The sequence below is a fragment of the Hymenobacter aquaticus genome, assembly GCF_004765605.1.
Lineage (GTDB): Bacteria > Bacteroidota > Bacteroidia > Cytophagales > Hymenobacteraceae > Hymenobacter > Hymenobacter aquaticus.
The window spans coordinates 1,547,906-1,660,900 of sequence record NZ_SRLC01000001.1; the positions used below are offsets into that span (position 1 = coordinate 1,547,906).

At 63.3% G+C, this 112,995-nt stretch carries 100 protein-coding genes, 1 other RNA gene and 1 riboswitch (2 of these 102 only partly in view); of the genes, 60 read left to right on the forward strand and 41 right to left on the reverse strand.

The annotated features are described in order from the left end of the window. A protein-coding gene (locus E5K00_RS06335; protein ID WP_135462398.1) for an InlB B-repeat-containing protein crosses the window boundary here: on the forward strand, window positions 1–2,665 show its 3' portion. Its footprint begins 2,279 nt before the window's first position; the window shows 2,665 of its 4,944 coding nt (coding positions 2,280–4,944); its start codon lies off the left edge, out of view; its stop codon occupies window positions 2,663–2,665. A 468-nt stretch (window positions 2,666–3,133) separates the two neighbouring features. On the opposite strand, the gene E5K00_RS06340 is transcribed toward E5K00_RS06335, so the two are convergent. Continuing rightward, on the reverse strand, window positions 3,134–3,523 hold the full coding sequence (locus tag E5K00_RS06340) for a group III truncated hemoglobin (RefSeq protein WP_135462399.1): 390 nt from the start codon (window positions 3,521–3,523) through the stop codon (window positions 3,134–3,136). A gap of 19 nt (window positions 3,524–3,542) precedes the next feature. Next, window positions 3,543–3,995, reverse strand: coding sequence for a hypothetical protein (locus E5K00_RS06345; protein ID WP_135462400.1), 453 nt, complete (start codon window positions 3,993–3,995; stop codon window positions 3,543–3,545). A 189-nt stretch (window positions 3,996–4,184) separates the two neighbouring features. Here E5K00_RS06345 and E5K00_RS06350 point away from each other — a divergent pair, with 189 nt between their 5' ends. The 3 genes from E5K00_RS06350 (at window position 4,185) to E5K00_RS06360 (ending at window position 7,883) form a co-directional block, all read left to right on the forward strand. Further along, complete coding sequence (locus E5K00_RS06350) at window positions 4,185–6,617, forward strand: heavy metal translocating P-type ATPase (RefSeq protein ID WP_135462401.1); 2,433 nt, start codon at window positions 4,185–4,187, stop codon at window positions 6,615–6,617. 21 nt (window positions 6,618–6,638) lie between these two features. Continuing rightward, a complete protein-coding gene (ccoS, locus tag E5K00_RS06355) occupies window positions 6,639–6,785 on the forward strand; it encodes a cbb3-type cytochrome oxidase assembly protein CcoS (protein ID WP_100335566.1) in 147 nt (48 codons plus the stop codon). Between the two features lie 498 nt (window positions 6,786–7,283). Continuing rightward, window positions 7,284–7,883 carry a helix-turn-helix domain-containing protein gene (locus tag E5K00_RS06360; RefSeq protein WP_135462402.1) on the forward strand — a complete coding sequence of 200 codons (600 nt, stop codon included), beginning with the start codon at window positions 7,284–7,286 and terminating at the stop codon, window positions 7,881–7,883. A gap of 96 nt (window positions 7,884–7,979) precedes the next feature. Here the strand turns inward: E5K00_RS06360 and E5K00_RS06365 are convergent, their stop codons facing one another. The 3 genes from E5K00_RS06365 to E5K00_RS06375 form a co-directional block, all read right to left on the reverse strand. Beyond that, window positions 7,980–8,579, reverse strand: coding sequence for a TlpA family protein disulfide reductase (locus tag E5K00_RS06365; RefSeq protein ID WP_167856770.1), 600 nt, complete (start codon window positions 8,577–8,579; stop codon window positions 7,980–7,982). 68 nt (window positions 8,580–8,647) lie between these two features. After that, a complete protein-coding gene (locus tag E5K00_RS06370; RefSeq protein ID WP_135462403.1) occupies window positions 8,648–9,352 on the reverse strand; it encodes a hypothetical protein in 705 nt (234 codons plus the stop codon). Between the two features lie 72 nt (window positions 9,353–9,424). After that, a complete protein-coding gene (locus E5K00_RS06375) occupies window positions 9,425–10,015 on the reverse strand; it encodes a Crp/Fnr family transcriptional regulator (protein WP_135462404.1) in 591 nt (196 codons plus the stop codon). Between the two features lie 162 nt (window positions 10,016–10,177). Here E5K00_RS06375 and ccoN point away from each other — a divergent pair, with 162 nt between their 5' ends. The 9 genes from ccoN (at window position 10,178) to hemF (ending at window position 19,367) form a co-directional block, all read left to right on the forward strand. Next, window positions 10,178–12,385 (forward strand): cytochrome-c oxidase, cbb3-type subunit I, encoded by a 2,208-nt coding sequence (ccoN, locus tag E5K00_RS06380; RefSeq protein ID WP_135462405.1) that lies wholly within the window; start codon window positions 10,178–10,180, stop codon window positions 12,383–12,385. A 463-nt stretch (window positions 12,386–12,848) separates the two neighbouring features. Further along, window positions 12,849–13,058 carry a hypothetical protein gene (locus E5K00_RS06385; RefSeq protein WP_135462406.1) on the forward strand — a complete coding sequence of 70 codons (210 nt, stop codon included), beginning with the start codon at window positions 12,849–12,851 and terminating at the stop codon, window positions 13,056–13,058. Next, the gene (locus E5K00_RS06390; protein ID WP_135462407.1) at window positions 13,052–13,375 is read left to right on the forward strand and encodes a hypothetical protein; all 324 of its coding nucleotides are present in this window, start codon (window positions 13,052–13,054) and stop codon (window positions 13,373–13,375) included. The genes E5K00_RS06385 and E5K00_RS06390 overlap by 7 nt, the downstream gene beginning before the upstream one ends. Beyond that, a complete protein-coding gene (locus E5K00_RS06395; RefSeq protein WP_135462408.1) occupies window positions 13,372–14,253 on the forward strand; it encodes a cbb3-type cytochrome c oxidase N-terminal domain-containing protein in 882 nt (293 codons plus the stop codon). The genes E5K00_RS06390 and E5K00_RS06395 overlap by 4 nt, the downstream gene beginning before the upstream one ends. Before the next feature lie 181 nt (window positions 14,254–14,434). Further along, a complete protein-coding gene (gene ccoG / locus E5K00_RS06400; RefSeq protein ID WP_135462409.1) occupies window positions 14,435–15,847 on the forward strand; it encodes a cytochrome c oxidase accessory protein CcoG in 1,413 nt (470 codons plus the stop codon). A 293-nt stretch (window positions 15,848–16,140) separates the two neighbouring features. Then, a complete protein-coding gene (locus E5K00_RS06405) occupies window positions 16,141–16,614 on the forward strand; it encodes a FixH family protein (protein WP_135462410.1) in 474 nt (157 codons plus the stop codon). A 76-nt stretch (window positions 16,615–16,690) separates the two neighbouring features. After that, entirely contained in the window at window positions 16,691–17,419 is a 729-nt protein-coding gene (locus tag E5K00_RS06410) for a sulfite exporter TauE/SafE family protein (protein WP_135462411.1), read from the forward strand. A 54-nt stretch (window positions 17,420–17,473) separates the two neighbouring features. After that, window positions 17,474–18,394, forward strand: coding sequence for a universal stress protein (locus E5K00_RS06415; protein WP_135462412.1), 921 nt, complete (start codon window positions 17,474–17,476; stop codon window positions 18,392–18,394). A gap of 46 nt (window positions 18,395–18,440) precedes the next feature. After that, window positions 18,441–19,367: an oxygen-dependent coproporphyrinogen oxidase gene (gene hemF, locus E5K00_RS06420; protein WP_135462413.1), complete on the forward strand. Its 927-nt coding sequence runs from the start codon at window positions 18,441–18,443 to the stop codon at window positions 19,365–19,367. A gap of 34 nt (window positions 19,368–19,401) precedes the next feature. On the opposite strand, the gene E5K00_RS06425 is transcribed toward hemF, so the two are convergent. Beyond that, window positions 19,402–21,069 (reverse strand): carboxylesterase/lipase family protein, encoded by a 1,668-nt coding sequence (locus tag E5K00_RS06425; protein ID WP_135462414.1) that lies wholly within the window; start codon window positions 21,067–21,069, stop codon window positions 19,402–19,404. Window positions 21,070–21,418: 349 nt separating this feature from the next. Here E5K00_RS06425 and E5K00_RS06430 point away from each other — a divergent pair, with 349 nt between their 5' ends. Next, a complete protein-coding gene (locus E5K00_RS06430) occupies window positions 21,419–22,474 on the forward strand; it encodes a sensor histidine kinase (protein ID WP_135462415.1) in 1,056 nt (351 codons plus the stop codon). After that, complete coding sequence (locus E5K00_RS06435; protein WP_245328224.1) at window positions 22,471–23,205, forward strand: LytR/AlgR family response regulator transcription factor; 735 nt, start codon at window positions 22,471–22,473, stop codon at window positions 23,203–23,205. The genes E5K00_RS06430 and E5K00_RS06435 overlap by 4 nt, the downstream gene beginning before the upstream one ends. 105 nt (window positions 23,206–23,310) lie before the next feature. Here E5K00_RS06435 and E5K00_RS06440 read toward each other — a convergent pair whose 3' ends face one another. Both E5K00_RS06440 and E5K00_RS06445 read right to left on the reverse strand, forming a co-directional pair. Then, window positions 23,311–24,546: a T9SS type A sorting domain-containing protein gene (locus E5K00_RS06440; protein ID WP_167856771.1), complete on the reverse strand. Its 1,236-nt coding sequence runs from the start codon at window positions 24,544–24,546 to the stop codon at window positions 23,311–23,313. Window positions 24,547–25,051: 505 nt separating this feature from the next. Then, entirely contained in the window at window positions 25,052–26,917 is a 1,866-nt protein-coding gene (locus E5K00_RS06445; RefSeq protein ID WP_135462417.1) for a CHRD domain-containing protein, read from the reverse strand. A gap of 209 nt (window positions 26,918–27,126) precedes the next feature. Between E5K00_RS06445 and E5K00_RS06450 the strand changes: the two genes are divergently transcribed. The 3 genes from E5K00_RS06450 (at window position 27,127) to E5K00_RS06460 (ending at window position 31,096) form a co-directional block, all read left to right on the forward strand. Beyond that, a complete protein-coding gene (locus tag E5K00_RS06450; RefSeq protein WP_135462418.1) occupies window positions 27,127–27,603 on the forward strand; it encodes a nucleoside deaminase in 477 nt (158 codons plus the stop codon). Between the two features lie 68 nt (window positions 27,604–27,671). Further along, the gene (locus tag E5K00_RS06455; protein WP_135462419.1) at window positions 27,672–27,977 is read left to right on the forward strand and encodes a hypothetical protein; all 306 of its coding nucleotides are present in this window, start codon (window positions 27,672–27,674) and stop codon (window positions 27,975–27,977) included. A 143-nt stretch (window positions 27,978–28,120) separates the two neighbouring features. After that, entirely contained in the window at window positions 28,121–31,096 is a 2,976-nt protein-coding gene (locus tag E5K00_RS06460; RefSeq protein WP_135462420.1) for a heparinase II/III domain-containing protein, read from the forward strand. A gap of 87 nt (window positions 31,097–31,183) precedes the next feature. Here E5K00_RS06460 and ffh read toward each other — a convergent pair whose 3' ends face one another. Next, complete coding sequence (gene ffh, locus E5K00_RS06465) at window positions 31,184–32,527, reverse strand: signal recognition particle protein (RefSeq protein WP_135462421.1); 1,344 nt, start codon at window positions 32,525–32,527, stop codon at window positions 31,184–31,186. A gap of 278 nt (window positions 32,528–32,805) precedes the next feature. Between ffh and E5K00_RS06470 the strand changes: the two genes are divergently transcribed. Further along, on the forward strand, window positions 32,806–34,104 hold the full coding sequence (locus E5K00_RS06470; protein WP_245328225.1) for a glycosyltransferase family 4 protein: 1,299 nt from the start codon (window positions 32,806–32,808) through the stop codon (window positions 34,102–34,104). A 111-nt stretch (window positions 34,105–34,215) separates the two neighbouring features. Here the strand turns inward: E5K00_RS06470 and E5K00_RS06475 are convergent, their stop codons facing one another. Further along, complete coding sequence (locus E5K00_RS06475; RefSeq protein WP_135462422.1) at window positions 34,216–36,063, reverse strand: hypothetical protein; 1,848 nt, start codon at window positions 36,061–36,063, stop codon at window positions 34,216–34,218. Between the two features lie 209 nt (window positions 36,064–36,272). Between E5K00_RS06475 and pseB the strand changes: the two genes are divergently transcribed. Continuing rightward, the gene (gene pseB, locus E5K00_RS06480; protein WP_135462423.1) at window positions 36,273–37,292 is read left to right on the forward strand and encodes a UDP-N-acetylglucosamine 4,6-dehydratase (inverting); all 1,020 of its coding nucleotides are present in this window, start codon (window positions 36,273–36,275) and stop codon (window positions 37,290–37,292) included. Between the two features lie 87 nt (window positions 37,293–37,379). Here the strand turns inward: pseB and E5K00_RS06485 are convergent, their stop codons facing one another. Next, complete coding sequence (locus E5K00_RS06485; protein ID WP_167856772.1) at window positions 37,380–39,461, reverse strand: T9SS type B sorting domain-containing protein; 2,082 nt, start codon at window positions 39,459–39,461, stop codon at window positions 37,380–37,382. Window positions 39,462–39,774: 313 nt separating this feature from the next. Here E5K00_RS06485 and pseC point away from each other — a divergent pair, with 313 nt between their 5' ends. The 8 genes from pseC to E5K00_RS06525 all read left to right on the forward strand — a co-directional run bounded on the left by pseC (window position 39,775) and on the right by E5K00_RS06525 (window position 48,732). Then, the gene (gene pseC / locus E5K00_RS06490) at window positions 39,775–40,938 is read left to right on the forward strand and encodes a UDP-4-amino-4,6-dideoxy-N-acetyl-beta-L-altrosamine transaminase (protein WP_135462425.1); all 1,164 of its coding nucleotides are present in this window, start codon (window positions 39,775–39,777) and stop codon (window positions 40,936–40,938) included. Beyond that, on the forward strand, window positions 40,935–41,672 hold the full coding sequence (locus tag E5K00_RS06495) for a cytidylyltransferase domain-containing protein (protein WP_135462426.1): 738 nt from the start codon (window positions 40,935–40,937) through the stop codon (window positions 41,670–41,672). Before pseC ends, E5K00_RS06495 begins: the two co-directional genes overlap by 4 nt. 22 nt (window positions 41,673–41,694) lie before the next feature. Further along, complete coding sequence (gene pseG, locus E5K00_RS06500) at window positions 41,695–42,723, forward strand: UDP-2,4-diacetamido-2,4,6-trideoxy-beta-L-altropyranose hydrolase (protein ID WP_135462427.1); 1,029 nt, start codon at window positions 41,695–41,697, stop codon at window positions 42,721–42,723. Window positions 42,724–42,749: 26 nt separating this feature from the next. After that, window positions 42,750–43,322: a GNAT family N-acetyltransferase gene (locus tag E5K00_RS06505; RefSeq protein ID WP_135462428.1), complete on the forward strand. Its 573-nt coding sequence runs from the start codon at window positions 42,750–42,752 to the stop codon at window positions 43,320–43,322. A gap of 24 nt (window positions 43,323–43,346) precedes the next feature. Further along, window positions 43,347–44,390 (forward strand): pseudaminic acid synthase, encoded by a 1,044-nt coding sequence (gene pseI / locus E5K00_RS06510; RefSeq protein WP_135462429.1) that lies wholly within the window; start codon window positions 43,347–43,349, stop codon window positions 44,388–44,390. Window positions 44,391–44,398: 8 nt separating this feature from the next. After that, entirely contained in the window at window positions 44,399–45,688 is a 1,290-nt protein-coding gene (locus tag E5K00_RS06515) for a glycosyltransferase family protein (protein ID WP_135462430.1), read from the forward strand. 79 nt (window positions 45,689–45,767) lie between these two features. Then, the gene (locus E5K00_RS06520; protein WP_135462431.1) at window positions 45,768–47,126 is read left to right on the forward strand and encodes a DUF7033 domain-containing protein; all 1,359 of its coding nucleotides are present in this window, start codon (window positions 45,768–45,770) and stop codon (window positions 47,124–47,126) included. A gap of 121 nt (window positions 47,127–47,247) precedes the next feature. Then, window positions 47,248–48,732, forward strand: a complete 1,485-nt coding sequence (locus E5K00_RS06525; RefSeq protein WP_135462432.1) for a lipopolysaccharide biosynthesis protein — start codon at window positions 47,248–47,250, stop codon at window positions 48,730–48,732. Between the two features lie 442 nt (window positions 48,733–49,174). On the opposite strand, the gene E5K00_RS06530 is transcribed toward E5K00_RS06525, so the two are convergent. Beyond that, entirely contained in the window at window positions 49,175–50,623 is a 1,449-nt protein-coding gene (locus E5K00_RS06530; protein WP_135462433.1) for an amino acid permease, read from the reverse strand. 277 nt (window positions 50,624–50,900) lie between these two features. Then, window positions 50,901–50,993: riboswitch (SAM riboswitch) on the reverse strand. Between the two features lie 179 nt (window positions 50,994–51,172). Between E5K00_RS06530 and E5K00_RS06535 the strand changes: the two genes are divergently transcribed. Beyond that, on the forward strand, window positions 51,173–51,940 hold the full coding sequence (locus tag E5K00_RS06535) for a TIGR02117 family protein (protein WP_135462434.1): 768 nt from the start codon (window positions 51,173–51,175) through the stop codon (window positions 51,938–51,940). On the opposite strand, the gene E5K00_RS06540 is transcribed toward E5K00_RS06535, so the two are convergent. Both E5K00_RS06540 and E5K00_RS06545 read right to left on the reverse strand, forming a co-directional pair. After that, window positions 51,904–52,632 carry an EcsC family protein gene (locus tag E5K00_RS06540; protein ID WP_135462435.1) on the reverse strand — a complete coding sequence of 243 codons (729 nt, stop codon included), beginning with the start codon at window positions 52,630–52,632 and terminating at the stop codon, window positions 51,904–51,906. The genes E5K00_RS06535 and E5K00_RS06540 overlap by 37 nt on opposite strands. Before the next feature lie 67 nt (window positions 52,633–52,699). Beyond that, window positions 52,700–53,575 carry a hypothetical protein gene (locus tag E5K00_RS06545; protein ID WP_135462436.1) on the reverse strand — a complete coding sequence of 292 codons (876 nt, stop codon included), beginning with the start codon at window positions 53,573–53,575 and terminating at the stop codon, window positions 52,700–52,702. 245 nt (window positions 53,576–53,820) lie between these two features. Here E5K00_RS06545 and E5K00_RS06550 point away from each other — a divergent pair, with 245 nt between their 5' ends. Beyond that, entirely contained in the window at window positions 53,821–54,828 is a 1,008-nt protein-coding gene (locus E5K00_RS06550) for a fasciclin domain-containing protein (protein ID WP_135462437.1), read from the forward strand. A gap of 167 nt (window positions 54,829–54,995) precedes the next feature. Next, window positions 54,996–56,570 (forward strand): alpha/beta hydrolase family protein, encoded by a 1,575-nt coding sequence (locus E5K00_RS06555; protein WP_135462438.1) that lies wholly within the window; start codon window positions 54,996–54,998, stop codon window positions 56,568–56,570. Between the two features lie 107 nt (window positions 56,571–56,677). On the opposite strand, the gene E5K00_RS06560 is transcribed toward E5K00_RS06555, so the two are convergent. The 3 genes from E5K00_RS06560 to E5K00_RS06570 form a co-directional block, all read right to left on the reverse strand. Beyond that, the gene (locus tag E5K00_RS06560; protein ID WP_135462439.1) at window positions 56,678–57,703 is read right to left on the reverse strand and encodes a Gfo/Idh/MocA family protein; all 1,026 of its coding nucleotides are present in this window, start codon (window positions 57,701–57,703) and stop codon (window positions 56,678–56,680) included. Window positions 57,704–58,102: 399 nt separating this feature from the next. Further along, on the reverse strand, window positions 58,103–58,423 hold the full coding sequence (locus E5K00_RS06565) for a hypothetical protein (RefSeq protein WP_135462440.1): 321 nt from the start codon (window positions 58,421–58,423) through the stop codon (window positions 58,103–58,105). Between the two features lie 6 nt (window positions 58,424–58,429). After that, a complete protein-coding gene (locus tag E5K00_RS06570; RefSeq protein WP_245328226.1) occupies window positions 58,430–59,581 on the reverse strand; it encodes a DegT/DnrJ/EryC1/StrS family aminotransferase in 1,152 nt (383 codons plus the stop codon). Window positions 59,582–59,744: 163 nt separating this feature from the next. Here E5K00_RS06570 and E5K00_RS06575 point away from each other — a divergent pair, with 163 nt between their 5' ends. Then, the gene (locus E5K00_RS06575; RefSeq protein ID WP_135462441.1) at window positions 59,745–60,662 is read left to right on the forward strand and encodes a hypothetical protein; all 918 of its coding nucleotides are present in this window, start codon (window positions 59,745–59,747) and stop codon (window positions 60,660–60,662) included. 34 nt (window positions 60,663–60,696) lie between these two features. Here the strand turns inward: E5K00_RS06575 and E5K00_RS06580 are convergent, their stop codons facing one another. From E5K00_RS06580 to E5K00_RS06610, 7 genes are all read right to left on the reverse strand, one after another. Next, a complete protein-coding gene (locus tag E5K00_RS06580) occupies window positions 60,697–61,623 on the reverse strand; it encodes a glycosyltransferase family 2 protein (protein WP_135462442.1) in 927 nt (308 codons plus the stop codon). A gap of 4 nt (window positions 61,624–61,627) precedes the next feature. Continuing rightward, window positions 61,628–62,332: a cell division ATP-binding protein FtsE gene (locus tag E5K00_RS06585; protein ID WP_135462443.1), complete on the reverse strand. Its 705-nt coding sequence runs from the start codon at window positions 62,330–62,332 to the stop codon at window positions 61,628–61,630. Between the two features lie 172 nt (window positions 62,333–62,504). Next, window positions 62,505–62,711 (reverse strand): fructose-6-phosphate aldolase, encoded by a 207-nt coding sequence (locus tag E5K00_RS06590; protein ID WP_135462444.1) that lies wholly within the window; start codon window positions 62,709–62,711, stop codon window positions 62,505–62,507. 135 nt (window positions 62,712–62,846) lie between these two features. Next, on the reverse strand, window positions 62,847–63,503 hold the full coding sequence (gene fsa, locus E5K00_RS06595; protein ID WP_135462445.1) for a fructose-6-phosphate aldolase: 657 nt from the start codon (window positions 63,501–63,503) through the stop codon (window positions 62,847–62,849). Window positions 63,504–63,588: 85 nt separating this feature from the next. Then, window positions 63,589–63,685, reverse strand: an RNA gene (gene ffs / locus E5K00_RS06600) — signal recognition particle sRNA small type. Between the two features lie 112 nt (window positions 63,686–63,797). After that, complete coding sequence (locus tag E5K00_RS06605; RefSeq protein WP_167856774.1) at window positions 63,798–64,235, reverse strand: carboxypeptidase-like regulatory domain-containing protein; 438 nt, start codon at window positions 64,233–64,235, stop codon at window positions 63,798–63,800. Window positions 64,236–64,497: 262 nt separating this feature from the next. Then, a complete protein-coding gene (locus E5K00_RS06610; RefSeq protein ID WP_135462447.1) occupies window positions 64,498–64,998 on the reverse strand; it encodes a carboxypeptidase-like regulatory domain-containing protein in 501 nt (166 codons plus the stop codon). A gap of 274 nt (window positions 64,999–65,272) precedes the next feature. Between E5K00_RS06610 and guaA the strand changes: the two genes are divergently transcribed. Together guaA and E5K00_RS06620 are read left to right on the forward strand one after the other, a co-directional pair. Next, the gene (gene guaA / locus E5K00_RS06615) at window positions 65,273–66,805 is read left to right on the forward strand and encodes a glutamine-hydrolyzing GMP synthase (RefSeq protein ID WP_135462448.1); all 1,533 of its coding nucleotides are present in this window, start codon (window positions 65,273–65,275) and stop codon (window positions 66,803–66,805) included. A 158-nt stretch (window positions 66,806–66,963) separates the two neighbouring features. Next, window positions 66,964–67,152: a hypothetical protein gene (locus tag E5K00_RS06620; protein ID WP_135462449.1), complete on the forward strand. Its 189-nt coding sequence runs from the start codon at window positions 66,964–66,966 to the stop codon at window positions 67,150–67,152. Window positions 67,153–67,164: 12 nt separating this feature from the next. Here the strand turns inward: E5K00_RS06620 and E5K00_RS06625 are convergent, their stop codons facing one another. Beyond that, a complete protein-coding gene (locus E5K00_RS06625; RefSeq protein ID WP_135462450.1) occupies window positions 67,165–69,054 on the reverse strand; it encodes a DUF4153 domain-containing protein in 1,890 nt (629 codons plus the stop codon). Window positions 69,055–69,190: 136 nt separating this feature from the next. On the opposite strand from E5K00_RS06625, the gene E5K00_RS06630 reads away from it, so the two are divergent. Together E5K00_RS06630 and E5K00_RS06635 are read left to right on the forward strand one after the other, a co-directional pair. Beyond that, complete coding sequence (locus tag E5K00_RS06630; RefSeq protein WP_135462451.1) at window positions 69,191–69,931, forward strand: hypothetical protein; 741 nt, start codon at window positions 69,191–69,193, stop codon at window positions 69,929–69,931. 2 nt (window positions 69,932–69,933) lie between these two features. Then, entirely contained in the window at window positions 69,934–70,644 is a 711-nt protein-coding gene (locus E5K00_RS06635; RefSeq protein ID WP_135462452.1) for a type 1 glutamine amidotransferase, read from the forward strand. Here the strand turns inward: E5K00_RS06635 and E5K00_RS06640 are convergent. Beyond that, the gene (locus E5K00_RS06640; RefSeq protein ID WP_135462453.1) at window positions 70,641–71,336 is read right to left on the reverse strand and encodes a DUF1361 domain-containing protein; all 696 of its coding nucleotides are present in this window, start codon (window positions 71,334–71,336) and stop codon (window positions 70,641–70,643) included. The two genes, E5K00_RS06635 and E5K00_RS06640, sit on opposite strands and share 4 nt — an antisense overlap. A gap of 196 nt (window positions 71,337–71,532) precedes the next feature. Between E5K00_RS06640 and E5K00_RS23190 the strand changes: the two genes are divergently transcribed. The 6 genes from E5K00_RS23190 to E5K00_RS06670 all read left to right on the forward strand — a co-directional run bounded on the left by E5K00_RS23190 (window position 71,533) and on the right by E5K00_RS06670 (window position 78,752). Further along, entirely contained in the window at window positions 71,533–73,557 is a 2,025-nt protein-coding gene (locus tag E5K00_RS23190; protein ID WP_135462454.1) for an ABC transporter substrate-binding protein, read from the forward strand. A gap of 102 nt (window positions 73,558–73,659) precedes the next feature. Then, a complete protein-coding gene (hemL, locus tag E5K00_RS06650) occupies window positions 73,660–74,985 on the forward strand; it encodes a glutamate-1-semialdehyde 2,1-aminomutase (protein ID WP_135462455.1) in 1,326 nt (441 codons plus the stop codon). A 417-nt stretch (window positions 74,986–75,402) separates the two neighbouring features. Continuing rightward, window positions 75,403–76,272, forward strand: coding sequence for a hypothetical protein (locus tag E5K00_RS06655; protein ID WP_135462456.1), 870 nt, complete (start codon window positions 75,403–75,405; stop codon window positions 76,270–76,272). A 132-nt stretch (window positions 76,273–76,404) separates the two neighbouring features. Beyond that, entirely contained in the window at window positions 76,405–76,944 is a 540-nt protein-coding gene (gene dcd, locus E5K00_RS06660; RefSeq protein WP_135462457.1) for a dCTP deaminase, read from the forward strand. A gap of 45 nt (window positions 76,945–76,989) precedes the next feature. Continuing rightward, window positions 76,990–78,009, forward strand: coding sequence for an Atu2307/SP_0267 family LLM class monooxygenase (locus E5K00_RS06665; RefSeq protein WP_135462458.1), 1,020 nt, complete (start codon window positions 76,990–76,992; stop codon window positions 78,007–78,009). 230 nt (window positions 78,010–78,239) lie between these two features. After that, complete coding sequence (locus E5K00_RS06670; protein WP_135462459.1) at window positions 78,240–78,752, forward strand: hypothetical protein; 513 nt, start codon at window positions 78,240–78,242, stop codon at window positions 78,750–78,752. A 181-nt stretch (window positions 78,753–78,933) separates the two neighbouring features. On the opposite strand, the gene gldC is transcribed toward E5K00_RS06670, so the two are convergent. Together gldC and dnaN are read right to left on the reverse strand one after the other, a co-directional pair. After that, a complete protein-coding gene (gldC, locus tag E5K00_RS06675; protein WP_135462460.1) occupies window positions 78,934–79,272 on the reverse strand; it encodes a gliding motility protein GldC in 339 nt (112 codons plus the stop codon). A 95-nt stretch (window positions 79,273–79,367) separates the two neighbouring features. Beyond that, a complete protein-coding gene (dnaN, locus tag E5K00_RS06680; protein ID WP_135462461.1) occupies window positions 79,368–80,492 on the reverse strand; it encodes a DNA polymerase III subunit beta in 1,125 nt (374 codons plus the stop codon). A gap of 225 nt (window positions 80,493–80,717) precedes the next feature. Here dnaN and E5K00_RS06685 point away from each other — a divergent pair, with 225 nt between their 5' ends. The 3 genes from E5K00_RS06685 (at window position 80,718) to E5K00_RS06695 (ending at window position 82,327) form a co-directional block, all read left to right on the forward strand. Then, on the forward strand, window positions 80,718–81,161 hold the full coding sequence (locus E5K00_RS06685; protein ID WP_135462462.1) for a BLUF domain-containing protein: 444 nt from the start codon (window positions 80,718–80,720) through the stop codon (window positions 81,159–81,161). Between the two features lie 123 nt (window positions 81,162–81,284). Continuing rightward, window positions 81,285–81,845, forward strand: a complete 561-nt coding sequence (locus tag E5K00_RS06690) for a helix-turn-helix domain-containing protein (RefSeq protein WP_135462463.1) — start codon at window positions 81,285–81,287, stop codon at window positions 81,843–81,845. 8 nt (window positions 81,846–81,853) lie between these two features. Further along, entirely contained in the window at window positions 81,854–82,327 is a 474-nt protein-coding gene (locus E5K00_RS06695; protein WP_135462464.1) for an SMI1/KNR4 family protein, read from the forward strand. A gap of 101 nt (window positions 82,328–82,428) precedes the next feature. On the opposite strand, the gene gldG is transcribed toward E5K00_RS06695, so the two are convergent. The 4 genes from gldG to E5K00_RS06715 form a co-directional block, all read right to left on the reverse strand. Next, window positions 82,429–84,138, reverse strand: coding sequence for a gliding motility-associated ABC transporter substrate-binding protein GldG (gene gldG / locus E5K00_RS06700; RefSeq protein WP_135462465.1), 1,710 nt, complete (start codon window positions 84,136–84,138; stop codon window positions 82,429–82,431). A gap of 167 nt (window positions 84,139–84,305) precedes the next feature. Then, a complete protein-coding gene (gene gldF / locus E5K00_RS06705; RefSeq protein ID WP_135462466.1) occupies window positions 84,306–85,031 on the reverse strand; it encodes a gliding motility-associated ABC transporter permease subunit GldF in 726 nt (241 codons plus the stop codon). A gap of 152 nt (window positions 85,032–85,183) precedes the next feature. Then, a complete protein-coding gene (gldA, locus tag E5K00_RS06710; RefSeq protein ID WP_135462467.1) occupies window positions 85,184–86,092 on the reverse strand; it encodes a gliding motility-associated ABC transporter ATP-binding subunit GldA in 909 nt (302 codons plus the stop codon). Between the two features lie 90 nt (window positions 86,093–86,182). Continuing rightward, entirely contained in the window at window positions 86,183–86,878 is a 696-nt protein-coding gene (locus E5K00_RS06715) for an SDR family oxidoreductase (RefSeq protein ID WP_135462468.1), read from the reverse strand. Between the two features lie 75 nt (window positions 86,879–86,953). Between E5K00_RS06715 and E5K00_RS06720 the strand changes: the two genes are divergently transcribed. Further along, window positions 86,954–87,670, forward strand: coding sequence for a head GIN domain-containing protein (locus E5K00_RS06720; RefSeq protein WP_167856775.1), 717 nt, complete (start codon window positions 86,954–86,956; stop codon window positions 87,668–87,670). Window positions 87,671–87,679: 9 nt separating this feature from the next. Then, window positions 87,680–88,141 (forward strand): hypothetical protein, encoded by a 462-nt coding sequence (locus E5K00_RS06725; protein WP_135462470.1) that lies wholly within the window; start codon window positions 87,680–87,682, stop codon window positions 88,139–88,141. Here the strand turns inward: E5K00_RS06725 and E5K00_RS06730 are convergent. Further along, window positions 88,098–88,811 carry an SDR family oxidoreductase gene (locus E5K00_RS06730; RefSeq protein WP_135462471.1) on the reverse strand — a complete coding sequence of 238 codons (714 nt, stop codon included), beginning with the start codon at window positions 88,809–88,811 and terminating at the stop codon, window positions 88,098–88,100. The two genes, E5K00_RS06725 and E5K00_RS06730, sit on opposite strands and share 44 nt — an antisense overlap. 113 nt (window positions 88,812–88,924) lie before the next feature. On the opposite strand from E5K00_RS06730, the gene E5K00_RS06735 reads away from it, so the two are divergent. Both E5K00_RS06735 and E5K00_RS06740 read left to right on the forward strand, forming a co-directional pair. Further along, window positions 88,925–89,656, forward strand: a complete 732-nt coding sequence (locus tag E5K00_RS06735; RefSeq protein WP_135462472.1) for an MlaE family ABC transporter permease — start codon at window positions 88,925–88,927, stop codon at window positions 89,654–89,656. A 106-nt stretch (window positions 89,657–89,762) separates the two neighbouring features. Next, window positions 89,763–90,572 carry an ABC transporter ATP-binding protein gene (locus E5K00_RS06740; RefSeq protein WP_135462473.1) on the forward strand — a complete coding sequence of 270 codons (810 nt, stop codon included), beginning with the start codon at window positions 89,763–89,765 and terminating at the stop codon, window positions 90,570–90,572. A gap of 82 nt (window positions 90,573–90,654) precedes the next feature. Here E5K00_RS06740 and E5K00_RS06745 read toward each other — a convergent pair whose 3' ends face one another. The 4 genes from E5K00_RS06745 to E5K00_RS06760 all read right to left on the reverse strand — a co-directional run bounded on the left by E5K00_RS06745 (window position 90,655) and on the right by E5K00_RS06760 (window position 93,890). Continuing rightward, the gene (locus E5K00_RS06745) at window positions 90,655–91,200 is read right to left on the reverse strand and encodes a YfiT family bacillithiol transferase (protein ID WP_135462474.1); all 546 of its coding nucleotides are present in this window, start codon (window positions 91,198–91,200) and stop codon (window positions 90,655–90,657) included. A gap of 150 nt (window positions 91,201–91,350) precedes the next feature. Further along, window positions 91,351–91,974: a bifunctional nuclease family protein gene (locus E5K00_RS06750; RefSeq protein ID WP_135462475.1), complete on the reverse strand. Its 624-nt coding sequence runs from the start codon at window positions 91,972–91,974 to the stop codon at window positions 91,351–91,353. Window positions 91,975–92,073: 99 nt separating this feature from the next. Continuing rightward, a complete protein-coding gene (locus E5K00_RS06755; protein ID WP_135462476.1) occupies window positions 92,074–93,051 on the reverse strand; it encodes an electron transfer flavoprotein subunit alpha/FixB family protein in 978 nt (325 codons plus the stop codon). 98 nt (window positions 93,052–93,149) lie between these two features. After that, window positions 93,150–93,890, reverse strand: a complete 741-nt coding sequence (locus E5K00_RS06760; RefSeq protein ID WP_135462477.1) for an electron transfer flavoprotein subunit beta/FixA family protein — start codon at window positions 93,888–93,890, stop codon at window positions 93,150–93,152. A gap of 78 nt (window positions 93,891–93,968) precedes the next feature. Here E5K00_RS06760 and E5K00_RS06765 point away from each other — a divergent pair, with 78 nt between their 5' ends. The 3 genes from E5K00_RS06765 (at window position 93,969) to E5K00_RS06775 (ending at window position 95,898) form a co-directional block, all read left to right on the forward strand. Then, window positions 93,969–94,307 carry a tetratricopeptide repeat protein gene (locus E5K00_RS06765; protein ID WP_135462478.1) on the forward strand — a complete coding sequence of 113 codons (339 nt, stop codon included), beginning with the start codon at window positions 93,969–93,971 and terminating at the stop codon, window positions 94,305–94,307. 284 nt (window positions 94,308–94,591) lie between these two features. Next, window positions 94,592–95,431 (forward strand): transporter, encoded by an 840-nt coding sequence (locus tag E5K00_RS06770; RefSeq protein ID WP_135462479.1) that lies wholly within the window; start codon window positions 94,592–94,594, stop codon window positions 95,429–95,431. Window positions 95,432–95,568: 137 nt separating this feature from the next. Next, window positions 95,569–95,898, forward strand: a complete 330-nt coding sequence (locus tag E5K00_RS06775; RefSeq protein WP_135462480.1) for a hypothetical protein — start codon at window positions 95,569–95,571, stop codon at window positions 95,896–95,898. Window positions 95,899–96,020: 122 nt separating this feature from the next. Here the strand turns inward: E5K00_RS06775 and E5K00_RS06780 are convergent, their stop codons facing one another. Continuing rightward, window positions 96,021–97,367: a M20/M25/M40 family metallo-hydrolase gene (locus tag E5K00_RS06780; RefSeq protein WP_167856776.1), complete on the reverse strand. Its 1,347-nt coding sequence runs from the start codon at window positions 97,365–97,367 to the stop codon at window positions 96,021–96,023. Window positions 97,368–97,461: 94 nt separating this feature from the next. Between E5K00_RS06780 and E5K00_RS06785 the strand changes: the two genes are divergently transcribed. Then, window positions 97,462–97,929: an META domain-containing protein gene (locus tag E5K00_RS06785; RefSeq protein WP_135462482.1), complete on the forward strand. Its 468-nt coding sequence runs from the start codon at window positions 97,462–97,464 to the stop codon at window positions 97,927–97,929. A gap of 75 nt (window positions 97,930–98,004) precedes the next feature. Here E5K00_RS06785 and E5K00_RS06790 read toward each other — a convergent pair whose 3' ends face one another. Beyond that, entirely contained in the window at window positions 98,005–101,454 is a 3,450-nt protein-coding gene (locus tag E5K00_RS06790) for a pyruvate carboxylase (protein ID WP_135462483.1), read from the reverse strand. A 211-nt stretch (window positions 101,455–101,665) separates the two neighbouring features. On the opposite strand from E5K00_RS06790, the gene E5K00_RS06795 reads away from it, so the two are divergent. Further along, window positions 101,666–102,382, forward strand: coding sequence for an SDR family NAD(P)-dependent oxidoreductase (locus E5K00_RS06795; protein WP_135462484.1), 717 nt, complete (start codon window positions 101,666–101,668; stop codon window positions 102,380–102,382). 157 nt (window positions 102,383–102,539) lie between these two features. Next, the gene (locus E5K00_RS06800) at window positions 102,540–103,862 is read left to right on the forward strand and encodes a cryptochrome/photolyase family protein (RefSeq protein ID WP_135462485.1); all 1,323 of its coding nucleotides are present in this window, start codon (window positions 102,540–102,542) and stop codon (window positions 103,860–103,862) included. A 132-nt stretch (window positions 103,863–103,994) separates the two neighbouring features. On the opposite strand, the gene E5K00_RS06805 is transcribed toward E5K00_RS06800, so the two are convergent. Beyond that, complete coding sequence (locus tag E5K00_RS06805; RefSeq protein WP_135462486.1) at window positions 103,995–104,858, reverse strand: right-handed parallel beta-helix repeat-containing protein; 864 nt, start codon at window positions 104,856–104,858, stop codon at window positions 103,995–103,997. A gap of 385 nt (window positions 104,859–105,243) precedes the next feature. Between E5K00_RS06805 and E5K00_RS06810 the strand changes: the two genes are divergently transcribed. The 5 genes from E5K00_RS06810 (at window position 105,244) to E5K00_RS06835 (ending at window position 112,631) form a co-directional block, all read left to right on the forward strand. Further along, window positions 105,244–105,876 carry a TetR/AcrR family transcriptional regulator gene (locus E5K00_RS06810; RefSeq protein ID WP_135462487.1) on the forward strand — a complete coding sequence of 211 codons (633 nt, stop codon included), beginning with the start codon at window positions 105,244–105,246 and terminating at the stop codon, window positions 105,874–105,876. After that, window positions 105,876–107,237 (forward strand): ABC1 kinase family protein, encoded by a 1,362-nt coding sequence (locus tag E5K00_RS06815; protein WP_135462488.1) that lies wholly within the window; start codon window positions 105,876–105,878, stop codon window positions 107,235–107,237. The genes E5K00_RS06810 and E5K00_RS06815 overlap by 1 nt, the downstream gene beginning before the upstream one ends. Before the next feature lie 113 nt (window positions 107,238–107,350). Beyond that, entirely contained in the window at window positions 107,351–108,232 is an 882-nt protein-coding gene (locus tag E5K00_RS06820; RefSeq protein ID WP_167856777.1) for a dienelactone hydrolase family protein, read from the forward strand. Between the two features lie 150 nt (window positions 108,233–108,382). Next, window positions 108,383–108,853 carry an Mpo1 family 2-hydroxy fatty acid dioxygenase gene (locus E5K00_RS06825; protein ID WP_135462489.1) on the forward strand — a complete coding sequence of 157 codons (471 nt, stop codon included), beginning with the start codon at window positions 108,383–108,385 and terminating at the stop codon, window positions 108,851–108,853. A gap of 532 nt (window positions 108,854–109,385) precedes the next feature. Further along, window positions 109,386–112,631 carry a T9SS type A sorting domain-containing protein gene (locus E5K00_RS06835; RefSeq protein ID WP_135462491.1) on the forward strand — a complete coding sequence of 1,082 codons (3,246 nt, stop codon included), beginning with the start codon at window positions 109,386–109,388 and terminating at the stop codon, window positions 112,629–112,631. Window positions 112,632–112,705: 74 nt separating this feature from the next. Here the strand turns inward: E5K00_RS06835 and E5K00_RS06840 are convergent, their stop codons facing one another. Then, window positions 112,706–112,995, reverse strand: the end of a protein-coding gene (locus tag E5K00_RS06840) for a phenylalanine 4-monooxygenase (protein WP_135462492.1). It continues 454 nt past the right edge of the window; the window shows 290 of its 744 coding nt (coding positions 455–744); its start codon lies off the right edge, out of view; the stop codon is at window positions 112,706–112,708.

A 112,995-nucleotide genomic window follows, 5' to 3' on the forward strand; every position in this document is an offset into this window, starting at 1 on the left:
GGCCAACGTCAACGCGGCCACCACCGGCAGCGTGGTGTTTGCCCTGAGTGGAACCCAGACCCAGAACCAGACGGATTCGGGGTTTCCGTACGCTTTGTTCGGGGATGTCAGCGGCATCTACAACGCCTGGACCCCGCCGGTGGGCAACTACACCCTGATGGCCACCCCCTACAGCGGCGCGAATGGCAGCGGCACGGCCGCCCCGGTGCTGATGGCCAATTTCTCGGTTACCGACCAGCTGCCGGCCGGGTCGTACACGCTGACGGCCACGGCCGGCAGTAACGGCTCGGTAAGCAAAAGTCCGGACCAGGCCAGCTACGCCTCGGGCACAGTGGTGACGCTGACGGCCACCCCGGCGGCGGGGTACCAGTTTGCGGGCTGGAGCGGCGACGCCAGCGGCACGACCAACCCGCTGAGCGTGACCATGACCGGCAACAAAACCATTACCGCCACTTTCACCGCTATTCCCCCCACGACGTACGTGCTGACCACCGCCACCGTGGGCAGCGGTACGGTCACGAAGAACCCGAATGCCGCTTCCTATGCCAGCGGCACGGTGGTGAGTTTAACCGCCACGCCGGCCGCGGGCTACACCTTCTCGGGGTGGAGCGGCGACGCCACGGGCACGACCAACCCGCTGAGCGTGACCATGTCGGCCAACAAGAGCATCACGGCCACCTTCACTGCCATTCCGGCCGGGCAGTCGGTCACCAGCTATACGCTGGTCAATGCCGATACCGATACCGACATTCAGCCCCTGACGGCCGGGGCGACCTTGAACCTGGCTACCTTGCCGACGCGCAACCTGAACGTGCGGGCCAACACCAACCCGGCCACCGTGGGCAGCGTCGTCTTTGCCCTGAGTGGGGCCCAGACGCGTAGCCAGACCGAGGGTGTGGCGCCCTACGCCCTGTTCAGCGACGCCAATGCCGACTACAATCCCTGGACGCCTGCCGTGGGCAGCTACTCGCTCACGGCCCGGCCCTACTCGGCCGCCAGCGGCGGGGGTACGGCCGGCACGGCCCTGACCATCAGCTTCTCCGTGACCGATGCCACCGCCCCCGGGCCCTTCACCCTGACCACCTCGGTGGTCGGCAGCGGCTCCGTCACCAAGAACCCGAATGCGGCTTCCTACGCCAGCGGCACGGTGGTCAGCCTGACAGCCACGCCGGCCGCCGGGCAGCAGTTCAGCGGGTGGAGTGGGGACGCCAGCGGGACGACCAACCCATTGTCGGTGACCATGTCGGCCAATAAGAGCATTACCGCCACCTTCACCGCCATTCCGGCCGGGCAGTCGGTCACCAGCTATACGCTGGTCAATGCCGATACCGATACCGACATTCAGCCCCTGACGGCCGGGGCGACCTTGAACCTGGCCACCTTGCCCACCCGCAACCTGAACGTGCGGGCCAACACCAACCCGGCCACCGTGGGTAGCGTGGTCTTCGCCCTGAGTGGGACGCAGACGCGTAGCCAGACCGAGGGTGTGCCGCCCTACGCCCTGTTCAGTGACGCCAACGCCGACTACAACCCCTGGACTCCAGCGGTGGGCAGCTACTCGCTCACGGCCCGGCCCTACTCGGCCGCCAGCGGGGGGGGCACGGCCGGCACCGCGTTGACCATCAGCTTCTCGGTCACCGATGCCACGGCCCCGGGCCCCTTCACCCTGACGACTTCCACCGTGGGCAGTGGCTCCGTCACCAAGAACCCGAATGCCGCCTCCTATGCCAGCGGCACGGTGGTGAGTTTGACGGCCACGCCGGCGGCGGGCTATACCTTCTCGGGCTGGAGCGGCGACGCCACCGGCACCACCAACCCGCTGGCGGTAACCATGACCGGCAACCGGAGCATTACGGCCACCTTCACGGCCAACCCGGGCGGCACCACCTTCTACCGGGCCGTCAACATCAATGGCGGGGCCATCGTGCTGGATGGGCAGAACTGGGTGGGCAGCAGCGGGGCCGCCAATTTCCAGGTGACGGGCCCCACGTTTGCCAACCAGGCCATTGCGCTGAACCCGGCCACCGACGCCACCCGGGCCGGCATGATTCGCAGCTCGGTGTTCGGGCCCAGCATCACGGCCACGATGAGCAGCGTACCGGCGGGCACCTACAGCGTGTACCTCTACGTCTGGGAAGACAACAACGCGGAAATCTACACCATCCGCCTCGAAGGCCAGATTGTGCAGGCCAACTACAACAGCGGCACGGCCGGCCACTGGGACCGGCTGGGACCCTACACGGCCGCCATTACCGACGGGGCCATCAACATTGCGTTGTCGGGCGGCTGGGCCAACTTCTCGGGTATGGAAGTGTGGCAGCAGAACCCGGCGGCTAAAGCTACGACCAGTACCAGCGTAGCCACCGCAACCGGGCTGACGACCCCGAAACCGGGTAGCGCGGTGGCCAGCCCGCCGGCCCGGGTGTACCCCAACCCCTCCGGCACCGGCCGCTACCAGGTGCTGCTGCCCGAGCCCGCGGCGGGCGACCTGACCTACACCCTGCTCTCGGCCACGGGGGCGCGGCTGGCCCAGGGGCAGCGGCGCGGCGGCAGCCAGCTGCTCCACTTCAACTTCGAGCAGGAAATAACCGCGCCCGGCCTCTACTACCTGCTGCTGGAAGGCCCCGGCGCGCTGCACGCCCGCCTCAAGCTGATGCGCGAGTAAGCAGCCAACCCCACCAGGCCCCGCCCGGTACTCCCGGGCGGGGCCTGGTCACGTCCGAACCGACCCAGCGCACTACCTGGGTTGGGGTATGAGGTAGAGACGCAATATGTTGCGTCTCGTCGTTGAACGAAACTGGTGCAGGACACTGAACGAAATCGTTGCACAATCCTTTCGCGAGTCGTTCAACGACGAGACGCAAAATATTGCGTCTCTACCCCGTAAGTCCGCCCCAGAGCAGCTATAGGTTCGGAAGGTACCCGGGTAGGTTCCGAAGGTAGCCCGGTAGGTTCCGAAGGTAGCCCGGTAGGTCCGGAAGGTAGTTGGGTAGGTTCGAAAGATACCCAGGTAGGTTCCGAAGATACCCCGGTGGGTTCGGAAGGTACACGGGTAGGTTCGGAAGATACACGGGTGGGTTCGGAAGGTACCCGGGTAGGTTCAGAAGTGGCCGGCCCGCCGATAACGGGGCGGCTACAGCAGCGAGAGTGGGTCGCGCTTGCGCAGGCGATACTCAAACATGGTGGCGATGTTGCGGGCCCGCTCCTTGGCGACGTTGGCCACGGGGCCGGCAAAGAGCTCCTCCACGGTAGCCTCGAACAGCGCCAGCCAGCGGCCGAAGTGGGTGGCATCCACGGGCAGGGGCAGGTGCTTGGGAAAGGGCCGGCCGTGGTAGCGCGCGGTGCCCAGCAGCAGGCTGCTCCAGAAATCGTACATGATGGGCAGGTGCCGGGACCAGTCGACCTGGGCGAAGCCGTTGAACACCGGGGCGAGCAGCTCGTCCTGGTTGACTTTCTGGTAGAACGTATCGACCAGGCGCTGCACGTCGGCTTCGGAGTGGATATCGGGGCGAAAAACAGTCATCAGCAGAGAAGAAAAGGAATCAGGCCGCTTGCAGGGCCCAGCGGAACACCCGGCTGCCGGTGAGCAGCAGGGTGAGCAGCTTCACCACTTCCAGCCCGATGTAGACCGAGTGCAGGGCGCTGGGCGGGGCCGGGTGGCCGGCCAGCAGGGCCAGGGCGCGCGCGTCGAGGGCGGGCAGCAGCCAGTAGGTTTGCAGCAGCAGAATAGCGGCCAGTCCGCCCAGCGGGGCGGCAATGGCCGGGGGCACGCGCACCCACAGCGCACTGCCCACGGCCACCGTGGCCAGCAGCAGCTCCACCCAGTTCAGGGCCCCGAACACGATGCGCCCGATGCCCAGGCCCAGGGCCACGGTGATGTGGGGCGCGGTAAACTTCAGGGGCGCTTCCAGAAAGGAAATGCCGGCCACCATGCCCGCCCACACGAACAGCACCAGCACCAGCAGCAACGAGGCGGTAGAAAAGGAACGGGCCATACGACGCGGGCAACAAAAGCGGGCCGGACCGCCAGCAGCGACGGCCCGACCAGCACGGAACAACCCGACAAAGATGCGGGTTCGGCGCCGGACTTGCGCCTGAGATGAATCAGGGCCGGGGCTGACGTTCGTCAGCTTTCGGGCGGGGCCGGCACCGGAGCTTTGGGCTTCCAACTGCTTAGCCTGCCCGTGCCTCCCGTTACTGCCTCTGCTTCCGTTCCGCCCCTCACCCACCGGGCCTGCGCCCACTGCGGCGACGCCTGCCCCGAGCCGGAGCCCATCCGCCTGGCGGCCCGCCCCGCGCTGTCCTTCTGCTGCCCGGGCTGCCGGGCCGTGTATGAGCTGCTCGACGCCAGCAACCTGTGCACCTACTACCGCCTCGACGAAAACCCCGGCCGCAAGGTGAAGGCCGTGGAGCTGCCCGGCCGCTTCGACTACCTCGACCTGGAATCGGTGCAGGGCCAGCTGCTCTCGTTTCGCTCCGACACCCACGCCCGGCTCACCTTCACCATCCCGCAGATGCACTGCGCCTCCTGCATCTGGCTGCTCGAAAACCTGTTCAAACTCAACCCCGGCATCGGCAGCTCGCGGGTGAATTTCCTGCGCAAGGAGCTGACGGTAAGCTACCAGCCCCGGGTCACCAGCCTGCGCGAGGTGGTCACGCTGCTGGCCTCCATCGGCTACGAGCCCCGGATAACGCTGGCCGAGCTGGGGGCCCAGCCCCACCGCGCCAGCCGCCGCCTCACCTACCAGCTGGGCCTGGCCGCCTTTGCCTTCGGCAACGTGATGCTGATGGCCTTCCCCGACTACTTTTCCTTCACCGGGCAGCTCCAGAGCCTGTTTGGCCGCTTCTTCGGGGGGCTGAGTTTGCTGCTGGCCCTGCCGGTGCTGCTGTTCAGCGCCCGGGACTTTTACCGCTCGGCCTGGCAGGGGCTGCGGCAGCGCTACATCAACCTCGACTTTCCCATCAGCCTGGGGCTCACGGCGCTGTTCACGACCAGCGTGTTCGACATCGCCACCGGCCGCGGCCCGGGCTACCTCGACTCGTTCACCGGCCTGGTGTTCTTCATGCTCATCGGCAAGTGGGTGCAGCAGCGCACCTACGACGCGCTGCGCTTCGACCGGGACTTCACCGCCTACTTCCCCGTGGCCGTGACCCTGCTGACCAAAGACGGCGGCGAGCAGTCGGTGGCGGTGCGGGAGCTGCGGGCCGGGCAGCGCATCCGGGTGCGGCACCAGGAAATCATTCCCGCCGACGCGGTGCTGCTGCGCGGCTCCGGCCTGATCGACTACAGCTTCGTCTCGGGCGAGAGTCTACCGGTCGGCAAAGTGGCCGGCGACGTGGTGTACGCCGGGGGCCGGCAGGTGGGCCCGGCCGTGGAGCTGGAAGTGGTGCGGGAAGTATCGCAGGGCTACCTCACCCAGCTCTGGAACAACCCCGCCTTTGCCAAGGACGCCCGGCCCACGCTGGAAACCTACGCCAACACGGTGGGCCGCTACTTCGTGGCCGTGACCCTGCTGCTGGCCGCCGGCGCGGCTTGCTACTGGTTTCCGCGCGACCCGCAGCTGGCCCTGCGGGCCGGCACCTCGGTGCTGGTCATTGCCTGCCCCTGCGCCCTGTCGTTGGCCACGCCCTTTGCCCTGGGCGCGGCCCTGCGGGTGCTGGGCCGCCACCAGTTGTATCTGAAAAACGCGGCCGTGGTCGAAACCCTGGGCCGGGCCACCACCCTGGTGTTCGACAAAACCGGCACCCTGACCGACCCCCAGCGCGCCGCGGTCAGCTTCCACGGGCTGGCGCTGCGCCCGGCAGACGAGCAGCGCGTGGCCGCCCTGGCCCGCCACTCGACCCACCCGCTCAGCCAGCGGCTCGTCGAGCAGCTCGGCCCCGCGGCCCTGCCGGTCACTAACTTCCGCGAAACGACGGGCCAGGGCCTCTGCGGCACGGTGGCGGGCCGCGCGGTGCGCCTGGGCTCGGCGGCCTTCGTGGGCCTGCCCCCGGCCCCGCACGGCGAGCGGCAGGCGCGGGTGTACGTGGCCCTGGATGGCCTGGTGGCCGGCTGGTACGAAGTCAGCAGCGAATACCGGCCCGACCTGGCCCCGCTGCTGCGCCAGCTGGGCCAGCGCTACCAGCTGGCCCTGCTCACCGGCGACAACGCCGCCGACGAGCCCCGCCTGCGCCAGCTCTTCGGCCCCGCCGCCGAGCTGCGCTTCCACCAGTCGCCGCTCGACAAGCTGCACTTCGTGGAAGCCCGGCAGCGGCAGGGCCAGCGCGTGGTCATGGTCGGCGACGGGCTCAACGACGCCGGGGCCCTGCGCCGCGCCGACGCCGGCCTGGCCCTCTCCGAAACCCTGACCAACTTCTCCCCCGCCTGCGACGCCATGCTGGACGCCGGCAGCCTCGGGCAGCTCAGCACCTTCCTGCGGTTCGGCCAGGACTGCCTGCACATCGTGCTGGCCACCTTCGTGCTGTCGTTCTGCTACAACGGTATCGGGCTGGGCCTGGCCGTGCAGGGCCGCTTCACCCCCATCGTGTCGGCCATCCTGATGCCCATCAGCTCGCTGAGCGTGATGGTGTTTGCCACCCTGCTGGTGCGCTACGCGGCCCATCGGCGCGGCCTGTAACCCTACTTTTCCCCTCGCGCCATGACCATTATCTTTCTGCTGATCGGCATCAGCCTGCTCGTGGCCCTGCTGTTTCTGGGCGGCTTCCTCTGGGCCGTGCGCTCGGGCCAGTACGAAGACGACTACACGCCCTCGGTCCGCATGCTCTTCGACGACGAGCCGGAGTAGCTGGTGGATTGTTAAACGCCGCCGGCGAGTAGCGCGAACTAGGCAGTTCGCGCTACCCGCCCAACCACCGTTGCCGGGGCCCGACTCGCGCGGAACACGCGGGCTACAACCGAAGAGCCGCAGTCGCTCGGCTGCGCCGAGTGACCACTACGCCGGAGGGGCTCTGCCCCGAGCGTCCCGCGCCGCTGGGTCGTTCTGACGGCGCGGGCTACTTCGCAGCACAGCTGCTCAAGCGTAGGCGTCACTCGGCACAGCCGAGCGACTGCGGGAATTTAAGAGTAGCGTGAGTTCGAGACGGGCGGCCACCCGGAGCCCGGTCGGCTGGTTAAGAATTATTTTCTTTTTGAGCTTTGCTAACCGCCCAGTTAAGAATTAATTTATTTTCATTTTTTGCTAACCGCCTGGTTAACAATTAAGTTATTTTCACTTTTTCTTAACCATCTGGTTAAGAATTATTTTATTTTCGACTATTCCTAACCACCGTATACCCTGCTGCTTATGGGCCGTCGTGCATACCACTCTAACAGCTTGTCGGCCCAGGTGCGGCGGCATTTCAGCCTTACCCAGGCCGAGCTGGCCCAGTTTGTGGGCGTGAGTGCGCCCATGCTGGCCATGGCGGAATCGGGGCGCAAGGCGCTGGGGAAAGCGGCCGACAACCGGCTGTGGGTGCTGGCCCGCCTGCTGCCCCCACCCGATGGCCAGGGCCCCGAAGCGCCGGCCCCGGCCGCGGAGCCGGTTTCGGACCCGGCCGCGCCCCCGGAGGCGGCCGTGTTGGAGCAGCGCCTGAGCCGCCTGCGCTTCTACGTCATCAAGGCCCGCTTCGAACTGGGGCAGCGCGGCACGCTGGCCCAGGGGCAGGCCCGCCGCCGCTGGGCCCAGGAGGTGCTGCGCCCCCTGCTGGCCGCCCCGCCCGTGGAGGCGGTCTGGCTCGGGGCCGACCCCGCCCGTGACCTGTACTGGCTGGAGGGGCTGGTGATTCACACCAACGCCGCCCCCCTCACGCTGAGCGCCACCGAGCGGGCCCTGCGCCAGGCCCGGCTGCGCGGCCTCGAAGCGGAAGTGGCGGCCCTGGAGCAGGCCCTGGCCCCCAACACGTAGCGACGCAGATTCGCGGCTCAGGCGGGGCTGAGGTTGTTAGGGCACGTTGCCAACCGTTCAACGAGGAGACGCAATAGGTTGCGTCTCTACCCCCGGTTAGCGGCCTGGGGCGGCCAGCTTTTCCAGGGCGGCTTTGAACTCGGGGGTGTCGTAGTCGGCCATGCCCTCGTGGCGGGCGGCTACCTGGCCGTCGGGCCCGAGGATGACGGTGCTGGGAATGGAGTTGGAATCGAAGGGGGCGGGCAGGGTGGCGGTGGGAAAGTACACCGGGAAGGTGTAGCCCTGGCGCGTGAGCAGCTTGCGGGCCTTGTCCGGGTTCTGGTCGAGGGAAATCATGACGAAGGCCACCTTCTGCGGGTCCAGCTTTTTGTACAGGGCATGAATGCCGGGCATCTCGGCCACGCAGGGCGGGCACCAACTGGCCCAGAGGTTGACGAACACCACCTTGCCCCGGAACGCGCTGAGCTGCACTTCCCGGCCGCTGTTATCCAGCAGCGTCAGGTTGTGCGGGTAGCCGCTGGCGCTGGTAGCTACTACCGGGGCCGGCGCGGGCAGCGTGGGCGTTTCCGCCTTCCACAGGCCCGTAGCCAGCAAGCCGCGCTGCAAACCGCCCAGCACCGGCGTGCGCAGATCGGTGAACAGCACGAGGGCCAGCAGGGCCAAGGGCAGCCACTGCAACAGGTTTTTACGATTCATAAGCCAAGGGCGCGGGCCAGGGAAAGAGAACTGCCCGGCTAACAGCGGCGAAGGTACGGTGGTTCGGGTTAGCCATTTACAGGCGTGGCCGCCAACCGGCGCGCCCGCACCAGCTGCCGGATGGCGGCCAGGTGGGCCAGCAGCACCAGGGGCACCACGCAGCCCGGCAGCCACACAAACGGGAAGTGCAGCACGGCCACGTTGGGCTGCCCGAAGCCGAAGCGCTGCACGGGCGAGGGCACGGCCAGCACCGCGTAGAACACCACGTTCAGCAGCAAAGCCAGGCACAGGCCGTTCCAGACCAGCAGCGCCGTGGGGCTGAGCCGGGGCCGCCGGAACGCCAGGTACCAGACCACCGGCGCGCTCAGGCCCGAGAGAATATCCCAGTTGCGGCCCTCGAAGGTCATCAGCTGGGGCACCGCGCCGTGCAGAAACAACCCTAGCAAGACCAGCTCTACCGGCACCCGCACCACGTGCAGCAGCGTGAGCCACTCGGGACGCAGCGCGTCGAGGTAGGCCCGGCCGCGGGCAGTGAGAAACAGGGTGGCAATCAGCAGCAGGGCCGGGGCCAGCACCAAGGCCAGCCGGGGCGGCAGGGCCTGGGGCGCTCCGCTGAAGAAGCCCGTGCCGGCTACCGCGCCCTGCCCCGCCAGCCAGGCCAGCAGCAGGTAGAGCGTGGGGCGGGACTGGTGGGCGGCGCGGTAGAACAGCCCCACCGCGAGGGCCGTGGTGAGGCCGAAAGCCAGGCTGAGGGCAAGCGGTACGGTTGACATGGCGGACGGGGAAATGGTACGCCACAAAGGAACCGGGCCGGCCGGTTTTTTAGCTTGCCAAATGGCAAGAAATCAGGCGGGGCCGGGGTCTTTGCCGGCGGCCCGGATGCGGCTTAACGACGAATCGGTGACGCCCAGGAAGGAGGCCACGTGCTTGAGGGGCACGTGCTGCAGAATCTCGGGACTGGCGCTGAGCAGGGCCGCGTAGCGGGCCGAGGCGGTGGCCGTGGTCAGGGCCAGCAGGCGGCCTTTGAGCCGGCTCAGCTCGCGCACCAGCACCGCGCGGCCGAACTCCCGGAACTCGGGCCGGGCGTGAAACAGGCCATTGAGCTGCTGGTAGGTGATGCACCAGCCCCGGCAGTTGGTGAGGGCCTGCAAGTGCTCCTGCGAGGGGGTGCGGTTGAAAAACGAGGCCACTTCCAGCACCACCTGCCCGGCCGAGAAAAAGCCCGTGGTGACGTCGTGGCCGGCGTCGTCGTAGGCAAAGGCCCGCACGAAGCCCTGCTCCAGGAACAGGTACTCGTTGCTGATGCGGCCGGCGGGCAGCAGAAACTCGTTTTTGGCCAGCGTCCGGGCGCGGAAGCTCTGGGCAATGTCGGCGGCCTGGGCGGCGCTGACGTTGCCCATACTTTGCAGAAAGCCAATCAGCGAGTCTCGGTCCATAGGCGGGGCGGGGGCGGCACGGCCGCAAGCTACGCCGCGGGGGCCGCCCGGCCAAGCCGCCGGGGGCCTGACATCAATCAGGCCCGGGGCTGACATTCATCATCTTTTCGAAAATGGCCCCGCAGGACCTTTGAAGCAGTACAACACCTACTTCTGAAGCCTATGCCCGTCGAACCCCTACCCCCGCTAGCGGTGCCCCATCCGCCCCTGGTACCCACGACTCCCGCCCGGGCGGTTGACACCTTTTTCTACGACAACAAGATCGTGCGCGACTTCGGGGTGGCCACCGTCATCTGGGGTATTATCGGCATGCTGGTCGGCGTGCTGGCGGCCTTCCAGCTGGCCCGGCCCGAGCTGAACATGGGCACGGCCTACACCACCTTCGGCCGCATCCGGCCGCTGCACACCAACGCCGTGATTTTCGCCTTCGTCGGCAACGGCATCTTCACCGGGGTGTACTACTCCTTGCAGCGCCTGTGCAAAGCCCGGATGTTCAGTGGCACGCTCAGCAAAATCCACTTTTGGGGCTGGCAGCTGATTATCCTCTCGGCCGTGGCTACGCTGCCTTTGGGCTTTACCACCAGCAAGGAATACGCCGAGCTGGAGTGGCCCATCGACATTGCCATTACCCTGGTCTGGGTGGTGTTTGGCTGGAACATGTTCGGCACCATTGCCCGGCGGCGCGAGCGGCACCTCTACGTGGGCATCTGGTTCTACATTGCCACCTTCCTGACGGTGGCCGTGCTGCACATCGTCAACTCGCTGGCCGTGCCGGTGTCGTTTATGAAAAGCTACTCCGTGTACGCCGGCGTGCAGGATGCCCTGGTGCAGTGGTGGTACGGCCACAACGCGGTGGCCTTCTTCCTGACCACGCCCTACCTGGGCCTGATGTACTACTTCCTGCCCAAGGCCGCCGGCCGGCCGGTGTACTCCTACCGCCTCTCCATCATTCACTTCTGGTCCCTGATTTTCATCTACATCTGGGCCGGGCCGCACCACTTGCTCTACACCGCCCTGCCCGACTGGGCCCAGAGCCTGGGCGTGGCTTTCTCCGTGATGCTGATTGCCCCCAGCTGGGGCGGCATGATCAACGGCCTGCTGACGTTGCGCGGGGCCTGGGACAAAGTGCGCGAGGAGCCCGTGCTCAAGTTCATGGTCGTGGCCGTGACGGCCTACGGCATGGCCACCTTCGAGGGGCCCATGCTGAGCCTGAAGAACGTCAACGCCATTGCCCATTTCACCGACTGGATTGTGGCCCACGTGCACGTGGGGGCCCTGGGCTGGAACGGCTTCCTGACCTTCGCCATGCTCTACTGGCTGTGGCCCCGCCTCTACCGCACCGCCCTGTATTCCAAGAAGCTGGCCACGATGCACTTCTGGCTGGGCACCATCGGCATCCTGTTCTACGCCCTGCCCATGTACTGGGCCGGCTTCACCCAGGGTTTGATGTGGAAGCAGTTCAACGCCGAGGGTATGCTGCAATACCCCAACTTCCTGGAAACCGTGATGCATATCGTGCCCATGTACTACCTGCGCGGCATCGGCGGGGTGCTCTACCTGAGCGGGGTGTTCGTGATGCTGTATAACCTGGTGAAAACGGCCCGGGCCGGCTCCCTGCTGGCCAATGAAAAGGCCCAGGCCGCGCCCCTGCTGCCCGAAGCCCAGGACCCGCACGCCCAGGGCGGCCACTGGCACCGCTGGCTTGAGCGGCGGCCCTTCCAGCTGGCCGTGGGCGCCACCGTGGCCATTCTCATCGGCGGCGCCATCGAAATGATTCCCACGTTTCTGGTCAAGAGCAACGTGCCCACCATTGCCGCCGTGAAGCCCTACACCGCCCTCGAATTGCAGGGCCGCGACATCTACATCAAGGAGGGCTGCTCGAACTGCCACACCCAGATGGTGCGCCCCTTCCGCTCCGAAACCGAGCGGTACGGCGAGTACTCCAAGGCCGGGGAGTTCGTCTACGACCGGCCCTTCCTCTGGGGCTCGAAGCGCACCGGCCCCGATTTGCACCGCGTGGGCGCCAAGTACCCCCACTCCTGGCACTACAACCACATGCTGGACCCCACCAGCATGTCGCCCGGCTCGATTATGCCCGCCTACCCCTGGCTGTTCGAAAACAGCATCGACTACAGCACCCTGCCCAAGAAAATCACCGTGCTGCAAAGTCTGGGTACGCCCTACCCCGCCGGCTACGACCAGCAGGCCGTGGCCGACGCCCGACGCCAGGCCCGGGGCATTGCCCAGGAGCTGCGCAAAGAGGAAATCGAGGTCAAGTCCGACAAGGAAATCGTGGCCCTGATTGCCTACCTCCAGCGCCTGGGCACCGACATCAAAGTCAAGCCCGAACAGGTTACGGCCGCCAGGTAACTCCGCAGACGCCTGTCGTTCCTCACCTGGCATCCGCGGCGTGAAGGACCTTCCTCACCTATCCCCCACTTGTAGCAATACCCCCCTAGCTCCCCGTGAGCAAGCCCGAGCACTGCATCAGCACATTCAAGTGTCATGTCAGCTCATTCAAGTCTCATGTCAGCTCATTTGAATGTCATGTCAGCTCATTTGAGTCTGATGTCAGCGCCCTTGAGTGTCATGTCAGCTCATTCGAGTGCCATGTCAGCGCCCTTGAGTGCCGTGTCAATGCACTTGAGTGTCATGTCAGCTCATTCAAGTGCCGTGTCAGCGGGCAAAAGCATCCTGTCACCTCATTAAAGCACCCTGTCAGGTCACGAAAGGCTGCTGTCAGCAAGCAAAAAGGACGCCTTGGCCTCGCCGAGTAGCCCCTCCGCAAACCACAGCTACCCGCTAGCGGCCCTTCCCAAACTCTTCTACGCTCATGGACAAGAACGTCTTGCAATCCATTGCCGGCATTGAGATTTACCCGCTCATTTCCCTGGCCATCTTCTTCCTGTTTTTCGTGGGCCTGCTGGCCTACGTGCTGCTCAGTAGCCGCCAGCACCTGCGCACCATGAGCCGGCTCCCGCTGGCCCCCGACACCCCCGCCGAAACCCCGAACTACCACCTCAACCCCGACGTGTTATGCTAACCAAGCGCGCCTCCCTGCTGACTATCCTGGGCCTGTTGACCACCTATCTGGCTTCGGCCCAAACCGCCCCGGCCACCGCTACCAGCGGCCCCCAACCCACCGATATCCTGGGCTGGCTGGCCTGGTTCGTGGCCGCTGTGGTGCTGCTGTTCGGGATGATGACGGCCGCGTCCCTGGCCGCGGTAGCTGCCGAAGCCGTAGAGGCCGACCGGAATGACCAGCCAGCTACGCCGGTGCCGGCCGCCGCCGCCGAAGCCCCGGTGGCCGCTCCCGCCCCCGCTCCCGCAGTTTCCACCGAGCAGCTCGTGGCGGCATGAGGCTAGTTTCAACCCTTCTGCGCGGCTCCGGCGTCCTGCTGGCCCTGACGACGCTGGCCGCCCGCCCGGCGCTGGCCCAGGCCGCCGAAACCACCGCCCCGGCCGGCCCCGCCGCCCCCGGCTCCCAGCAGCTGCTGCTCTGGTTTCTGCTCGGCACCCTGGCCCTGGTCATCCTGCTGATCGGGGTGCTCACGGCCACGCTTCTCGTGCGGCTGCGGCCCCAGCTGCGCCGCCTCTACGAGCTGCCCACCGTGCGCTCCACCTGGAGCGGCCGGGTGCTGGGCCTGGCCGTGGGCGACACCACCCTGGTGCGCGGCGAGGTGCGCGACGAGCTGCTCGACCACGACTACGATGGTATCCTGGAGTTCGACAACGACCTGCCGCCGTGGTGGAAGTACGGCTTCTACGCCACCATCCTCTTCGCCATCGGCTACCTGAGCTACTACCACGTTGCCCAGGCTGGCCAGTTGCAGGGGGCCGAATACGCCGCCGAAATGCAGCAGGCCGCCCTGCTCGGCGCGGCCAACGCCGACGACCCCAACCAGCTCACCACCTACCAGGCCCTGACCACGGCCGCCGACCTGAGCAGCGGCCAGAGCCTGTTCACGACCAACTGCGCCCCCTGCCACGGCCAGCACGGCGAAGGCAAAGTGGGCCCCAACCTGACCGACGAGTACTGGCTGCACGGCGGCGAGGTCAACCACGTCTACAAAACCATCAAGTTCGGGGTGCAGGGCAAGGGCATGGTGGCCTGGAAGGGCAAGCTCTCCGGCAAGCAGCTGCTGCAAGTCAGCTCCTACGTGCTGAGTCTGCAGGGCTCGAAGCCGGCCGGCGCCAAAGAGCCCCAGGGCGAGAAAGAGTCCCCGACCAGGCTGTAACCCCACCCCCGGCCCCTCCCCTCTGGGAGAGGGGTGCGTTCAACGATTCCTAAGCAAGATTCAGGATTGGTACATCCGCTCTCCATGCTGGCGTCTGGCACCCCTCTCCCGGAGGATTCCGCGCATCAAGCGGAGAAGGGCCGGGGGTGGGGTCCACGCCTGAAACTATAAAAACCACCTCATGCCGACCACCCAACCCCAGCCCGCCGCGTCGTTCCGCGACTCCATTGCCACGGTCGACGCGGCCGGTAAGCGGGTGTGGCTTTACCCCAAAAAGCCCGGCGGCCGGCTGTATAGCCGCCGCAAGTGGCTGAGCTACGGCCTGCTGGCGCTGCTCTTGGCCGGCCCCTGGCTGCGCCTCCACGATTTGCCGCTGCTGCTGCTCAACCTGCCCGCGCGGCGCTTTATCGTTCTGGGGCAAATCTTCTGGCCCCAGGACTTTTTTATCCTGCTGCTGGCCACGCTCACCTTCGTGCTGTTCATCATCGTCTTCACGGTGGTCTACGGGCGGGTGTTCTGCGGCTGGGTCTGCCCCCAGACCATCTTCCTGGAAATGGTGTTCCGCCGCATCGAGTACTGGCTCGAAGGCGACGCGCCCCAGCAGAAGGCCCTCGACCGGGCCACCTGGGACTGGAATAAAACCTGGCGCAAGACCACCAAGCACACCCTGTTCCTGCTCCTGTCCTTCCTGATTGCCAACACCTTCCTGGCCTACATCATCGGCTCGGATGAGCTGGTCAAGATTGTGACGGACCGGCCCGCCGCGCACCTCGGCGGCCTGGCGTCGATGGTCTTGTTTACGGGCGTGTTCTACGCCGTCTTTGCCCGGTTTCGGGAGCAGGTCTGCACCATTGCCTGCCCCTACGGCCGGTTGCAGGGCGTGCTGCTCGACAAAAACAGCCTGGTGGTGGCCTACGACTACCAGCGGGGCGAGCCCCGGGAAAAGCGGCGCAAAAACCAGCCGCGCACCGCCGGCGACTGTATCGACTGCCACCAGTGCGTGCAGGTCTGCCCCACCGGCATCGACATCCGCAACGGGGCCCAACAGCTGGAATGCACCAACTGCACGGCCTGCATCGACGCCTGCAACACCATTATGCACCTGGTGAACCTGCCCGAGGGCCTGATTCGCCACGCCTCGGAAAACAACATTGCCCAGGGCACCCAGCCCAAGTTCACCACCCGCATGAAGGTGCTGTCGGGGGTGCTGGCGGTGCTATTGGTGGTGCTGACCGGCCTGCTCGTGTCGCGGGCCAACGTACAGGCTACCGTGCTGCGCACCCCGGGGCAGCGGTTTCAGAAAACCGACCACGGCACCATCACCAACCTGTATAATATCTCGGTCATCAACAAAACCAACCGGCCCTACCCGCTCACGCTGCGGGTGCTGGAGCCGGCCCAGGGCAAAATCTCCCTGGTGGGCACCAACGGCGGCCTGCAGCTGCCGGCCCAGGGCCTGGCCGAGGGCGTGTTCTTCGCCGAGCTGCCCCGCACCGCCCTGACGCGCACCAACCAGCAACTCCGCATCGGCCTGTTCAGCGGCCCCGAGCTCATTGCCGAAACCACCACCAAGTTTCTGGGCCCGGTGCAGTAAGGCCGCACGTCATTTCTCCCGAACGTCATTCCGAGCAGCGCGAGGAATCTCGCGGGCTGATGTTGTTTCGGCTGTCATCCTGAGCAACGCGAAGGACCTTCCTCACCTACCCCACTGCTGCTTATCCCATCGTACCAAAGCCTGCTACTGCCAGCACACTATAAAGCTTTTGCACGATGAATGCCGCTTGTCACTTCATGGAGGAAGGTCCTTCGCCGGCTCAAGATGACAAGTAGTAGCACTTCGACCAGATCAAGCGGCGCTCTTTTCAACACTTCTCCAAGCTTCCCATTATGGCAATTGCTCCTGCTTCCCAGCGCACGTTCTGGCCCTACGCCATTGTTATAGCCTTCGTGCTGTTTGCCGGCTACATCGGCTTCATGGTGCAGCAGGCCCTGCGCACCCGCGTCGATTTGGTCAGCCCCGACTACTACCAGCAGGAGCTGGCTTACCAGCAGCGCCTGGAAACCGAGGTCCGCACCGCCGCCCTGCCCGCGCCCGTGCAGGTGCTGCTCGACGCGCAAGCCCAGCGCCTGACGCTTATCCTGCCCGCCGCGCTGGCCGGCCCGGCCGTGCGGGGCCAGGTCCACTTCTTCCGGCCCTCCGACCAGCAGCTGGATTTCAGCCTGCCCCTGCGGTTCGGGCCCGATAACCAGCAGCAAATCAACACCGGCCGGATGCGGCCCGGCTACTGGCGCGTCCGCCTCACCTTCACCGCCGGCGGGCAGGCGTATTTCGTGGAAAGAAATATCACCCTCGGCACCTGATTTTCGTCATGGGCAGCTCGACCGTAGCGGCGGAACTTGCCCTCCGTTTCCGTCACGCTTCACTTCGCTTCCACCAATGCTCTGGGCCGGGTTTGTTTTTGGAATACTGGGCAGCTTTCACTGCGTGGGCATGTGCGGGGCCATTGCCCTGGCCCTGCCCGGCCGCGCCGATGCCGCCGCGCCTTCGGCCCGCTACGTGGGCGGCCGCCTGCTCTACAACCTGGGCCGCGTCACGACTTACTCGGCACTAGGCGCAGTTACCGGCCTGGTGGGCCACAGCCTGCGCCTGGCCGGTGTGCAGCAAGGCCTGTCCATTGCCTCGGGCCTGCTGATTCTGCTGCTCGTGGGCCTGCCCCCGCGCTACGCCGATGGGCTGAGTGCCGGGCTGGGCTTGCAGCGGCCCCTGGCCTGGGTGAAAAATACGCTGGCCCGCTTGTTCCAACAGCATTCGTGGCGGGCGTTGTACCTCACCGGCCTGCTCAATGGCCTGCTGCCCTGCGGCCTGGTGTACTTAGCGTTGGCCGGGGCCCTAAGCGCGCCGGGCGTGCCGGGGGCCGCCGCCTACATGGCCTGCTTCGGGCTGGGCACGCTGCCGCTGATGCTGGGCCTTTCCCTGACCGGCCGCCTGGTGCCGCTGCCCTGGCGCACCCGCATGCGGCAGGCCGTGCCCTACGCGGCCTCCCTGCTGGCGGTGCTGTTCATCGTGCGGGGCCTGGGCCTGGGCATTCCCTACCTGAGTCCGCAGCTGAGTGCGGCGGGTAAAGCGGCGGCGGGCCCGTTGCGCGCCGGGCACTATTGCCATTAATCTGATCCTGATCCGACATCAGCCTTTCTTTTCCTTTCGCTAAGCCTTCCGTTCATGAAAACCCTTCTCGTCCCCATCGACCACACGGCCGCCGCCGAACACACGCTGGCCTATGCCAATAAGCTGGCCGTGCGTTGGCCGGCCGAGGTGGTGCTGCTCTACTGCCACGCCAGCTCGGCCCCGGCCCCGGCGGCCGCAGCCGAGCTGGCCGAGCAGGAGCAGCGGCTGCGGAGCCTGGTGGAACGCCTGCGCTACCAGCAGCTCGCCCGCCAGGACGGCCGCCGGATTCAGTACCGCTACCGCCTCCTGCCCGGCTGCCTCCACGACCAGGTGCAGGCCGAAGCCCAACGGTGCGCCGCCGACCTGGTCGTGATGGGCCTGGAGCACATTGACTGCGGCCGGCAGGCCCCGCCCGGCAACCACGCCGCGGCCATTGCCGGGCTGGTGAGCTGCCCGGTGCTGGTAGTGCCGCCCGGTCGCCGCAGCCTGCCCAGCCGCCTGGTGTTTTCGGCCGACTTCAGCACCCTGCCGCCCAGTTTGCTGCCCCGGCTGTCGGCCCTGGAAGGCGCGTTTCCGGGTCCGCTGGATCTGGTGCAGTTCTATTCCCCGACCGAGCGGGACCGGCGCCGGCCGCTGAAACAGGCGCTCAGCCAAGCGGCGGCCCAGCTCACCTGGCCGGCCCCGACAACGCACCTGCTCGAAGACGATGCCCCGCTGGAAGGCATCAGCGAGTATTGTGCCCGCACCCAGGCCCAGCTGCTCATCATTGCCCCCGCCGACCAGGCCCAGCTGCTGCGCTACTTCGACTCGTGCTACACCACCACCCGGGCCTACCACACCCAGATTCCGGTGCTGGTGCTGCGCGCCGTGGAGCGCCAGCCCGCCGTGGCCTGCTGCGAGCGGTGCGCCGAACGGCTGGAGCAAGCCAAGCCCGCCGCCGTGCTGCCCAACTACCACGCCATCCGCTGGGCCTAGCCGCCCGATTTGCCGTTGTTTTCCCCGCCGTTAACGCTTCATTCCCATGTCTGCTTCCACCGCCGCTGTTGCCCCTTCCCGTCTGCTCGTCGAGAACTGGATGCGCCAGTTTCAGGACTGGCTGTGCCACCGGCTGGAGCTGGCGGATGGCGGCGGAATACGTTTTGGGGAAGACGCCTGGGAGCACGCCAGCGGGGGTGGCGGGGCCACGCGGGTGCTGCTGAACGGGGCAGTACTGGAGAAAGGCGGCGTGGCTTTTTCGGCCGTATGGGGCGAGATGAGCGCGCCGGCCGCCCAGCAGCTGCTCATGCCCGACGCCCGCTACTTTGCCACCGGCGTATCGGTGGTGCAGCACCCGCGCAGCCCCCGGGTTCCGATTTCGCACATGAACGTGCGCTATTTCGAGGCCGGCAACGGCGAGGCCTGGTTTGGCGGCGGCCTGGATCTGACCCCGATTTACGTCGATGAGCAGCAGGCCCGCTGGTTTCACGAGCAGATCCGGGAAACCTGCGACCAGCACCACCCCGACTATTACCCGCGCTTCAAGCAGTGGGCCGACGACTACTTTTACCTGGCGCACCGCCAGGAAACCCGCGGCGTGGGCGGCATTTTCTTCGACCGGCTCGCCGTGGGGCCGGATGGCTCGTTTGAGGAGCTGTTCGCCTTCGTGCAGGACGTGGGCGAAGTTTACGGCCGCGCCTACGCCACCATCATGCGCCAGAACCGCGACCTGCCCTACTCGGAGCGGGAAAAGCAGTGGCAGCTGGTGCGCCGGGGCCGCTACGCCGAGTTCAACCTGGCCATCGACCGGGGCACGCGCTTCGGCCTCGAAACCGGGGGCCGCACCGAGAGCATCCTGATGAGCCTGCCGCCCCAGGCCGAGTGGCACTACAACCTCACGCCCGAGCCCGGCTCGGCCGAGGAAGCCACCCAGCAGTGGCTGCGCAAGGGCATCGACTGGGTAAGCCAGTAGCCCCGCGCCGTTCCGGCACGGCCCCGCCCAAGCTCTACTGCCCGGCCTGCTGATCCAGAAACAGGTAGCGGCGGCGGTTCGACTCGGGCTCGGCTTTCGTTTCGACATCTACGCGCAGCACCTGGCTGCCAGCGCTTTGCGCGGCGGGCCAGGTAGGCAGGCCGGCGCCATTGGGGTTGCCGGTTTTGATGAAGTTGGCAAAATAGCCTTGCAGCGTTTCCGATACGCGGTAGTCGGCTGGGGTCCAGGCAAAGGCCGTGTTGGTGGCCAGGTTGCCGAGGGCATACTCTATTTCGGCCGAATGCACCGCCCCGGCCGCGGGGCCCGTAGCCGCCTCACCAGCCACCGCCGGGCGGGGCCGGGCGTAGAGGTAGCGGTACACCGGCGGCCCGCCCGCGCGTTGGTGCGCCTCGGCCCACTTCCAGGTGCTGTAGGCAATGAACCGGTCGCCGGCCAGGTCGGTGGCCGACTGTGCCGCCTCGGCATCGGTGGCGGCCGGGTACAGGCGCAGGGCTTCTGCGGCCCGGGGGCCGTAGAGCTGTTGCACGACGGCGCGGAAATTCTCCGCCGTGGGCGGCTGGTTACCCAGCAAAAAGCCCGCATTCATTTCCTGCGAGTTCCAGCCTACCAGCAGCGGCACCGGGGCTTGCTGTCCGGCCGCAAACGTAGCCGCTGGCGGCTGGGCAAAGAAATAACCGTCGATGGTGGGCTGAAACCGGGCCACGCCGGGCGCCCCGGCCGCCGCCAGCAGCTGGCCGGCCGGCAGGGCCCGCAGCGCCGCCAGCGAAGTAGCCCCCAGCCTGGCCGCAAAAGCCGCGCCGGTGGCTTCGCCTGCCGCCAGCGCCACGGGCCCGAAGCTGCTGTTCAGCAGCGAGCCACTTTCGCCGATGGCGCGGGCAAACAGGTGCCGGGCTTGCGCGGAAGCCATTTGGGCACTCACCGACATAGCCCCGGCCGACTCGCCGGCAATGGTCACCTGCCGCGGGTCGCCGCCGAAAGCCGCAATGTTCTGCTGCACCCAGCGCAGGGCCGCCGTCTGATCCAGAAAGCCATAGTTGCCGGACGCCTGGCGGCCCGACTCCTGGCTGAGCGCCGGGTGGGCCAGAAAGCCGAACACGCCCAGCCGGTAGTTGACTGTGACGGCCACGATGCCGCGGCGGGCCATGCTTTCGCCGTCGTAGCGCGGCTCCGACCCGTCGCCGGCCTGGAAGCCGCCCCCGTAGAAGTACACCAGCACCGGCCGCCGCTCCCGCCCCGACTTGGCCGGCGTCCAGACGTTGAGGTACAGACAATCCTCGCTGACGGCGGGGGAGCGGAACTGCATGTCGGCGTAGAGCGGCAGCTGCATGGGCCGGGGCCCGAACTGCCGGGCCGGCCGCACGCCCGACCATTTCGGCACGGGCTGGGGCTCTTTCCAGCGCAACGGGCCCACCGGTGGCGCCGCAAACGGCACGCCCTTAAACGTGCGGATGCCGGCCGCCGTCGTGCTGCCTTCCAAAATTCCGTCGGTAATCCGCACCTGAGTTGACGCCGGGGTGGCCGGTTGTTGCCGGCTGGTTTGGGCTTGCCCGGGTCCGGTAGCCGCCAGCACCAGCCACAGGCCGACTACGCCGCAGAAGCCCGCCCGCCACCACGGCGGGCGGTTTGCAGTTGAGACAGGAAGCAAATACGCGCCGAAGGACGCCCCACTGGATAACTTCATAACCCGGAAAAGCAGAAGAAAGGACTCTATATACGGCGTAAATAACAACCGAATTTGGCTTATCGACCATGCGTCCGGCCTCAGCCACGAAACAGGCCGGAGCGGGGACGCGGCCGAAGTACCGGCCGAATGCTCCGGAAAGTATGCCCCTCCGCTGCCCGTTGCTTCTTCCTTACCGCGTGGCGAAGGCCATTCTCCTGACAGACATACCCTATGGGCATCATAGCCCATGACCGGAGGCCGGCTAGTGGACAAAAGCGGCATACTTGTCTGTTTTTGCTAGCTTACAGCACAATGGGGCCCGTTTTTCGCCCTTTGGGTTTGGTTATCTGATGCCAACAATCGTTTCGTGGAACAAACAAAACAGCGGTGGTACTGGGGGTTGCAGCTCATTGGCTGGACCACCTGCGCGCTGGCGCAGCTGTATGCGCTAACCAGCTTCGGGCGCTTCCTGCCCGAGCCCCACGCCCTGACGTACGTGCTGACCGTGTCCCTGGCGGGCCTCGTCTGCACGCACGCCTACCGGGGCCTGCTGCTCCGCTTCGACTTGCTGGGGCGGCCCCTGAGTCAGCAGGCCGGGTTGGCGGCCCTGGCCCTGGTGGGCATCACCCTGCTGATTCAGGCCGTGGCCTGGCTGCACAGCGCCCTGACCACCCATAGCTGGCACGCTTATTCGCAGCGCACCTTCGTGGTGGGCATCCTGGCCATGGGCCGCTACCTGGTTATCTGGCTGCTGACCTACCACCTGTTTGCCGCCGGCCAGCGCCTGACGCGCACCGAGCTGCACCAACTGCGCGTGCAGGCCGCCCTGCGCCAGGCTCAGTTTGAAACCCTGCGGGCCCAGCTGAACCCGCACTTTCTGTTTAATGCCCTGAACAGCATCCGGGCCCTGACGCTGCTCGACCCCGACGGCGCCCGCGCGGCCGTCACGCAGCTGGCCGATTTGCTGCGCTACACCCTGCAGCTGGAGCAGTGGCCCCTGATTCCGCTGCACGAGGAGCTGGTGGCTGTCCGGGATTACCTGGCCCTGGAGCAGGTGCGGTTTGGCCACCGGCTCCGCTGCCGCATTGCCGTGCCGGATGAGGCCCTGGCCTGGCTGGTGCCGCCGGTGATGGTGCTGACCCTGGTGGAAAACGCCGTGAAGCACGGCATTGCGGCGTGCCCGGCGGGCGGCACGGTTTCCATCGATGCCACGCTCGTTGCCGGCGCCCTCACCCTGCACGTGCGGCAGCCCGGCAGCCTGCCGCCGGCCGGCCCGGCGCCAGGTGCCGGGCTGGGGTTGGCCAATACCCGGCAACGCCTGCTGGCACTTTATGGCCCGGCCGCGACGCTGGACCTGCGCGAGGCTCCCGCGGGCGTCGTGCTGGCTACCTTGCACCTTCCTATTGCTCCCGTCACCCGATGAAAACCCTGACCACGGTTCTGGTAGAAGATGAGCCCCTGGCGCGCCAAGAGCTGCGCTACCTGCTGGCGGCCCACCCCGACGTGCAGGTGCTGGGCGAAGCCGCCGATGCCGACCAGGCCCGGACCCTGCTCACCCAGTGCCGGCCCCAACTGTTGCTGCTCGATATTGCCCTGCCCGGCACCACCGGCTTCGACCTGCTCGAATCCCTGGACGAAGTACCGCCGGCGGTGGTGTTCGTCACGGCCTACAACCATTTCGCCACCCGCGCCTTCGACGTCAGCGCCCTGGACTACCTGCTCAAGCCCGTGCACCCGGCCCGGCTGGCACAGGCCCTCACGCGGGCCCGCCAGCTAGTCGGGCCCCAGCCCACCGAGCCGGCCGCGCGCCCGGTGCGCTTGCAGGCCCACAGCCAGGTTTTTCTTAAAGAAGGGGACCATTGCCACTTTGTGCGGCTGGCCGACATTCGCCTGCTCGAAGCCGAGGGCAATTACGTGCGCGTCCACTTCGGGCAGCAGGCCCTGCTGCTGCACAAATCCTTGCAGCACATGGAAGAGCGGCTGCCCGCCGACTTGTTTTTCCGCGTCAACCGCCAGCAGATTCTCAACCTGACTACCATCGAAAAAGTCCACGCGTATTTCAAGGGAGGCTTGCTGCTGGAAGTGCAGGGCGGCCACCGCATCACGGTTTCGACCCGGCAGGCCGTGCGCTTCAAAGAGACCCTGAGCCTGTAAGCCCGCAGCGGCCGGGCGACAGACTTACCGCTACCGGCTAAAGCCAACCGGCCGTCCTCGTTGCAGCGAGAACGGCCGGTTGACTTTACGGTACTCCGCTACTGCTTAGCGCAGCAGCAGTTGTTGCTGCTGGCTGAGGCCGCCGGCGGTCAGCCGAACCACGTACAGGCCCGGCGCTAGCCCCTGGGTAGGCAGGGCCACCCGCTGCTCGGCGAAGGGCGTGGCCGTGGGCGAAAGGCTGCGCACGACGCGGCCGGCCAGATCGAGCACGTCGATAGTCGCGGCTTCGGCCCGGGGCAGGCGGAACGTGGCCTGCGCCTGTCCCGCGCTGGCCGGGTTTGGCAGCAGCGTCAGGCCCGCGGCCAGCGCGTGCGCCGAGGCGGTGCCGTTTACCACCTGGTAGCTGTACTGGTACCGGTAATAGTCTACGTAGGCGCTGCTGGCCGGCTTGTAGAGCTGGGTGGTGATGCTGCTCAGGCTGCCGTTGGCGTCGTAGGCAAACAGATTCTGGCCGGCGTTGATCCAGGCGTTTCCGTTCCAGCTTTCTACCAGGGTACGGACGACGCGCACGGGCTGCTGGGTGCTGTAGAAGTACGTTTCCCGCCGGTAATTCTGGTAGGTCGTGCCATTGAGCGGCACCTGCTGGGTAACTTCCTGCTCGATGGCGCCGGCGGCGTTGTAGGTGGAAAGGTATTTTTCCAGGGGCTGCCACCCTTGCGTGGCATCATCAAACTGCTGCACCTCCTCTACCACGGGCAGGCTCTGGGCATTGTAGGTGAACAGGGAACGGCTCGAATTGTAATACGAGCCCCCGGAAAACCCCTCCAGCAGCAGCTGGCTGAGCAGATCCTGCGCGCTATAGGTATAAGTGTCGCGGCCGTAGTTCTGCCAGTTAACTCCCAGCTGCCAGCGCAGGGTCGATTGGGCCAGCTTGCCGCTGGAGGTGTACGAATTGGCTTTGGCAAACCGCGGAGTGGCCGTTCCCGCCGTGTTAAACGAGAAGGTAGTATCGGTAAGCACGGCATTGGCGGCAGTAAAGCGGCGGTGGTTGCGCCGGGTTGCCGTCCAGCTGCTGCCCCCGTTGCCCGACTGCTCCCGCAGAACAACGGCGGGCAGCTGAGCCGCCGTGAAGCGGCTGTTGGTCGTGCGCAGCGTATCCTTCCAGGCGGCAGCCCGGTAGATTTGTTCCAGCGCCCGGGTTTGCACGTACGCGTCAGTAGACCGCGCCGAGGCCGCCAGCGCGTGCGGGGCGTGGTGTTTTACCAGGTCAGCTTGTTGGGCGGAGGCATGAAAAGCGCCAGCCAAGCAGGCCAGCAGCGTGGGAGTAAATAGTTTACGCATTGAAGTAGAAAAGGTCAGCGAAACGCGGCTCAGTGGGCAGGGCAGCTTCCTGGCGGCCCTATCCCCCGGTGATATCCTAAAGAACCGCCGCCCGGAGCCCGGGGCCAACGGCTTTTCCACGAGCGTAGATATTACGGGCCAAGCGCCGCAATTCCGGGGTAAGGCCAGCGTCGGGGCAGGTTGCTGCGCTGCCGGGCAGACGCGTTTTGCCCGCATTGGCGCGCCAGTCGCTTCGTTTTCGGGCATAAAAAAAGGACGCCGAATCGACGTCCCCTTTTCCACAACCAAAACACCTAAAAAACTATTCTTTCAGAATTTTTCATAACAATATCTGTGCCAGAAAACAGATTCAACTTCTTAAAAACTGCTTGATTAGCTTTTTTCTACTGCCCGTCGACTCACTCTTTTATCCAGCTTCTGCTTGGCAAAAGCGGCGGGCGGGCAGCAGATATTCTTCGCGGCAAAATCGGGGCCGAACTTCTGGCCGGCCCCGACTTTGCTGGCGCTACTGCTTAAGAATGCGGGTAATGACGCTGCTACTGCCTGCCCGCAGCGTTACCAGGTACACGCCGCTGGGCAGGCTGGCCGCCTCGAGCGGCACCTGGTTGGCACCCGGCCGGACGGCTACCGGAGCCGTAAGGCGCGTGCGACCCAGCAGGTCGGTTATCTGCACCACGCCGGCCTCATTGGCGCGGGCCTCGAAGGAGAGCGTGAAGCGGCTCTGGAACGGGCTGGGGAAGGCAGCAAACGACTCGGCGGCCACGGCCGGGGCGGCACTCAGCACGGCCTGCAGGTTGCGGGCTCCGCGGAAAACCTGCCCCCGCACCTCGCCGCCGGGAAACTGCGCCGTATGCAGGTTCACGTACATGCTGTCGGTGCGAAACTGGATGGAGCGGCGGGTGGTGAACGGCTGGGCCGTGTTGCTGGCCTGCCAGTAGCCGTAGGCCGCCGTGGGGGCCGTGGCATTGTCGAAGAAGGGCACCAGGTTGAACACCACGGGCCCCGACTCGTTGCGCCGACCGGTATGGAAGTGGCCGCCCGTGGGCACGCCGGTCAGGCCGCGCCACACCAGCATGAAGTGGGCGTTGTTCTGGTCCCGGTCGATGGACACCAGGCCCGAGCCCAGGCCCGGGCTGTTGGTGGGCGTGGGCCGCTCCTGCGCCCCGTTCAGGCTAAAGGTGTAGCCCTCCCGCGCCACGCGGTAGACCTGCCCCCGGATTTCGCCGTTCGGGTTGGCCGCCGTGTTGAGCACCAGGTTCACGCCGCCGGTGATAAACGCGTTGGCCGCCGCCGTATTCAGGTTGCTGAACGTGACGGAAAACGCGTTGGTCGTCAGGGTGGTGAGGGCCACGCGGCTCAGGCGGGTGGCGCTGGCGTTGGATTGGCCCGCCTCGGCCAGGTACACGTCGAGGCTGGTGGGCGCCCCGCTCAGCCCCGCAAACGACAGGGTCAGGCGCAGCGTGTCGAGCCCCGCATTCAGCTCGCCCAAAGCTACGGCTTTGGCCGTCGTAGTCACGGCGGGCACCATCTGGGCCCCGTCGAGGCGGGCGTCGTGGCCCACCAGGCGGGCCCGGCTGGCCAATTGCCCCCGAATTTCGCCGCCGGGATTGGCGGCCGTGTGCACGTTGATGTAGATGTTGCCCGCTTCCAGGGCCGTGACGAAAGCCGGCGTGACGCCCACCTCGCCCTCAATGACTTTGCCCGAGAGGTAGGGCAGCAAATCCAGAATAACGGGGCCGGCCGCGCCGGGGGCCGCGTTGTGGAAGTGGGTGTTGGTAATAGCCCCGCTCAGCCCATCGACCACCGTGCGAAACTTCAGCCGGGTTTTATCCTGCGACAACACGAACGTGCCCACGCCCAGCGCCGGCGTCGAAACAGGCGGGGTTTCCTGGCCGCCGGTCAGGGTGGCAGCGTACAGGAACTCGGTTTCGACTTCAATCTGCCCCCGAATTTCGCCCCCGGGGTTGGTAGCCGTGTGCACGTTGATGTAGTAGTCGCCGCGCAGGTAGCGCCGCAGCTTCTGGTTGTCGAGGTCGGCCCCGGTCAGGAAGCCCACTAGTCGGTTGCCCTGCACGAAGCGCAGCAGATCGGTGACGATGGGCCCGGACGCGCCCCGGCGGCCCAGGTGGGTATGCGCCCCGGTGATGGGCCCGCTCAGGTTGTTGAACGTCGCATTGAGAAAGAGCGTGTCGCGGGTGGCATTCAGCGTGAAGCTGGCCACGCCCTGCCCGGGCGTATTCACGGCGGGCACTTCCTGGGCGCCTTCCAGCTTGGCCGATAAGAGCAGGTGGGCCCGCAGGTGGTCGGCCGGGGCCCGGAGCGCGCCGAGCAGCAGCAACAGGACGAAAAGCAGCGTACGTTTTGGGTGCATGACGAACAGGGTTAGGTGAGGAAAAAACACGGCACTTCTCCTTTCGCACTCGGCGGCCGGCAGCCCCGGGTTGCCTCGAACCAGCAAATAATTAGGGCGTTATTTACCGCGGGCATCGTTCCGCCGGCCGGGCTACTCTTGCCCGGGGTTTGGCAAAGGCCTGCGGCTTGCTGTATCTTGCGGGCTTTTCCCTCCTATTCTTTCTCCCTATGGAAGCTCCCCGCGACGAATTCATGCGCGCAGCCATTCGCCTGTCCATTGAAAAAATGCAAGCCGGCCACGGTGGTCCTTTCGGGGCCGTGGTTGTCAAAGATGGCCGCATCATTGCCCAAGGCTTCAACCAGGTAACCAGCACCAACGACCCCACCTGCCACGCCGAAGTCGACGCCATTCGCAAGGCCTGCCGCGAGCTGGGCACCTTCCAGCTCGACGACTGCGACCTGTACACCAGCTGTGAGCCGTGCCCGATGTGCCTGGGCGCCATCTACTGGGCCCGCCCCCGCCGCGTGTTCTACGGCAACACCAAGCAGGACGCCGCCGCCATCGGCTTCGACGACCAGTTTATCTACGACGAAATCGAGAAGCCCCTCGCGGGCCGCCAGATTCCGATGACCCAGCTGCTGCGCGACGAGGCCCTGGCCGGCTTCCGGGCCTGGGAAAGCAAGGAGGGCAAAACCGAGTACTAAGCGTTGCTTTTCTCTTCTTCGACCTCCGCAAAAGGCCTCTTCGGGGGCCTTTTGCTATCTTCAGGGCTATGAAACACTTCCTTTCCCTTGCGGCCCTGGCGCTGCTGCTGGCGGGCTGCCACGCCAACCCCGCCGAAGAGCAAAAAGCCATTGCGGCCGTGGAGCAGTACGTGCAGCAGCAGGTGGGCGGCCCCGTTACGCCGGTGCACTCGGAGGCCCACACCGGCCACCAGCCGGACGCCGAGGGCCGCCGCCGCGCGGGTTACACCGTGGAATATACCTTCGAACTGGAACGGACGCCGGGCCGGAAAGAGGAAGTAACGGCCGTGTATTTCGCCGATTCGGCTGGCAACGTTATGCCTTCTACCAAGTAGCGCACGACGCCCTAGCCCGAATACATCCTATTTTTTACCCAAACTGTACGAAACTATTCTCTGCGGCAAAGTCTTATTCAACCAGTATATGCAGCGCCTTACAGGCCATTTTGGTTGGTATAAGTATAGTTTAGCCGTAGCCCTTGCGACACCTCTCCACTACCCTCCTCCTTTTATTAGTACTGATTCACGCCGCCGCCGCCCAAACGGGTAACTGGACCCCGCCGGGGGCCGACGCCTCGTTTCCGCGCACCCTGCTGCGAGCCGCCGACGTGCCCCAGGTGCAGACTTCCCTGCTGCGGCCCGCAGCCGGCGCCCTCTACGCCGGCCTCTACCAAAGCGCCCAGGCCGCTCCCACCACCGATAACACCTCCACCGACGGCCGGCGGGCCCGCGCTACGCTGGCCAAAAACGCCGCCTTCGTGCTGCTGCTCGACCGGCAAGCCCGCAACGGCACGCTCAGCCCCCTGGCACCGGACGAAAAAGCGGCCCTCCTGACCACGGCCAAAACCCTACTGGAAAGCGCCAATCCCAACGTGGAGGTCTTTGCCACGCTGACCAGCCCCTCGTCCTACAACGAGTGGCAGTGGCGCTCCAAGGAGCTGATTGACTACCTGATAGCCTACGATTTGCTGCGCGGGGCCGGCGAAACGGAAAGCACCCTGGCCCTGGTCCGGCAGCGGCTGCAGGCCTTTGCCGGCAACCTCGACTCGCAGTCGGTGAAGCCGTTTAAGCCGGTTTCCTTTCTCAGCTACGAGTTTTACAAGCAGGTAAAAAACAACCACACCCTGATGACGGCCGCCGCCCTGGGCATGGCCGCCGTGGTGCTCAACGACGTGGGCAGCGCCACCTACGTCAGCCGCCGCCCGACTTCCTGGATCAACCACGGGCTGTTCAACCTCGACAACGTGCTCTGGCAGGACGCGCAGCGGCAGTCGGACCCGGCGGCCGTGGCGGGCTACGCCGAGGGGCCCTACTACTTCAAGTACGCGTTTCTGAACTGCCTGCCCTTTTTCCGGGCTATGGGCCACTTCCTGCCCGACAATATCCTGAGCTACTCGTTTGGGGGCACCACCCGCGCCATTCGCAACCCGTATTTCGACCCGCGCTACGACCAGCTCTACGACTGGATAACGGCCATTCTGCTGCCCGATGGCCGCCTGCCGGCTCTGGAAGACTCCTACGTGGACATGGCCATGCCCGAGCTGGCCCTCACCGGCAAAAGCCGCTACGTGCGGCCCCTGCACCTGAGCAATTTATCAACCCGGCAGCTCAACTCCCTGGCCAGCCAGTTGCGCGACGCCACCGTGGACATGCGCGCGGCCTACCTGGCGGCCAACCTGCTGCCGGCCGCGCCCACTAACGCGCCGCTGACGGCCCTGCCCCAGAGCGGCAACCTGATTTTCCGCTCCGGCAACGACTCGCTGGCCAGCTACCTGCACGTGTACGGCAAAGGCGGCGCGGCCCAGGCCAATTCCGGTGGCCACAGTCAGGCCGATGCCAGCAGCTTCCTGCTGTATGCCCACGGCCAGCTGCTGGCCCTCGACCCCGGCTACCTCAGCTACGGCCGCCGCGACTCGCTGGGCCAGGCCGCCAACCACAACCTGATTCTGGTGGATAACGCCGGTCCGGCCATCGGCACGCCCGGCGCGCCCAACGACGCCCCGGCCGCCATTCGCAACACCTTCCAGACCGACAAGCTGGCTTATGGCGAGGTGCAGACTTCCTACCAGACTGCCACCATTACCCGCAAGACGCTCTTTATCCGCAACGAGTATTTCCTGCTGGCCGACTTCGTCAAGGCCTCTGCGGCCCACACCTACACCTGGCAGCTGCACGGCTACGGCCTGGAAAACGGCCCGGCCAGCACCGGCACGTTCACCGATAACCTCGCCGGCCACGAAGGCAGCTGGCAGAAAAACGGGGCCGGGCTACTGGCCCACGTTACGGCTACCGGCGGGGCCAGCACCTACGCCAAAGCCACCAACCGCCACGAGCTGGCCTACAACCTCTCGGAAAAGCACACCACCTTGCTGGTGCGCAAAAGCGGCGCGGCCCAAACCCAGTTTCTGACCGTATTGGCCCCGTTTACCACCACGCCCCCGGCCGTAACGACCACCAGCACCACCACGACGGCCGCCCTGACGGCCAGCTCCGCGTATCAGGACGTCGCCTTTGCCCAGGCCGACACCGTGCTGACCACCCACGCCAGCAACCTGCTGCCCCAGCCCGTGCAGGCCGATGGACTAATTAACTTTTACTCGGCCGACGCGGCCGGCAGCTTCGCCCAGCTGTTTCTGGAGCAGGGCACGGTGCTGTCGTACGGGGCCGCGCCGGTGCTCAACTCCACCAAGCGGGCCACCATCAGCTGGCAGCAAACCAGCCCCACGGCGTACAGCGGCTACGTGAGCCGGGCTACCATGCTCACCCTGCCGGTCAGCAGCGTGCCCACCGCCGTAACCGGAGCCGGCGTCACGGGCTTCAGCTTCGAGGCGGCCACGCAGCAGCTGCGCATCACCCTGGCGCAGGCCACCGACTTTCGGGTGGTGCTGGCTTCGCCCAACGGCAGCGTGCTGCCCGTCGAGCTGAGTAGCTTCAGCGCCGCGCGCCCCGGCAGCGCGGTGCAGCTCACCTGGAAAACGGCTTCCGAGCACCACAACCGCGGCTTTGCCGTGGAGCGCCGGGCCGCCACCGAAACCCAATTCCGGGAACTGGTCTTCATCAACGGCGCGGGCAATTCCACTGTCAGCCAAAGCTACCAGTTTCAGGATCTTGCGGCGCCGGCCGCCCAGCTGTACTACCGCCTGAAGCAGGTCGATACCGACGGCAAATCGACGTACTCGCCGGTGGCGGTGGTGGCGGCCCTACAAGAAGCGGCCGAGCTGCGCGTAGCCCCGGTGCCGGCCCAGGACGTGCTGCGGGTGGCTTACGCGGGGCCGGGTCAGCAACTCGAGTTGACGCTGCTGGATCAGCAGGGCCGCGTGGTGCTGCGCCAGGGCTTTACCAATCAGGTAGAGCTCAACATCAGCAGTCTGGGGCCGGGCCTGTATTTCCTGCGGGCTACTGACGCAGCTGGCCGCCTGGCAGGCAAGCCCCAGAAAGTGCTAATTGCGCGGTAGCGGACCCTTCTTCCAGTTGATAACAGCCAAACAAAAAGCGCCGGATCAACAGCTGATCCGGCGCTTTTTGCTTGGTGCTAGTCAGGCTTACTTGCCGCGCATGCCCATCATTTTGGCCATTTGCTGCATGCCGCCCTTGGTGGAGCTCATCTTGTTCATGGTGCGCATCACTTTGCGCATGTCCTCGAACTGTTTCATCAGGTTGTTGACCTGCTGAATGTCGGTGCCGGAGCCTTTGGCCAGGCGGCGGCGGCGGGAGCCGTTGAGCAGCTCGGGCTGGGCGCGCTCCTGCGGGGTCATGCTCTTGATGATGGCCTCAATCGGCTTGAAGGCGTCGTCGTCGATGTCCACGTCCTTGATGGCCTTGCTCATGCCCGGAATCATGCCCACCAGGTCCTTGAGGTTACCCATCTTCTTGATCTGCTCGAGCTGGGAGAGGAAGTCGTCGAAGTTGAACTGGTTTTTGCGGATCTTCTGGTTGATGCGCTTGGCCTCGTCCTCGTCGAACTGCTGCTGGGCCCGCTCCACGAGCGAAATAACGTCGCCCATGCCCAGGATCCGCTGCGCCATCCGGTCGGGATAGAACATGTCCAGGGCTTCCATCTTTTCACCGGTGGAGATGAACTTGATGGGCTTTTCCACCACGGCCCGGATGCTCAGGGCCGCGCCGCCGCGGGCGTCACCGTCGAGCTTGGTGAGCACCACGCCGTTGAAGTTGAGCCGGTCGTTGAAGGTCTTGGCCGTGTTTACCGCGTCCTGACCGGTCATGGAATCGACCACGAACAGGGTTTCGCTGGGGTTGATGGCCAGCTTCACCTGCTCGATTTCGCGCATCATCTGCTCATCCACGGCCAAGCGGCCGGCGGTGTCGATGATAACTACTTTCTTGTTGTTTTTCTTGGCGTAGGCAATGGCATTCTGCGAAATCTCGACCGGATTCTTGTTTTCCGGCTCCGAGTACACTTCCACGCCCACCTGCTCGCCGAGCACCTTGAGCTGGTCGATAGCGGCCGGCCGGTACACGTCGCAGGCCACGAGCAGCACCGTGCGGTTTTGCTTCTTAATAAAGGTAGCCAGCTTGCCGGCGAAGGTCGTTTTGCCCGAACCCTGGAGGCCCGAGAGCAGAATCACGGCCGGGTCACCCTTGAGCACCACATCCTCTTTCGTACCGCCCATGAGCTGAGTCAGCTCGTCGTAGACGATTTTGGTCATCAGCTGGCCCGGCGACACGGTGGTCAGCACGTCGCGGCCCATGGCCTCGTCCTTGATCTTGTCGGTGACTTCCTTAGCCACCTTATAGTTCACGTCGGCATCGACCAGGGCGCGGCGGATTTCCTTGATGGTGGCCGCCACGTTGATTTCGGTGATGCTGCCCTGGCCCTTGAGGGTTTTGAAGGCTTTGTCGAGCTTGGTACTTAAATTATCGAACATCGGTAGATGTGCTGCTTAGTTGCGTGGGGAATGGGGCCGCGGCAACGCAATGACGCCTCAGCAGCCCGCTGAATGTAAGAAGGAGACGGCAAAAAGCATCTTTCAGGCCCCGCAAACCCCGAATCGGGTCCGGGCGCGGGCTAAAATCTCCTTCTGCCATAACAGCCAGGGTACACGGAACGTCGCCATTCCGCGCCCAAAATTAGCCAGAAAACCCCAAAACCCCGCTGCTGCTTACCTTCGCGGTCCAAAACAGCTCGAAAACCGTCCCGTAATCTATGCGCCTGCTCGTCATTACCTATTACTGGCCGCCTTCCGGGGGCGCGGGCGTGCAGCGGACGTTGAAATTCGTCAAGCACCTGCCCGGCTTCGGCGTGGAGTGCACCGTCGTGACCGTCGACCCCGCAAAAGGCGCGTACCCGGTGCTGGACGAGTCGTTGGCGGCCGAAATTCCGGCCGGGGTGCGGGTCATTCGCACCGGCACCTCCGAGCCGTTTGGCTCCTACAAGAAGCTCACCGGCCGCCAGCAGATTCCCTACGGCGGCTTCGCCAACGAAAGCAAAACCAGCCTGCAACAGCAGTTTTTCAAGTTTGTGCGCGGCAACGTGTTCATTCCCGACCCGCGCCGGGGCTGGAACGCCCACGTGCTGCGGGCCGTGGCCGAGCTTATCCGCCAGGGCGAAACCTTCGACGCGGTGCTCACCAGCTCCCCGCCCCACTCCACCCAGCTGATCGGTCTGGCGCTGAAAAAGCGCTACGGCCTGCGCTGGCTGGCCGACATGCGCGACCCGTGGACCGATATTTACTACACCAAGGAGCTCAACAAGACCCGCCTGGCCCGCTGGCTCGACGCGCGCTACGAGCGGCAGGTGCTGGAGCAGGCCGACGAGGTGCTGGTGACCAGCGCCGACACCAAGCGGCTGTTTCTAGGTAAGTCGCCGGCGCTGACGGCCGCTAAGTTTCACGTCATCCCAAACGGCTACGACGAGAGTGACTTCCGCGAGGCGTCTACCCCACCCCGGGATGCGCTGCTGATAACGCACACCGGCACGATTTCGGAAACTTACCACGTGGAAGAGTTCCTGCGGGCCTGCGCCGAGTGCGCCCGGCGCTTCCCGGCGGTGCCGCTGCGGCTGCGCTTCGTGGGCAAGGTGTCGGCGGGCGTACAGGCCCAGATTGAAGCCGCCGGCCTGGCCGAGCGCACCGAGTTTGTGGCCTTCGTGCCCCACGACGAGTCGGTGCGCTACCTGCTGCGGGCCTCGGTGCTGCTGATGGCCATCCCGGACGTGGCCCACAACTTCGGCATTCTGCCCGGCAAGGTCTTCGAGTATCTGGCCGCCAACAAGCCCATCATCTGCATCGGCCCGGTGGGCTCCGACGCCGACCATTTGCTCCAGGAATGCCACGCGGGCCACGTGTTTGCCTACGACGCCTACGAGGCCATGCTCACCTACCTGGAGGAGCTGGCCCGGCAGTGGCAGCAAAACCCCAACCTGGATTTGCCGGCCCTGAGCCACGCCCGTTACTCCCGCCGCGCCCTCACCGAGCGCCTGGCCGGACTGATTGGGAGCTCATAGCACGTATTGGTAGAACGTCATTCCGAACAGAGTGAGGAATCTCGCGGGCAATGGTAATCTGATTACTACGGCACGCGAGATGTCTCCCGCTGGTCGACATGACGGCTTATTTTACTTTATCAGCTTCCCCAATAGCCCCTTGAGCTTGGCCGGTACCCGGCTGGCTACTTCGGCCCGCAACTCCACCCAGGCCGAACGGCCGAGCTGCTGGCCCTGCCACTGCCCGATGGCCGCCGCCGTGCGCTGGGCCAGGGTGCGGTAGTGCTGGCGCTGGTAGTGGCGCAGGTTGTTGGTCACGTCGGCGGGCGCCAGCACAAAGTCGCGCACGTCGATGATAAAGCAGTTGGCGGCCGAGGCCACGAAGTCGGCCAGGGCCTGGTTCATTTGCTCGTGCCGCAGCCGGGCCCCGGTTTCGCCCGAGCCGGGCACCTCAATTTCGGCCCCGTTCAGGAAGAAAATCGGGACGCCGGCCGGAATTTGCTGGCGCAGCCAGGCCAGGTTTTCCTGGAACCGGGCCGGGGAAATCTGGCCGACAAACTCAAACTCCTGCTGGAAGCGGCGCAGAAAATCTTCGTCCAGGCCCCGGAAGCGACGCTGGGCGTACCTGGCGGACTGGGCGGCGGGCTCGGCTTGCAGCAGGTTCTGGTAGCCGCCGAAGGGAATTTCTACGCCCGTGGCTTTTTCGCGGTACAGCTCCTGGGTGTAGTCCATCAGGGGGCTGTACACCAGCGCGCCGTAGTCGTTGCCCCAGAGTTTGGTATCAAAAGCCTCGCGGCCCAGGAAGGGCAATTCCACCGCTAGGCGCTGCTTTTCACTGGCCGGCAACTCCCGGCCCTGACGCAGCAGCACGGTGTGCTCCACGTGGACCGGAATCTGGTTTTCGTTGTTGAAGTTGAACTCCTCCTCCACCGTCAGCTCGTAGGCCTGCAAAAACGGGGTGAGCTGGCCCAGGTCGCAGCCGCCCTTGAGCAGCACGCGCAGCCGCTCGGCAGCAGGTTTTGGCGCTTCAGCCGCGTCGGCCGCCGCCGCTGCCGACGCGGTTTGCACCGTAATCCAGTCGGGCTTGTCGGTGGTATTGAGCTCGGTGGCCACTTCGCCCTGCACTGCCAAGGCCGGGAAGCCCAGCCAAGCGTACGTGAACTGTTCGACGCCCAGATGCAGAATCCGGCAGGAAAACACGAGCTGAGTCAGGCGGTTTTCGCCCAGCACCAAACAGTACACGCCCACCAGGCCGTAGTCGCCGAACCGGTCTTGCACCCGCACCGTGCCCCAGCGCTGCCCGGGGTCTTGCAAGTCGAGGCGCAGACTCTCCTTGCTGACGCGCTGCTTGGTGAAATTCAGCTGGTTGGAGCGGTTAATAAGCTCCTCTATCCGGTCGAGGTCGGGCAGCACGTCGGCCCCTTCCCGGAACTCGATGCGCACCTGGGAGTCGCGCAGAAAGGCCAGGTTGTCCTGGTAGCCGGAGCGGGCCTGCTGCTGGCGTTCCAGCAATTTATACTGCTCCAGGCGACTGAACGTAGGGTCGGGCTTGCCGCTGGCGCGCAGCAGCGGGGCCAGGCGGGCCAGGTCGGCGGGGTCGGCGACCTGCAGCTGGGGGTTGTAGAACTGGGCCTCGGCCCGATTGATGGGGTTATCGTCCAGAAACAGGGCGTTGGGGGCCCGCAGCTGCATTTTTTCCAGCAGCTCCTTGATAATGGGCCCCTTGGGCTGCCAGCTGATCTGGGGAAACACGAACAGGTCGCGGATACCCAGCGCGATGAGCCGGGCTTCGGCCGGGGCGAAGTCGTTCTTGGACACGATGGTGTGCACGATGCCCCGGGCGGCGGTGTCGCGCACCAGCCGCAGGTTTTCTTCCAGGGCCTCCACGGCGCCTTCCGAGAGCGTGCCGCGCCAGAACGTGTCGTCCAGGTCCCAGATAACGACTTTAATGGGCTCGGGGAAGGTAAAATCGTGGGTCATGCTGAGGAACGAAGCATCTCTACCGCAGTGGTACTCAAATTACTTGGGCAACGAAGCGGTAGAGATGCTTCGGCCGCGCGGACGCCGGATCGGGCAGGACACCCGGAAAATGGCTTCGGTGCCACAAAAGTACGGAAGCTAGATTCGGAATGCCTACTTTTGCCCTCCTTTCGCCCGCCGGCCGGGCGACAACGGCTTTCCTCTACTTTATGAGCCTCGACTTAAATCATAAATCCATCCTGGTGACGGGTGGCACCGGTTCTTTCGGCAAAAAGTTCGTGCAGACGGTCTTCGAGAAGTTTCCGCAGGTGAAGCGCCTGGTGGTATACTCGCGCGACGAGCTGAAGCAATACGAGATGTCGCAGGTGTTTCCGCACGCCAAGTTCCCCGCCATCCGCTACTTCATCGGCGACGTGCGCGACGGCGAAAGGCTCAAGCGCGCCTGCGAAGGTATCGACGTGATTGTGCACGCGGCGGCCCTTAAGCAGGTGCCCGCCGCCGAGTACAACCCGATGGAGTGCATCAAGACCAACATCTTCGGGGCCGAAAACGTCATCAATGCCGCCCTCGACTGCGGCGTGCAGCACGTGGTGGCCCTGAGCACCGACAAAGCCGCCGCGCCCATCAACCTGTACGGGGCCACCAAGCTGTGCTCGGATAAGCTGTTTGTGGCCGCCAACAACATGAAAGGCTCGCGCGACTTGCGCTTCTCGGTGGTGCGCTACGGCAACGTAATCGGCTCCCGCGGCTCGGTGGTGCCGTTTTTCCTGCAGCGCCGCCACACCGGCGTGCTGCCCATCACCCACCCCGACATGACGCGCTTCAACATTTCCCTGGAGCAGGGCGTGGACCTGGTGCTGTATGCGCTGGAGCACGCCTGGGGCGGCGAAATCTTCGTGCCCAAGATTCCGTCCTACAAAATCACGGAGGTGGCCGAGGCCATCGGCCCCGACTGCCGCCACGAAATCGTGGGCATCCGGCCCGGCGAGAAGCTGCACGAAGCCATGATTACCGAAACCGACGCGCTGAGCACCGTGGAGTTGGCCAAGTACTACGTGATTCTGCCCTTCACCCCGCGCTGGGACGTGGAGGAGTTCATCCAGCACTTCGACGGCAAGCGGGTGCCCGACGGCTTCCACTACGACTCGGCCAACAACCAGGAGTGGCTCACGGCCCAGCAGATCCGGGAGGAAATCCGGCTGCACGTCGACCCGAGCTTTGAGGGGTAGCACCGCGCCGGACAACGCTGCCCGCTAAGCCCAAAAAAGAGGGCGCCCCCTGCGTAGGGGGCGCCCTCTTTTTTGGGCTTAGCGGGTTTAGCGGACAACTTCCAGCCAGCCGCGGAACTGGCGGCCATCGGTGGTATGGCGCAGAAGATAGTAGTAAACGCCGGCCGACTGACCCGCCGCGTTCCAGTCGTTGTTGTAGCTGGCCGTCTGGTAGACGCGGGTGCCCCAGCGGTTGTAGATTTCCAGTTTCCACGCCTGCGGGGCCAGTCCCTTCAACACGAAGAACTCATTGGTTTTGTCGCCGTTGGGGGTAATGATATTGGGAATCATGAACGGGCAACCCGCGTCGTTTACTACGATTTCCTTCTTGCTACTGCAGCCGGCGGGCGTAGTTACCACCACCGAGTACGTGCCAGCCGCCACCGCCTCAAATGTGCTGGCCGTCGAGCCATCCTGCCAGCGGTAAGTGCTTCCCGCGGGCTGGGCTCCTACGGAAAGCAGGGTAGTTTGTCCATCACACAGCTGGCGCGGCTCCGGTCCTAACTCAATTACTGGCGCGGGAAGTACTTGCACACTCGTGCTGGCTCGGCTGCTGCAACCGGCGGCGGAGGTTACGTCTACGGTATATACACCGGTCACGAAGGCCACCAACGTGGCATTCGTAGAGCCATCCTGCCACCGGTAAGTGGTGCCCGCCAGCTGCGGACCAGCATTCAGCAGCACCGAACTGCCTTGGCACACCTGCTGCACGGGAAGTCCCAGGCTAACCGTTGGCAGTGCATTTACCACCACTGGCAATGTCGTCACAATCGGGTTTGGCAGGCCTGCTGCCGTTACGCTCAACGTCACGTTGTAGGTGCCGGCCTGGGCATAGGTATGCGTCGGGGTGGTGCCAGTGCCACTATTAGCGGCCCCGGAAGCAGGCTCCCCGAAAGTCCACGCTAGCGTAGTGGACGGCTGCAGGGGATTGACGCTGGCAACGAAACTTGAAGCAGTGCCCAAGCAAACTGCCGATGCGGCAAATGTAACCGTGGGAGCTACAATCAGGGGGGTACTGGGGAAGTTTGGCAACCCCAGCTGGGATAAGCGCCCGCCCAACGAGATGCTGCTACTGCGGAATCCGCAGGCTACACCCAACGTGTTGGGATTGTCAATGCGCCCTAAGGAACTGCTGCCGAACTGCGCCACGTATATTTTCTCATCCGGCCCTAGCTGTAGCGCGCCGGCATAGGCGCCGAACGGAGTGGTTCCGACCAGGACTGCAGAGTTGGCAATAGCACTGGCCGAGCCCGCCAGCACGTTGAACTGGTAGATGCTGTTGCCGTCGAGCGTCGTAGTATACAGACGGGAGTTGTCGGCAGAAAACGCAACTCCGTAGCTCCGGTAGAACTGGGGCAGCATAACGCCATTGGCTAGCTGCCCCGTGGCATTATTAAAGTCGAACAACTCGACGTTGCTGTCCCGCTTGGCTACCGCCAGCTTGGCACTATTGGGCGAGGCTTTCATGTACCCCACAGCGTTAGCATTACCAAAGGCACCACCGCCACCCGAATGGACTTGCCCGACACTGGTAGCCACCGGAATAGTCGAAATGCCCAAGCCGGAAAGCTGGTAGCAGTAAAAGGTGTTTGAGCCCCAGCCATGCGTGATAATCCAGAAGTCGCGGCCGTTGGCGTGCGGCACGGCCGTGACTCTCTCCGTTACTGAAATGGCACTCAGCTGTACCGCCCGCTGAGTTACCGCACCTAGGCCCCCATTTTGCGTCATGTCGACCACCGAGTATTTCAGGCCGCCCTGCAGGCGGTTGTCGCACCCATCGACCACAAAGATGTAGTACTGGTTAGCGTTGGCTGGATTTTTTACGATTACCGCTCCCTGAGCTGCCGACTCATGCCCACCAATGACCTGACCGTTGGCCATAGGTTGGTGGTTGCGGTTCCAAACATCAACGCTATTGGTGTAGAACAGCAGCTTGCCCGCCGCGTCCGACACGGAGGCGGTGGCTTCGTACGTCACCATTGCCCCATTGAGCAGGGGTACTGGCGGGGTGGAAGCAAAGCTGAGTCCAGCGTTATTACCAAAATACCAGTTGTCATTTTCCCGCTGTGCCAGTACCTGGGTGGAGAAAAAGCCTAACAGAAAAAGTAAGCACGTAAAGAGTTTGTTCATAAGGGTAGCCGACGGTGATAAGTGGACGTAGCGCGGTTTTCTTCGCATCAGATGAATTTCCACCGCGTAAAGGTAGCAACCAGGGCGCATGCCGTTCTATTCCTGTTGTCGATGACTGCGCCACTACCTGCCTCATCCAGCGCGCCAAGTACCCGTCAGCGTTGGCTCGATCTACTCACTTTTATGCCACCCTTCTGCCAATAGTGCCGCTCTAACCTTTTGTTGGTAGCTATATTTGCGGGCGCCCTTTCGGGCAGCACCTTAAGCAGACCAGGCCGTGGGGCTTTGGCATTCACTCTTTGGTTTAAGCACAATGACTTTTCAGCCCACGCATCCTATTCCCTATGGGCGGCAGAATATCACCGACCATGATATCCAAGCTATTACCGAAACGCTACGCTCCGACTTCCTGACCCAGGGCCCGAAAGTGGCCGAGTTCGAGGAGAAGTTTGCGGCGTATATCGGCGCCCGTTACGCCGTGGCGGTCAGCAACGGGACGGCCGCGCTGCACCTGTGCACGCTGGCGCTGGGCGTGCAACCTGGTCAGCGGGTTATCACTACTCCCATTACGTTTGCGGCCTCGGCCAACTGCGTGCTGTATTGCGGCGGGGAGGTGCACTTTGCCGACATTGACCCCACCACCGCCCTGATTGATCTACGGCAGGTCAGGGCGTTGCTAGAGGCGCATCCCAAGGGATATTTTCACGGCCTGATTCCGGTGGATTTTGCCGGGTTGCCCGTCGATTTGGCCGCCGCCCGACAGCTAGCCGATGAGTTTGGCCTCTGGATCATCGAAGATGCCTGCCATGCGCCCGGCGGGTTTTTCACCGACCCCACGGGTCAGGACCAACGGTGCGGCAATGGCCAGTTTGCTGACCTGGCCATCTTTTCCTTCCACCCGGTCAAGCACATTGCCACTGGCGAAGGAGGAATGATTACGACCAACAACCCGGAACTGTACGAAAAGCTGTTGCTGCTGCGCACCCACGGCATTACCAAGTCGCCGGCCCTGATGCACAAAAACGACGGGGGCTGGTACATGGAAATGCAGCTTCTGGGCTATAACTACCGCATGCCGGATATTCTGACGGCATTGGGCATCAGTCAATTGCAGCGCGCGGATGCGGGTTTGGCCCGGCGGCGCGAGCTAGCCGCCCGCTACGACGCGGCTTTCGCGGCGCGGCCCGCCATTCGTGCTTTGGCTACCGCGCCGGGCCACGCCTATCATTTATACGTCATTCAGGTGCCTGACCGCAAGGGCCTGTATGATTTTCTGCGGGAACGGCAGGTATTGGCGCAGGTGCATTATATCCCGGTGCACACCATGCCCTATTATCAGGAACTGGGGTGGCACGCCGGCGACTTTCCGCACGCGGAGCAGTACTACGCCCACTGCCTCAGCATTCCGCTTTTCCCTACGCTTACCGATGAGGAGCAGCAGTATGTCATCGACTGCATTTTGGAGTTTGTAGTATGAGCCGCGCCGGTATTATTTCCCAGGCCCGGATGGGCAGCACCCGCCTGCCCGGCAAAGTGCTGCTCACGGCGCGCGGCATCAGCATGCTGGAGTTTCACGTCGGCCGCCTCCAGTCCAGCGCAATGCCGGTTTACTTAGCCACCACCACGCTGCCCGAGGACGACGTTCTGGCGCAATGGGCCCAGCAGCACCAGATTCCGTGCTACCGCGGTGATTCGGCCAACGTGCTGAGCCGGTACTATGAAGCGGCCGTTCAGTTTCAACTCGATACCGTCGTGCGGGTTACCTCCGACTGCCCCCTGATTGACGGGCAGCTGATTGGCCAGGCGGTGCGGCAGTATCAGGCGGCCAACAACCCGGCGCTGTACCTGTCCAACGGGTTGCAGCGGACGTTTCCGCGCGGACTGGACTTTGAGGTTTTTTCCTTTGCCCTGCTGGAGCAGGCCCAGCAGCACGCCACCAGTGCGTCGGACCAGGAACACGTGACGCCTTACATTCACCAGAACCGGTCGGGCCACGTTGAATTTGCCCATATCCTGCACCCCACCGACGCCAGCAAGTACCGCGTCACGCTCGACACGCCCGAAGACTGGGCCCTTATCAAAGAGTTGCTGGAGCACTACCATGCCGACTTGCTGACGGCTGACGAACTCATTGCCCTGCTGGATCAGCATCCGGAGCTGGTGGCTCTGAATGCGGCCATTGAGCAGAAGAAATACGATTTTACCCGGTAGCTTTCCGGCAAACCCATAGCTCATGCGGATTATTTTTCGGGCCGACGGCAATGCTACCATTGGGCTAGGCCACGTAGTGCGGTCCTTGGCGTTAGCCGAAATAGTTCGCCCGGTTGCGGCCTGCTGGTTTGCTATCCAGAATCCTTCGCCCGCCATCCGGGAGCTGCTACGCCAGCACCGGGTTACGCTCTGGGAATTGCCCGCGCAGCCCATTGCTGAAGAAGCGCCGTACCTGGCGGCTCAGGTGCAACCCACCGATATCGTGGTGCTGGATGGTTACGCTTTCGATACGGCGTATCAGCGGCTACTGCGGCACAGCGGCTGCCGGCTGGTGGCCATCGACGACCTGCGCGCCTGGCCTAGCCTGGCCCATCTGCTGATCAATCATTCGCCCGGCGTCACCCCGGCCATGTACCAGGCCACACCAGACACGCACTTTTGCCTGGGACCCGAGTATTCCCTGTTGCGGACTCCTTTTCTAACGCATTTTCATCTGCCCGAAGCCCCTGCTCCCATCCGGAGTGTGCTGCTCTGCTTCGGCGGCGCCGATCCGCAGCAGCTGACGGCCCGGTTTCTGGCGGCGTTGCTTTCCCTGGGCTCCATCCGGGAAATAGGCGTCATAACGGGCAGTGCCTTCCCCTATACTCCCCGGCTAGCGGAGCTGGCGGCCCAGTTTCCGGCCACCACCGTAGCGTTCTACCAAAATGTCGCGGCTCCGGAAATGGTGCAGCTGCTGCAGCGCCACGACGCGGTAGTGTGTCCGGCCAGCACCATTCTGATTGAAAGCCTGTTTTTGGGGAAGCCCGTCATTACGGGCTACTACGTAGCAAATCAGCGCCACCTGGCCGACTACGTGCAGCAACGGCAGCAGGCCCGCTCCCTGGGCGACTTCACCGCTATTGCCCCCGACGACCTCCAACCGGCTCTGGTGCAGGCCCTAACGGAGCTGGAACAAGTGCCGCGGCAGCCTTACGTGCGGCAGCCCCAACCCGAGTTGCTGCAAGCGGCTTTCCGCCGCCTGCAGCAACTCGATCCTTCAGGGCTGGCGTAAGCTCCGAAGTCAGTTATCTTTACGCAATGGAAGAAGCAGCCCTGATTCAGCTCAGCAAACCGTATGCGTCGGAACGCCTGGCCTTGCGTAGTCTTACGCCCTCCGATATTGACGAGGCTTTTCTGAGTTGGTTTCAGGATGAGGACCTGATGCGCTTTTATACCAATTCGCGTCAGACCCACACCCGGGAGTCGCTGTTGCAGAATATCGAGCAGGGCATTGCGTCCGGCACCGTGTACGTTTTCGCCATCATCGACCTGGAAAGCCAACGCTGCATCGGCACTATCAAGGTGGGCCCCATCAACCACGACCACAAAATTTCCGATTTGGTGGTGCTGATCGGCGACCGGCGCTTTCATGGCAAAGGGCTGGCGGTAGAGGCCATCCGCCTGGGCAATGCCTTGGCTTTCGGGGAGTTTGGCATTCGTAAGCTGTTCGGGGGCATGTTTGAAACCAACCAAAGCTCCTTCAAGGCCTACACCCGGGCCGGCTGGGTTGAGGAAGGCCGGTTGAAAGGTCATTACCTGGTAAACAACCAGCCCGTCGACCGGATTCTGGTGGCCTGCTTCAATCCCGTGTTCTTCCCGACTGCTGAGTAAGCGCCGGTTAACTTCGTCTTTTTCATGTCTACCGTTTCGATAGGTGGCCGCTTAGTGGGCCCCGACCAACCACCGTTTATCATTGCCGAGCTGAGTGGCAACCACAATCAGTCATTGGAGCGCGGGCTGGCCATTGTAGATGCCATGGCTGCCGCCGGTGCCCACGCCATAAAGCTTCAAACCTACACCGCCGATACGATGACCCTGCCGGGTGTGCATCGGATTATGGACCCCAATTCGCTGTGGTACGGGCGCGAGTTGCACGACCTTTACCAGGAGGCGCACACCCCCTGGGACTGGCACAAAGTGCTGTTCGACCGGGCCAAAGAGCACGGCATGCTGGCGTTCAGCTCGCCTTTCGACGAAACGGCCGTTGACTTTCTGGAAACCCTGAACGTGCCGGCCTACAAAATTGCGTCGTTTGAGAATACGGACTGGCCGCTGCTACGGCGCGTAGCCGCCACGGGCAAGCCCGTTATTATGAGTACCGGGGCCAGCACCTTGGCCGAGGTGGCGGAGGCGGTAGCCATATTGCAGCAGGCCGGCTGTCAGGAGCTGATTTTGCTGAAGTGCACCAGTACGTATCCGGCGACGCCCGAAAACACGAACCTGCGCACCATCGCCCACCTCACCCAGCTGTTCCCAAACTCCCCCATTGGGTTGTCTGACCACACGATGGGCGTCGGGGCAGCCGTTGCGGCGGTGGCGCTGGGAGCTTCCGTGGTTGAAAAGCACGTGACCCTGCGCCGGGCCGACGGGGGCGTTGATTCGGCTTTCTCCCTGGAGCCCGAAGAAGTAGCCCTGCTGGTAACAGAAACCGAACGTGCCTGGCAAGCCTTAGGGCAGATTCAGTACGGCGTGCAACGGGCAGAACAAAACAGCCGCCTGTATAAACGCTCGTTGTACGTAGCGCACGATATCAAAGCCGGCGAAATTTTCACCAAGGATAATCTGCGCGTGGTGCGGCCCGGGGATGGACTCCCCCCCCGCTACTATGAGCAATTGTTGGGGAAGCCGGCGCGGCAGGACCTTAGTGCCGGGCTGCCCCTGACCTGGGACGCTCTGTAAGGGCAGCTATGGCATTGCTGGCGCCGGTGGTGGCGCGCACCCGTGATATTCTGCAGCTTCGATTCACTGCGCTGTTTGCCTCCCTTCCGGCACGAGTGCTGGCCAACATTTCCCCGCCCAGCGCCTTCCGCCGCCTGCTGAAAGTACTGGGCTACGCGGCGCTGCGGCTGGTGGGCAACGTGTTCCGGCCCATCCGGAACCCCGAGCAGCTGCGGGGCGTGGTGTGGCTCTACGTGGTCAGTCAGAATAATTACGAGGCGCTGGAGTTTATCCGCCGGGCCCGGCCCGACAGCGTGCTGGTGGCGGGCCAGAGCAAGGAAATCGGGCGCTACAACGGGGCCGTGAACCGCCTTTCGCTGCGGCGCAAGCTGCTCTACTACTGGCAGTTTCCGCTGGTACTATGGGAGCTGCGCCAGACCGAGGGTTCCCGCGCCTGGCGCTTTTTCGACCTGGTTTTCAATGCCATTGGCTACTACGAGGTCTACGTGCGGGCCCTGCGCCACTACCGGCCCCGCGCCATCGTGCTGGCCAACGACCACAACGACGACGCCCGGGCCCTGCTGCTGGCCGCCCGCGCCTGCGGCGTGCCCACGGCCTACGTGCAGCACGCCAGCGTGAGCACCAACTTCCCGCCCCTGGGCTTCGACCTGAGTTTGCTCGAGGGCCAGGATGCGCTGGACAAGTACCGGCAGTGCGGACCGGTGCGGGGCCGGGTCGAGCTGGTGGGCATGCCCAAGGCCGACGCCTTTCTGGCCCGCAAAAACCAGCAGCCCGCCGTGCGGCGCGTGGGCATTGCCATCAACACGCTCGATGAAACGGCGGCCCTGACGACGGCCCTGGCTTACCTGCTGCCGGAGTTCCCGATGCTGACCTTCACCCTGCGCCCCCACCCCGGCGACCGGCGCGACTTCAGTTTTTTGGCCCGGCAGTACCCGCAGCTGCAATTTTCCGATGCCCGCCAGCAAAACGTGTTCGACTTTCTGGGCGAGCAGGACGCGCTGCTGGCCGCCGACACCAGCACCCACCTCGAAGCCGTGCTGCTGAACGTGGCCAGCCTGTATTACCGCTTCGGCACCCACGGCGTGGCCGACGACTACTACGGCTACGTGGCCCACGGCCTCTCCGAGCGGGCCGACACCCTGCCCGCGCTGGCCGCGCTGCTGCGCCGCTACCAGCAGCACAAGCCCGCCGACCTCTACCAGCGCGCCGCTTACTACAACGCCACCCTGGGCACCCCCGACGAAGGCCACAGCCAAGAAAGAGCCGTGCGCCTGCTGAGCGAGTGGCTCGACGCCTGAACGCCTCCGCGCCTTCCGCGAAACCACTGTGCCCTTCTGCGAGAATCGTAAGCAGAACGAGAGTTACCTTACCCCCGCTATGTTGCCACCGTTGCCCGCTATTCCGCCCATTTCCGCCGAAACCCGCTTGGCTTACGTGCTGCGGCACTTCCACATGGCTTTCCCGGCGGCACCCACCGTCCGCATCAGCTACTCCGACGCGCCGGTGCGGATTGTGGATGGAGCCGGGGAGTTCTTTGGCCAAACCCAGCCCTACCCTGCGGCCCCCAACTACCGCGACTGGCAGGGGCAGTCGATTCCCTTCTTCTTCGATGCGGCGCCCGAAAAGCCGCTGCTGGAGCTGCTGCCGAATCAGCGGGCCATTATTCATGCCGACGTGGTTTCGGCGGCTTTCTACCTGCTCAGTGGCTGGCAGGAGTTTTTCTCGGACGAGCGGGACCGGCACGGACGCTTCCCCTACACGGCCAGCGTGCAGCACCGCTACGGGTTTGTGGATGTGCCGGTCGTCAACTACTACTTCGACGTGCTGAAAACAGCCGTGGAGCACGCCACGGGCCAGCCCGTGCGCCCGCGCCGCTGGATGAATGACGCGCCCTTCGCCGCCTTCCTCACCCACGACATCGACAACCTCTACAGCGCCTGGAAACAGCCGGCCAAGGCGGCCCTGAAGGCGGGCAACCTGCTGGGCTTCGGCCGGCAGCTGTGGCAGCACCTTACCCGGCCCGATGCCTGGGACAACCTCAAGCTAGTGCGCGAAACGGTGGCCGGCTACGGAGCCCAAAGCACGTTTTTTTTCCTACCCGAGCACCGCCCCGGCGCGAATGGCACCCCCAACGCCGACTACGACGTAGCGAAAGTGTGGCCCCGGCTGGCCCCGGCCATCGGCGACGCGGAAATCGGGCTGCACGCCAGCATTGGGCGGGCCGTACACACCGGCGACCTGAAGCGGGAAGAGCACCGGATGCAGCGCTGCACGGGCCGGGACTTGGTGAAAGGCATCCGGTTTCACTACCTGGGCTGGGAACCCCGCCTGACGCCCGTCCTGCTGGACACGCTGCTGTTCCACTACGACACGACCTTGGGCTTTGCCGAGCACTACGGCTTCCGCAACTCCTATTGCCTGCCCTTTCACCTGTTCGACTTCCGGCAAAGTCAACCCCACGACTTTCTCGAAATCCCGCTCAACGTGATGGACGCCACGCTCCACCACCCCAACTACCTGCGCCTGGCCCCCGACGAGATACTACCGGCCCTGACGCCGATGCTACAGCAGATTGAGCGGTTTGGGGGCGTGTGCACCGTGCTCTGGCACAACGAAAACTTCGACCCGGCCAACCAGCACAATGGCCCGCGCGAGTTCCACGCCATCATGGAGTACCTTCGCAGCCGCCAAGCCGCCTTCGTCAACGGCCGGGACATCTGTGAGTTAGTGAGTTAGTGAGTTAGTGGGTTTGATACCCTGACTGCACAGCTGGCGTGAGCCTGCACAAGTCGAACAACAAGCTCGCTAAGTCACTAACTCACTAACTCACTCATTCACCACTTCACTCATTCACCACTTGGGTATCGTTCAGCGGCAGGGGCTGCGCAACACGGTTATTTCGTATCTGGGGCTGGCGCTGGGCTTCGTGAACACGGCCTTTGTGCTGCCGGCCCTGCTGGCCCCGGCCCAGCTCGGCCTCACCAACCTGCTGGTGTCCATTGCCACGGTCTACGCGCAGTTTTCGGCCTTTGGCTTTGCCAGCGTGGGCATCCGGTTCTTTCCCTACTTCCGCAACAAGGAGGCGGGGCACCACGGGTTTCTGCCCCTGCTGCTGGGGCTGCCCCTGCTGGGCTTTGCCCTGAGTACGGCTATCTACCTGCTGGGCAAGCCCCTGATTCTGGCGCAGTACAAGGCCCACGACGCGGCCCTGCTGGGGCCCTTCTACGCCTGGGGTAGCCTGCTGGCGCTGTTTACGTTGCTCTACTCCTTGCAGGATGCCTACCTGAAGGGCCTCTACCACACCGCGTTTTCGTCGTTTCTGCAGGATATCGTGCTGCGGGTGCTCATTGCCGGCCTGGCCCTGCTTTATGGCAAGGGCGTGCTGGCCTTTCCCGAGTTCGTGCTGGCCTACATCGGGTTGTACGGGGCCATTTCCCTGCTGCTGACGGGCTATCTGGCCTTCATCGGCGAGCTGCACCTGCGCCCCACGCGGGCGGCGCTGCGGGTGCGGCCCGTGGGCGAAATCGTGCGCTTCGGCGGCTTCGCGTTGCTGTCCAGTCTGTCGGGCAGCATCCTGGGATTCATCGATTCGTGGATGGTCAGCGCGCAGATCAGCCTGGCGGCGGCCGGGGTCTACGGCATTGCCTACAACATCAGCACCGCCCTGACCATTCCGGCCCGCTCGCTCAACAAGATTGCCTTCCCCTTGCTGGCCCAATACTGGAAGGATCAGGACCTGCCCCGCATGGCCGACTTCTACCGCGACACGACCCGGCTCAACACCATTCTGGGCTGCTACCTGGCCCTGGGCATCGGCCTCAACCTGGATTTTATCTACTCGCTCATCAAGAACCCGGCGTACGCCACCGGTACCACGGCCGTTTTGCTGCTGCTGGCCGGCCGCCTGTTCGACGGCATCACGGGCGTGAACGGCCTGATTGTCGTCACGTCCCCGCGCTACCGCTTCGACTTGATTTTCAACCTGTCCTTGGCTGGCATCACCATCCTGCTCAACCGCCTGCTGATTCCGCCGCTGGGCATCACCGGCTCGGCCCTGGCCACGCTCTTCGCCATCGTGGCCATCAACACGGCCCGGACGTGGTTTGTGTGGTACAGCTACCGGTTGCAGCCCTTCACCTGGCGCATTCCGGTGGTGCTGGCCGTAGCCGTGGCCTCGGGCCTGCTGGTATGGCTGCTGCCAGTCCTGCCCTCCAAGCTACTGACTATGCTCATGCGCGGCACGGTGCTCACGGCCCTCTACGGCGGGGCCCTGCTACTGCTGGGCCTGGTGCCCGAAGCCCAGCCCCTGCTGCGCAAGCTGCTGAAACGCCCCCAACAGTAGTAGCCAGGGTATCATCGAACGAGGTAGAGACGCGTATTCGCGTCTCAATCGTTGCTGACGTTGTTACGGCACGCGCCCAGTCGTTCAACGATTGAGACGCGAATACGCTTCTCTACCTCGTTCTGGTTAGCAGCTGATCGGCACACGCGCAGACGATGAATACTTTGTTTGTATCTATTCTTCTTAAAAGAAGAGTGGCTCTTAAGCCCTTGGTGGTCGTCCTTCTTTTAAGAAGAGCCTATCCTAAGCCCTTGGAAGGCATCCTTCTTTTAAGAAGAGCCTATCCTAAGCACTTAGGAGGCACCCTTCAGATCTGAAGAGGCTATCCTAAGCCGTTGAGAAGCACTCTTCAGATCTGAAGGACGACCAAAAAGCCCTTGGAAGGCACCCTTCAGATCTGAAGGGTGCTTCCCAAGGGCTTTTTGGTCGTCGGCGCCTATACTTATTCTGCGGCCTGCTGCTGCCGCAGCTTGCTGTGCTTCTTGCCGTAGCCGTAGTAGATGGCCAGGCCGATAGCCAGCCAGACGAAGAGGCGAATCCAGGTATCCAGGGGCAGCGACACCATCATCAGCAGGCAGGTCAGGATGCCCAGGATGGGGACCAGGGGCACCCAGGGCGTGCGGAAGCCGCGGGGGGCGTTGGGCTCTTTCTTGCGCATGATGAGCACGCCCAGGCACACCATCACGAAGGCGAGCAGGGTGCCGATGCTGGTCATTTCGCCCACCACCGAAATCGGCACGAAGCCCGCAAACAGGCTGATGAACACGCCCAGCAGCAGATTGGACTGCAACGGGGTGCGGAACGTGGGGTGTACCTTGGCAAACACCGGCGGCAGCAGCCCATCCTTCGACATGGAGAAGAACACCCGGCTCTGCCCCATCAGATCAACCAGAATCACGGAGGTGTAGCCAATGAGAATGGCCACGATGATGGCCGAGCTGAGCCAGGCGTAGGGCGTTTTCTCGATGGCAATGGCCACCGGCGCGGCGCTGTCCTTGAACTCGGTGTAGTTGGCCAGCCCGGTCATGACGTGGCCGAAGAGCACGAACAACACGGTGCACACCAGCAACGAGCCGATGATGCCGATGGGCATGTTGCGCTGCGGGTTCTTGGTTTCCTGGGCCATCGTGGCCACGATGTCGAAGCCGATGAAGACGAAGAACACCACCCCGGCCCCGCGCAGGATGCCGCTCCAGCCGAACTCCCCGAACGTGCCGGTGTTCTGCGGAATGTAGGGTTGATAGTTGGCCGGGTCGATGTATTGCCAGCCCAGGGCAATGAACACGAGCACCACCGCCACCTTGAGGCTCACCACCAGCGCGTTGAACCAGGCCGAGCCCTGGGTGCCGCGCACGATGATGGCCGTAATGGCCAGCACGATGAGCATGGCCGGCACGTTGACCAGGCCCGAGATGACCGAGCCGTCGGCCAGAGTGGCCTGCTCGAAGGGCGACATCACCAGCTGGGCCGGAATGTGCAGGTTGAACTTGCCCAGCACCCGCACCAGGTACTGCGACCAGCTGATGGCCACCGTGGCGGCCCCCACCGAGTACTCCAGAATCAAATCCCAGCCGATGATCCAGGCAAACAGCTCGCCCATCGTGGCGTAGGAATAGGTGTAGGCCGAGCCGGCCACGGGCACCATGGAGGCAAACTCGGCGTAGCACAGCGCCGAGAAGGCGCAGCCCACCGCCGCTACGAGAAAGGACAGGGTCACGGCCGGGCCGGCGTTGTTGGCGGCGGCAATGCCGGTGAGCGAGAACAAGCCCGCCCCAATGATGACGCCGATACCGATGGCAATCAGGCTGAAGCCGCCCAGACTTCGTTTCAGGGTGCCGGCCCCCGTTTCGGCTGCTTCCGCGCGGAGCAGCTCCAGTGATTTTTTAAGCATAAGAGGAAATGGCGCGAAGCCCGGCTTCGCGAGAGAGTAAGCGACACCCATCCCGCGCAGCGCAGCCACGCAGGCGCACACGGCGGGGCCGGCCGGGAACCGGCGCGGGCATCAGAAAAGAGAGACGGAAAAGGCAATGGGGCGCGGCCTCAGGCCGCGCCGGGGCTCAGGGCCCGACGCTTCAACAACAGCAACAACAGCCAGCCAGCCGCGCCCGGCGGCGCACAGGAGCAAGAGAGGAAACGGGGCGGTTGGGGAAGCAGTCCACGGCAACTTGTTTTTATATGAGCAGGAATTGGCACCGTTCCGGCAGTTGCGGATGGTTGCCGACGCTTCTTCGAGCCTGTCTCTCAGCGCCTCTGTATAAAAACAATCCTTTGGAGTAAAGAATTGATGGCACAAAGGTAGCCCCGCCCCCACCGGATTTGCAAACCCGACGGCCGGGCCGCCCCCGGCGCGCCCCAACCAATTGCCCGCAAAAGCAGTAGGTGCCACCACCGGCCCACCCGCGCCCCGCACTTTCCTCTGACCTGGCAACTTCCTCCCGTGATGCATCCAACGCTTAAAAAAACGCTTCAGATTACCGGCTACGCCGCCGCCTCGCTCGTGGGCATCGTGGGCGTATACGCGGCTTCGTCCTTTGTTTTGTCGCGCATCCCGGTCAACACCCACGACCAGGACCCGGCCGAAGACGTGGATATCTACATTCTCTCCAACGGGGTGCACACCGACATCGTGGTGCCCGTGCGCAGCCGCTACATCGACTGGAGCGAGCTGGTGCCCTTCCAGAACACGCCCGCTAATGATACGTCGGCGCCCTACGTGGGCTTCGGCTGGGGCGACAAGGGCTTCTACCTCGACACGCCCACCTGGGCCGAGCTCAAGCCCAGCACCGCCTTCAAGGCCATGTTCTATTTGAGCTCCTCGGCCATGCACGTCACCTTCCACCAGCGCCTGCAGGAGGGCGACGACTGCGTGAAGATCCGCATCAGCCAGGCCGAGTACGCCCGCCTGATCGACTACATCAAAGGCAGCTTCGACTACGACGCCCAGGGCCGCCCCCAGCACATCCGGGGCCACAGCTACGGCCAATATGATGCCTTCTACGAAGCCAAGCGCACCTACAGCTTCCTGTTTACCTGCAACACCTGGGCCAATAACGGCCTGAAAGAAAGCGGGCAGCGCGCCTGCTTCTGGACGGCCCTGGACTCGGGCATTTTCTACCAGTACCGCCACCGCGGCCCCCACGTGGTGAGCAACATCGTGCGGCGGGCGGCGTCCTACGCGGGCTTGGCCAGCCCCAGCCGCAGCCGGTAGCAGTTCATGGCCGTGTCGCCGAGCTGCTCGAGCAGCTTGTAGTTGGCCACCGCCCCCACCGCCGCCCCAATGACGGGCACCAGCTGGGCCAGCTTGGCCAGGTCGATGTAGTCGCGGTACTCCTGCTGAAACGCGCGCCAGTCGAAGGCCTGGGGGTCGGTGGGCAGCGTGTGGCGGTAGGCGTCCCAGTCGGCCAGCCGGCGGTAGACCTGGTTGCGGCTGTGCTGGCTAGAGAAGGCCAGCTGAAAGACGTGCAGCAGGTAGAGCCGCTCGGTGTAGTCGTGGGCGTCGAAGCCGTAGAGGGCGGCCACTTCGAAGAGCAGCTTAAGCTTGAGGCTGAGCAGCAGGGGAAAATCGGCCAGGCCCAGCAGCAGGCCGCCCGCGCCGGTCACGGCGCCTTCAGCGGCGGCCGTGGTGCGGTAGAGCTTCACGTGCTGGCGCACGGCGTTTTCGCGCGCCTCCAGGGTGGCATCCTGCAAGGGCCGGCGGGAGGTGTAGCGCGAGCCCAGCAGCACGCCCTGCACCATCTGCCGGATGGCGGCCGTAAGCACGCGGTGCACTTTTTCGGGCAGCAGGTTATTGAGCCGGATCTGCACCCGGCGGGCAAAGCGGTTCAGATACGACGGGGGGCGCTGCATCTTTTGCTGCCACTGCCGTAATTCTTCCCGGGCCTGCTCTTCGTAAGTGCTCATGGCCCAAGATAGCAAAGGCGGCGCTGTCGGGCGCCGCCTTTGCTGCCCGCCGCGTGAGCAGCAAAGCCTAGTAGTTGTAGGAAACGCCCACCGACACGCCCGTCGACTTGCCCAGGTTGCGGCCCGCTACGTACTGGCTGGCTCCCAGCACCAGGCCCACGCCCTTGGCAATGGGCCGGAACACGCTGGCCCCCACGCGGGTGTAGTTGACGCGGGTAGCGGGGAAGTACAAGTCGAAGCCGGGCTGCAGAATGTCGGTGCCCTTATGGCTCGACTGCTGGAACGAGGCCCAGGCCTCAGCATAGAGCTTCAGGCCGGCGTAGCCCACCTTGGCGTCGGCAATGAAGGCGTTGGGCACCCGGTTGGTGCGCAGGCTGTAGCCGGCCTGCCCGGTCAGGAACACGCCCGAAGCCGTTTTGAGGTGGGCAATGCCCAGGGTATTGAACTTGGTAGCCCGGTTGCCGATGGCAATAATGTACTCCAGCCCCTTGTTCGACTGGTAGTTGCTGGCCGGCGTCGTGACGCCCACCACGCCCAGCAGATCCAGCACGCTGTTGCCCACGGTGGCAGAATAGGCCTTGAACTTGAGCAGGCCCGAAATGTCCTGCAAGCCGCTGCGGCTGTTGGCGTAGCCCTGCCCATTCCCCTCGCCCTCCGACTTAATGTAAGGCAGGCTGACCACGGCCTCAATCTCGTCGGTGATACCGTAGTTGGCGTACACGCTCACCGAGGAAACCTTGATTTCCCGGAAAATCGGCACTTCCCTGACTTTCTCGGGCACCAGGAATACGCTTTTGTACTGCTCGGCCGTGCCCGTAAACGAAACCGAGCCGTGGCCTTTGCCCACCATGAAGCCGCTGACCAAACTCTGGGCCCGGGCGGGGGAGGCTGCTGCTGCCAGCGCAGTGGCGAGCAGCAGGGAAAACGAGTAAATCTTGTGCATACAGGCAGAAAAAGGGAGTAAACAGGTCGGAAAGAGTGCGTTGCCCCGGAAAAACAATACTACTGGCATACTGTTCAGCTTTCCCGGGCCGCAGATTTACGCGGCGGGTTTCACCGGCGGATTTCCGGGCCCGGAAATTATTTTTTTGGGTGGTCCGGACCGGAAAATCCACTGGTACAGCCCGTTCGTTTGTATGCCCAGTTACGGTCCCGTACTCTCGCCCCTTTTCTAACCGCCTGTTGCCCATGAACTACCCCTTACCCTCCCTGGCCGCCGCCCTTTTTGTGGCCGCTCTCACCTTTTCCGGCTGTTCCAAGAGCACGGAGGCCGACCCCTCCATTGCCGGCATTGCCGTAGCCAACGACGACTTCAGCGTGCTCGAAGATGCGGCTATCCGCGGGGGCGTCGTTGAGATATTGTCCAACAAGAACCCGGCCGACCCCCAGGGCAACTATACCGTCTTTGCGCCCGACAACTCGGCCTTTGCCCGCCTGGGGTTGCGGCAGGCCACCGATTTGCAGGCCCTGCAAACGAGCTTTCTGACCAGCACCCTGTTCTACCACGTTACGGGGGGCACCCTGGCCGGCAGCGCCCTGCTGCCCGGTTCCTCGTCGGCCTCAGCCCTGGGCCCGGTGCGCCGCATCGTGAGCCGCAACGGCAGCCGCTACGTGAATGGCTCCCGCATCGTGGCCACTGACGTGAAGGCCTCCAACGGCACGGTCCACGTCATCGACAAAGTACTGCTGGCCACCGGCGCCGACGTGGTGCAGTCGGCCGTGGCCGTCAGCACCTCCAAGGTGTTTGTCAAGCCCGATTTGCAGTACCTGGTTTACGCCGTGGTGTACTGCGGCCTGCGCGAGGCTTTGTCGGAAGGCAGCCCCCAACTCACGGTGTTTGCCCCCAACGACCAAGCGTTCAAAGACCTCTATAAGCAGTTTGGCATCACCCTCACCGAACCCAAGGACCTGGAAAAGCTGCCCAACGCCAAGGAAACCCTGACCAAGGTGCTGCTGGGTCACGTGGCGCTGGGCAGCCAGAGCGGGCAGTTCACCCAGTTTACCACGGAACTGCCGGCCAATGCCACGCTACCCACGCTGGGCGGCGGCAACCTGCTTTTCGGCGACTTTAGCAGCGGCTTGCTGCCCGTGCGCGGCGAAGGCAACGGCACCACCAGCGCCGGCATGACTATTCCCGACATCCTCTGCACCAACGGGGTAGTGCACGTTATTGACCGAGTTCTGCTACCGAAGTGATAAACTGAGGTAATATCCCTACTTTTGCGGCTATATTACACAGGTATAGCCCTATAGGTCAGAAGGCCATCCTGTTCTGCTTCCAGTTCTTTGCTCTGCCTGCGCTCCTATTGTCACTAGGGCGGTGCCTCATTCCTGAGCGTGCCGGCCCTGCTTACTGTCTTTTCATGAGTAACAAATTTGCCGGCTTGCTGTGGAGCTGGCTACTTCTGCTCACTTTCTCGATCGGGGCTAACGCCCAGAATCAACCGACCACACCGGCCCCGGCCGCGGCGGCTCCGGCCACCAAAATTGCCCTGGATGGGCAGTGGAAGGGGGAGCTGCCAGTGCCGGGCGGCAGCCTGCCCGTCGTTGTTACGATTACGGACCTGGCGGGCGGCGGCTATTTTGCCGTGCTTGACGTGCCGGCTCAGCGCATCAGCCACGCGATTCTGAACGTGCAGCAGCGCGCCGATACGCTGTTCTTCAGCTCCGATGAACTGGGGTGCCGCTTCACAAGCCAGCGCTCGGCCGACGGCAAGCAGTTGGCCGGCCTTTGGAAGCTCCAAACGTATCAGACTCCGCTTACCCTGATATTTTCGGCCAAGTCGGGACCGTCGAAAAACTTCAAGTTTCCGCCGCCCTACCGGGTCGAAGAAGTATCGTTTATCAATACCCAGGACAATATCCGCTTGAGCGGTACGCTGAGCGTGCCGCCCGGGGAGGGCCCTTTTCCGGGGGTGGTCCTGATCAGCGACATGGGCCCCCAGGACCGCGACGCGACGCAGGGGGAATTCAAGATGTTTGGCGCCCTGGCCGACTTCATGGCCCGCCACGGGGTGGCCGTGCTGCGCCTCGACGACCGGGGCGTGGGCCAGTCGCAGGGCGACTACACGACGGCGACCACCGCCGACCTGGTGCGGGATGCGCAGTTGGGTTTGAACTTTCTGCGGACCCGGCCCCTGATTGACTTCGGTAAGCTGGGCCTGATTGGGCACGGCGAAGGCGGCAACGTGGCGCTGCTGGCCGCGGCTCAGCCCCTGCCCCCGGCCTTCGTCGTGACGCTGGCCGCTTCGGGCGTGGCGGGTAAGGACGTGCTCAGCCAGCAAGCCGCGGGCTTTTTGAAAGCCGGCGAAGCGGATACGGCCCAGGCCGCGCTGGTCAAAAAGCAACTGCACGACCAGTGGATGCTCGAGCAGAACATCAAGCAGCTGCGGGCCAAGGGCGCTAATTCAGCCCAGATCCAGACCCTGGAAATTCAGTACAACATGCGCAAGCGGGAAGAAAGCAAGAAGCTGCAGGAGTCTATTGCCAAGAAGCAGCGGGCGGTGCTGGACGTGATTCAGCAAACTACGGACAATGCCCAGGCTCAGCCGATTGTGGCCAACATGCTGACCCAGTCCAATCCCGGCATGGATGCGTCCCAGATCCAGGCGCTTACCAACGTGCTGATTGGCCGCTGGTACCGCTCCTACCTCAACTTTGATCCGCAGCTGGAGCTGGGCAAGGTCAAGACGCCGGTCCTGCTGCTGCACGGCACGGACGACAACCAGGTCAACGTCAACAACCTGTCGTTGCTGGAGAAAGGCCTCAAGAGCAAGGGCAACAAGCTGGTGGAAGCCCGCCGCTTGCCGGGTATCAATCACCAGTTTCAGCCCCCGGCCACGGAATGGCCCCTGATGGGCGGGGAGCCCAAGCCCGTGCTTTCGCCCCTGGTACAGCAAACCATCCTCGACTGGATCAACCTGAAAGTGGCCAAATAGGCGTTTTCCGGGTTACCTCTGAAGCTCCCGGTCCGGTAGCCAGCTCGTTTCGGATGAAGCAGCAGTTGGCACCGGACCGGGAGCTTTGGTTTTGTCGGGGTGCCCGGCTATTTCAGGCTATAAATCCGCTCGATGATTTCGACCACCTTCAGGCCTTCCAGCGCATTGGTGGTGGCCACGCCCCGCTGCTGCACCGTGTCGACTACGTTGTCGATGACCTGCACGTGGTTGGCGGCGCTGCCCTGGTAGGGGCCGTAGTCGTTGGCCGGGTTGGTGGGCGGCAGCGCGGGCAGCTGGTAGTCGCGCAGGTGGCAGTACTCCACCTTGTCCATGTACTGCCCCCCGATGCGCAGGCTGCCGTGCTCGGCCACCACCGTCAGGCTGCTTTCCAGGTTCCGGTCCCACACGGCGGTGCTGTATTGCAGCGTGCCACTGCCCCCGCGCACCAGATCGAAGGTCACCAGGCCGCTGTCTTCAAACTCGGTGACGTGCTGGTGGTTGAAGTCGCGGAAGCGGGCCGTGATGTTGGTAATGTCGCCGAACACCCAGTAGAGCAGGTCGACGAAGTGGCTGAACTGGGTGAAGAGCGTGCCGCCGTCCTGGGCGAGGGTGCCCTTCCAGCCGTCGGCCTGGTAGTAGCGGGCGTCGCGGTTCCAGAAGCAGTTGATCTGAACCAGATACACCTGCCCCAGGCGGCCCTGCTCGTAGATCTGCTTGAGCCAGGCGGCGGGCGGCGAGTAGCGGTTCTGCATCACCCCAAACACCAGCCGGCCGGTTTGCAGGGCCGTGTGCACGATGTCCTCGGCCTGGGTTTTGGTCAGGGCAATGGGCTTTTCGATGACCACGTGCAGGCCGTGGCGCAGGCCTGCCACGGCCTGGGGCGCGTGCAGGTAGTTGGGCGTGGCCACGGTCAGCACGTCGGCGGCGGGACCGTGGGCCAGGTATTCCTCCAGGGACGTGAAAAAGGGCACGCCGGGAAACTCCGTGGCCAGCGGCTGAGCCAGCTCGGCCCGCACGTCAATCAGGGCGACGAGCTGGGCGGCGGCGTGGGCCTGAACGAAAGTGGCGTGGCGGCGGCCGATGTGGCCCACGCCGCAAATGGCAAAACGAACGGCGGGTAACGAAGCAGACAACAGGCGGGGATTTGCGGAGAAGAGGGCCCGGCGCGGGCCGGGCAAAACTAAGGAATATCGGCCGGGGCCGCGCAGCTTTTTGCCCCCGGGCCAAAGCCGGATACGGGTGGCGCTACGAGTAGCAAGGCAGAGTCCGGGCGTTGAACGGCCGCGTCATGGCATTAATCTACCGCGTCGAGGCTTTGGATAATCGTGACCGGGCTTTGAAGCAGCGAGGCCAGGCGTTGGAGCGTTGCGTCCGGGCTTTGGATGATTGAGGCCAGGCTTTGGACGACTGCGGCCGGGCTTTGGAGCAACGAGGCTAGGCTTTGTACCATCGAGGCCAAGCATTAGCTGACTGCGGCGAAGCTTTGGAGCCTTGCGGCCACGGTTCGGGGTTTTAGTCGATATACCACTTGGCTAGAACCTGATGGCGTACAGGCAGAACAGCAAAAGCAGAATGGTGGGCAGCAGGCCCAGCACCGGCACCCAGTAATTCACGGGAGGGCTGCCCCGCCGCAGTGCCGGAAAAAAAGCCCCCAGAAAGAACGCAGAAGCAAACAAAGCCGGCCAGAACAAGAATAGCAGCACCAGGCCGGCGGCTTCGCCATCGGTGCTCCTGCGCAGGTGCTGCGATTCGGAAGTCACTGACCAGAAGACCAGCCAGTAGCTCAGGGTTACTACGCCCAGAATAGCAGCGCTGATGACGTTGCGGCGGGTGAACGGGCGGCGGGTTTCCATGCCGGGTTATACCCCGCGCCGGCAGAAGTAACCCACGGCCTCACCGACGTAGGCCAGCTGAGCTGAAGTAAGCGTGGGGTGAATGGGCAACGACAGCACGGTGCGGCACAGGGCTTCGGCCACCGGAAACTGCCCGGCCCGGTAGCCCAGGTACTGGTAAGCGGGCTGCAGATGCGTGGGCACCGGGTAGTATACCACGCTGGGAATGCCCTGCTCGCGCAAGTGCTGTTGCAGCTCGTCGCGCCGCGCTACAGTGAGGGTGTACTGGTGAAAGACGTGGGTGCTGCGCGGGTCGCGCACCGGCACTTGCAGGCCCGCGAGGCCGCTGAGGGCCGCATCGTAGAAGGCCGCCACCTGCTGGCGGGCAGTAATCCAAGTGGGCAGGTGGCGCAGCTTCACGCGCAGCACGGCGGCTTGTAGCGTGTCGAGGCGGGAGTTCAGGCCGATGTGCTCGTGGTAGTACTTGCGGGTCTGGCCGTGGTTGGCCAGCTGCCGCAGAAACGTGGCCCGGGCCGCGTCGCGGGTGAACAGCGCGCCCCCGTCGCCGAGCGCACCCAGGTTTTTCGACGGAAAAAAGGACGTGGTGCCCACTTCGCCCACGGTGCCGGCAAACACGGTTTCATGGTCAGCCAGCCGGTACGTGGCCCCGATGGCCTGGGCATTGTCTTCGATTAACGCAATGCCATGCTGCCGGGCCACGGCGCTGAGGGCATGTAAGTCGGCGCACTGACCGAACAGGTGCACGGCAATGATGGCCCCGGTGCGGGGCGTAAGGGCGGCGGCCACGGCGGCGGGGTCAAGGCCGAAGGTGTCGGGCAGCACGTCGGCGCACACGGGCCGCAGCCCCAGAATAGCCACGGCTTCCATGGTGGCCACGTAGGTGAAGGCCGGCACGATGACCTCACTGCCGGCGGGCAGACGCAGGCTCATCAAGGCCAGCTGTAAGGCGTCGGTGCCGTTGCCGCAGGGAATCACGTCGGCCTGCCCCAGAAACTGGCTCAGCTCGCGGGCAAACTCCCCCACCGCCGGCCCCTGAATGAAGGCCGCCTCCCGGAGCACCGCTTGCAGGGCCGCGTCCAGCTCGGCCTGAATGGGGGCGTGCTGGGCCGCTAAATCGAGCAGCGAAATGGCAGGGACGGACGCGGGGGATGTTGGCAAGGCGAAAAGGCAAAACGGGTTGGGCGCCAAAGATAGAAGCCCCGGGCAAACCCGCCGGAAAAGCCCGGACCGTAACCTCAACGGGAAGGCTTGCGTTAAGCGGGCCAGATGCCTGTATTAAGCACAGGCTATATTCTTCTTCTCCCACCAACCGTTCCTCACCATGTTCAAAAAGCACCTCTCCATATCTGCTCTGGCCGCCTTTATGCTGCTCGCGGGCACCACGTTCACGCAAACCAGCTGCTCGCAGGCCGATAAGAAAGAAGTAGCCCAGGAAAGCGACCAGGCCTATGAGGACTTCAAAACCTTCGTGAGCACCGCCGAAACCCAGGCCGACAACGTCGCCGCCAAGACCGAGGCCGAGTACGAGCAGGAAACCAGCGCCATGAAGAGCGAGTTTGACTCAAAAGTGGCCGCCGTAGATCAGTACGCCGACCAGTACGACGACGCGCGCCGCCAGGAAATCGAGCAGCTGCGCACCCGCTACACCACGGCCTTCGACAAGCGCGACATGGCCTGGAAAAACCGCCCCAACAGCGTGGCCGGCACCAGCACGGGCACTACCGCCGGCGGCACCACCACGCGTCTGTATGAGTCGGCGGCCGGGAAATACGGCGGGCTGACGGCAGCCAACATCCGCGGCACCTACGAGGCCTTCACGGCCCAGATCAAGCAGAATGAGGACCGCTACGGCATCGAGGACTGGCGCGACATCAACGCCGACTGGAAAGCCCTGGACGACCGTTACGACCAGATCAAGAAGGACGTGAGCACCGCCGACCGCGCGGAAATTGCCAAGGAAAAGCTCAAGTACGCCGCCTTCAAATCGTATGACAAGACCGAGGCCCGCGTAGCCCAGGGCGCCGATGCCGTGGAGGGCGGGGCCCAAAAGGCGGAAATGGAAACGCGCGACGAGCGGCAGGCCGTGGGTACGGCCGCCTCGAACACGGCTTCCGACGTGAAAGAAGCCGGCAAAACCGTGGGCCAGAAAATTGGCAACGCCGCCAAGAAGGTCGGCGAGAAAACCAAGGAAGGCTACAAGGAAGTGAAGTCGGAAGTGAAGAACACCGACAACGACTAAGCGGGAGAAACCCCGCTAAAAAGCCCGCCTGGAGTTACTCCGGGCGGGCTTTTTTGGGTTCGGGGCGGCCCAGCTCCTGCAACAGCCAGTAGAGCTTCAGCAGGTCGAACTTCCGCAGGTTGGGCGAGGCCGAGAGCAGGTTGCGGCGCAGCGCGGGCTGCACCAGTACCACCACGGCCTGCAGAAACTTGCAGAACCTGGTTTTGCGCACTTGCAGGGCCAGGCGCAGCAGGCGGGTTTCGGCCCCCAGCTTTTCGCGCCGGTACAGCAGGGCCAGGTTGCGGACGGCCTCGTGGCTTTTCTCCAGAAACACCGCCGCCGGCTCCAGCCCGTCGTGGAGCACGGGGTTATCGAGGTGGCGCACGGGCACCTGGGCCTGGCGCAGCAGCCAGCCAAACTTGGTATCCTCGTGGCCGTAGCGGGTCAGCTGCTCATCGAGGCCAAACCGGCGGAACACCTCGGCCTGAATCAGCATGTTGTTGAGCGTGAGCTGGGCGTAGGGCTCCCGCTGCCGGTCTTTGGCCCGGCGCGCTTCCCGCTGCCGCCCGTATTTCCAGCGCAGGCGCAGCGCGGTTTCGGCCGGGGGCGCGGGGTCGTAGGTCGTGCCCCCGATCAGCACGGGCGCCAGGGCGCGGGCCTGGGCGTAGCGGGCCAGAAACTGGTCGTCGGGCAGCAGACTATCGTTGTCGAGCAGCAGCAGCCAGGGGTAATGGGCACTAGCGGCCAGCTGGTTGCGAATGGCCGAGCGGCCCACGTTGCGGGGCAATTCCTGGTAGCGCACGGCGGGCCACACGCGCAGCAGCCGGTTCAGCTCCTGAAACTCCGGCGCGGAGGCATCGTCGAGGCACACGATTTCGACCGGTCCGCCCCAGTCGGGCAGCTGTTCCAGCAGGGTGCACACCAGCGGCGTCACGTCGCGGTTGTACACCGGAATCAGTACCGAAAGCCCGGGCCCCACCATGTGTTTATTCGGGTAGCATAACTGCCGTACGCACCGAGTCGAGCAGCTGCCCGTTCTCGCACTTGAGAATCCGCTTCGGATACTGGCGGATAATCTGGTAGTTGTGGGTAGCCATCAGCACGGCCGTTCCCGCATTGTTGATTTCCATGAACAGCCGCATGATGCTGTCGGCCACGTCGGGGTCGAGGTTGCCGGTGGGCTCGTCGGCCAGCAGCAGCACGGGCTCGTTGAGCAGGGCGCGGGCAATAACGACGCGCTGCTGCTCGCCGCCGGAAAGCTGGTGGGGCATTTTGCTGGCCGCCCCGGCCAGGCCCACGCGCATGAGCACCTCCGAAATACGCTGCTGAATCTTGGCCTTGCCGCTCCAACCGGTGGCTTTGAGCACGAACAACAGGTTTTCGGCTACCGAACGGTCGAACAGCAGCTGAAAATCCTGGAAGATGATGCCCAGCTTGCGGCGCAGATACGGCACTTTGTCGGTGCCCAGCTTGAGCAGGCCGTAGCCGGCCACGGTGCCCACGCCTCCGCCCAGGGGCAGGTCGGCGTACAGGGTTTTCAGCAGGGAGCTTTTCCCCGAGCCGGTGCGGCCCACCAGGTACGCAAACTCGCCTTTGTCGAGCGTGAAAGAGACTTTCTGCAGAATCGTATTCACGTCCTGCATCACGTACACGTCGTGAAGCTCAATGACCGGCGCGGAGGAAGTAGGCATTCTGGGGGTAGGGCTTGGGGAAAGGAGGGTTTGGAGCGTATTGGGAATGGCATTCCCAACCTGAACGTCATTCCGAGCTTGCCGAGGAATCTCGCGTGCTGAGGTTGCAAGGCTATTGATTACCATGGCACGCGAGATGTCTCGGCTTCGCTCGGAATGACGTTCAATGTACTCAGGCCAGCTCCAGCTTCTGCAATTTACCAAACGTGAGGCCTTCGATGACGGCCGCCAGCGCCGTTTCCTTGCCCTCCAGCCCGTAGCGGTGCAGGTCCTTCAGCGGCCGGTCGGCCCGGAAATAGGCAATGAGCACGAAGTTCTCGTCGCGCAGCTGAATGTAGTCCGGAATCTTGGCCTTGCCTTTTACCTTGATGATGTACATCTTTTTAATGTGCTAATGTGCTGATGTGGGAAATGTGCTAATGTGGCAGCAAATCAGAGTATGCAAGCATCTGGTTGGCAAGATGTTTAGCACATTCACCCCACATTAGCACATTTCCCACATCAGCACATTATTTTACGAATTGACGCGCTTGTGGTCGGCCAGGAAGGTGGCCAGGCCGTTGTCGGTGAGCGGGTGCTTGAGCAGGCCGGTAATCACGCTCAGCGGGCAGGTCACCACGTCGGCCCCGATTTCGGCGCACTGAATCAGGTGGGGTACGTGGCGCACGGAGGCGGCCAGCACCTGGGTGGGGTAGCCGTAGTTGCTGAAAATATCCACGATCTGCTGCACCAGCACCAGGCCGTCGTGCCCGATGTCGTCGAGGCGGCCCACGAAGGGCGACACGTAGGTAGCCCCGGCTTTGGCGGCCAGCAGGGCCTGCCCGGCCGAGAAAATCAGGGTGCAGTTGGTTTTGATGCCTTTCTCGGAGAAGTGCTTGATGGCCTTCACCCCGTCGCGCGTCATGGGTACCTTCACCACGATACTGGGGTGCAGATCGGCCAGCATTTCGCCCTCGCGCACCATTTCTTCGAAGTCCACCGCTATTACCTCGGCCGATACGTCGCCGTCCACGATGTCGCAGATCTGCTTGTAGTGGGCCATTACGTTGTCGACGCCCTTGATGCCTTCCTTGGCCATCAGCGAGGGGTTGGTCGTCACGCCATCCAGTACGCCCAGGTCAACGGCTTCCTGAATATCCTTGAGGTTGGCAGTGTCAATGAAGAATTTCATGCGGGAATGGGTTAAAAAAAGAATCCCCAAAGCTAACCGTTTGCCGGCAAATGCGGCGGGGCGGAAGCGTTGGGGAAAGGACAAAAAAATAGCGAGCCAAAATCGCACCGCTCAACCACTTACCCTTGCTACCTTCCGGTCCTGGGGGAGTTCAGCAGGAGCTGGTCGTTCTGACTCGCCGCTGCAAATATACAAGGCTTATTTGGCAGAAAGCTAGCATGGCGTCAATATTTTCATCCCGACGCCATTTAAGCCCAGAGTATCAGCGGCTTTATTTTTTTCGAAACCCGGTTTTTAGTGCTTCCAGGCCTTGTTGGCGGCTTTGCTTTGCTTTTTCAGCTGCCGCTCGTAGTTCTCAATCGGGTCGAGGCGAAACGTAGTTGGCTGCAGCGAATTGATGGGCAGTTGCAGCTCCTGGTAGCCCGCGTAGCTGGCTCGCAGCACCGGCGTAGCCGCCGTCGACTGAATCATGAACTGCCCGTCGGCATTGGTGGTGATGACCTCGCCTTTGTCGGAAATGATGGTGGCACCGGCCAGGGGCTCCCCTTCTTCGTTGAGCACGTAGCCGGTCAGCACTTTGGTGGTGGCTTTGGCGGCCGGGGCCTTTTTCACGACTTCGGCCGGCTTGGTTTTGGCGGCCGGCTCCAGCACGGCCAGCGACTCGGCACCGGCTTTGGCACGGGCGGCCGGCTTGGGGGCCGCCGACTGGGCCGCCGCTACGAAGGGCAACAATACGCAGGCAAGGCTGCAAACAGAACGGGTCAAATGCTTCATCCAGACGGGGGTAAGGTGAACAAACGGAGTGGCGCCGGGGTAGTTAGCCGGGCCGAATGCCCGTCGTATACGCAAGAACGGCACTTGTGGCTTGGTAGGCCCGGGCCACCTCCCCTGCTTGGCGCCGACTTTGGGCCCTTAACGCCAAAAAGCCCCCGGCCGATACAGCCGGAGGCAACAGGATTTTGGCCAAAACGGCCCGCGGGCCGCATAGTGAAGCTTAGTGCCGGCTGCTGCGGGCCAGTTTCTTCTTGTTGGCGGCGGGCAGCAGGCGCACGGCCGTCGGCAGGAAATTGCTGGCCTGTAGCTGCTGCTCTTCGTAGCCGGCGTAGCTGAACGTCAGGGTGTTGACGCCCGAGGGCACTTCCAGGCTGTATTCGCCGTCGGCGTTGGTGCTGGCAATGGCGGCCACGTCTTTGGCAAACACCACCACCCCGGCCATTGGCTTGTTCTGCTCGTCCAGCACCCGGCCCTTCACCGTGACCAGCGGGGCCGCCGGGGCTTCGGCCGGCGCGGCGGCAATGGGCGCGGCCGGCACCGTTTCCGGGGGCGTTGTGACGAGCGAATCGGCGCGGGGCGCGGGCGTAGCGGCCGACTGCGGCGAGGCTTTCTTTTGCACCTGGGCCGCAATCAGGGAAGGATCGGCTGTCGTCTGGGCCTGGGCGGCGCACACGGGGCCCAGCAGGCAGAAAAGGCCCAATACTCGTAGAACGTGGGACATGGAGCAGGATTTTAGAGCCAAAGATTTTTCCAAATATGCCCCGGCCCCGGCGGCGGGAAAAGGCCGAAACGCCTGTAGCTGTGAAGGTAACAAAACCGCTATTACATAGTAAAAAACCTATTTACTGGGTTGATTTCTGATTTTCGTCCGATTTTTCCTTCCCGATTGCCTACCAATTGTGACGTGGAATTTCTTTCTCCCGGCCCAGGGGCTGCCCGCCAAATGATAACCGGCCCCGGTTTGGCTCGTGGGGCGGCGGTCCTTAACTTTGCGCATGCCCCAACAGATTTTAATTCTCGATTTCGGCTCCCAGTACACCCAGCTCATTGCCCGACGCATTCGGGAATTGAACGTCTACTGCGAGATTCATCCGTATACGCACGCCCCGGACCTCACTGAGGATATCCGGGGCGTTGTGCTTTCGGGTAGCCCCTGCTCGGTGCGCGACCCGGAAGCGCCCAACCCCGACTTGAGCCGCTACCTGGGTAAGGTGCCGGTGCTGGGCGTGTGCTACGGTGCCCAGCTGCTGGCCCAGCAAGGCGGCGGCGAAGTGCTGCCCGCCACCATCCGGGAGTACGGCCGGGCCCGCCTCAGCCACCTAAACGCCAGCAACCCGCTGATGCGGGAGCTGACCAGCGGCTCGCAGGTGTGGATGTCGCACGGCGACACGATTAAGACCCTGCCCGCGGGCTTCGACATCATTGCCAGCACCCCGGAAGTGGCCGTGGCGGCCTACCACGTGGTGGGCCAGGAAACCTACGGCATCCAGTTTCACCCCGAGGTGACGCACTCCACGGAGGGCAAGCTGCTGATGCGCAACTTCGTGGTCGACATCTGCGGCTGCGACCAAAGCTGGACGCCCGAGCACTTCGTGGATAGCATGGTGCTGGCCCTGCAAAACACCATCGGCCCCGACGACCAGGTGATTCTGGGTTTGTCGGGCGGCGTCGACTCCTCGGTGGCGGCTTTGCTGCTGCACCGGGCCATCGGGCCCCGTTTGCACGGCATTTTCGTCAACAACGGGCTGCTGCGCAAGGATGAGTTTGAGAGCGTGCTGCACTCCTATAAGGACCTGGGCCTGAACGTGCGCGGCGTGGATGCTTCGCAGGAGTTCTACACGGCCCTGGCTGGCATCAGCGACCCGGAGGGCAAGCGCAAAGCCATTGGCCGCACCTTCGTGGAAATCTTCGACCAGGAAGCCCAGAAGGTGGAAGGCGCCCGGTGGCTGGCCCAGGGCACGATTTACCCGGACGTTATTGAGTCGGTGTCGGTGAAAGGGCCGGCCGTGACGATTAAGAGCCACCACAACGTGGGCGGCCTGCCGGAGAAGATGAACCTGAAAATCGTGGAGCCGCTGCGGGCCTTGTTCAAAGATGAGGTGCGGCAGGTAGGCGACGCGCTGGAGCTGCCCCACAACATTCTGCACCGCCACCCCTTCCCCGGTCCCGGCCTGGGCATCCGCATCCTGGGCGACGTGACCCCGCACAAAGTAGACCTGCTGCAGCGCGCCGACGCTATTTTCATCGACGGCCTGCGCGAGTTTGGCCTCTACGAGCAGGTGTGGCAGGCCGGCGTGATGCTGCTGCCGATTCAGAGCGTGGGCGTGATGGGCGACGAGCGGACCTACGAGCAGGTAGTGGCCCTGCGCGCCGTGACCAGCGTGGACGGCATGACGGCCGACTGGGCCCACCTCCCCTACGACTTCCTGGCCCACGTCTCCAACAAAATCATCAACCAGGTGCGCGGCATCAACCGCGTGGTGTACGACATCAGCTCCAAGCCCCCGGCCACGATTGAGTGGGAGTAGCGGTGAAATAGTGAAATAGTGAATGAGTGAGTTCATTCAATAGTCAGCGAAAAAAGGCTGCTTCGGGGTTCCGGGGCAGCCTTTTTCTTTTCGGCGGGGCCTTACGCTGGATGTCTGGTGGGCCGACTATTTTTGCGGTTCACCTGATTGGAACGCTGATGCTGTTTATTGCCCTGCTGGTTGGTTTGATAAGCTTGTGGATGGCCTGGCCGGGCCTGCAGCGGCCGGCTGGAACCGCCCCGGCCAGCTACGCCCTGCGCTGGGTGCTGTTTGGGTTGCTGCTGGGCAGTACCCTGTTTCTGCTGTACCTGTTCTACGGCCTGCGGGTGTCGGCTCAGACGCCCTAAGTCTTTGGCCGGCTACCGACGGCTGTCGGCTAGCTCCAGCAACGCCTGCCCCGCGAAAGTGTACGTTACCGTGTCACTCTTCTGGTGGCGGGCCACGTGCTGCAGCAACAGCGTGAGGGCCAGGTCATTTGCCCGGGCGGCCAGCTTCATTTTGGTTTTGTCTGCCTCTACCGAAAGCTCGGGGTTGCGGCCATGCTCGCGCGCCAGGGAGTCGGCGACGGTGCCGGGCGACACGCTCAGCTGCCGCTGCCACTTGCCATCGGCCCGCTGCTGCTCCAGCCACAGGTCGTGGCCCTGGTGCACGGCCCGCAGGCGGAAGGCTCCTTCCCGCACCGAAAGCTCGGTGAGCACGCTTCCAGGATAGTCGCCATACGTGTCATAATCCACGTTGGGCAGCCAGTAGCGGCCAGTACCCAGGTCATAAAAGCTAACCGAGGCCGTATAAAAATCGGCCCGCATTTCTTCGTCCGTGTCATAATCGTAGCGGCTGGCCCGGGCAATATCAGTGGCGGCAAACAGCTGCTCGGTCTGCCAGCTTTGTTGCCGGCCCTTGGGCTTGCTACGCAACGAATCAGGCACTTGCAGGGACGCGGCAAACAGGGGCTGCAACTGCTGCACCGCGTTTCGTTCGGCAAAAAACTCGAAGATGGACGTCAGCCGCTTGCGGGCCGCCAGGGGCAGCTTCGGCACGCGCACCCCGGCCGAATCCAGCCGGCCGTTTGCCAGCAGCCGGTACTGCGCGGCCAGCTCGTGCAACTCCCGCAGCTGGCTGCGCTGGGCCACGGCAAAGGCGCTCCAGGGGCCGGCCACCGTCAGCAAGGCCACTACGGCCAACGAGGCCGGAATCCAGATGATGCCCCGCCCCTGCCGCCAGAGAAAGTACGCGAGGATGCCCGCCAGCCACAGGGCCAGCACCAGCACGTAGTAGCGCTCCTCGGTGATGCCGTAGGCCTGAATGCGGGTGCCGATGGCCACGGCCAGCAGCGCCAGCAAGGGCAGCAGGGCCCGGTAAAACCAGCGCGCGAAGGTGCGAATCCAGGTGTTTTCGGCTTCGTCCCGAACGGGGTGAATGAGCAGCAGGGCGAAGATGCCGGCCACCGAAAACACCAGAATCAGCAAGGAAACCCAGCCTTTGGGCAGCTCCCACTGCACCAGAATCCGGCCCAGGTAAGCGTAGAGAATACCCAGGTAGAGCAGTATCAGGGGCAGCAGCACAAACTGGGTGAATACCTTCAGGCCCTTCGGGTAGGGCGCCGGCTGCTCCAGGGCTGCAAAGTCGTGGGGCACACCGGCCAGGAAAAACCAAGTATTGAACACCGTAGCCAGCACCGTAAACAGGTAACCGTAGATGTGCCGGTCGAGCGTTACTTCAAACAGGTTGTCGATGGCCACCAGGGCCAGGGCGCAGCCGGCAAACAGCACGCCCGAGTAGAGCCCGGCCGCGAGAATGCGCAGAAACAGGGTTTCGTTGTAGCGCCAGAAGCCGGGCGTGTCGGCCGCGCGGCGCAGCTCGGGCAGGTAGGGCACCACGGCTACCAGCAGGTGCAGCGCCACCAGCAGTACAAACAGCCGCAGCCCCCACACCACGTCGGGCTCGGCGGGGCTGACGGCGTACCACAGCGCCAGCAGGCCCAGCGTGCCGAGAATTGCCGCGAGCTTGCGCAGGCCCGACCACCGGTAGCGCTCCGCGGCCAGGGCCGTACTCAGCGTCAGCGTCAGGCCCAGCCCGGCCGTCGACAGCACCGGGAATAGCCAGCTCAGCTGCTGCTCTTCCTGGTTACTGATACGCTGGAGGTAGATGCTCACGCCGCAGAGCACCAGGGCGCAGAGCAGCGTCAGCGGGAAGCGGCGCACCACCCGGGCGGCTTCGGCCACGACGTGCTGCAGGGAAGGAAGTTTCATCGACTATATAGAATAGGGGCGGCAAGAAACGGCTTTCCGGCGAGTTGCGGGCATGGCTAACCGAGGCTGCGGCCGAAGCCCTATCTTTGCCCCGGTGCCGCGTATTGGCAATCCCCCTTTTGTCCTGCTCTGACCAATGCCCGTTACCCTACCTTGGGTGTTGCGCCGCGCTCTGTGGGCGGTGCTGCTTCTCTTCGGCGGCCTGGCCGCGCAAGCCCAGCACCACTCCCCCGCCCCGGCTAGCACCGACCGACCCGGCACCCACGGCATGCTGGTTTTTGGCACTACCCGCGTGTTTGCCTCCCACCTGCCCATGTTTCACGGCCCGCACCACTACCAGGTGGTGCTGGAACTGACGCTCAGCGACTCGGCCAAGGCGGTCTACCAGGCCAGCTGGCAGCAGTTTCCCGGGGAAACGGTGTACACCCTGGAGCCCGAGCAGTTTGTGCTGCCCGAGATGGTGCGCCAGCCCCGGCCCTTTCGGGCCACGCTCTACCGGGGGCATTTTGAGCGGGGCGGCACGCCCATTGCCCGCCAGATTACGGTGCGCATCAAGCAGGTGCTCTACTTCGAGCAGCTCAACCCCAAGGCCCGCCCCAAGCCGGCCGTGCTGCTGGTGGGCCAGGGCTTCGAGCAGTTTTTGCTTCACCGCATTGCCGGCCGGCCCGATTTCGACCAGGTAGTGCAGCTGCGGGAGCAGGCCAGAGTCGGCCTGCGGGCCTGGACCGAGCCGCTCCTGCAACTATTCTATACCAAGGCGGCCAAACAACCCTTGCAAGCCGGGCAAGACCTGCTGCTGCGGCCCGCGGCGGGTGGGGAAGTCAGCGCCCGGCGGGTGACCCGCAGCCTGTACCTCGAACACGACGACCTCCGCTAACGATGCGCCTGCACTGCCTGCAGCACGCGGCCTTCGAAACGCCCGGCACCATCCTGGACTGGGCCGCCCGCCACGGCCACGGCTGGACCTACACCCGCCTCTACGAAGCAAGCCCCACGTTCCCGGCCCTGCCCGCCTTCGACTGGCTGCTGATTCTGGGTGGCGCGATGGGCGTGCACGACGAAGCACTGCACCCGTGGCTGCCACCGGAAAAGCAGTTCATCCGGGCCGCCATTCAGGCCGGCAAGGTGGTCGTGGGAATTTGCCTGGGCGCCCAGCTCGTAGCCGATGCCTTGGGCGCGGCCGTGTACCGCCACGAGGCGCTGGAAATTGGTTTCTGGCCGATTTATCCCCCAACCGCAGCTCCGGCGCACCCGCTTTTTCCGCCCCTGCCGGCGGCTTCCCTGACCGTGCTGCACTGGCACGGCGACACGTTTGACCTGCCCGCTGACGCCACCCTACTGGCCTCTTCCGCCGCCTGCGCCCGGCAGGCTTTCGTCTTTGATAACCGGGTGGTGGGGTTGCAGTTTCACCCCGAGCTGACGGCCGAACTGCTCGACGCCATGCTGCTACACGACGGCCACGAGCTGGTGCCGGGGCCCTGGGTGCAGCCGGCCGCCGAGCTGCAACAGCGCACGGCGGAGCTGGCGGCGGGGCAGGCCTTTCTATTCGCGCTGCTCGACCAGCTGGCGGCCGGGCACCAGCGCCGCTAGTCCTCGATGGGAGCCGGGTTCAGGCGGCCCAGCAGGCGCACGGTGCTGTAGCCCAGCAGCAGAAACACGCCGAACAGCAGCGTGACGCCCCAGGTGCGCGGATGGGCCGCCGGGTGCAGCACCCGGTTCAGAATATCGTAGAACAGGTTCAGCGGGTTGGTGATGATGTCCCAGCTGTTGAAGCGCAGGTAGCGGCCCAGGTAGATGCCGAAGCTGCTCAGCAGCAGGGCCACCACCACGAAGACCCAGCTAACGGCCGGCCCGAGCCGCCGCCGCACCAGGGCCTGCATATCCAGCAACGACGCGTAGGCCAGCATCAGCCCGTTCCAGGCGCAGCTCAGAATCAGGGCCAGGTCGTACCAGTAGGGCACGCCGCTGCGGGGCTCCAGGTGAAACAGGTCGGTGAGGATGTAGGGCGCGTTGGGGAAAAACAGCAGCCACACGGCCCCGACCGGCAGCAGCAGCCGGGCCCGCACCGGGCCGGCCGCCAGGCCCAGCATGGTGCTCAGCCCGAACGGAATAAGAGCCAGAAACAGGTTCCAGAGCAGGAATACGAAGTAGACCTTGTGCGTCAGGAACACCCGGAACGTGACCAGCACCACGCTCAAAGTCAGGGAAGCGCCCAGCAGCAGCAGCAGGTTGAAGCGCTGGCGCAGCTCGGGCTGGGAAAAGGCGGCGGAAGAAGGTAGCATAGGCCCGGAAACGAAAAACTCACTTGCCCAGTATACGCCCCGGCCCAGTTTGGGCGGCGGAGTAGCGGGCCGTTAAAATAACCCAGAAATTGAATACCCTCCGCTTCCCCACCGATCCTACGTACCTTTGCCCGAATCCAGCTACCGGCCCGCGCCGGGTTTCTGCCCTTCTGACCTAATTCCCTGGCCCTCTGCTATGAGGCATTCCTTTGCTTTCCGGCTGGCAGCCACGCTGCTGACGCTTACTCCCCCTACCGCCCTCTGGGCCCAGCAGCCGGCCCGGCCCACGGCACCGCGCCCGGCTCCGGTGGTTGGAACTCCTGCCGCTAAAAAGCCGGCCGCCAAAACACCCGCGGCCAGCACCACTCCGGCCAAAACACCCGCCGCCAGCACCGCCCCGGCGGGCAAAACCCCTGGGCAGGCAAAGCCAGCGGCTACCGGTAAAACCACGGCCGCGCCCACCTCCGGCACCGCCACGAAGCCCGCCCCCGCCGCGCCCGGCAAAACCACTTCCGCCCCCACGCCCCCGCCGGCCACCAAGGCGGCCGTGGTACCCGCCAGGCCCGCCGGTCCGCCCCTGCCAGCCAACCTGGGCTCTTCGGACCCCACGGTGCGCTACCAGAACGGCAAAACCCTGATTACCCAGACCCGCTACGACCTGGCCATGCAGGAGCTGGAGCCGCTCACGCCGCCCAGCGCCCGGTTTGACCGCGCCCCCGAAGCGGCCTACCTGTACGCCGTAGCCGCCACCCGGGCCAAAAAGTGGGCGGAAGCCGAGCAGATGCTGAATCTGCTGCGCACCGAGTACCCCGGCTGGCCCAACCTGGCCGAGGCGTTTTTCCTCCAGGCCCAGGTGTCGTTTGAGCTCAGCGAAGCCGACAACGCCCTGAAAATGCTGGCCCAGATACCGGCCGGCCGCCTCGAAGCCGAGCGCGAAGCCATGAAGGCCGTGTACCTGCCCCGGGTGAAAGACAAGCTCCAGTTCCAGACCCTGCTGCAACACTACCCCCAGGATGCCGCCGTGGGCCGCGCCTACGCCGACAAGCTCGCCAACGGCGGCTGGTACACCGACGCCGACAAGCCCACGCTCGACCAGCTCATCACGCAGTTCAGCCTCGACCGGACCCGCTACACGCCCCGGCCCAGGGCCCAGAAGAAAAGCAGCTACAACGTGGCCGTGCTGCTGCCCTTCGAGTTTGACGACCCCAGCTGGGAAAAGCAGCGCAAAAACCAGTTCGTGACGGACCTCTACGCCGGCATGCGCCTGGCCCAGGACTCGCTGCAGCGCGAGGGCCGCCCCATCCAGCTCTACTCCTACGACACCGGCGCCGACACCCTGCAACTCAAGCAGGTGCTGGCCCTGCCCGAGCTGGCTTCGATGGACCTGATTATCGGGCCCATCTACAAGTCGGGCAGCAAGATTCTGGCCCGCTACGCCCAGCAGCGGCAGATTATCTGCATCAACCCGCTTTCCCAGGACGCCGACCTGGTGCTCGACAACGGCTGGCACTACCTGTTTGAGCCCAGCACCGTCACCCAGGCCAAGCAGGCGGCGCAGTTTGCCATTTCCCGCTTCGCCAGCCGCACGGCCGTGGTGCTCTACGAGGATACCAAGGACGAAGCGGCCTTCGGACAGGCCTACAAAACGGCCTACGAAGCCCTCGGCGGCAAGGTGCTCCAACTGCGCCGCGTCAACTCCGACGTGGAGGAGTCCATCAGCGCCGGCTTCGCGGGCCTCGACCTCAAAACGGTGGGCCACCTGGTCGTGGCCTCCGACCACCGCAAGGCCGGGCCCTACACCCTGGGCGTGCTCCAGGCCCAGGGCGCCCGCCTGCCCCTGCTCACCTACGCCTCCTGGCTGGAAAACTCCCGGGTGAGCCTGGGCCAGCTCGACGCGCGCGACGTGTTCTTCGTGCATCCCAAGTACCTCGACAAAACCGCCTACGGGGTGCGGCGCTTCCGCCAGCTCTACCTCCAGCGCCAGAACCTGCCGCCGTCGGTGTTTGCCTTCACCGGCTTCGAGCTGCTCTACTACTTCGGCTCCCAGCTGCACCAGAACGGCCCCGGCTTCCAGCAGAACCTGGCCTCCTCGGGGCCGGTTTCGGGGGCCGTGTTCCAAGGCATCGGCTACCCCGCCGGCGCCCACGACAACCAGTACGTGCCCTTCACCAAGCTCGAACGCCTGGAGCTGGAAGTTCAGAACCCAGTGGGCCTCCGCTAGGTTTATTACTACTGCAGAACCTGGTAAGGAACGTCATGTCGACCAACGGGAGACATGACGTTCTGAAATCTTTTTCTCTACTCCTTCTATTATCCGCTTCCCATGTCCCAAGAACCAGCCCTGCGTACCGACCTCAACCTTGCTACTTCCGACGCGCTGTTTACCCGCGCCAAAGACCATATTCCCGGCGGCGTCAACTCGCCGGTGCGGGCCTTCCGGGCCGTGGGCGGCCACCCCGTGTTTATGCAGTCGGCGAAGGGCGCGTGGCTGACCGACGTGGACGGCAACCGCTACCTGGATTTTATCAACTCCTGGGGCCCCATGATTCTGGGCCACGCCCCCGAGGTGGTGCTCAGCGCCGTGCAGGATGCCATTCAGGGCTCCCTGTCGTTTGGCGCGCCCACCCGCCGCGAGGTGGAAATGGCCGAGCTAATCAAGAAAATGGTGCCCAGCATCGAAAAGGTGCGCTTGGTGAACTCGGGCACCGAGGCCACCATGTCGGCCATCCGGGTGGCCCGGGGCTACACCGGCCGCAACAAGATCATCAAGTTTGAGGGCTGCTACCACGGCCACGGCGACTCCTTCCTGATTGCCGCCGGCTCCGGGGCCCTCACCCTGGGCACCCCCGACTCGCCCGGCGTAACCGAAGGCGTGGCCCAGGACACCATCACGGTGGCCTACAACGACCTGGCCGCCACCCACGCCGCCATCGAAGCCAATAAAGACCAGGTAGCCGCCCTGATTCTGGAGCCCGTAGTGGGCAATATGGGCCTGGTGGCGCCCGCCGAAGGCTATTTGCAGGGCCTGCGCGCGCTGTGCACCGAGCACGGCATCGTGCTGATCTTCGACGAGGTAATGACCGGCTTCCGCCTGGCCCGCGGCGGGGCGCAGGAGCTGTATGGTATCAAACCCGACATGACCACGCTGGGTAAAATCATCGGCGGCGGCATGCCCGTGGGCGCTTACGGCGGCCGCCAGGACATTATGGACTGCGTGGCCCCGGCCGGCAAAGTCTACCAGGCCGGTACGCTCTCCGGCAACCCCATTGCCACCGCCGCCGGCATTGCCCAGCTCACCTACCTGCACGAGCACCCCGAGCTCTACCCCGAGCTGGAGCGCATCACCACCCGCATTGCCGACGGCACCCGCCAGATTGCCGCCGAGCTGGGCCTGAACTACACCGTCAACCAGGTGGGCTCGATGTTCAGCGTATTCTTCACCGATAAGCCGGTGAATAATCTGGAAGACGCCAAAACCTCCGACACCGAGGCCTTCGGCCGCTACTTCCGGGCCATGCTGCACCGCGGCATCTACCTGGCCCCGGCCCAGTACGAAGCCCTGTTCGTGTCCACGGCCGTCACCGACGACCTAGTCGACCACTACCTGACCGCCTGCCGCGAGTCGATGCGCGAAGCCCACGGCCTGTAGGCGTTTGTCCGTCCTGTTGCCAGCCAGCCCTTTCCTGCCCGCGCGGGAAAGGGCTTTTTGCTGTAGCGCGCAGCTCCCCTGCGCTATGCGTGGCACGATACGATAACGGAATTAGCTACCGACGGCAGGCCCGCGTCGCGAAGTAAAACTTCGCGCTACAGCCCCGCCACCCTCCCCGCGCGCCTCCGGAGCCCGGCCGCGCGCCTCCGCAACGCTGGCAGCCGCGGTAGAAAGAGCAGCAAGTGCTTTTCAAAGGCGGCCGCGCCCGGTAGGAAGGGGCGCCACGCCGGTAGGAACGCCGGCAACTGCGGTAGGAACCTCGGCGCGTGCATTTGGCGGGCTCCGGATAGTTTTTTCCCGGCTTTTCCGAACCACAACGGCAACTGGTTACCTTTGCGGCGAATCTGCTTTGCTGCCATGCGCCCATTTCGTCTCCTTTTCTCCCTTGCACTTCTGCTGGTTGCCGGCCTCGGCACCGGGCACGCCCAGGTAGAAGCGCCGGCCGTAGCCAACAAGCGCCTGTTCGACCGCACCGTGGACGAGCTCAACTTCCGGACGATGGAAACGGTGTACGACAAGTCGTTTACCCGCAACAAGTTTCCCGTCACGCTGCGCAGCCACAAGGCCCGCAAGGAGTTCGACGGCTTCGGCGGCAACGCCAACCTGAAGAAGCTGTTTCTGAACTACAACGACGTGTCGGAACGCTTTAAAGGGCGCTTCGGCAAGGGCCGCACCGACCTGGCCGAGTTTGAAAAGCAGCTCAACGCCCTGCTCATCGACAAGAACTTCGAGTTCTTTATCCGGGTGCTGCCGCGCGACGAGCGGGTGGCCCTGATTCGCTCCCTGCAACGGGCCATCAAGCAGGCCTCGGCCCAGTTTAACGCCTCCGAAGACCCCAACCCCGAGGACGTCGCCGTGGATGAAGCCGCCGTGCCCCCGGCCGACATCGACGCGGTGCCCACCCCCACCGACGCGGTGGAAGACCCCGCGCCCCAGCCCGACGCGCAGGCGGGTCCCACGCTGGCCTCGCCCTCGGCCGCCGGGCGCCCCCTGGATATTTCCGTGCGCCACGACTGGGTCGACTACCTGGCCCTGCTGCTCTCGGCTACGTCTACCCTGCTGCTGTTTTACATCGTGAGCAGCGTGCTGCCCGACCTGCGCGCCCGCCTCGACGGCCTGGCCGAGGAGCTGGAAGAGCGCCAGCCCACCGATGCCGCCCGCGCCCGCAAGCGCCCCGCCGGCACCCTGCCCCAGGACCGCTACGGCGACGAAGACGACCCGGAGTAAGGCGCGGTGGACGCTGTTGATTGCCGGGAGTTGATTGGTGGTTGCGTACGCTTCCGGCAGTCTTCTCCATTTGCCAATCACGACCGTCCCCTAAGCAGCATTCAACAACCAGCAATCAACAACTTCCCTTTCATGATTCTTACCGATCAGCAGATCCTGGCCGAAATTGAGCGCGGCAACATCGTCATCGAGCCTTACGACCCCAGCTGCCTGGGCACCAACTCCTACGACGTGCACCTGGGCCGCTACCTGGCCACCTACCGCGACGCGGTGCTGGACGCGCGCCAGCACAACGAAATCGACGTGTTTGACATCCCGGCCGAGGAAGGCTTCGTGCTCCAGCCCGGCGTGCTGTACCTGGGCGTGACGGAGGAATACACCGAAAGCCACGCCCAAGTGCCCTTCCTGGAAGGCAAGTCGAGCGTGGGCCGCCTCGGCATCGACATTCACGCCACCGCCGGCAAAGGCGACGTAGGCTTCTGCAACACCTGGACCCTGGAAATCTCCGTGACCCAGCCCGTGCGCGTCTACGCCGGTATGCCCATCGGCCAGCTCATCTACTTCGCCGTGCAGGGCGACGTGCAGACCTTCTACAACCGCAAGGCCAACGCCAAATACAACGACCGCACCGACAAGCCCGTGGAGTCGATGATGTGGAAAAACGTATTTTAAGGACCTGATACCAGGCCCCGAACCCTCGCCCGTAACTCTGCTCCTATGGAAGTCGGCATTGATAGTTTTGCCTCCCACCTGCTGCAAAACGGCGGCCTGCCCCTGAGCGGGCAGGAGGCCATGCGCCTGCTGCTGGAGCGCATCGAACGGGCCGACCAGGTTGGGCTCGACGTGTTTGGCATCGGTGAGCACCACCGCGCCGAATACCTCGACTCGGCCCCGGCCGTGATTCTGGCTGCGGCCGCCGCGCGCACCCAGCGCATCCGGCTGACCAGCGCCGTCACGGTGCTGTCGGCCGCCGACCCGGTGCGCGTCTTCCAGGAGTACGCCACCCTGGACCTGATTTCGCAGGGCCGGGCCGAAATGGTGGTGGGGCGCGGGTCGTCCACGGAGGCCTTCCCCCTGTTCGGCTTCAGCCTCCACGACTACGACGAGCTGTTTGCCGAGAAGCTGGAGCTGCTGCTGGCCATCCGGGAAACCGAAAAAATCCGCTGGCAGGGCCAGTACCGGCCCGCCCTCACGGGGCAGGGCGTGTATCCGCGCCCGGCGCAGGCCCAGCTGCCCATCTGGCTGGGCGTGGGCGGCACCCCCGAGTCGTTTGTGCGGGCCGGCACGCTGGGCTTGCCGCTGATGGTGGCCATCATCGGGGGCGAGACGCACCGCTTCCGCCCCCTGATTGACCTGTACCGCGAGGCGGGCCGCCGGGCCGGGCACGCCCCCGACCAGCTGAAGGTTGGGCTGCACTCCCTGGGCTACGTGGCCCCCACCACCGAGGAAGCCGTGGCCGACTTCGTGCCGGGCTACCTCGAAACCTTCAGCAAGCGGGCCCGGGAACGGGGCGGCGGCACGCTCACGCGGCAGCACTTCGAGGCGCAGGCCGGGCCGCTGGGGGCGCTGCTGGTGGGCAGCCCGGAGGAAGTAGCGGCCAAGATCCGGCGGCACGCCGAGGCCCTGGGCGGCATTTCGCGGGTCACGTTTCAGATGGACGTGGCCGTGCTGCCACACGAGAAGATTCTGCGGGCCACGGAGCTGCTGGGTACCCGGGTGGCTCCGCTGCTGCGCTAAGGCCGGCCGGGCGCGGCTTACCGGATTGGCACTTGCTTACGCCAACCGGCAACGGGTCGTCCGCCCGCGTGTTTCGCCGCGTCCCGCTGCCCCGGCTTTCCCCTTTAGCAGATTAGCCCGAACTCCCTGGCATAGTTTTTCGTTAGTAAATGACACCTGCCGGGGGCTGAGGCTTCTTTGCTTTAGCTGTTGGCAGTTCTCCAACGTGTCAAACTAAATGCTTCTATACCATGAGAAATCACCTTGCTACCGCCGCGCTGTTTCTAGCCGCCACGCTGGGCGCGCAGGCTCAGCAGAAGCCTACTACCGTGCAGCCCCAGGATAAAACCAAGCCCACGCCCCGCCTGAACCCGGTGCAGGAGCGCGCCAAGCGCCTCTCCGACCAGATGGCCCGCGACCTGCGGCTGAACGGCTACCAGGCGACCCGCCTGCGGGCCATCAACGAGGACAAAGTAGCCAAGATGGCCGCCATTGAGCAGAAAAACGCCGGCAACCCCCGCCTCATTGATGAGCAGTGCGGGGCTGTGTGCCGGGAGCGGGACCAGGAGCTGCGCGGAGTGCTGAGCAACAACCAATACAGCGCCTACTACGACTCCCGCGAAGATTTCTACAAGTACGACAAGGACTACGCCAAGCAAACCAATGCCGTATTCGTGAAGTCGGTGCAAAACCCGCTGCCCGCCAGCAGCCGCGGTACCACCATCGGCCCGGCCCGCACGTCTTCGGCCGAAGCCGGCCGTTAGATTTTGCTGGCTCCCAGGTATAGAAAAAGCCCCACCGGACAAATCCGGTGGGGCTTTTCTTGTTTTTGTCTGAACAATGTAGAGACGCATAATTGCGTCTAATCGTTGGGCAATAACCGGTAGGACAAACAACGATTGAGACGCAAGGTTGCGTCTCTACGTCGCTCTACGTCGCCATATCCTAGCGCTGCTCCGACTCCTGCTTGTTCAGGTAGTCAGTCAGCTCGCGGCAGAGGCTGCGCATCTTGGTGGCCATTTCCGTGTCGTTGGTGGCCGTAATCAGGCTTTCGGCCATGGCGCCCATCGTGTCCACGTAGAAGCGCTTCATCTCGTCGACGGGCATTTCCTTGGTCCAGAGGTCGATTTTCATCGTGCCCCGCTCGTCCCGGTCCCAGAGGGCAATGTTGATGGCCTTGGCAAAGTGAATATCGGGACCCGCGTCGGTGGCCGTCCAGCTGATGGCCTCGGGCACTTTCTGGTCGTCGAGGGCAATGCTGAAGCGGATTTCGGATTTTTTCATTGTTGGTTGGTACTTGTTGATTGCTGATTGTTGGGAGTTAATTGTTGGATCGTTCAACGAACAACAATCAACTCCCAACAATCAGCAATTAACCATTAAACGTAGTTGTTCAGCATCACGGGCATCACCAGCATCAGGATGCTTTCGTTGTCGTCGGCGACGGTGGGCATGAGCAGGCCGGCGCGGTTGGGCGTGCTCAGCTCCAGGGTGATTTCCTCGGAGTCGATGTTGGAGAGCATCTCGGCCAGGAAGCGGGCGTTGAAGCCGATTTCCATGTCCTCACCCTCGTACTGGCAGGCCAGGCGCTCGTTGGCTTCGTTGCTGAAGTCGAGGTCTTCGGCCGAAATGGTCAGCTCGGAACCGGCCAGGCGCAGGCGCACCTGGTGGGTGGTCTTGTTCGAGTAGATCATGATGCGCTTCACCGAGTTGAGGAACTCGGCGCGGCTGATGATGAGCTTGTTGGGGTTGCTCACCGGAATTACGTTTTCGTAATCGGGGTAGCGCTCATCAATCAGGCGGCACACGAGGCGCATCTGGTTGAAGCTGAAGAAGGCATTGGAATTGTTGAACTCGACGCGCACGGTAGTTGCCTCGGAGGGCAGGGCACCTTTCAGTAGATTAAAGGCCTTGCGCGGAATAATCAGGTTGGCCGTCTGGCCCGCGCCCACGTCGGAGCGGCGGTAGCGCAAGAGGCGGTGGCCGTCGGTGGCCACGAAGGTCACCTGGGCATCGGCCAGCTGCACCAGGATACCGGTCATGGCTGGGCGCAGTTCGTCGGTGCTGACGGCGAAGATGGTTTTGTTGATGGCGCGCGACAACGACGAGGAGGGAATCTCAATCGGCGAGGAGCCTTTCACCACCGGCACGCGGGGGAAGTCGGTGGCGTTTTCGCCGGCCAGCTTGTAGCGGCCATTGGCCGAGGCAATTTCGATGGTATAGGTTTCCTCGTCCAGGGTGAAGGTCACGGGCTGGTCGGGCAGGTTCTTGAGGGTATCGAGCAGGATGCGGGCCGGGGCGGCAATGCGGCCACTCTCGCGGGCTTCCACGGGCAGCTCGGTAATCATGCTGGTCTCCAGGTCGGAGGCGGTAATCGTCAGCTTGCCATCTTCGATTTCAAAGAGAAAGTTCTCCAGAATCGGCACTACGGGGTTGTTGGTCACCACGCCGTTGATGCTCTGCAGCTGCTTGAGCAAGGCGGAAGACGATACGATAAACTTCATATAGGCGGGGTTGGCTGGCGTTTTTTGGAAGAGGACAAAGATAGGAAACCCAAGCGGGGTTTTCTAGCGCCCGGGTGGGCGGGTTTGGGGGCAATATAGCGACTCGGGGCCCCGTCCGGTCGGGTTTGGGGCTGGGCTTCGCGCATTTAATTCAAGCTCGGCCATTGCACGCCTGCCGGAAAGGATTTTATTTACTTGCATTAAGCCTATTTGTAGTTGCATCGCATGCGTGTTACCCCTCTCTACCACTTAGTGTATCAGAGTACCGCCACGGCTCCGTTCAGCGACGCCGAGCTGCAGGCCCTGCTGGTGCAGTCGCGCGCCTGGAACCACGGCCACGCCCTGACCGGCGTGCTCCTCTACGGCGAGGGCAGCATTATGCAGGTGCTGGAGGGCCCCCAGCACGAGGTCGAGTACATTTTCGGCCGCATCGAGCAGGACCCGCGCCATTACGACGTAACCAAGCTGGCCGACGGCCCCATTGCCCGGCGCAATTTTTCGCAGTGGAGCATGGGCTTTACGGCGGTGCGGCCCGAGGACTTCACCTATCTGACGGGCTACTTGGACCCGGCCGCCCCCTCCTACCCGGCGTCCATCGTGCAGACTGAGTCGGGCTCCCTGCACGAGCTGCTGGCCGCCTTCGTCACCGACCAGCGGATTCGGTATTAGGGCCGCAAGCAAAATTGAGTTGGGAAAAATAAACTAGCACTTAAGGGGGTACACTTTTAGGTGTAACAGTTTAAATTGTTACACCTAAAAGTGTACCCCCTTGCATTCCTAACGCTACTCACTATGGCTGATGAAATCCGACAAAAGCTAGGGCTGACGCAGGAGCTGATGAGTAGCTGGCTGGGAGTGTCCCGGGTGCGGGTGGCGCAGGCCGAAAGTGGACAACGCTCGTTGCCGCTGGGCCGGGCAGTGCAACTGGTCCGGCTCACCTTGGCTACGCTGGGGCTGGTGTATGACCCGGCCGGCAACCGCCCCGCCCCTCCACCGCTGCCGGCCCCTGCCCCCGACCCGGAGCCGTTGCAGTCCCGCCTGGCTCACTGTGCGCACCACGCCGGCCGCCTGCGCTACGAGTTGGAACAGCTACGGCTGAAAGCCGCTCCCTATGAAGCCCGCCTCGCGGCCTTACCCGCCCTGCGCGCCTATACCGGCCCGGTAAAGGACGCGGCCCGCGAGGCCAACTGGTTGGCCCTGCTGGAAGTAGAAGCCGAAACCGCCCTGCTCTACGACTGCGGCGCGGGCCCGCAGAAGCTGCTGGAGGCGCGCATTGCGGGGCTAGAGCGGGAGGCCGAGGTGCTGCGGGAGCTGTTGGAGAAGACAGCAGCTAATACCCCTGTCAGCAATTAGTAGACAACATGGATGCCTTACACTCTTTGGCTACCGCCTGGCAAGCTGAGCCGGCCACGCAGACGGTGACTGTAGCTACCACGGAGGCGGTAGTAGCTTTTCAGCAAGCCGCCGGCTTGTTGTTGCCGGCAGATATGACCCAGTACTTCCTGACGGTCAACGGGTCGAATGACCAGTACGACGCGAATTTCTTTGCCTTCTACACGCTGGCAAATCTCACAAGCATCCAAAGCAAATTCGCGGACTACCACGGCGTGCCCAAGTATAGTGACTTGCTGTACACCTTCGACCAGTGCGGCACCTGCTACGTCTTCGCCGACTTCATGATTTCACTCACGGCCTATGCTATTCAGCTCCACCCTGAACCTTCCCCTACCAACACCGTCTACGTGGTATGCGGTGGCGTATACAAAGCCATAGCCAGCTCCTTTTCCGAGTTCCTGGAGCTTTACGTAGCTGACTCGGATAAACTGTATTTGTGAGACTTCAAGGGCCTATCAGTAATAGCGCGAATTGTGTAGTGCACGTGCCAGAACGACTCTAACGGCGCGGGCCACGCGAACTACACAGTTCGCGCTACTGTCTAAAACGACGCGTAGCGGCGCTTGCGGCGCCAGGCCCGCACGGCCCCGAACAGGCCCAGCAGCACCAGCGGGGCCACCAGGTTCAGCAGCTGCCAGCGGCTTTTCTGCTCAATGATCTTGAGCTTGTCGAGGGGGCGCAGGGTGATTTGCTTGCCGCGCACCGAAATCAGGCCGCTTTCGTCGAGCATATAGTCTACGGCGTTGAGGACAAGCTCGCGGTTGGCGAATTCGGTGTTGGCGAGGCGGTCGAAGCCCAGGCGGTAGGGGTTGCCGGTTTTGGGGTCCAGCTCGGAGCGGATAAAGTCGCCGTCGGAGATGACCAGCACTTTCGCGGGCTTGGCATTGGGCGAGGTGGCGGGCTGAAAGGTGCTGGTGCCGGGCTCGGCGCGGTTGGCGTAGAGCGAGGGGAACCGGCCCTCGAGCAGATAGCCCACGGGCTTGAAGCTTTCCTTATAAAGCTTCTGGTTGGGCTCCAGGCGGGCATCGTTGAAGTTGATGGGCACGGGCGCGGGCAGCACGCGGGTGTAGCGCGAGGTAAATAGCAAGGGCGTTTTGCGGATGCCCATGGCCTTCACCGTATCGATGGTGCTGACGAACTTGGTGTACACCGCGTCGAGGTTGCGGGTGATGGGGTGCTTGCTGAAGTTGTTGATCAGCGGGTAAAACTGCCAGGGCATGGGCTCCACCTTGGGTTTGTCGCCCTCGGTGCCGGTTACCAGCGGAATGACGCCCGAGTTGAGGTCGAGCAGCAAATCGGGGTTGACGCGCACGCCGTATTTGAAGAGCTGGTCTTCCAGGTTGAGCTGCAACGGGAAGGAGAGCATGCCGCCACGGTTGGCGCTGTCCAGGTTCACGCGCATGGCATCCACGAAGAACAGCGCGTTGCCGCCCTGGGTGATGAACTGGTCGAGCTTAAACTTCTCGGGCTCGGTGTAGGCCGTGGCGGGCTTGGCCACGATGATGGCACTGAGCGTGCGCAAATCCTGGGGCCGGGTTTTGCGCAAATCCACCCGGAACACGTCGTAGTACTGCTGCAAGGAGCCGATGATGTCGCCAGCTTCGGCGTTGCTCAACTCCCCGTGGCCTTCGAGCACGCCAATGCGCTTACGCTGCCCGGGGTTAAGCTTGCGCACGGCACTGGCCAGCTCGTATTCCAGGCCCTCGATGCTTTGGTTGAGGCGCACGTCGGAGGGGGCGGCCTGGTTGCCGCGCAGCAGCAGCACCTGCTCTTCCTTGCCGCCGGCCGCTACCGTGGCCCAGGGAAAGATGATTTTCTCGACCCGCTTGCCGTTCTCATTGGCCCCGAGGTTGGTGGGCCGCAGGCCTTTTTTCAGCAGGGAGGCGTAGTACTCGTTGCGGGCCTTTTCGGTGCCGGCCGCCGAGGGGTCGACGAAGACGTAGTGCAGGTTCGCGCCGCCGTAGACCTGCATTTCGTTCAGGGTTTCACGCACGGCCTGTTGCAGGCGGCGGAAACCGGGCGGAAAGTCGCCATCGAGGTACACGGTCACCGTCACGGGCTGCTTGAGGGTTGAAAGCAGCGTCTTGGTGGCCGGGGCCATGGTGTAGCGCTTTTCCTGGGTCAGGTCGAGGCGGAAAAAGAGCCGCTGGCCCAAGAAGTTGAGCAGCAGCAGCGCCCCGACTACTAGTCCGAAGCGGAGCAGGTCGCGGCGGCGGCGGGCTTGTGGCAGCGTGGTAGGTTGTTCGGGCATGTTCTTGCGTGGACCCCACCCCAACCCCTCCCCTCCGGGAGAGGGGCTCTAGTTCTAAATTCTAGAAGCTAGATCAGTAGGAGCGGAAATGACTTGAATCAGAAGCTAGGCTATGAAGGAATCTATGGCTAGAGCCCCTCTCCCGGAGGGGAGGGGTTGGGGTGGGGTTACCAGTTGCGGCTTTGCAGCACGAGGCGGGTAGCCACGAGCAGGCCGGCAATCAGGCTGAGGAAGTAGGTCAGGTCGCGGGAGTCGATGAGGCCCTTGCTGATGTCGCGGTAATGAGCCGCAATGCCGAGTTGGCTGATGTAGTAGGCCGGGGCACCGTCGAAGACCGAAGCCAGGGAATCGAAGCCCGAATACACCAGAAAGCAGCCGACGACGGCCACCAGGAAGGCAATGATCTGGTCCCGGGTAATGGCCGAGGCGAAGATGCCGATGGCCGCAAACACGGCCGCCAGCAAGGCCAGCCCGAGGTAGGAACCCACCGTGGCGGCCGAGTCGATGTTGCCGGCAGGGTTGCCGAGCTGGTACACCGAGTAGTAATACAGCAGCGTGGGCACCAGGGCCAGCAGGGCCAGCAGCAGGCAGGCCAGGTACTTGCCGCCGATAATCTGCCCGTCGGTGAGCGGGCGGGTGAGCAGCAACTCGATGGTACCGGCCTTTTTCTCCTCGGCGAATGTGCGCATGGTAATGGCCGGAATCAGGAACAGGAAGATCCAGGGGGCCATGTTGAACAGTGTCTGCAAGTCAGCGTAGCCGTAGTCCAGCACCGAGCTGTCCGGGAACACCCACACGAACAGACCGGTAGCCACTAGGAACACCCCGATGACCACGTAGGCGACTGGTGAGCTGAGGAAGGCGTTGAATTCTTTGCGAAGGATGGCAAACATCGGGGGATGTGCTGGTTAGGAGATTTAATCGGTGGTCATTCCGAGCGGAGCGAAGCGCAGCCGAGGAATCTCGCGTGCAATGGTAATTATATGGCATTACAACGTCAGCACGCGAGATTCCTCGGCTGCGCTCGGAATGACGTTCTTTTCAATCATTTCGTCAACGACTGAAACACCTGTTCCAAGGACTGCTCTTCCTGGCGCAGGCCGAGCAATATCCAATCCTGCTGGGCGGCCAGGCGGGAAATAGCCCCGCGCATGTCCGCGCCGCCCGCCGCCCGGATCCGGTAGCGGTTACCGGCTTCGGCTTCCACGTCCAGAATGCCGGGCAAAGCGCGCAGCGGCGCTACGTCGATGGGCTGCTCGAATTCGGCGCGGATGATGGTTTCACCCGCCGCCTTGGCGCCCAGGTCGGCCACGGGCGAGTCGGCCACGAGCTGGCCCCGGTTGATGATAACCACCCGGCTGCACAGGGCCGTGACTTCGGGCAGAATGTGGGTACTGAAAATGACGGTCTTGTCCTGGCCCAGCTCCCGGATCAGGGTGCGGATTTCGCCAATCTGGTTGGGGTCGAGGCCGGTGGTGGGCTCGTCCAGGATCAGCACGCCGGGGTCGTGAATCAGGGCCTGGGCCAGGCCCACGCGCTGCCGGTAGCCTTTCGACAGGGCCCCGATGAGCTTGTTCTGCTCCCGGCCCAGGCCCACGCGGTCCACCATCTGCTGCACCCGGGCGCGGCGCGACTGGCCCTTGAGGCCGTGTACCGAGCCGATGAATTCGAGGTACTCGTGCACGTACATATCCAGGTAGAGCGGGTTGTGCTCGGGCAAATAGCCCACCCGGCGGCGCACTTCCAGCGGGTCGGTCTGCACGTCGTAGCCCTCCAGCTTCACGGTGCCGTGGCTGGGCGGCAGATAGCCCGTGGCAATCTTCATCGTGGTGGACTTGCCCGCCCCGTTGGGCCCCAGAAAGCCCAGGATTTCGCCCTTGCCCACGGAAAACGAAATGTCATTCACCGCGGCCTGGGTCCCGAAGATTTTGCTGAGCTGTTGTACTTCAACCATTTCTGTGGTAGTGCTTGGTACTTGGTGCCTGGTGCTTGGTGCCTGGTGCTTCGTTGAACGAACTAAGCACTAAGCACTAAGCACCAAGCACTATTTTTTCGGCTGCAAGGGGCGCATTTCAATGTCCACGAGGTGGAAGTTGAAGGGCGTTTCCAGGGCGTAGATGATCGTGTCGGCAATGTCCCGGGGCTGCATCATCGAGGCGTTGGCCTCGGTGCCGGGAATGTCGTCGAAAAAGTTGGTTTCGGTGGAGCCGGGGTACAGGCACGTCACCTTGATACCGTCGTTGCGCACCTCCTTATACAACGACTGCGAAAAGCCTCGCACGGCAAACTTAGTGGCGCAGTAGCCGGCCATCTTCTCGATGCCCGTCGTGCCTGCAATGGAGCTGATGTTGATGATGTGGCCTTCCTGCTGCTGTTTCATCTGGGGCAATACGGCCTTGGTGCAGTAGAACAGGCCGTGCACGTTGGTGTCGAACATCAGCTTCCAGTCGTCGGACGAAAACCCGTCGACCTCCCCCGCTATGCCCAGCCCGGCATTATTGACCAGCACGTGGATTTCGGCGCCCAGCTCCCGGCGGGTGTTCACGTAGGCTTCCTGCACGGCTCCTTCGTCGCGCACGTCGCACTCGAAAAACTGGAACCGTTCGTGTTGTAGGCCCTCGGGCGCGGTGCGGCCCCAGCCGGCCACGATGGCGCCCTTGGTCAGCAGGGCTTCGGCCGTAGCCCGGCCAATTCCTTTGCTGACGCCCGTCAGAATGGCTATCTTGCCCGTCAGGTTCATAGTGAAGAGATGTTTCGAAGTACCATTTGGCCGCAAGTTAAGCGCCCCTCGCGGGTTTTTCGTGTTTACGCCGGATTGGCCGCCACGGCGGCCCTACTGGCGGGCTGCGGCAAGGGCCACGAGCTGGACTGCCTCAAAAGCACGGGCGACGTAGAGTCGGAGCGGCGCGAGCTGGCGGCCTTCCAGACGGTAATAGCCTACGACAACGTGGACGTAACGTTGGTGCAGAGCGCGCAAACCTACGCCGAGGTGCGGGCCGGCGAAAACCTGCTGGAAGACATTGAGCTGACCGTGGAACACGGGCAGCTGACCATCCGCAACACCAGCCGCTGCAACTGGATGCGAACCTACGACACGCCCCGCGAAGTAACCCTGTACCTGCCCCGCCTGCGCGACGTGTTTTTGCGGGGCCAGGGCAACGTGCGCACCGCCGGCACGTTCCGCACCGACAGTCTCTTCTGCCACCTCGTCGGGGCCGGCGACTACGACCTGGACCTCAGCAGCAAGTACGTGAACCTGGACATGTACGAGCTGGGCGACATCAACCTGCGGGGTCAAACCAACGTGTTCACCCTGCTTGTAGGAGGCAATGGCAGCCTCCGCGCCAGCGGCCTGCAAGCCCAGCAGTGCTACTTCCGCTTCAACCACGACAGCAACGGCAACGCCTACGTGCAGGCCCGCGACTTTCTGGGCGGCACCAACGCCGGCACCGGCACGCTCTACTACGCCGGCAACCCGCCCCAAACCGACATTCGCGTGACCGGTAAAGGCCAAGTGGTGCAGCAGAAGTGAATCAGCCTTATGAGTTCAACGTTGGCCGCTACCCTGCTCGGGCAGTTTCTGCCCCTCATTCTGCTCCTAATAGTGGCCTGGAAAGGTACGCTGCGGCGCAGTCCCCGGTACTTGCTGCCCGTGCTGCTGGCCGGGGCGGGCCTGGTCATCGGGCTGCTGTTCAGACTGCAGCACTGGGAAGGAGCCGTGGGTATTTTGCTGGGCAGCGCCACCGTGCTGCTGGGCTGCTACGGCGCCTTGTTTGCCCGTAAGCCCACCAAAACCCGCCTCGATTGGCTGAAGCTGGCGCTGGTGGCCGCTTTGGGCAGCTGGGGCATCGCCCTAGCCTTCGCCGGCCCCAACGTAGTGCGCGGGTTCAGCAGCCTGCTCACGGTGGCGCTGTGGGCCGTCGTGCTCGATTTCGGCTACGTTACGTTTCTCCGGCGACCTACAAATCCCCCAGCTGCGGCCGGATCAGCAGCTCCTCGATAACCGCTTGAGGCGACAGGGAGTAGGCTCCGAATACGGCTTCGGCCACGTCTTCGGCCTTGATAAACCGCTCGGCCGGCAAATCGACGCCCTCCCAACTGGCCGTGAGCGTGGCGCCGGGCAAAACGGCCGTCACGCGCAGGTTGTGCTCTTTCAGCTCCTCGCGCAGTCCTTTGCTCATGCCGTAGAGCGCGAATTTGGCAATGCTGTAGGAGCCGCCATTGGGGTAAGCCATGATGCTGGCCGTGGAGCACATATTGAAAATATGGCCCGTGCGGCGCGCAATCATGCCCGGCAGCAGAGCCCGGGTCACGTCGTAGGCGCTGTACAGGTTCACGTCGATCATCTGGCGCAGCTGCGAGCCGTCGGCGGGCTCGTCCTGCAAGCGGCCGGGAACAAAGGCGCCGGTGTTGTTGACCAGCACCTCGACCGGCACGCCCAGGCTCAGCACAAATTCGGTGAAGCGGCGCGTTTCCTCGGCCTGGCTTAGGTCGGCGGCCAGCGTGTGCACCGGCACGCCGGGAACTTCCTGGCGCAGAGCGGTTGTGAGAGCGGCTAGGTCCTGGGCCGAGCGGGCGCAGGTGATGATGCCGAAGCCCGCCTGAGCGAAGCGCCGCCCGATAGCCCGGCCAATTCCTTTCGTACCACCCGTGACAACGATATATTTTTGCATTCCTTTGATTAGCGTTTTGGTTTTTACGTATGGTAGGCAAGCTCCGCGCTGGGCGCTGTTTCGTGCTACCTACGGCGCAAGTTTGGGCTTTTATCCTTTCTGCTTCTCTTTTTATGGTTAAAACCTTCGGTGAGTTTCTACTCTTCATGCAAAGCATGCTGGTTCGGAAGGAGCGTTTGGGCGTGTTGTGGCAACGCATGCTGGATGAGGCCATTCTCATCGGCATCGACTCCGTCTTTATCGTCTCCATCGTTTCGGCCTTTATCGGGGCCGTTACCTGCGTCCAGATTGCCTACAACCTGGTCAACCCCCTGATTCCGAAGTCAACCATCGGCTTCATGGTGCGCGAGATGACGATTCTGGAGCTGGCCCCCACCATTACCAGCATCGTGCTGGCGGGCAAGGTCGGCAGCAGCATTGCCGGCGGCCTGGGCACCATGCGCATCACCGAGCAGGTCGATGCCCTGGAAGTAATGGGCATCAACTCGGCTTCCTACCTGGTACTGCCCAAAATCGTGGCGGCCATGCTGATGTTTCCCCTGCTGGTTATTCTGGCGATGGTGCTCTCCATCATGGGCGGCTACCTGGCCGGCACGCTGTCGGGCGCCATGTCGGCCCAGGAGTACGTGGAAGGCATCCGCACCGATTTTGTGCCCTACAACATCGTTTTCGCCCTGATTAAGTCGGTGGTCTTCGCCTTTCTGGTATCGGCCATTTCCGCCTACAAAGGCTACTACACCAAAGGGGGCGCCCTGGAAGTAGGCGCGGCCAGCACCGGGGCCGTTACCAATTCCATTATTGCCATCCTGCTGGCCGACTACGTACTGGCCGCCGTCCTTTTGTAATGTGCTAATGGTTAATGTGCTCATGTGCTAAATCAACTTGCTTGGTTGATACGACAGCGGCACATCATCAGCACATTCAAACACATTAGCAAATCAGCACATTAGCATGATTGAAGTTCATAACGTTCAGAAAGCCTTCAACGGCAACCCCGTGTTGAAAGGCATTACCTGCACTTTCGAGACGGGCAAGTGTAACCTGCTGCTCGGGGGCTCGGGCACGGGCAAAAGCGTGCTGCTGCAGTGCATCGTGGGCCTGATGAAACCCGACCTGGGCAGCATCACCTTCGACGGGCTGGTATTCACCAACAACAAGGTGGACATCAAGCAGGAAATCCGCCGCAAAATCGGGATGCTGTTTCAGGGCGGCGCGCTATTCGACTCGATGACGGTGTTCGAAAACACGGAGTTTCCGCTGAAGATGCTCACGCCCGAAATGAGCAAGGAAGAGCGGCGCGACCGGGTCGAGTTCTGCCTCAAGCGCGTGGGCCTGGAAAACGCCGGCACCAAAATGCCCTCCGAAATATCGGGCGGCATGAAGAAGCGCGTGGGCATTGCCCGCGCCATTGCGCCCAACTGCACCTACCTGTTCTGCGACGAGCCCAACTCCGGCCTCGACCCGGCCACCAGCATCAAGATTGACGAGCTGATCTACGAAATCACCCACGAGTACGGCATCACCACCGTCGTCATCACCCACGACATGAACTCGGTGGTCGAAATCGGGGACCATATCATCTTCCTGCACAAGGGCCAGAAGCTCTGGGACGGCAACAAGGACGAAATCCTGAACACCACCGTGCCCGAGCTCAAGGAGTTCATCTTCAGCAGCAGCCTGGTGCGGGCCGCCAAGAAGGTGGACGAAGAAACCGAAGGCGGCCTGGCCGCCGCCACTTCCGACGAGGCCATCAACATCTAAGCCGGATCCGTTTCAACAAAAAAGCCCCGCCGACTGCAGTCGGCGGGGCTTTTTTCATGTGTACTGGCAGTTGGTGCCAAACTTAAAACCCCGCGCGGCGGCGCAGCTCCGTGATGTGCGCCAGGTGGTGCTGCCCGTGCCAGGCATACATCGTCAGCGCCTGATCCAGGGTAAAGCTGCGCTGGGAGCCGGGATGGTAGAACGTGCGCAGCCACTGTGCCTCCGTCAGCTGCCGCAGCAAAATCGTCCAGCGGATGTGCAACGACTCCAGCAGCGCCAACGACACGGCCACTGGGGTGGCTTGCACGTCGGGTAGCTCGGCCCAGGCCTGCTCGTCGTAGGGGCAAATGGTGGGGTTGTCCTCCGTCAGGGCCAGGCGCATGCGGGTGTAGGCGTTCAGGTGGGAGTCGGGCAGGTGGTGCAGCACCTGGCGCACCGTCCAGCCGCCCGGCCGGTAAGGCGTGTCGAGCTGCTGGGGCGTGAGGCCCGTTGCGGCGGCCCGTACCTGGTCGGGCAACACGGCAATTCTAGCAATCAGAGCCAGGCGCTGCCCCTGGCTGAGCGGCTCCTCGGGCAACACGGCGGGCCCAATCGGGTAACGTAGATCGGGGGCGGCAGTCGTATCCATGATAAGCGGTTTGGTTGAGGGCCGCAAGGTACTAAAAGCCGCCTGGCCGGGTGCCCCTCCCCTGCCCGCCTACCCGCTCACTCTCTTTCGGGCCAAAAAAAACGGCTCCCCTGGTACAGGAGAGCCGTGTTCTGGGTGGCGTAAAACGCCTTAGCCGTTGCGCTTGTTGAGTTCGTCGCGGATTTTGGCGGCCTTTTCGTAATCCTCATTGGCCAGGGCCTGATTCAGCATTTTGCTCAGCTCCTCCAGCGACACCTGGCCGCTGGGGTCCCGGGGCGTGGGCTCGGGCTTGGGGCTGCCCGTGCTGTCGTCATCCTCGTCCTCGTCATCCTCGTCGGCGTCGTCGTCGGTGTTTTCATCCAGGTCGCTCAGGATGATGCCGGCTTCGCTCAGCACGCTTTCCACCGTGAAAATCGGCACCCCGAAACGCAGGCCAATGGCAATGGCGTCGCTGGGGCGGGCATCCAGCTCGAAGGTCGTAGCCCCGTCGGTGCAGACGATCTTGGAGTAGAACACGCCTTCCTTCAGGTCAGAAATCAGTACTTCCAGCACGGCCACGTGCACGTGCTCGGCAAACGACTTGAACAAATCGTGCGTGAGCGGCCGATTCGGGTTGATTTTCTCAATCTGGATGGCAATACTTTGCGCCTCGAACATGCCGATGATGATGGGCAAGCGCCGGTTGCCGGTTTTCTCGCCCAGAATCAGGGCAAAGGAGCCGGACTGTGACTGGCTGGACGAGAGGCCCAGAATTTCGAGCTGTATTTTTTTCAAGGGTTCTAGGAGCTTAGGGTCTTGGGAGCTTGGGGTCTTGGACGCGTCAGAAAGGCAAAGCTAGGCTTTCTCGTTTCTGAAACCCAAGACCCCAAGACCCTAATTCAATTCCTTAACGGCCTGGGTGAGTTTGGGCAGTACTTCGAAAACGTCGCCTACGATGCCATAATCAGCAGCCTTGAAGAACGGTGCCTCCGGATCTTTGTTGATTACGACAATCACTTTCGAGGAGTTCACCCCCGCCAGGTGCTGGATGGCCCCCGAAATACCGCAGGCAATATACAGGTTTGGCGAAACCGTGATACCCGTCTGACCCACGTGCTCGTGGTGAGGGCGCCAGTCGACGTCCGACACGGGCTTGGAGCAGGCCGTAGCCGCGCCCAGAGCCTTAGCCAGGTCCTCAATCAGGTGCCAGTTCTCCGGGCCTTTCATGCCGCGGCCACCCGATACCACGCGGTCAGCCTCGGGCAGCAGCACGCCGCCGGCCTGATCCTGCATTACCACCTGCTTGGGCGCGTCGGCGAAGTCAGCGTCCGAGAGGCTGGCCGAGAACGACTCCACCGTGGCGGTTTTGCCGGCCTCGTGCAGGGCCTCAATCGAGTTTTTCTTGACGGCCAGAATCTTCCGGTCGCCGCTGAGCACTACGTCGGCAAAGGCTTTGCCCGAGAAGGCGCCGCGCTTCACCGTGAAGGAGCCACCGTCGTTTTTGGGCAGCTCGACTACGTTGGTGGCCAGGCTGGCCTTCAGGCGCACCGACAGGCGCGAGCCCACGGCGGCGCCAATGTTGGAGTTGGCCAGCACGATTACCTGGGCACTTTCCTTTTCGGCGGCGGCGGCAATGAGCTTGGTGTAGGCACCATTTACGAAATCCTTCAGGCGGGGCTCAGCGTCGTAGAGCACCTTGCTGATGCCCTGCTCCCCGAGCTTAGCCAGATTGGCTTCGGTAGCCTCGCCCACGGCCACGGCCGTAGCCGTGGTGCCGAGCATCTGGGCTACCTGGCTCCCGTAGGAAGCCACTTCCAACGACGATTTTTTAACCTCGCCGCCATCACATTCAACTACTACTAGAACGGACATTTCATGGGAATTATGAATTATGAATGTTGAATTATGAATATCCGAGTTAGCACGTTTGCCAATTCAGAATTCAGAATTCAGAATTCAGAATTCTGTTTCTAGATTACTTTGGCTTCGTTGCGGAGCAGCTTGATCAGCTCCCCGGCCGACTCGGCGGGAATGAGCTTCACGCCCTGCTTCTTGGGGGGCAGCGCGTACTCGGCCACCGAGGTGCGGGCACCTTCGCCCACGGGCTCTACCACTTTCAGCGGCTTGGTGCGGGCCGTCATGATGCCGCGCATGTTTGGGATGCGGGGCTCGCACATGGGCTGCTGGCAGGAAGCCACGAAAGGCGTATTCACCTCCACGATTTCCTTGCCGCCCTCGATTTCGCGCTCCAGCGTGGCGGTGTTGGCGCTCATATCGAGCTTCATGGCCGGGGCCACGGTCGGGATGCCGAGCATTTCGCCCACCATGCCGTGCACCTGGAAGCCATTGTAGTCGATGCTTTCCTTGCCCATCAGAATCACGTCATAGGCGCCTTCTTTGGCAATGGCGGCAATCTGCTCGGCCACGAAGTAGGCATCCTTGGGCGCGGCGTTGACGCGGATAGCGTCGTCGGCGCCGATGGCCAGGGCTTTGCGAATATTGGGCTCGGTGTCGGCTTCGCCAACGTTGAGGACGGTTACGGTGCCGCTGCCCTGGGCTTCTTTGAGCTCAATGGCGCGGGTCAGGGCGTATTCGTCCCAAGGGTTAATCACGAACTGCACCCCGGCCTTGTTGAACTCCTTGTTATCGGGCGTGAAGGTGATTTTGGTGGTCGTGTCGGGAACGTTGCTGATGCAAACGAGAAACTTCATCTACGGCTGCTTGTGGATGGGAGATAAACTACGGGAAAGCCCCTAATTTCGGGCGAAGATACAGAAAACTCCCTCCCGATGGACACTACGCCGACCCGCTTGCAGCAGCTGCTGACCTTTTACAACGAAGACCCGAACGACCCGTTCATCATCTACGCCCTGGCCACTGAGTATCGGACGACGGAGCCCCAACGGGCTATGGAGTATTACCAGACGCTGCTGGATGAGCACCCGGACTACGTGGGTACGTACTACCACGCAGGCAAGATGCTGGAGCAATTACAAAATCCGGAAGAAGCGGAAAAGGTTTACCGCCGGGGCTTGCAGGTAAGCCGCAAAGCCGGGCAGATGCACGCGGCCAGTGAAATCCAGCAGGCGCTGAACTCGCTGCTCGGCCTCGATTACGAAGACGAGTAAGCCGCGCGGGCTACGGCCGCGCGGTTTGCTAAAGTCAGGGAACGGTGGTGGGCATAGCAGAACGGGCAAAAGTGAACCTTGAACAGGATTACGGCCGGCAGCGGCTCGTCGGGCAGCGGAAAGCCCGCCCGACGAGCCGTTTTCGTTTCGCAAAATACGCTGCATGCCGAGTATTATTCAAGCTAAATGGGAAATAAATTGTAACCTGTAAAGAGGAATTGCGTTTTAACGAGGCTTTTGCACTCCGGTCCGAACTATAACCCGGCCCGGGGTGTCAGACAGCCATGCGTAAGACCACTCTGCTGACTACTGCCGCGCTACTGCTCGGCAGCGCGGCCCGCACCCTGGCTCAGACCACTGACCCCAACGATGGGAACGAAAACACGCCGTTCGTGCGCAATATTCGCCCCGACCGGCCCGGCCAAACCATCACCACCAGCATGCTCAACCCCGGCCAGTTTCAGCTGGATATGGGAGTCAGCAACCAGCCTGATGCTTTCAGTCCGGGCAGCGCCGCCAACCGGGCCCTGACGACCGGCCTGCTGCGCGTGGGCTTCTTTAACAACATTGAGCTGCGGGCTTCGCAGAGCTACCTGCCGGCCGTCGCGACGCTGGCCGCGGGGGAAACCGGCGCCGCCGCCGCCCCCTCGGGCCTCACCCCACTGACGCTGGGCGCCAAGTTCCTGGCTTCGACCAACCCTAATGCCCGCTCCCAGGTGGTGGTGCTGGCCGAAATGACCCTGCGCAACGGCGACAAATCCTTTCAGACCAAAGCCTACGAGCCGGCCGCCCGCCTGCTGGTGTCGCAGCAGCTGGGGGAGCGGTTTGGCCTGGAAGCCAACTTTGGCTTCCGGCAGCGCGGCTTCAAGGCGGCCGATACGAAGCTGGGCACCTACCTGGGCACGCTGGCCCTGAATGGGCCGCTGGGCAATTCCTTCGGCTTTTTTGCCGAAACCTACGCCACCTGGCAACAGCAGTCGAAGCTGGCCCCGGGCGTTACGTCGGGGCTGTACTGGCGGCCGTGGCCAGGCCTGCGGCTCGACGTTACGGCGGGCCGGACTTTCTCCGGGGCGCTCAGCGGCTCCACGGTGGGCGGCGGCTTAAGCATTCGGCTGCCCCGCTAGATTCCGGCTACTTTTTTTCGGACCCAAAGGACTTTCGATGCCGGCTCAGGCGGCGCGAAATTCTTTGGGTTTATTTTTTGGTACTAATAAAAGATTTATTTATACTTGGTTTATACAACCATCTAGTACACTTCCTTATGAAAAACTACTACAGCTTCGCTTGTGCCTTCTTTTTAGTAGTCGGTTCTGCTTCCGTTGCACAGGCTCAATCGGCCATGACGGTACAGTACCGCCCCAACAGCGGCCTCAGCGACCCGGAATTACCTGACCCGCGCTACGCGGCTGCCATCGAGGTCGGGGAGCTAAAAGAGCAGGTCCAGGCCCTGACCGACGCCTACAGCCGCCTGGTGCAGGAGCACAATCTGCTGACCGACCGGATGCAGGCCCTGGAGCGGCTGGTTCGGACGGTGGGGCCGCCCCCACCCCGCGCGTTACCCAATTCTACCCTGTCCATTCGCAAGCTATAGCCCCGGCATATCCGGCACTTCCTTCTATCCTACTGTTAGCGTTATCCGCTACTAAAAAAGCCCGGCTCACCTTGCGTGAACCGGGCTTTTGGCTTTCCCGCCGGGGCCGGCGAAGCCAGGGCTTACGGGCGCTGGCCGGCTACTTCGGCACTGATACGGGTGGGCGTTTGCTGGCCCGACACGATGCCGGCGGCACTGCGCGCAATGGCATTGATAACAGCCGTCATGTTGGGCAGATCCAAGCTTTCAATCTCATCGTCGACGGTGTGGTAGCGCTTGTCGGTCGGAATCTGGTCGGTGCTGATGGTGTGGGCCGGCACGCCGAGCTTGGCCAGCGTGGCGTTGTCGGAGCGGTAAAACAGGTTTTGCTCGGGGTATGGGTCGGGCTCGAAGCGAAACGGCGTGCCGGTGAGGTTGCGCTGCAGCAGCTTGCCGAAGTCCGACTTGTCGAAGCCGGTGATGAAGGCCGTGTTGGGGCCAAACTTCGCCTGCTTGCCAATCATTTCAATGTTGAACATGGCCACGATCTGCTGGGCGTTCAACTGCCGGGAAAAGTACTGGGAGCCGAAGCCGCCCAGCTCCTCGGCGGTGAAAGCCACGAAGATGAGCGGGCGGGCGTTGTCGTTGCGCTTTTTGAAGTATTCGGCCAGGGCTACCACGGCCGTCGTGCCGCTGGCGTCGTCGTCGGCCCCGTTGGCTATCTTGTCGCCGTTCAGCGGCTCCAGCAGGCCCAGGTGGTCGTAGTGGGCGGAGAAAACCACCTTTTCCTCGGTTCGGGCTTTGTCCTGGCCGGGCAGCACCGCCACCACGTTGCGAATCTCAACAGGGCGCACGGTCGTGTTGGCCGCCACCCGAAACTTGATGCCCGCGTTGGGCGTGGTCGTCACGACGGCTACGCAGGAATAAGGACCGGGCTTTTCGGGCTGCAAGCGGCCTTTCTTGGTATAGTTGACCAGCTTTTGGAAAGCATCGGCGTGGGCCGGGTCCAGGATGATGAGCAGGTTTTCGGTAGGCTCCAGAATCTGGCGGTAAATCTGGGCGGGCAGGGCTTGCGGGCCGATGACCATTACCCGGGCAGCCGGATCGTCCTCACTGGTCCAGTTGATCTGGGGTTGGCCCGACACCAGCAGGGCCTTGTCCTGGGGAATATTCGTGCCGTTGATGGTTACATACAAGGCGGCCGTTTTGGTTTCGTACACCGGAAACACCTGCTCGTAGCCCGTAGCGCCGGGCAGCGTCTCCAGGCCCAGGCGCTGAAACTCGGCGGCCAGAAACTGCGCGGCTTTCAATCCTCCCGGCTGGGTTGAGGCCCGGCCTTCCATGTCATCAGCCGCCAGGGCCCGGGCCACCCGCTCGACCGTAGCCGATGATACGCTTGGCGCGGTAGTTGTCGCAGCGGCTTTTTTCTGGGCAAAGAGCGTAGAAGAAACCAGAAAGAGAAATGAGACGATGGGAGGGAATTTTTGCATAACGCAAATTAAGCCTTTTGCTTGCTCTTGAGTAAACTTCCGTGGGTTTTCGCGCATTTTTCAACCATTTCGTCGGCAATTAGCCTGTTTTCCTATGATCCGTTCGTTGTTTTCCGCCTGCAGCTTCCTGTTTCTGCTCTCAGCCTGCCAGTCGTCGATGCCGGCTGCCAGCACCAAAACCGCACCAACGACCACGCCCCCGGCCGAATTGCGCAACACGCGCTGGGTGCTGCGCCAGCTGGCCGGGCAGCCCGTGGCCACGCCGGCGGCGGGCGAGGCCTACGTGCTGCTGCGCAACGAGGAGCTGCGGGCCGAAGGCAACGGCGGATGCAACCGGTTCCGGGGCACCTTCGAGCAGCCGGCCAACGGGCAGCTGCGCTTCGGGGCCCTGCTTTCTACCCGCATGGCCTGCGCCGATGCCCAGGGCAACGCCACGGAAACCGGCTTTCTGGCCGCACTGACCAACACCCGCACCTATCAGATCAGCGGCGACACGCTGCGCCTGTACGCGGAGGCAACTACCACGCCGGCCGCGGTGCTGCACGCGGTGTATCTGCGGTAAAGTTCTGCGCCAACGCAGCACAAAAAAGGCCGGACTGTCGCGACAGTCCGGCCTTTTTTGTGCTGCTGGCTACTGCTACCCCAGCGTCAGCACCAGGTCGTCGGCGTTGACCAGGGTGCCTTCGGAAAGCTGCACGCCCTGCACGGTGGTGTCGTCGGGGGCGGTGATGGTGGTTTCCATCTTCATGGCCTCGATGATGAACAGCGGGGTATTGCGCTTGACCTGCTGCCCGCTTTCGACCAGCACCTTGGACAGCATGCCCTGCAAAGGGGCGCCCACCTGCCGGGGGTTGGCCTTGTCGATTTTCTGGTTGCGCACCGTCTTGACTTCCACCGACCGGTCGCGCACTTCCAGGTTGCGGGTCTGGCCGTTAAAGGAGAAGAACACCGTGCGGCAGCCGTCGTCGTTGACCTCGCCGATGGAGCGCAGCTTGACAATCACCGACTTGCCGCGGGCAATGTCGATGATGGTTTCCTCGCCGGGCTTGAGGCCGTAGAAAAACACGCGGGTCGGCACCAACGACACGTCGCCAAACTCCTGCAGGTGAGCCCAGTACTGCTCAAACACCTTCGGGTAAAGCAGATACGAAAGCAGGTCGGTGAACTTGCCGCCCGCGCCAAACTTGGCCTCGAAGGCCTTCATTTCCTTCTTGAAGTCGATGGGCTTGAGGTGCTCGTTGGGCCGGTCGGTGAAGGGCTTCTCGTCCTTGAGAATCACCTTTTGCAGCTCCCGGGGCCAGCCACCTTCGGGCTGCCCGATGTCGCCGCGGAACAGGCTCTGCACCGACTCGGGGAAGCTCAGCGTCTGGCCTTTTTCGAGCACGTCGCTGGTCGTCAGGTTGTTGGACACCATAAACAGGGCCATGTCGCCCACCACCTTTGACGACGGGGTCACCTTCACAATGTCGCCGAACAGCTCGTTTACGTCAGCAAAGGTCTTTTTCACCTGCTCGAACTTGTCGCCGAGGCCCAGCGCGGCAGCCTGGGGGCGCAGGTTGGAGTACTGCCCGCCGGGAATTTCGTGCTGGAATACTTCCGAGGTGCCGGCCTTCAGGCCCGACTCGAACGGGTAGTAGTACTCGCGCACGGTTTCCCAGTAGTTGGAGAAATCGTTGAGGCTGTCCTGGTCGAACTCGCGGTGCCGGGGCGTGCCGCGGAACATTTCCACCACCGAGTTGAAGTTCGGCTGGGACGTGAGGCCCGACAAGGAGCCCATAGCCACGTCGATGACGTCGACGCCGGCTTCCACGGCCTTGAGGTAGGTGGCGGGCTGCAACGACGAGGTGTCGTGGGTGTGCAGGTGAATCGGGATGCTGACCGTGTCGCGTAGGGCCGTAATAAGCTCGGTGGCCGCGTAGGGCTTGAGCAGGCCGGCCATGTCCTTGATGCAGAGGATGTGGGCCCCGGCGTCCTCAATCTGCTTGGCCAGACGCAGGTAGTAGTCGAGGGAGTATTTCTGGTTGCGCTTGGGGTCCAGAATGTCGCCGGTGTAGCAGATGGCGGCTTCGGCCAGGCCCTTGGTTTTCTTGCGCACGAAGTTGATGCAGGACTCCATGCCGGGCATCCAGTTCAGCGAGTCGAAGATGCGGAACACGTCGACGCCAGTTTCCCAGGCCTGCTGCACAAACCGCTCGGTGAGGTTGTCGGGATACGCCTTGTAGCCCACCCCGTTGGCCCCGCGGATCAGCATTTGCAGCAGAATGTTGGGCACGGCCTCCCGGATTTTAGCCAGCCGCTCCCAGGGGTCTTCGTGCAAAAAGCGCAGAGCCACGTCGAAGGTAGCCCCGCCCCATACTTCCATCGAAAACGTCTGGGGGTGCATTTTGGCGTAGCGCTCCGCCACCTTGAGCATGTCGAAGGTGCGCATGCGGGTGGCCAGCAGGCTCTGGTGGGCGTCGCGGAAGGTGGTGTCGGTGTAGTGCACCAAGGGGTCTTCGCGCAGCCACTTGGCAAAGCCCTCGGGGCCCAACTCGGTGAGCTTATCCTTGGTGCCGGGCTGGTAGGCCGCGTCGGGGTCGAACTTGGGCAAAACCGGCTTGCGCAGCTCCTTTTTCGGGTCCAGCAGGCCCTTCACGTCGGGGTTGCCGTTGACGATAATGTCGCCGACGAAGCCCAGAATCTTGGTGCCCCGGTCCTGGCGCACCTTGAACTTGAACAGCTCCTGGTGGTCCTTGATGAAGTCCACGTTGGCCTGCCCGCTGACGAAAGTCGGGTTGGCAATGATGTTTTGCAGGAACTGGATGTTGGTGCGCACCCCACGGATGCGGAATTCGTCCAGGGTCCGGGCCATCTTCGAGGCCGCGCCTTCCAGCGTGGGCGCGTGGGCCGAGACTTTCACCAGCAGCGAGTCGAAGAAGGGCGAAATCTTGGCCCCCTGGTACACCGAGCCCTGGTCCAAGCGGATGCCGAAGCCGCCGGCCGAGCGGTAGGCCACGATGGTGCCGTAGTCGGGCTTGAAGTCGTTTTCGGGGTCTTCGGTGGTAATGCGGCACTGAATGGCGTAGCCGTTTTTCATCGGCTTGCCGCCCACTTCCAGCCCGATTTCGGGGTCGGAGAGCCGGGCGCCGTCGGCAATGTAGATCTGGGTTTTAATCAGGTCGATGCCGGTAATCATTTCCGTCACGGTGTGCTCGACCTGGATGCGGGGGTTTACCTCGATAAAGTAAATCCGGTCCATTTCGGGATTCACCAGAAATTCGACGGTGCCCACGTTGTTGTAGTTCACGGCCCGGCCCAGGCGCAGCGCGTACTCATATAAGAGGTGGCGCATGTGGTCGGGCAGGTTCAGCGAGGGCGCTACTTCCACCACTTTCTGGTAGCGGCGCTGCACCGAGCAGTCGCGCTCGTAGAGGTGCACGATGTTGCCGTGGGTATCGGCCACGAGCTGCACTTCGATGTGCTTAGGGTTCTCAACGAACTTTTCCAGGAACACCGTGTCGTCGCCGAAGGCTTTCAGGGCCTCGTTGCGGGCCTCGAAGAAGCCCCGCTCCAGCTGCTCGTCGTCGCGGATGACGCGCATGCCCCGGCCGCCGCCGCCGCTGGCCGCTTTCAGCATCACCGGGTAGCCGATGCGGTTGGCTTCGCGCTGGGCCGTTTCGAAGTCGTTGAGGTCCTCAATGCTGCTTTCAATAATGGGCACCTGGCACTGCACGGCCACTTTTTTGGCGGCTACCTTGTCGCCGAGGGCTTCCATCACCTCGGGGCGGGGGCCGACGAAGATGATGCCTTCCTCGCCGCAGCGCCGGGCCAGCGTGGCATTTTCCGACAGGAAGCCGTAGCCGGGGTGAATGGCGTCGACGCCGTTGGCTTTGGCAATGCGCAAAATGCCTTCGATATCGAGGTAGGGCTTCAGCGGGTCATCGTCGCGGCCAATCTGGTAGGCTTCATCGGCTTTGTAGCGGTGCAGCGAGTAGCGGTCCTCGTAGGTGTAGAGGGCCACGGTGGGAATGCCCAGCTCGGTGGCGGCCCGTAAGACGCGGATGGCAATTTCGCCCCGGTTGGCGACCAGCAGTTTGCGGATGTTCATAGACTACGGTAGACGTGTTTGGCAGTGGAAAGAGCGTTGCGGACGGAAAGCTAGGAAAAAGGCAGGCAAACCCCAGAATTTTGCAGCGAATTTTTGCTAACTGCTGTTATTCGCAAACAAACATTCGTTATTTTCTGTCTGAAGGTTACAAGATATAAACCTTGGGCAGCCGGCTCAGTTGTCAAGGCACAACCTCGACAATTCCCTGTTCATGAACTTTTCGGAGAAGAATATCCTGCTCGTCGGCGCCTCATCGGGCATCGGTCTGGCCACGACTCAGCTGCTGCACGGCCTCGGGGCCAAGCTCTTTACCATCTCCCGCCACCTCTCCCCCGAATTGGCCGAGTTGGGCACGACTCATTTGGAGGCCGACGCCACCCAGCCCCTGCCGGCCGAATTGCTGGCCCAGCTGCCCGAGACCTTGCACGGCGTGGTGTACTGCCCCGGCAGCATCAAGCTGCGACCCTTTGAGCGGATTCCGCTCGACGACTTCCGCTCCGATTTCGAGCTGAACGTGCTGGGCGCGGTGCAGATCCTGCAGGCCACGATGAAGAAGCTCAAAAAGGCCGAAGGCGCGTCGGTGGTGCTCTTCAGCACCGTGGCGGCCACTACCGGCATGAGCTTCCATACCAGCATTGCCACGGCCAAAGCCGCCGTGGAGGGCCTCACCCGCGCCCTGGCCGCCGAGTACGCCGGCAGCAACGTCCGCGTCAACGCCATTGCCCCTTCCCTGACCAACACGTCCCTGGCCGCGCCCCTGCTCAACTCGCCCGAAAAGGCCGAAGCCGGGGCCAAGCGCCACCCGTTGCAGCGCATCGGGCAGCCCGAGGATCTGGCTTACATGGCTTCTTTCCTGCTATCCGACCACAGCGGCTTTATTACCGGGCAGGTGCTGCCCGTGGATGGCGGCATGGGCAGCTTGAAGTAGGGGCGCGTTGCACGCGCCCGGTCGTTGAACGACCGTTCAGCCCGTTTACCGGCTTGCTACAGGCAAGCTTGGCCAACGACAGCCTGGGCTTGCAGCCTAGTTCTAACCACTATGTTCTGACAAACAACGACCGGGCGCGTGCAACGCGCCCCTACACATGAAAAAAATTGTTCTGTTCTGGCACCGGCGCGACTTGCGGCAGCACGACAACGCGGGCCTGGCGGCGGCTTTGCAAAGCGGCTACCCGGTGGTACCGCTGTTTATCTACGACCGGGAAATCCTGGATTTGCTGCCCAGCCGCCGCGACGCCCGCGTGACCTTTATCTACGACGAGGTGGAGCGCCTGTCCCAGCAGACGGAGCAGGCCGGCGGCACGTTGCTGGCCTATTACGGCAAGCCGCTGGAAGTCTTTGCTCAGCTCGTGCGGCAGTACGAGGTGGCCGCCGTGTACACCAACGAGGACTACGAGCCCTACGCCGCCGTGCGCGACAAGGCCGTAGCAGAGTTGCTGCAACAGGCCGGGGCGGAGCTGCGGCTGTACAAGGACCAGGTCATTTTTGCCAAGAAGGAAATCCTGAGTAAGTCGGAGACGCCGCCCAAGGTATTCGGGGCCTACAGCAAGGCCTGGCTAGCCGCCCTGCGCGACGAGCACCTGCTGCCGTACCCTTCCCGGGAGCTATTTACCGCTGAAAATCTGGCCCAGCTGGCCGGCGCGGCGCCGCGGCCGACGCTGGAGCAGATGAACTTCGAACGATTTGAGCAGGAGGTGCCCGCCGCCGAGTTGCCGGCCGAGGAGCTGGTGCGCAACTACCACCTCACCCGCGACAAACCCGGCCTGGTAAACAGCAGCACGCGCCGCTCGGTGCATCTGCGCTTCGGCACGCTCAGCGTGCGGGAGCTGATGCAGCAGGCCCGGGCGCTGAACCCCAAGCTGCTGAACGAGCTGATCTGGCGGGACTTTTTCATGATGCTGCTCTGGCACTTTCCCGACATGGCCACTGAAAGCTACGACCCGCGCCTGCGCCGGGTGCCCTACCGCAACAACGAGGCGGAGTTCCGGGCCTGGTGCGAAGGCCGCACCGGCTATCCACTCGTGGATGCCGGCATGCGGGAGCTGAATCAAACCGGCTACCTGCCCAACCGGGCCCGGATTGCCGCCGCCGGCTTTCTGGTGAAGCACCTGCTCATCGACTGGCGCTGGGGTGACCGGTACTTTGCCGACAAGCTGCTCGACTACGACATGGCCCAGAACGTGGGCAACTGGCAGTGGATGGCCGGCACCGGAGCAGTGGCCGCGCCCTGGTTTCGGGTCTACAGTCCCCAGAGCCAGCAGGAGCAGTACGACCCCGCGTGGGCCTACGTGCGCCAGTGGATTCCCGAGTTTGGTACCAGCCAGTACGCCAAGCCCATTGTTGAGCATAAGTTTGCCCGGGAACGGGCCATCAGCACGTTTCGAGCGGCGTACCAGAACCAGGAATAGACTTTAGAATAAACAAGAACGTCATTCCGAGCTTGTCGAGGAATCTCGCGTGGCGTCGTCGAATCACTATTCAGACGTCAGCACGCGAGATTCCTCGACAAGCTCGGAATGACGATGTACCGTTGCTAGCCGCTAGTAGATGCGGTAGAACAGGGTTTTGCCGTTGCCCGTGCCGCCGCTGCCGGTGGTGGTGATGTGGCCGGTATTGCCGTTGCCGTCGTAGCCGCTGGCCTTGTTGTAGCTGGCCGTGCAGCCCGTGGCCGTGTGCGCTACGGTCTGGCCCGCGCTGCCGAGCTTAAAGCCGTTGCCGTCGCCGCTGCCACCGTAGCCGTTGTTGGTGGCCGTGCAGTTGGTGATGCTGACGCTGTAGGGCTGGCCGTACAAATCCCAGCCGTCGTCGGAGTTGTGGTTGGCCGTGCAGTGGTCAAACTTGTTGTTGCGGCCCGCCGAAAGCTTGCAGGCGAAGCCGTCGGCATTCTCGCCCCCGTTGGCCACGTCGTAGTTTTCGGTGGAGGTGCAGTAGCTGATGTTGTTATCGTGGGCACCGTTGTAGACCTGCAGGCCCGAGTCCTTGTTGGCCGTGGTAATGACTTTGTAAACGTAGTTGTAGCCGCCGCTCTGGAACACCAGCCCGCAGTCGGGGGCATTCTTGATGGTCATGTTGGTGATGTTCCAGTAGCTGCCGTTCACCTTCACGCCCCAGCCCGAACTGATGCCGGAGCAGTCGAGCGTGCCGCCGGTGAAGTTGATTTTGGCGCTGCTCGTGCCGCTGTTCAGGCACTGCAAGGTGCTGGTAAGCCGGATGGTGCCGCTGACGGTAATCACGTCGCCGCCCTTGGCGTTGCTGATGGCCGTGCGTAGCGCCGCCTCGGTGGTGACGGTGGTGCTGGCGTCGGCAGTGGTTGCTACGGCGGTGGGCTGGGCGGCCGGGTCGTCGGTTTTGCTACAGCCGGCCAATACGGTGGCGGCCAGCAGCAGGCGGGCTACTTGCTTCATGAGGAAAGGGTTTTGGTGGGGTTTTAGGAGGCTAACCATTTGGCTAGCAGGGCCCTCAAAAGTAGCTTCCGCCCCATCCCACGCAACCATCGGCCCGGATAAATATATGCAATCGATGCCGGGAACGATGCCGTCATCGATTGCAGAACTGCGGCTTGATTCTTGTGGCTTCGTTTGAAATATTCATATCATATCATTGTTTTTGTTAAAATATTATCTTTTTACATCTGCATATCATTAATTAATTGCAATAATTACAAACCCTCCGTTTTCGAAGTGCAGACCTCGATGAACAGGCACGGGTTGACGAAAAAACGGTAACCAGTGGCCCGATAATCAGGGTGCGCCGACGGCAACTTATCCGCCGCAAACGGGTTATAGAGGCATGGACAAGGACCGTATCAAACAGGCTTACCTCGACTACGTGCTCCGCAAGGGCACCCCGCCGGCTTCGGTATACAAGCTCACCAGCAAACTGAACATTCCGGAGGCGGAATTTTACCAGTACTACGCCAACTTCGACGCCATCGACCGGGAAATCTGGGCCGACTATGCCCGGCAGGCCCGGCAGCGCGCCGCCACCGAGCCGGTGTGGGAGCAGTACGGGGCCCGCGAAAAGCTCCTGGGCTTCTACTACACCCTGCTGGAGCTGCTCAAGCAGAACCGCAGCTACGCCCTGAACTCGCTGCGCCGCTCCCTACACCGCATGCCCGGCCTCACCCCGCGGGTGCTCGACGACTTCCGCCAGGATTTCGAGCAGTTCGTGCGGGACATTCTGCAGGAAGGCAAGCGGACCGAGGAAGTAGCCGTGCGGCCCCTGGTGCAGGATCAGTATCCGCGCCTGTTCTGGCAGCAGGCCCTGTTCGTGCTGGGCTTCTTTGCCAAGGACGACTCCCTGAACTTCGAGCGGACCGACGCGGCCATCGAAAAAGCCGTGACGCTGAGCTTTGATCTGGTGGGCCGCAACACTCTGGACTCGGCCCTGGACCTGGCCCGCTTTCTGGTGCACCGCCGCTAATGAGCAACGACCTTCCTACGCCCAACTCGGCCGCTGCCGAGCCCACCGACGCCCGGCAGCTGGCCTCCTTGCCCACCACGAAAGTGGCGCGGGCGGCTCGTTTCGCCAAAACCGGCCTGAAAGTCGGGGCCAACTACGTGAAGCACTACGCCAAGCGGGCGGCCGGCGGCACGAGTGAAACCGCGGAGTTGCACGCGGCCAACGCCGCCGAGCTCTACGGCGCGCTGAGCGAAATGAAAGGCTCGGTGCTGAAAGTGGCCCAGATGCTGGCCATGGAGAAAAACATGCTCCCCACGGCCTACTCCGACCTGTTTGCCCAGGCGCAGTACCAGAGTCCGCCCCTCTCCGGGCCGCTGGTAACCAAAGTGTTGCGGGATGCCTTCGGCCGCTCGCCTTCCGAGGTGTTCGACGAGTTTGACATCAACGCCCGGCAGGCGGCCAGCATTGGGCAGGTGCACCGGGCCCGCAAAGACGGCCGGGACCTGGCCGTGAAGGTGCAGTACCCCGGCGTGGCCGACAGCATCCGCTCCGACATCCGGCTGGTGAAACCCATTGCCCTGCGGGTGCTGGGCCTGGACGAGGCCCAGGTGCGGCCCTACCTGGAGGAAGTGGAAACCCGCCTGCTGGAGGAAACCAACTACGAGCTGGAGCTGCGGCGCGGCACCGAAATTGCCGCCGAGTGCGCCCACATTGCCCACCTGGAGTTTCCGCGCTACTACCCCGAACTGTCGACCAACCGGGTGCTGACGATGGACTGGCTGCCGGGCCAGCACCTGAAGGAGTTTCTAGCTACCGACCCCAGCCAAGCGGTGCGCAACCAGCTCGGCCAGGCCCTGTGGGACTTCTACGCCTTCCAGCTCCACACCTTGCACCGCGTGCACGCCGACCCCCACCCGGGCAACTTCCTGCTCCGGGCCGATGACGGCGGCACCGTGGGCGTGCTGGATTTTGGCTGCGTCAAGGAAATTCCGGCCGACGTGTACCAGCTGTTCACGGCCCTGCTCACGCCCGAAACCCTGGCCGACGAAGCCCGCCTGGCCGATTTGCTGACCCAGGCCGGGGTGCTGCGCCCGGAAGACGCGCCCACCCGGCGGGAGTTTTACCTGCGCACCATGCAGGCCTCCCTGGAGCTGGTGGGCCGCCCCTTTCGCCAGGCAACCTTCGACTTTGGCGACCCGGCCTACATGGCAGCCCTCTACCAGCTCGGCGACGACCTGATGCAGCAACCCGAGCTGCGCCAGCAGCGGGAGCCGCGGGGCTCGGAGCACTTTATATACCTGAACCGCACCTACGTGGGGTTGTACGCGCTGCTCACCGAGCTGCGGGCTTCGGTGCAAACCGGCGTGGTGGTAGCCGGCTAAGGCAAAACCATTTTCGGACGCCGCAGTTTTCAGCTTTCCAATGCGGCTTTTCGGTCTTTCCGGGCTGGAAAGTCGCTTTTTCACCTCCACACTTTCCCCTACCGCTCTGTTCCATGAAAAAATTCTGGACTCTGTGCGCTGCCTTGCTCAGCGTAGTCTCCGTGGCTTCGGCCCAAGTTAGCTCTACTTCGGCTAAGCTCACGTGCTGCTCCCGTCCCACGGCCGGCACCAACGCCACCGAAGCCTTTGCCATGCTGGCGACCAACGAGGACTTCAGCGGCGGCCACGACGCGCCCCTGCCCTACACGTATGAGGGTCAGGGCGAAATGATTGAGTTCAAAACCACCGACGGCCAAACTGCCAAAGCCTTCGAAATCAAGAGCAACGTGCGCTCCGACAAGTATCTGTTCGTGATTCACGAGTGGTGGGGCCTCAACGACTACATCAAAAAGGAAGCCGCCACCTACGCCAACGAGCTGAAGGGCGTCAACGTCATTGCCCTCGACCTCTACGACGGGCAGGTGGCCACCACCCCCGACGAGGCCGGCAAGCTGATGCAGGCCGTGAAAACCGAGCGGGCCGAAGCCATTATCAAGGGCGCGTTGCTGTATGCCGGGCCCAATGCCAAGGTGTCGTCCATCGGCTGGTGCTTCGGCGGCGGCTGGTCGTTGCAGACGGCCCTGCTGGCCGGCCCCAAGGCCGTGGGTTGCGTGATGTACTACGGCATGCCCGAGAAGGACGTAGCCAAGCTCAAAACCCTGAACACCGACGTGCTGGGCATTTTCGCCAGCCAGGACAAGTGGATCAATCCCGAAGTGGTGGCCCAGTTCCAGAAAGACATGGCGGCCGCCAAGAAGAAGGTGACCATCAAGAGCTACGACGCCGACCACGCCTTTGCCAACCCCTCGAACCCGAAGTACAGCCAGAAATACTCGGCCGACGCCCACGCCGCGGCCTTGGAGTATCTGCGCAAGAATTTCAAGCTGAAAGGCTAAGCTCCTTGCTTTGGCCTGCCCGGCCGGTACCTGCCCCGAAAAAGCCACTCCTTCCGGAGTGGCTTTTTCTGTTTTATTTCCTACTTTATTCGGTGCCCAAAGGGCTTACCGCCGGCTACGCTCCCATCCCACCCACACCCCATTTCCACCATGACTACTCTGCCCCACCTGCTCGACGAATACGGGGAAAGCCACCAGAACCCGACCAATAAGCTGGTTCACTGGGTCTGCGTGCCCCTGATTATGTTTTCCCTGCTGGGTTTGCTCTGGTCGGTGCCCCTGCCGGACGCCGTGCGGCAGCTCAGCCCCTGGCTGAACCTGGCCACGATGGTAATGGTGCTGGCCGTGCTCTACTACCTGCGCCTTTCCGTGCCGCTGGCCCTGGGCATGGTCCTGATCAGCCTGCTGATGGCCCTGGGGCTGCGGCAGCTCGATGCGCACGCCCCGCTGCCGCTGTGGCAAATCTGCCTGCTCATCTTCGTGCTGGCCTGGATCGGGCAGTTCTGGGGGCACAAGGTGGAGGGCAAGAAACCCAGCTTCCTGAAGGATCTGCAGTTTCTGCTCATCGGGCCGTTGTGGCTGCTGCACTTCGTGTACCGGCGGCTGGGCTGGCGCTACTAAGCCCCACCGGATCCTGCCATGCCCTGTTACCGGCGGCGCGTACATGCCATCGATAGTAGGGCGTAGCAGTGGGCACCTATTAGTGTATAATTATCTATACATAATACATTCACAAGCAGATACAGTCTCGGTTAAAGCCGTGAGGGTGAGCATTACACTATTCTGGTAGAATAGCACTTTTTTGTTATCCTTTTTTAACAACAACGTTCTACATTTATCCCCTTCCACTGCTTACCTCATCCATTTCCCCACCTATCTGCATTACCTCGATGACTGTAACAATACGCTTGCCCGTGGCTGCGCTTTGCGCAGCCTTTTTGCTGTTGCTTATACCCTCTTCCGCGGCCCGGGCCCAAGGCCCCGGCAACGGCGGCCCGCGCCCCGGGGCTACTGACGCTCCGATAGATGCAGGCATTGGTCTGCTGGTGGCCGCCGGTGTGGCCTGCAGCCTCAGCCGCCGGCTTCGCTAGTCGCACCGGCCGCCTTATTCCTGGCATTTTTTGTTTTCAGCCAATTCTTACTGCTACCATTCATGCAACACTCCTATTCTCGTCCCTTGCTGCTGAGCGCGGCCCTCGCCCTGGGTTGCTTTAGCGTTACGGCGCAGCGCTTCACCCTCGATACCAGCTTCGATACGGATGGCCGGGTAACGACTGAAATTACCCCGCCCGCCTCACAAGACAATCTTCACCAGCTCTATCCCCAGGCCGATGGCAAAACCATTGCCCTGGGTGTCAGCAAGCTGGGGTATGCGACAGTGCGCTACAACGCGGATGGCTCACTTGATACCGCTTACGGCACGGGTGGCAAAATTATATACAGCCTAAGCAGCCAGCGCCCCAACATGACTTTCACGCTGGCCCAACTGCAGCTCCTACCAAACGGCAAGCTGCTGGCGACCGGCAGCTCCTCTTCGGCTGGCGCCCTCATTTGCTTCAATGCGGATGGCACCATTGATTCTGCCTTCGGCGACAATGGCCTGGTGCTACGGCCCACTACAGCAACCACTGAACGCGGCAGCATCTTCCGTAGCGTTCAGGTTCAGGCTGATGGGAAGCTTGTAGTAGTTGGGTCTCGCTACGTACGTTCCGGCGGGCTCGGCACTTACAACTACTTGCTTGTGAGCCGCTACAACCCCAATGGGGCGCTGGACCTGGAGTACAGCACCTTCTTCCAAATTAGTCCATCCACTGATAGCGTGGAAGGGTTCAGTCTGGCTATTCAGCCCGACGGCAAAATTCTGGCTGGTGGGGTGTATGGGACAACGAATTTTCGACCGGTGTTTGTCCGGCTCCTGCCCGACGGTACCCCGGACCCTGCCTTTGGCACCGCCGGCCGGGTATTCTCCAGTATAAGCTACGACTTCCGCAACAGCCAGATTCTGTTGTTACCGGATGGCAGATTTATGGTATCCCTGGGTTCCGGAGCAACAATCAATCGAGCCGCATTTGCCCGCTTCCTGCCTTCCGGAGCACTGGATACTTCGTTTGGCGTGAACGGGGTAGCAGAGTACGGCTATAGCAGCCCCGCCCCGTACGATGTCGCGGGCGAATATGGCCGCGGCAGGCTGGCGGCCCAGGCCGACGGCAAGATTATAGTCGGGGGCTTTAATGGCACTGCCTTCGGGGTGCTACGCCTCAATACCGATGGCACGAAAGACAGTTCCTTCGGCGACAACTTCGACCAAACCATCAGGACGGATTTCAATGCCCCCAACACTCCTACGTACTACACGGTTTCGTCGGTAGCGTCCGTATTGGTCCTGCCCGACGGCAAAATTATGGCAGGTGGCAGCCATTCCAAGCAGAAAGGCTTCAACGATGCTACAGACAAGTCTACGATGTTTGCCCTGGCCCGCTACGCGGCTGCCCCGACCAGTACCCTGCCCAACGGCGTGTGGAACGGCAGCGTGAGCACGGCCTACGACAACGCCCAGAACTGGAGCAACAACGTCCTGCCCGCCGATACGACTATTAACATTCTGGTTCCCAGGGCCGCGAACCGCTACCCGACGCTGACTACCGCCGCCGTAGCCCGCAACCTGACCGTGGAAGCCGGAGCCACGCTGACCATTGCCGCCACTGGTAGCCTGACGGCCATGCGCGCCCTGTTGCTGAACGGTGCCGTAGTCGGCGACGGAGTGCTGCGCACCCGCGGCCTCCGGCCCCAGATTATTGCCGGCACCAGCACCGATGAGTCACGCATCAACACGCTGGACATCGGGCCGGCCGGAGCCAGCCTGGCCGGGCCACTGAATCTGAACCAGATGCTGATTCTTAACGGGCCATTGGCTACGAACGGCCAAAAGCTGCGCCTGCTCTCCTACAAGAACATTCCCAGTGGGCAAACCTCGACGGCTATGGTCGTCAACAACGGAAACGGTGCCGTGCTGGGCGACGTTACCGTGGAGCGCAACATCACTGGGCAGTCGGGACTGGGCTACCGCCACTACTCGTCGCCGGTGACCAACGCCACCTTCGGCACGCTGGCTTACAACGGCTTCGTGCCCGTGCTCAACCAGGCTTACAACACGGCCGCCGACCCGAGCAAGGTTACCCCCTTCCCGAACGTATTTGAATACGACGAAACCCGTCTGAGCGCCACTACCCCGGGCTTCGAGCAGGGTTGGATGGTACCAGCCAGCGCCTTGCAGCCCGGCAAAGGCTACACCCTGAATACCTACGGTTTCAACGGCGTGGGCTCCCCGGTATCCTTCGTGGGCACGCTCAACAACGGCACTATCTCGCGCACGCTCACGGCGGGCACCCAAAACGAATCGGGCTGGAACTTCCTGGGCAACCCCTACCCGGCTCCCCTCGACTGGAACAAGGTTACGATTCCGGCCGGCGTAAGCAGCGCGGCTTACGTGTTCCGCAGCAGCGGCGACTACACCGGCGCCTACGTAAGCTACGTCAACGGCATCGGGGCCAGCAACGTCATTCCGGCTATGCAAGGCTTCTTCGTCCGGGCTTCGGTACCCAGCGTCACGCTGCAGTTTACCAACGCTGCCCGCCTGACGACCTATGCCAACCCTGACTTCCTGCGCCCCGCCGCCGACACCCGGCCGCAGCTGCGCCTCGACCTGACGGGTCCCGGCCAGACGCAGCCGGCCGATGCGGCCCACGTGTACTTCCAGCAAGGGGCCACGGCCCTGGCCGACGAGCAGTTTGATGCCTACAAGCTGCCCGGCACCAGCGCCCAGCTCAGCACCAGCGCCGGCCCGGACCAGCTCTCCATTAACGGTCTGCCGCTGTTGGGTAGCCAGGGCACCAGCGTGGCCGTCAGCGTCTGGGCTGACCAGGCCGGCAGCTACACCCTCACGGCCGGGCAGCTACTCAATTTCGACGCTGGCATTGCGGTGGTGCTGGAAGACAAGCTGACCGGCGCCTGGCACGACCTGCGCGTGCAGCCCACCTATTCGTTTGGCGTGGCTACGGCCAATACCCGGCTGACCTCGCGCTTCGTGCTGCACTTCGGCCAGAGCCAGGCGCTGGCCAGCCAGCCAAGTCTGGGCGCGGCTAGCGTTGCCTTGTTTCCCAACCCCGTCGTGGGGGGGCAGCTCCACATTCAGCTCAATGGCCTGAGCAGCGCGAGCCAGAAAGTAGAGGCGCAGCTGTATAACGCGCTGGGCCAGGTGGTACGGCAGCAGCGCTTCGCCGTGTCGGGTGGCGCGCTGGATGCCGCGCTGCCCGTGCGGGGCCTGAGCAAGGGCGTGTACACCCTGCGCCTGACCAGCGGACAGCAGGTATCAGCGCATCAGGTCATCATTCCGGAGTAAGTCGGCAGATTTATTCACAAAAAGGCCCGTCTACGCAAGCAGACGGGCCTTTTTTGTGAGTAAACAGTCCGCTTCTAAGCCGGCTGCAGCTGCCAGCCACTGGCTAATAAAGCGGCCAGCTCGGCCACGCTTTCCGTGAGCTGCTCCCAGCTGTTGAGCACGAAATAATGCTCCTGCAGGTGGGCCTCGCTGTATTCGGCCTGCAGCACGGTAGCCAGATCAAAGGGCCGCCGGTTGCTTTCGTCGGCTATGCAATGGTGAATCTCGCCCGAGGAGGAAAGCAAACCGGCACCGTACATGCGCGTGGCGCCCTGCTCCTGCACCAGACCAAACTGCACCGTAAAGCCATAGAGCCGCTCCATGC

What these genes read in the sequence shown, in the direction of transcription:
- E5K00_RS06340 (WP_135462399.1), bottom strand. Translation starts at nt 3,523, where the DNA reads ATGACTGTTTTTCGCCCCGATATCCACTCCGAAGCCGACGTGCAGCGC.
- E5K00_RS06345 (WP_135462400.1), bottom strand. Translation starts at nt 3,995, where the DNA reads ATGGCCCGTTCCTTTTCTACCGCCTCGTTGCTGCTGGTGCTGGTGCTG.
- ccoS (WP_100335566.1), top strand. Translation starts at nt 6,639, where the DNA reads ATGACCATTATCTTTCTGCTGATCGGCATCAGCCTGCTCGTGGCCCTG.
- E5K00_RS06360 (WP_135462402.1), top strand. Translation starts at nt 7,284, where the DNA reads ATGGGCCGTCGTGCATACCACTCTAACAGCTTGTCGGCCCAGGTGCGG.
- E5K00_RS06365 (WP_167856770.1), bottom strand. Translation starts at nt 8,579, where the DNA reads ATGAATCGTAAAAACCTGTTGCAGTGGCTGCCCTTGGCCCTGCTGGCC.
- E5K00_RS06370 (WP_135462403.1), bottom strand. Translation starts at nt 9,352, where the DNA reads ATGTCAACCGTACCGCTTGCCCTCAGCCTGGCTTTCGGCCTCACCACG.
- E5K00_RS06375 (WP_135462404.1), bottom strand. Translation starts at nt 10,015, where the DNA reads ATGGACCGAGACTCGCTGATTGGCTTTCTGCAAAGTATGGGCAACGTC.
- ccoN (WP_135462405.1), top strand. Translation starts at nt 10,178, where the DNA reads ATGCCCGTCGAACCCCTACCCCCGCTAGCGGTGCCCCATCCGCCCCTG.
- E5K00_RS06385 (WP_135462406.1), top strand. Translation starts at nt 12,849, where the DNA reads ATGGACAAGAACGTCTTGCAATCCATTGCCGGCATTGAGATTTACCCG.
- E5K00_RS06390 (WP_135462407.1), top strand. Translation starts at nt 13,052, where the DNA reads ATGCTAACCAAGCGCGCCTCCCTGCTGACTATCCTGGGCCTGTTGACC.
- E5K00_RS06395 (WP_135462408.1), top strand. Translation starts at nt 13,372, where the DNA reads ATGAGGCTAGTTTCAACCCTTCTGCGCGGCTCCGGCGTCCTGCTGGCC.
- ccoG (WP_135462409.1), top strand. Translation starts at nt 14,435, where the DNA reads ATGCCGACCACCCAACCCCAGCCCGCCGCGTCGTTCCGCGACTCCATT.
- E5K00_RS06405 (WP_135462410.1), top strand. Translation starts at nt 16,141, where the DNA reads ATGGCAATTGCTCCTGCTTCCCAGCGCACGTTCTGGCCCTACGCCATT.
- E5K00_RS06410 (WP_135462411.1), top strand. Translation starts at nt 16,691, where the DNA reads ATGCTCTGGGCCGGGTTTGTTTTTGGAATACTGGGCAGCTTTCACTGC.
- E5K00_RS06415 (WP_135462412.1), top strand. Translation starts at nt 17,474, where the DNA reads ATGAAAACCCTTCTCGTCCCCATCGACCACACGGCCGCCGCCGAACAC.
- hemF (WP_135462413.1), top strand. Translation starts at nt 18,441, where the DNA reads ATGTCTGCTTCCACCGCCGCTGTTGCCCCTTCCCGTCTGCTCGTCGAG.
- E5K00_RS06425 (WP_135462414.1), bottom strand. Translation starts at nt 21,069, where the DNA reads ATGAAGTTATCCAGTGGGGCGTCCTTCGGCGCGTATTTGCTTCCTGTC.
- E5K00_RS06435 (WP_245328224.1), top strand. Translation starts at nt 22,471, where the DNA reads ATGAAAACCCTGACCACGGTTCTGGTAGAAGATGAGCCCCTGGCGCGC.
- E5K00_RS06440 (WP_167856771.1), bottom strand. Translation starts at nt 24,546, where the DNA reads ATGCGTAAACTATTTACTCCCACGCTGCTGGCCTGCTTGGCTGGCGCT.
- E5K00_RS06445 (WP_135462417.1), bottom strand. Translation starts at nt 26,917, where the DNA reads ATGCACCCAAAACGTACGCTGCTTTTCGTCCTGTTGCTGCTGCTCGGC.
- E5K00_RS06450 (WP_135462418.1), top strand. Translation starts at nt 27,127, where the DNA reads ATGGAAGCTCCCCGCGACGAATTCATGCGCGCAGCCATTCGCCTGTCC.
- E5K00_RS06455 (WP_135462419.1), top strand. Translation starts at nt 27,672, where the DNA reads ATGAAACACTTCCTTTCCCTTGCGGCCCTGGCGCTGCTGCTGGCGGGC.
- ffh (WP_135462421.1), bottom strand. Translation starts at nt 32,527, where the DNA reads ATGTTCGATAATTTAAGTACCAAGCTCGACAAAGCCTTCAAAACCCTC.
- E5K00_RS06470 (WP_245328225.1), top strand. Translation starts at nt 32,806, where the DNA reads ATGCGCCTGCTCGTCATTACCTATTACTGGCCGCCTTCCGGGGGCGCG.
- E5K00_RS06475 (WP_135462422.1), bottom strand. Translation starts at nt 36,063, where the DNA reads ATGACCCACGATTTTACCTTCCCCGAGCCCATTAAAGTCGTTATCTGG.
- pseB (WP_135462423.1), top strand. Translation starts at nt 36,273, where the DNA reads ATGAGCCTCGACTTAAATCATAAATCCATCCTGGTGACGGGTGGCACC.
- E5K00_RS06485 (WP_167856772.1), bottom strand. Translation starts at nt 39,461, where the DNA reads ATGAACAAACTCTTTACGTGCTTACTTTTTCTGTTAGGCTTTTTCTCC.
- pseC (WP_135462425.1), top strand. Translation starts at nt 39,775, where the DNA reads ATGACTTTTCAGCCCACGCATCCTATTCCCTATGGGCGGCAGAATATC.
- E5K00_RS06495 (WP_135462426.1), top strand. Translation starts at nt 40,935, where the DNA reads ATGAGCCGCGCCGGTATTATTTCCCAGGCCCGGATGGGCAGCACCCGC.
- pseG (WP_135462427.1), top strand. Translation starts at nt 41,695, where the DNA reads ATGCGGATTATTTTTCGGGCCGACGGCAATGCTACCATTGGGCTAGGC.
- E5K00_RS06505 (WP_135462428.1), top strand. Translation starts at nt 42,750, where the DNA reads ATGGAAGAAGCAGCCCTGATTCAGCTCAGCAAACCGTATGCGTCGGAA.
- pseI (WP_135462429.1), top strand. Translation starts at nt 43,347, where the DNA reads ATGTCTACCGTTTCGATAGGTGGCCGCTTAGTGGGCCCCGACCAACCA.
- E5K00_RS06515 (WP_135462430.1), top strand. Translation starts at nt 44,399, where the DNA reads ATGGCATTGCTGGCGCCGGTGGTGGCGCGCACCCGTGATATTCTGCAG.
- E5K00_RS06520 (WP_135462431.1), top strand. Translation starts at nt 45,768, where the DNA reads ATGTTGCCACCGTTGCCCGCTATTCCGCCCATTTCCGCCGAAACCCGC.
- E5K00_RS06530 (WP_135462433.1), bottom strand. Translation starts at nt 50,623, where the DNA reads ATGCTTAAAAAATCACTGGAGCTGCTCCGCGCGGAAGCAGCCGAAACG.
- E5K00_RS06535 (WP_135462434.1), top strand. Translation starts at nt 51,173, where the DNA reads ATGCATCCAACGCTTAAAAAAACGCTTCAGATTACCGGCTACGCCGCC.
- E5K00_RS06540 (WP_135462435.1), bottom strand. Translation starts at nt 52,632, where the DNA reads ATGAGCACTTACGAAGAGCAGGCCCGGGAAGAATTACGGCAGTGGCAG.
- E5K00_RS06545 (WP_135462436.1), bottom strand. Translation starts at nt 53,575, where the DNA reads ATGCACAAGATTTACTCGTTTTCCCTGCTGCTCGCCACTGCGCTGGCA.
- E5K00_RS06550 (WP_135462437.1), top strand. Translation starts at nt 53,821, where the DNA reads ATGAACTACCCCTTACCCTCCCTGGCCGCCGCCCTTTTTGTGGCCGCT.
- E5K00_RS06555 (WP_135462438.1), top strand. Translation starts at nt 54,996, where the DNA reads ATGAGTAACAAATTTGCCGGCTTGCTGTGGAGCTGGCTACTTCTGCTC.
- E5K00_RS06565 (WP_135462440.1), bottom strand. Translation starts at nt 58,423, where the DNA reads ATGGAAACCCGCCGCCCGTTCACCCGCCGCAACGTCATCAGCGCTGCT.
- E5K00_RS06575 (WP_135462441.1), top strand. Translation starts at nt 59,745, where the DNA reads ATGTTCAAAAAGCACCTCTCCATATCTGCTCTGGCCGCCTTTATGCTG.
- E5K00_RS06580 (WP_135462442.1), bottom strand. Translation starts at nt 61,623, where the DNA reads ATGGTGGGGCCCGGGCTTTCGGTACTGATTCCGGTGTACAACCGCGAC.
- E5K00_RS06585 (WP_135462443.1), bottom strand. Translation starts at nt 62,332, where the DNA reads ATGCCTACTTCCTCCGCGCCGGTCATTGAGCTTCACGACGTGTACGTG.
- E5K00_RS06590 (WP_135462444.1), bottom strand. Translation starts at nt 62,711, where the DNA reads ATGTACATCATCAAGGTAAAAGGCAAGGCCAAGATTCCGGACTACATT.
- fsa (WP_135462445.1), bottom strand. Translation starts at nt 63,503, where the DNA reads ATGAAATTCTTCATTGACACTGCCAACCTCAAGGATATTCAGGAAGCC.
- E5K00_RS06610 (WP_135462447.1), bottom strand. Translation starts at nt 64,998, where the DNA reads ATGTCCCACGTTCTACGAGTATTGGGCCTTTTCTGCCTGCTGGGCCCC.
- guaA (WP_135462448.1), top strand. Translation starts at nt 65,273, where the DNA reads ATGCCCCAACAGATTTTAATTCTCGATTTCGGCTCCCAGTACACCCAG.
- E5K00_RS06620 (WP_135462449.1), top strand. Translation starts at nt 66,964, where the DNA reads ATGCTGTTTATTGCCCTGCTGGTTGGTTTGATAAGCTTGTGGATGGCC.
- E5K00_RS06625 (WP_135462450.1), bottom strand. Translation starts at nt 69,054, where the DNA reads ATGAAACTTCCTTCCCTGCAGCACGTCGTGGCCGAAGCCGCCCGGGTG.
- E5K00_RS06630 (WP_135462451.1), top strand. Translation starts at nt 69,191, where the DNA reads ATGCCCGTTACCCTACCTTGGGTGTTGCGCCGCGCTCTGTGGGCGGTG.
- E5K00_RS06635 (WP_135462452.1), top strand. Translation starts at nt 69,934, where the DNA reads ATGCGCCTGCACTGCCTGCAGCACGCGGCCTTCGAAACGCCCGGCACC.
- E5K00_RS06640 (WP_135462453.1), bottom strand. Translation starts at nt 71,336, where the DNA reads ATGCTACCTTCTTCCGCCGCCTTTTCCCAGCCCGAGCTGCGCCAGCGC.
- E5K00_RS23190 (WP_135462454.1), top strand. Translation starts at nt 71,533, where the DNA reads ATGAGGCATTCCTTTGCTTTCCGGCTGGCAGCCACGCTGCTGACGCTT.
- hemL (WP_135462455.1), top strand. Translation starts at nt 73,660, where the DNA reads ATGTCCCAAGAACCAGCCCTGCGTACCGACCTCAACCTTGCTACTTCC.
- E5K00_RS06655 (WP_135462456.1), top strand. Translation starts at nt 75,403, where the DNA reads ATGCGCCCATTTCGTCTCCTTTTCTCCCTTGCACTTCTGCTGGTTGCC.
- dcd (WP_135462457.1), top strand. Translation starts at nt 76,405, where the DNA reads ATGATTCTTACCGATCAGCAGATCCTGGCCGAAATTGAGCGCGGCAAC.
- E5K00_RS06665 (WP_135462458.1), top strand. Translation starts at nt 76,990, where the DNA reads ATGGAAGTCGGCATTGATAGTTTTGCCTCCCACCTGCTGCAAAACGGC.
- E5K00_RS06670 (WP_135462459.1), top strand. Translation starts at nt 78,240, where the DNA reads ATGAGAAATCACCTTGCTACCGCCGCGCTGTTTCTAGCCGCCACGCTG.
- gldC (WP_135462460.1), bottom strand. Translation starts at nt 79,272, where the DNA reads ATGAAAAAATCCGAAATCCGCTTCAGCATTGCCCTCGACGACCAGAAA.
- dnaN (WP_135462461.1), bottom strand. Translation starts at nt 80,492, where the DNA reads ATGAAGTTTATCGTATCGTCTTCCGCCTTGCTCAAGCAGCTGCAGAGC.
- E5K00_RS06685 (WP_135462462.1), top strand. Translation starts at nt 80,718, where the DNA reads ATGCGTGTTACCCCTCTCTACCACTTAGTGTATCAGAGTACCGCCACG.
- E5K00_RS06690 (WP_135462463.1), top strand. Translation starts at nt 81,285, where the DNA reads ATGGCTGATGAAATCCGACAAAAGCTAGGGCTGACGCAGGAGCTGATG.
- E5K00_RS06695 (WP_135462464.1), top strand. Translation starts at nt 81,854, where the DNA reads ATGGATGCCTTACACTCTTTGGCTACCGCCTGGCAAGCTGAGCCGGCC.
- gldG (WP_135462465.1), bottom strand. Translation starts at nt 84,138, where the DNA reads ATGCCCGAACAACCTACCACGCTGCCACAAGCCCGCCGCCGCCGCGAC.
- gldF (WP_135462466.1), bottom strand. Translation starts at nt 85,031, where the DNA reads ATGTTTGCCATCCTTCGCAAAGAATTCAACGCCTTCCTCAGCTCACCA.
- gldA (WP_135462467.1), bottom strand. Translation starts at nt 86,092, where the DNA reads ATGGTTGAAGTACAACAGCTCAGCAAAATCTTCGGGACCCAGGCCGCG.
- E5K00_RS06715 (WP_135462468.1), bottom strand. Translation starts at nt 86,878, where the DNA reads ATGAACCTGACGGGCAAGATAGCCATTCTGACGGGCGTCAGCAAAGGA.
- E5K00_RS06725 (WP_135462470.1), top strand. Translation starts at nt 87,680, where the DNA reads ATGAGTTCAACGTTGGCCGCTACCCTGCTCGGGCAGTTTCTGCCCCTC.
- E5K00_RS06730 (WP_135462471.1), bottom strand. Translation starts at nt 88,811, where the DNA reads ATGCAAAAATATATCGTTGTCACGGGTGGTACGAAAGGAATTGGCCGG.
- E5K00_RS06735 (WP_135462472.1), top strand. Translation starts at nt 88,925, where the DNA reads ATGGTTAAAACCTTCGGTGAGTTTCTACTCTTCATGCAAAGCATGCTG.
- E5K00_RS06740 (WP_135462473.1), top strand. Translation starts at nt 89,763, where the DNA reads ATGATTGAAGTTCATAACGTTCAGAAAGCCTTCAACGGCAACCCCGTG.
- E5K00_RS06745 (WP_135462474.1), bottom strand. Translation starts at nt 91,200, where the DNA reads ATGGATACGACTGCCGCCCCCGATCTACGTTACCCGATTGGGCCCGCC.
- E5K00_RS06755 (WP_135462476.1), bottom strand. Translation starts at nt 93,051, where the DNA reads ATGTCCGTTCTAGTAGTAGTTGAATGTGATGGCGGCGAGGTTAAAAAA.
- E5K00_RS06760 (WP_135462477.1), bottom strand. Translation starts at nt 93,890, where the DNA reads ATGAAGTTTCTCGTTTGCATCAGCAACGTTCCCGACACGACCACCAAA.
- E5K00_RS06765 (WP_135462478.1), top strand. Translation starts at nt 93,969, where the DNA reads ATGGACACTACGCCGACCCGCTTGCAGCAGCTGCTGACCTTTTACAAC.
- E5K00_RS06770 (WP_135462479.1), top strand. Translation starts at nt 94,592, where the DNA reads ATGCGTAAGACCACTCTGCTGACTACTGCCGCGCTACTGCTCGGCAGC.
- E5K00_RS06775 (WP_135462480.1), top strand. Translation starts at nt 95,569, where the DNA reads ATGAAAAACTACTACAGCTTCGCTTGTGCCTTCTTTTTAGTAGTCGGT.
- E5K00_RS06780 (WP_167856776.1), bottom strand. Translation starts at nt 97,367, where the DNA reads ATGCAAAAATTCCCTCCCATCGTCTCATTTCTCTTTCTGGTTTCTTCT.
- E5K00_RS06785 (WP_135462482.1), top strand. Translation starts at nt 97,462, where the DNA reads ATGATCCGTTCGTTGTTTTCCGCCTGCAGCTTCCTGTTTCTGCTCTCA.
- E5K00_RS06790 (WP_135462483.1), bottom strand. Translation starts at nt 101,454, where the DNA reads ATGAACATCCGCAAACTGCTGGTCGCCAACCGGGGCGAAATTGCCATC.
- E5K00_RS06795 (WP_135462484.1), top strand. Translation starts at nt 101,666, where the DNA reads ATGAACTTTTCGGAGAAGAATATCCTGCTCGTCGGCGCCTCATCGGGC.
- E5K00_RS06800 (WP_135462485.1), top strand. Translation starts at nt 102,540, where the DNA reads ATGAAAAAAATTGTTCTGTTCTGGCACCGGCGCGACTTGCGGCAGCAC.
- E5K00_RS06805 (WP_135462486.1), bottom strand. Translation starts at nt 104,858, where the DNA reads ATGAAGCAAGTAGCCCGCCTGCTGCTGGCCGCCACCGTATTGGCCGGC.
- E5K00_RS06810 (WP_135462487.1), top strand. Translation starts at nt 105,244, where the DNA reads ATGGACAAGGACCGTATCAAACAGGCTTACCTCGACTACGTGCTCCGC.
- E5K00_RS06815 (WP_135462488.1), top strand. Translation starts at nt 105,876, where the DNA reads ATGAGCAACGACCTTCCTACGCCCAACTCGGCCGCTGCCGAGCCCACC.
- E5K00_RS06820 (WP_167856777.1), top strand. Translation starts at nt 107,351, where the DNA reads ATGAAAAAATTCTGGACTCTGTGCGCTGCCTTGCTCAGCGTAGTCTCC.
- E5K00_RS06825 (WP_135462489.1), top strand. Translation starts at nt 108,383, where the DNA reads ATGACTACTCTGCCCCACCTGCTCGACGAATACGGGGAAAGCCACCAG.
- E5K00_RS06835 (WP_135462491.1), top strand. Translation starts at nt 109,386, where the DNA reads ATGCAACACTCCTATTCTCGTCCCTTGCTGCTGAGCGCGGCCCTCGCC.